This window comes from Xanthomonas hortorum (assembly GCF_040279205.1).
GTDB lineage: Bacteria > Pseudomonadota > Gammaproteobacteria > Xanthomonadales > Xanthomonadaceae > Xanthomonas > Xanthomonas hortorum_F.
The window spans coordinates 1-105,928 of the sequence record NZ_JBEOLS010000011.1 but is presented as its reverse complement, the minus strand read 5'-3'; the positions used below and the strand labels follow the sequence as shown (position 1 = coordinate 105,928).

General features: G+C 65.2%; 94 protein-coding genes, 1 tRNA gene, 1 other RNA gene and 1 pseudogene. 62 read left to right on the top strand and 35 right to left on the bottom strand.

What is annotated here, in order from left to right; translation table 11 throughout:
- From ABS769_RS07220 to ABS769_RS07210, 3 genes are all read right to left on the bottom strand, one after another.
- Positions 1-157 (bottom strand): transposase (locus ABS769_RS07220; protein ID WP_233368074.1); only part of this gene is annotated, 157 nt, incomplete at its 3' end.
- A 141-nt stretch (positions 158-298) separates the two neighbouring features.
- Positions 299-1,306, bottom strand: a complete 1,008-nt coding sequence (locus ABS769_RS07215; protein ID WP_023905423.1) for a pteridine-dependent deoxygenase like protein — start codon at positions 1,304-1,306, stop codon at positions 299-301.
- Entirely contained in the window at positions 1,303-2,649 is a 1,347-nt protein-coding gene (locus ABS769_RS07210) for an NAD(P)/FAD-dependent oxidoreductase (RefSeq protein WP_317061158.1), read from the bottom strand. Before ABS769_RS07210 ends, ABS769_RS07215 begins: the two co-directional genes overlap by 4 nt.
- Before the next feature lie 340 nt (positions 2,650-2,989).
- Here ABS769_RS07210 and xanC point away from each other — a divergent pair, with 340 nt between their 5' ends.
- The 10 genes from xanC to fabG all read left to right on the top strand — a co-directional run bounded on the left by xanC (position 2,990) and on the right by fabG (position 10,570).
- Positions 2,990-3,259 (top strand): xanthomonadin biosynthesis acyl carrier protein XanC, encoded by a 270-nt coding sequence (gene xanC, locus ABS769_RS07205; protein WP_006451937.1) that lies wholly within the window; start codon positions 2,990-2,992, stop codon positions 3,257-3,259.
- 37 nt (positions 3,260-3,296) lie between these two features.
- Positions 3,297-3,980, top strand: coding sequence for a ketosynthase (locus ABS769_RS07200; protein WP_176341550.1), 684 nt, complete (start codon positions 3,297-3,299; stop codon positions 3,978-3,980).
- Positions 3,981-4,033: 53 nt separating this feature from the next.
- Positions 4,034-4,783 carry a lysophospholipid acyltransferase family protein gene (locus ABS769_RS07195; protein WP_317061106.1) on the top strand — a complete coding sequence of 250 codons (750 nt, stop codon included), beginning with the start codon at positions 4,034-4,036 and terminating at the stop codon, positions 4,781-4,783.
- A gap of 71 nt (positions 4,784-4,854) precedes the next feature.
- Positions 4,855-5,082 (top strand): hypothetical protein, encoded by a 228-nt coding sequence (locus ABS769_RS07190; RefSeq protein WP_225306916.1) that lies wholly within the window; start codon positions 4,855-4,857, stop codon positions 5,080-5,082.
- Entirely contained in the window at positions 5,079-6,053 is a 975-nt protein-coding gene (locus ABS769_RS07185; RefSeq protein WP_317061107.1) for an acyltransferase, read from the top strand. Before ABS769_RS07190 ends, ABS769_RS07185 begins: the two co-directional genes overlap by 4 nt.
- Positions 5,977-6,624 (top strand): LolA-related protein, encoded by a 648-nt coding sequence (locus ABS769_RS07180; RefSeq protein WP_317061108.1) that lies wholly within the window; start codon positions 5,977-5,979, stop codon positions 6,622-6,624. Before ABS769_RS07185 ends, ABS769_RS07180 begins: the two co-directional genes overlap by 77 nt.
- The gene (locus ABS769_RS07175) at positions 6,621-6,881 is read left to right on the top strand and encodes a hypothetical protein (RefSeq protein WP_317061109.1); all 261 of its coding nucleotides are present in this window, start codon (positions 6,621-6,623) and stop codon (positions 6,879-6,881) included. The genes ABS769_RS07180 and ABS769_RS07175 overlap by 4 nt, the downstream gene beginning before the upstream one ends.
- Positions 6,871-9,237: an MMPL family transporter gene (locus ABS769_RS07170; RefSeq protein ID WP_317061110.1), complete on the top strand. Its 2,367-nt coding sequence runs from the start codon at positions 6,871-6,873 to the stop codon at positions 9,235-9,237. Before ABS769_RS07175 ends, ABS769_RS07170 begins: the two co-directional genes overlap by 11 nt.
- The gene (locus ABS769_RS07165; RefSeq protein ID WP_317061111.1) at positions 9,224-9,664 is read left to right on the top strand and encodes a phosphotransferase; all 441 of its coding nucleotides are present in this window, start codon (positions 9,224-9,226) and stop codon (positions 9,662-9,664) included. Before ABS769_RS07170 ends, ABS769_RS07165 begins: the two co-directional genes overlap by 14 nt.
- A gap of 168 nt (positions 9,665-9,832) precedes the next feature.
- Positions 9,833-10,570, top strand: coding sequence for a 3-oxoacyl-ACP reductase FabG (gene fabG / locus ABS769_RS07160; protein WP_317061112.1), 738 nt, complete (start codon positions 9,833-9,835; stop codon positions 10,568-10,570).
- A gap of 600 nt (positions 10,571-11,170) precedes the next feature.
- Here fabG and ABS769_RS07155 read toward each other — a convergent pair.
- The 5 genes from ABS769_RS07155 to ABS769_RS07135 all read right to left on the bottom strand — a co-directional run bounded on the left by ABS769_RS07155 (position 11,171) and on the right by ABS769_RS07135 (position 16,011).
- The gene (locus ABS769_RS07155) at positions 11,171-11,401 is read right to left on the bottom strand and encodes a hypothetical protein (RefSeq protein WP_317061113.1); all 231 of its coding nucleotides are present in this window, start codon (positions 11,399-11,401) and stop codon (positions 11,171-11,173) included.
- Between the two features lie 197 nt (positions 11,402-11,598).
- Positions 11,599-13,221, bottom strand: a complete 1,623-nt coding sequence (locus tag ABS769_RS07150; protein ID WP_317061114.1) for an NAD(P)/FAD-dependent oxidoreductase — start codon at positions 13,219-13,221, stop codon at positions 11,599-11,601.
- The gene (locus ABS769_RS07145; RefSeq protein WP_317061115.1) at positions 13,218-14,039 is read right to left on the bottom strand and encodes a glycosyltransferase family 2 protein; all 822 of its coding nucleotides are present in this window, start codon (positions 14,037-14,039) and stop codon (positions 13,218-13,220) included. Before ABS769_RS07145 ends, ABS769_RS07150 begins: the two co-directional genes overlap by 4 nt.
- Complete coding sequence (locus tag ABS769_RS07140; protein WP_317061116.1) at positions 14,036-14,815, bottom strand: beta-ketoacyl synthase chain length factor; 780 nt, start codon at positions 14,813-14,815, stop codon at positions 14,036-14,038. Before ABS769_RS07140 ends, ABS769_RS07145 begins: the two co-directional genes overlap by 4 nt.
- Positions 14,815-16,011, bottom strand: a complete 1,197-nt coding sequence (locus ABS769_RS07135) for a beta-ketoacyl-[acyl-carrier-protein] synthase family protein (RefSeq protein WP_317061117.1) — start codon at positions 16,009-16,011, stop codon at positions 14,815-14,817. Before ABS769_RS07135 ends, ABS769_RS07140 begins: the two co-directional genes overlap by 1 nt.
- A 218-nt stretch (positions 16,012-16,229) precedes the next feature.
- Between ABS769_RS07135 and ABS769_RS07130 the strand changes: the two genes are divergently transcribed.
- The 5 genes from ABS769_RS07130 (at position 16,230) to zwf (ending at position 23,845) form a co-directional block, all read left to right on the top strand.
- The gene (locus ABS769_RS07130; RefSeq protein WP_317061159.1) at positions 16,230-16,490 is read left to right on the top strand and encodes a YcgL domain-containing protein; all 261 of its coding nucleotides are present in this window, start codon (positions 16,230-16,232) and stop codon (positions 16,488-16,490) included.
- The gene (locus ABS769_RS07125) at positions 16,483-19,803 is read left to right on the top strand and encodes an ankyrin repeat domain-containing protein (RefSeq protein ID WP_317061118.1); all 3,321 of its coding nucleotides are present in this window, start codon (positions 16,483-16,485) and stop codon (positions 19,801-19,803) included. Before ABS769_RS07130 ends, ABS769_RS07125 begins: the two co-directional genes overlap by 8 nt.
- Positions 19,804-19,829: 26 nt before the next feature.
- Positions 19,830-20,159: a low molecular weight protein tyrosine phosphatase family protein gene (locus ABS769_RS07120; RefSeq protein WP_205394971.1), complete on the top strand. Its 330-nt coding sequence runs from the start codon at positions 19,830-19,832 to the stop codon at positions 20,157-20,159.
- A 63-nt stretch (positions 20,160-20,222) separates the two neighbouring features.
- The gene (locus ABS769_RS07115) at positions 20,223-22,022 is read left to right on the top strand and encodes a glycoside hydrolase family 15 protein (RefSeq protein ID WP_317061119.1); all 1,800 of its coding nucleotides are present in this window, start codon (positions 20,223-20,225) and stop codon (positions 22,020-22,022) included.
- On the top strand, positions 22,019-23,845 hold the full coding sequence (gene zwf, locus ABS769_RS07110; RefSeq protein WP_317061120.1) for a glucose-6-phosphate dehydrogenase: 1,827 nt from the start codon (positions 22,019-22,021) through the stop codon (positions 23,843-23,845). Before ABS769_RS07115 ends, zwf begins: the two co-directional genes overlap by 4 nt.
- A gap of 136 nt (positions 23,846-23,981) precedes the next feature.
- Here zwf and ABS769_RS07105 read toward each other — a convergent pair whose 3' ends face one another.
- Positions 23,982-25,793, bottom strand: coding sequence for a monovalent cation:proton antiporter-2 (CPA2) family protein (locus ABS769_RS07105; RefSeq protein WP_317061121.1), 1,812 nt, complete (start codon positions 25,791-25,793; stop codon positions 23,982-23,984).
- A gap of 548 nt (positions 25,794-26,341) precedes the next feature.
- Between ABS769_RS07105 and mgtE the strand changes: the two genes are divergently transcribed.
- A complete protein-coding gene (gene mgtE / locus ABS769_RS07100; protein ID WP_317061122.1) occupies positions 26,342-27,709 on the top strand; it encodes a magnesium transporter in 1,368 nt (455 codons plus the stop codon).
- Positions 27,710-27,800: 91 nt separating this feature from the next.
- On the opposite strand, the gene ABS769_RS07095 is transcribed toward mgtE, so the two are convergent.
- From ABS769_RS07095 to ABS769_RS07085, 3 genes are all read right to left on the bottom strand, one after another.
- Complete coding sequence (locus tag ABS769_RS07095; protein ID WP_317061123.1) at positions 27,801-30,140, bottom strand: TonB-dependent hemoglobin/transferrin/lactoferrin family receptor; 2,340 nt, start codon at positions 30,138-30,140, stop codon at positions 27,801-27,803.
- 143 nt (positions 30,141-30,283) lie between these two features.
- Positions 30,284-31,201, bottom strand: a complete 918-nt coding sequence (locus ABS769_RS07090) for an EF-hand domain-containing protein (RefSeq protein WP_317061124.1) — start codon at positions 31,199-31,201, stop codon at positions 30,284-30,286.
- A 141-nt stretch (positions 31,202-31,342) separates the two neighbouring features.
- Entirely contained in the window at positions 31,343-32,128 is a 786-nt protein-coding gene (locus tag ABS769_RS07085; RefSeq protein WP_317061125.1) for a DUF4198 domain-containing protein, read from the bottom strand.
- Between the two features lie 201 nt (positions 32,129-32,329).
- Between ABS769_RS07085 and ABS769_RS07080 the strand changes: the two genes are divergently transcribed.
- The 8 genes from ABS769_RS07080 to ABS769_RS07045 all read left to right on the top strand — a co-directional run bounded on the left by ABS769_RS07080 (position 32,330) and on the right by ABS769_RS07045 (position 43,593).
- Positions 32,330-35,038: a bifunctional acetate--CoA ligase family protein/GNAT family N-acetyltransferase gene (locus ABS769_RS07080; protein ID WP_317061160.1), complete on the top strand. Its 2,709-nt coding sequence runs from the start codon at positions 32,330-32,332 to the stop codon at positions 35,036-35,038.
- Between the two features lie 106 nt (positions 35,039-35,144).
- Positions 35,145-36,185, top strand: coding sequence for a DUF475 domain-containing protein (locus tag ABS769_RS07075; protein ID WP_205392878.1), 1,041 nt, complete (start codon positions 35,145-35,147; stop codon positions 36,183-36,185).
- Positions 36,186-37,314: 1,129 nt separating this feature from the next.
- Positions 37,315-39,813 (top strand): ribonucleoside-diphosphate reductase subunit alpha, encoded by a 2,499-nt coding sequence (locus tag ABS769_RS07070; RefSeq protein ID WP_317061126.1) that lies wholly within the window; start codon positions 37,315-37,317, stop codon positions 39,811-39,813.
- A gap of 176 nt (positions 39,814-39,989) precedes the next feature.
- The gene (locus ABS769_RS07065; protein WP_210762450.1) at positions 39,990-41,033 is read left to right on the top strand and encodes a ribonucleotide-diphosphate reductase subunit beta; all 1,044 of its coding nucleotides are present in this window, start codon (positions 39,990-39,992) and stop codon (positions 41,031-41,033) included.
- 213 nt (positions 41,034-41,246) lie between these two features.
- Positions 41,247-41,732 (top strand): flavodoxin, encoded by a 486-nt coding sequence (locus tag ABS769_RS07060; RefSeq protein WP_104552092.1) that lies wholly within the window; start codon positions 41,247-41,249, stop codon positions 41,730-41,732.
- Positions 41,704-42,030 carry a thioredoxin family protein gene (locus ABS769_RS07055; protein WP_317061161.1) on the top strand — a complete coding sequence of 109 codons (327 nt, stop codon included), beginning with the start codon at positions 41,704-41,706 and terminating at the stop codon, positions 42,028-42,030. The genes ABS769_RS07060 and ABS769_RS07055 overlap by 29 nt, the downstream gene beginning before the upstream one ends.
- A 385-nt stretch (positions 42,031-42,415) precedes the next feature.
- Positions 42,416-42,823 (top strand): acyl-CoA thioesterase, encoded by a 408-nt coding sequence (locus ABS769_RS07050; RefSeq protein WP_317061127.1) that lies wholly within the window; start codon positions 42,416-42,418, stop codon positions 42,821-42,823.
- A 68-nt stretch (positions 42,824-42,891) separates the two neighbouring features.
- A complete protein-coding gene (locus ABS769_RS07045; protein WP_317061128.1) occupies positions 42,892-43,593 on the top strand; it encodes a hypothetical protein in 702 nt (233 codons plus the stop codon).
- A gap of 64 nt (positions 43,594-43,657) precedes the next feature.
- On the opposite strand, the gene ABS769_RS07040 is transcribed toward ABS769_RS07045, so the two are convergent.
- The 5 genes from ABS769_RS07040 to ABS769_RS07020 all read right to left on the bottom strand — a co-directional run bounded on the left by ABS769_RS07040 (position 43,658) and on the right by ABS769_RS07020 (position 47,869).
- On the bottom strand, positions 43,658-44,173 hold the full coding sequence (locus ABS769_RS07040; protein ID WP_043889539.1) for a hypothetical protein: 516 nt from the start codon (positions 44,171-44,173) through the stop codon (positions 43,658-43,660).
- 240 nt (positions 44,174-44,413) lie between these two features.
- Positions 44,414-45,352 carry a 2-dehydropantoate 2-reductase gene (gene panE / locus ABS769_RS07035; RefSeq protein WP_317061129.1) on the bottom strand — a complete coding sequence of 313 codons (939 nt, stop codon included), beginning with the start codon at positions 45,350-45,352 and terminating at the stop codon, positions 44,414-44,416.
- A 116-nt stretch (positions 45,353-45,468) separates the two neighbouring features.
- Positions 45,469-46,047 carry a hypothetical protein gene (locus ABS769_RS07030; RefSeq protein WP_317061130.1) on the bottom strand — a complete coding sequence of 193 codons (579 nt, stop codon included), beginning with the start codon at positions 46,045-46,047 and terminating at the stop codon, positions 45,469-45,471.
- A gap of 2 nt (positions 46,048-46,049) precedes the next feature.
- Positions 46,050-46,853 carry an ABC transporter permease gene (locus ABS769_RS07025; RefSeq protein WP_168959992.1) on the bottom strand — a complete coding sequence of 268 codons (804 nt, stop codon included), beginning with the start codon at positions 46,851-46,853 and terminating at the stop codon, positions 46,050-46,052.
- Positions 46,850-47,869, bottom strand: a complete 1,020-nt coding sequence (locus ABS769_RS07020; RefSeq protein ID WP_316697792.1) for an ABC transporter ATP-binding protein — start codon at positions 47,867-47,869, stop codon at positions 46,850-46,852. Before ABS769_RS07020 ends, ABS769_RS07025 begins: the two co-directional genes overlap by 4 nt.
- 35 nt (positions 47,870-47,904) lie before the next feature.
- Between ABS769_RS07020 and ABS769_RS07015 the strand changes: the two genes are divergently transcribed.
- Entirely contained in the window at positions 47,905-48,732 is an 828-nt protein-coding gene (locus ABS769_RS07015; RefSeq protein WP_317061131.1) for a ferredoxin--NADP reductase, read from the top strand.
- A gap of 89 nt (positions 48,733-48,821) precedes the next feature.
- Here the strand turns inward: ABS769_RS07015 and dmeF are convergent, their stop codons facing one another.
- Positions 48,822-49,805: a CDF family Co(II)/Ni(II) efflux transporter DmeF gene (dmeF, locus tag ABS769_RS07010; RefSeq protein ID WP_317061132.1), complete on the bottom strand. Its 984-nt coding sequence runs from the start codon at positions 49,803-49,805 to the stop codon at positions 48,822-48,824.
- A 65-nt stretch (positions 49,806-49,870) separates the two neighbouring features.
- Here dmeF and ABS769_RS07005 point away from each other — a divergent pair, with 65 nt between their 5' ends.
- Positions 49,871-50,143, top strand: a complete 273-nt coding sequence (locus tag ABS769_RS07005; protein WP_039514053.1) for a metal/formaldehyde-sensitive transcriptional repressor — start codon at positions 49,871-49,873, stop codon at positions 50,141-50,143.
- A gap of 62 nt (positions 50,144-50,205) precedes the next feature.
- Positions 50,206-50,280: non-coding RNA, sX9 sRNA (locus ABS769_RS07000), on the top strand.
- 282 nt (positions 50,281-50,562) lie between these two features.
- Here ABS769_RS07000 and ABS769_RS06995 read toward each other — a convergent pair.
- A pseudogene (locus tag ABS769_RS06995) lies at positions 50,563-52,133 on the bottom strand (GH39 family glycosyl hydrolase).
- Between the two features lie 330 nt (positions 52,134-52,463).
- Here ABS769_RS06995 and ABS769_RS06990 point away from each other — a divergent pair.
- The 5 genes from ABS769_RS06990 to ABS769_RS06970 are packed head-to-tail and all read left to right on the top strand — an operon-like array spanning position 52,464 to position 56,869.
- On the top strand, positions 52,464-53,051 hold the full coding sequence (locus tag ABS769_RS06990) for a hypothetical protein (RefSeq protein WP_317061133.1): 588 nt from the start codon (positions 52,464-52,466) through the stop codon (positions 53,049-53,051).
- The gene (locus ABS769_RS06985; protein WP_006449488.1) at positions 53,048-53,248 is read left to right on the top strand and encodes a helix-turn-helix transcriptional regulator; all 201 of its coding nucleotides are present in this window, start codon (positions 53,048-53,050) and stop codon (positions 53,246-53,248) included. The genes ABS769_RS06990 and ABS769_RS06985 overlap by 4 nt, the downstream gene beginning before the upstream one ends.
- Positions 53,249-53,308: 60 nt before the next feature.
- Positions 53,309-54,901, top strand: a complete 1,593-nt coding sequence (locus tag ABS769_RS06980) for an alpha/beta hydrolase (RefSeq protein WP_317061134.1) — start codon at positions 53,309-53,311, stop codon at positions 54,899-54,901.
- Between the two features lie 31 nt (positions 54,902-54,932).
- Positions 54,933-55,679: an ABC transporter ATP-binding protein gene (locus tag ABS769_RS06975; protein ID WP_168959986.1), complete on the top strand. Its 747-nt coding sequence runs from the start codon at positions 54,933-54,935 to the stop codon at positions 55,677-55,679.
- The gene (locus ABS769_RS06970) at positions 55,676-56,869 is read left to right on the top strand and encodes an ABC transporter permease (protein WP_317061135.1); all 1,194 of its coding nucleotides are present in this window, start codon (positions 55,676-55,678) and stop codon (positions 56,867-56,869) included. The genes ABS769_RS06975 and ABS769_RS06970 overlap by 4 nt, the downstream gene beginning before the upstream one ends.
- Positions 56,870-57,274: 405 nt before the next feature.
- Here ABS769_RS06970 and ABS769_RS06965 read toward each other — a convergent pair whose 3' ends face one another.
- The 5 genes from ABS769_RS06965 to ABS769_RS06945 all read right to left on the bottom strand — a co-directional run bounded on the left by ABS769_RS06965 (position 57,275) and on the right by ABS769_RS06945 (position 64,913).
- Positions 57,275-58,297, bottom strand: coding sequence for an energy transducer TonB (locus tag ABS769_RS06965; RefSeq protein WP_317061136.1), 1,023 nt, complete (start codon positions 58,295-58,297; stop codon positions 57,275-57,277).
- A 140-nt stretch (positions 58,298-58,437) separates the two neighbouring features.
- A complete protein-coding gene (locus ABS769_RS06960) occupies positions 58,438-60,003 on the bottom strand; it encodes a tryptophan halogenase family protein (RefSeq protein WP_317061137.1) in 1,566 nt (521 codons plus the stop codon).
- A gap of 12 nt (positions 60,004-60,015) precedes the next feature.
- Positions 60,016-61,029 (bottom strand): cupin-like domain-containing protein, encoded by a 1,014-nt coding sequence (locus ABS769_RS06955; RefSeq protein ID WP_317061138.1) that lies wholly within the window; start codon positions 61,027-61,029, stop codon positions 60,016-60,018.
- Positions 61,019-61,720, bottom strand: coding sequence for a SapC family protein (locus ABS769_RS06950; RefSeq protein ID WP_317061162.1), 702 nt, complete (start codon positions 61,718-61,720; stop codon positions 61,019-61,021). Before ABS769_RS06950 ends, ABS769_RS06955 begins: the two co-directional genes overlap by 11 nt.
- 178 nt (positions 61,721-61,898) lie before the next feature.
- Positions 61,899-64,913, bottom strand: a complete 3,015-nt coding sequence (locus ABS769_RS06945; protein ID WP_317061139.1) for a TonB-dependent receptor — start codon at positions 64,911-64,913, stop codon at positions 61,899-61,901.
- Positions 64,914-65,167: 254 nt separating this feature from the next.
- Here ABS769_RS06945 and ABS769_RS06940 point away from each other — a divergent pair, with 254 nt between their 5' ends.
- The 4 genes from ABS769_RS06940 (at position 65,168) to ABS769_RS06925 (ending at position 71,078) form a co-directional block, all read left to right on the top strand.
- Complete coding sequence (locus ABS769_RS06940; RefSeq protein WP_023905577.1) at positions 65,168-65,857, top strand: glutathione binding-like protein; 690 nt, start codon at positions 65,168-65,170, stop codon at positions 65,855-65,857.
- Positions 65,858-66,269: 412 nt separating this feature from the next.
- Positions 66,270-68,498 (top strand): S9 family peptidase, encoded by a 2,229-nt coding sequence (locus ABS769_RS06935; protein ID WP_317061140.1) that lies wholly within the window; start codon positions 66,270-66,272, stop codon positions 68,496-68,498.
- Between the two features lie 242 nt (positions 68,499-68,740).
- Positions 68,741-69,208 (top strand): cytochrome c oxidase assembly factor Coa1 family protein, encoded by a 468-nt coding sequence (locus ABS769_RS06930; RefSeq protein ID WP_317061141.1) that lies wholly within the window; start codon positions 68,741-68,743, stop codon positions 69,206-69,208.
- Positions 69,209-69,278: 70 nt separating this feature from the next.
- Positions 69,279-71,078 (top strand): DUF885 domain-containing protein, encoded by a 1,800-nt coding sequence (locus ABS769_RS06925; RefSeq protein WP_317061142.1) that lies wholly within the window; start codon positions 69,279-69,281, stop codon positions 71,076-71,078.
- A 226-nt stretch (positions 71,079-71,304) separates the two neighbouring features.
- Here ABS769_RS06925 and ABS769_RS06920 read toward each other — a convergent pair whose 3' ends face one another.
- Together ABS769_RS06920 and ABS769_RS06915 are read right to left on the bottom strand one after the other, a co-directional pair.
- On the bottom strand, positions 71,305-71,658 hold the full coding sequence (locus tag ABS769_RS06920) for a hypothetical protein (protein ID WP_317061143.1): 354 nt from the start codon (positions 71,656-71,658) through the stop codon (positions 71,305-71,307).
- Positions 71,659-71,909: 251 nt separating this feature from the next.
- The gene (locus ABS769_RS06915) at positions 71,910-72,362 is read right to left on the bottom strand and encodes a hypothetical protein (protein ID WP_317061144.1); all 453 of its coding nucleotides are present in this window, start codon (positions 72,360-72,362) and stop codon (positions 71,910-71,912) included.
- A 202-nt stretch (positions 72,363-72,564) separates the two neighbouring features.
- Between ABS769_RS06915 and ABS769_RS06910 the strand changes: the two genes are divergently transcribed.
- The 3 genes from ABS769_RS06910 (at position 72,565) to ABS769_RS06900 (ending at position 76,564) form a co-directional block, all read left to right on the top strand.
- A complete protein-coding gene (locus ABS769_RS06910) occupies positions 72,565-72,807 on the top strand; it encodes a hypothetical protein (protein WP_176339772.1) in 243 nt (80 codons plus the stop codon).
- An 87-nt stretch (positions 72,808-72,894) separates the two neighbouring features.
- Positions 72,895-73,884: a porphobilinogen synthase gene (gene hemB, locus ABS769_RS06905; RefSeq protein ID WP_317061145.1), complete on the top strand. Its 990-nt coding sequence runs from the start codon at positions 72,895-72,897 to the stop codon at positions 73,882-73,884.
- Between the two features lie 160 nt (positions 73,885-74,044).
- The gene (locus ABS769_RS06900) at positions 74,045-76,564 is read left to right on the top strand and encodes a sulfite reductase flavoprotein subunit alpha (RefSeq protein ID WP_350498127.1); all 2,520 of its coding nucleotides are present in this window, start codon (positions 74,045-74,047) and stop codon (positions 76,562-76,564) included.
- 660 nt (positions 76,565-77,224) lie between these two features.
- Here ABS769_RS06900 and ABS769_RS06895 read toward each other — a convergent pair.
- Positions 77,225-78,106 (bottom strand): TolB-like protein, encoded by an 882-nt coding sequence (locus tag ABS769_RS06895; protein WP_317061147.1) that lies wholly within the window; start codon positions 78,104-78,106, stop codon positions 77,225-77,227.
- A 52-nt stretch (positions 78,107-78,158) separates the two neighbouring features.
- Between ABS769_RS06895 and aroE the strand changes: the two genes are divergently transcribed.
- The 13 genes from aroE to ABS769_RS06830 all read left to right on the top strand — a co-directional run bounded on the left by aroE (position 78,159) and on the right by ABS769_RS06830 (position 92,303).
- Positions 78,159-79,010 carry a shikimate dehydrogenase gene (gene aroE / locus ABS769_RS06890; protein WP_317061148.1) on the top strand — a complete coding sequence of 284 codons (852 nt, stop codon included), beginning with the start codon at positions 78,159-78,161 and terminating at the stop codon, positions 79,008-79,010.
- A gap of 1 nt (position 79,011) precedes the next feature.
- On the top strand, positions 79,012-79,374 hold the full coding sequence (locus ABS769_RS06885; RefSeq protein ID WP_006452105.1) for a hypothetical protein: 363 nt from the start codon (positions 79,012-79,014) through the stop codon (positions 79,372-79,374).
- A complete protein-coding gene (locus tag ABS769_RS06880; RefSeq protein ID WP_317061149.1) occupies positions 79,371-79,598 on the top strand; it encodes a hypothetical protein in 228 nt (75 codons plus the stop codon). Before ABS769_RS06885 ends, ABS769_RS06880 begins: the two co-directional genes overlap by 4 nt.
- A gap of 117 nt (positions 79,599-79,715) precedes the next feature.
- On the top strand, positions 79,716-81,848 hold the full coding sequence (gene dinG / locus ABS769_RS06875) for an ATP-dependent DNA helicase DinG (RefSeq protein ID WP_317061150.1): 2,133 nt from the start codon (positions 79,716-79,718) through the stop codon (positions 81,846-81,848).
- A 270-nt stretch (positions 81,849-82,118) separates the two neighbouring features.
- Positions 82,119-83,624 carry a catalase KatB gene (gene katB, locus ABS769_RS06870; RefSeq protein ID WP_350498126.1) on the top strand — a complete coding sequence of 502 codons (1,506 nt, stop codon included), beginning with the start codon at positions 82,119-82,121 and terminating at the stop codon, positions 83,622-83,624.
- 59 nt (positions 83,625-83,683) lie between these two features.
- Entirely contained in the window at positions 83,684-84,259 is a 576-nt protein-coding gene (locus ABS769_RS06865; RefSeq protein WP_317061151.1) for an ankyrin repeat domain-containing protein, read from the top strand.
- Positions 84,260-84,715: 456 nt separating this feature from the next.
- Complete coding sequence (locus ABS769_RS06860) at positions 84,716-84,940, top strand: hypothetical protein (RefSeq protein WP_006452100.1); 225 nt, start codon at positions 84,716-84,718, stop codon at positions 84,938-84,940.
- 547 nt (positions 84,941-85,487) lie between these two features.
- Positions 85,488-86,492, top strand: coding sequence for a tRNA dihydrouridine(20/20a) synthase DusA (gene dusA, locus ABS769_RS06855; protein WP_317061152.1), 1,005 nt, complete (start codon positions 85,488-85,490; stop codon positions 86,490-86,492).
- 338 nt (positions 86,493-86,830) lie between these two features.
- Complete coding sequence (locus ABS769_RS06850; protein WP_317061163.1) at positions 86,831-87,130, top strand: hypothetical protein; 300 nt, start codon at positions 86,831-86,833, stop codon at positions 87,128-87,130.
- 70 nt (positions 87,131-87,200) lie between these two features.
- Positions 87,201-87,884, top strand: a complete 684-nt coding sequence (locus ABS769_RS06845; RefSeq protein WP_002808458.1) for a response regulator transcription factor — start codon at positions 87,201-87,203, stop codon at positions 87,882-87,884.
- Positions 87,885-87,958: 74 nt separating this feature from the next.
- Positions 87,959-89,329: an ATP-binding protein gene (locus tag ABS769_RS06840; protein WP_172839287.1), complete on the top strand. Its 1,371-nt coding sequence runs from the start codon at positions 87,959-87,961 to the stop codon at positions 89,327-89,329.
- A 123-nt stretch (positions 89,330-89,452) separates the two neighbouring features.
- The gene (locus tag ABS769_RS06835) at positions 89,453-91,045 is read left to right on the top strand and encodes a DUF1800 domain-containing protein (RefSeq protein WP_317061153.1); all 1,593 of its coding nucleotides are present in this window, start codon (positions 89,453-89,455) and stop codon (positions 91,043-91,045) included.
- Positions 91,046-91,115: 70 nt separating this feature from the next.
- Entirely contained in the window at positions 91,116-92,303 is a 1,188-nt protein-coding gene (locus ABS769_RS06830) for a DUF1501 domain-containing protein (RefSeq protein ID WP_317061154.1), read from the top strand.
- A gap of 157 nt (positions 92,304-92,460) precedes the next feature.
- Here ABS769_RS06830 and ABS769_RS06825 read toward each other — a convergent pair whose 3' ends face one another.
- On the bottom strand, positions 92,461-93,216 hold the full coding sequence (locus ABS769_RS06825) for a zinc-dependent peptidase (RefSeq protein ID WP_317061155.1): 756 nt from the start codon (positions 93,214-93,216) through the stop codon (positions 92,461-92,463).
- 8 nt (positions 93,217-93,224) lie between these two features.
- The gene (locus ABS769_RS06820) at positions 93,225-93,539 is read right to left on the bottom strand and encodes a hypothetical protein (protein WP_317061156.1); all 315 of its coding nucleotides are present in this window, start codon (positions 93,537-93,539) and stop codon (positions 93,225-93,227) included.
- Between the two features lie 44 nt (positions 93,540-93,583).
- Between ABS769_RS06820 and birA the strand changes: the two genes are divergently transcribed.
- Together birA and ABS769_RS06810 are read left to right on the top strand one after the other, a co-directional pair.
- Positions 93,584-94,594 carry a bifunctional biotin--[acetyl-CoA-carboxylase] ligase/biotin operon repressor BirA gene (gene birA, locus ABS769_RS06815; RefSeq protein ID WP_317061164.1) on the top strand — a complete coding sequence of 337 codons (1,011 nt, stop codon included), beginning with the start codon at positions 93,584-93,586 and terminating at the stop codon, positions 94,592-94,594.
- Positions 94,591-95,319 (top strand): type III pantothenate kinase, encoded by a 729-nt coding sequence (locus ABS769_RS06810; protein ID WP_317061157.1) that lies wholly within the window; start codon positions 94,591-94,593, stop codon positions 95,317-95,319. The genes birA and ABS769_RS06810 overlap by 4 nt, the downstream gene beginning before the upstream one ends.
- Positions 95,320-95,399: 80 nt before the next feature.
- Here ABS769_RS06810 and ABS769_RS06805 read toward each other — a convergent pair whose 3' ends face one another.
- Positions 95,400-95,618: a hypothetical protein gene (locus ABS769_RS06805; RefSeq protein WP_317061166.1), complete on the bottom strand. Its 219-nt coding sequence runs from the start codon at positions 95,616-95,618 to the stop codon at positions 95,400-95,402.
- Between ABS769_RS06805 and ABS769_RS06800 the strand changes: the two genes are divergently transcribed.
- Entirely contained in the window at positions 95,524-96,384 is an 861-nt protein-coding gene (locus ABS769_RS06800) for an SPOR domain-containing protein (protein ID WP_317061165.1), read from the top strand. The two genes, ABS769_RS06805 and ABS769_RS06800, sit on opposite strands and share 95 nt — an antisense overlap.
- A 33-nt stretch (positions 96,385-96,417) precedes the next feature.
- A tRNA-Thr gene (locus tag ABS769_RS06795) sits at positions 96,418-96,493 on the top strand.
- Between the two features lie 353 nt (positions 96,494-96,846).
- Here ABS769_RS06795 and tmk read toward each other — a convergent pair.
- The 5 genes from tmk to ABS769_RS06770 form a co-directional block, all read right to left on the bottom strand.
- Positions 96,847-97,530, bottom strand: a complete 684-nt coding sequence (gene tmk / locus ABS769_RS06790; protein ID WP_317062260.1) for a dTMP kinase — start codon at positions 97,528-97,530, stop codon at positions 96,847-96,849.
- Positions 97,531-98,048: 518 nt separating this feature from the next.
- A complete protein-coding gene (locus tag ABS769_RS06785; protein ID WP_317062261.1) occupies positions 98,049-98,591 on the bottom strand; it encodes a GTP-binding protein in 543 nt (180 codons plus the stop codon).
- A complete protein-coding gene (locus tag ABS769_RS06780; protein ID WP_317062262.1) occupies positions 98,588-99,505 on the bottom strand; it encodes a hypothetical protein in 918 nt (305 codons plus the stop codon). The genes ABS769_RS06785 and ABS769_RS06780 overlap by 4 nt, the downstream gene beginning before the upstream one ends.
- Positions 99,506-99,598: 93 nt before the next feature.
- Positions 99,599-99,958, bottom strand: coding sequence for a hypothetical protein (locus ABS769_RS06775; RefSeq protein WP_006452081.1), 360 nt, complete (start codon positions 99,956-99,958; stop codon positions 99,599-99,601).
- A 63-nt stretch (positions 99,959-100,021) separates the two neighbouring features.
- Complete coding sequence (locus ABS769_RS06770) at positions 100,022-100,474, bottom strand: roadblock/LC7 domain-containing protein (RefSeq protein ID WP_006452080.1); 453 nt, start codon at positions 100,472-100,474, stop codon at positions 100,022-100,024.
- A gap of 462 nt (positions 100,475-100,936) precedes the next feature.
- On the opposite strand from ABS769_RS06770, the gene rocF reads away from it, so the two are divergent.
- The 6 genes from rocF (at position 100,937) to ABS769_RS06740 (ending at position 105,385) form a co-directional block, all read left to right on the top strand.
- Entirely contained in the window at positions 100,937-101,860 is a 924-nt protein-coding gene (gene rocF / locus ABS769_RS06765) for an arginase (protein ID WP_046931980.1), read from the top strand.
- Between the two features lie 109 nt (positions 101,861-101,969).
- A complete protein-coding gene (locus ABS769_RS06760) occupies positions 101,970-102,122 on the top strand; it encodes an entericidin A/B family lipoprotein (protein ID WP_006451340.1) in 153 nt (50 codons plus the stop codon).
- Between the two features lie 78 nt (positions 102,123-102,200).
- Entirely contained in the window at positions 102,201-102,335 is a 135-nt protein-coding gene (locus ABS769_RS06755) for an entericidin A/B family lipoprotein (RefSeq protein ID WP_006451341.1), read from the top strand.
- Between the two features lie 241 nt (positions 102,336-102,576).
- On the top strand, positions 102,577-102,786 hold the full coding sequence (locus tag ABS769_RS06750) for a CsbD family protein (protein WP_006451342.1): 210 nt from the start codon (positions 102,577-102,579) through the stop codon (positions 102,784-102,786).
- Positions 102,787-102,959: 173 nt separating this feature from the next.
- Positions 102,960-104,249 (top strand): tryptophan--tRNA ligase, encoded by a 1,290-nt coding sequence (locus tag ABS769_RS06745; RefSeq protein WP_317062264.1) that lies wholly within the window; start codon positions 102,960-102,962, stop codon positions 104,247-104,249.
- Positions 104,250-104,440: 191 nt separating this feature from the next.
- Positions 104,441-105,385 (top strand): MBL fold metallo-hydrolase, encoded by a 945-nt coding sequence (locus ABS769_RS06740; RefSeq protein WP_430544172.1) that lies wholly within the window; start codon positions 104,441-104,443, stop codon positions 105,383-105,385.
- Positions 105,386-105,928: the final 543 nt, after the last annotated feature.

The window sequence follows — 105,928 nt, the reverse complement described above, 5'->3', positions numbered from 1 at the left end:
AGTTGCCAAAGCGCTTGGGTAGGCCGCGCCATTTGCAGCCATGCTCGGCAACGTAAAGGATGGCGTTGACCACTTGCAGGTTGGTCATGCTGACATTGCCGCGCTGCGCCGGCAGGCAGTGTTCGATCAGAGAAAATTGTGCTGGCGTGATCTCCATGCACGATAGTTTAATCGCTCGGGCCATTAGTGTTAACAGGCCCTAATTCAGAGTTCCCAACAGTTGCGCTCGCTACCTGACGCCGAGCTTGGATCCCACCAAGCCGTTGGGGGCAGAAAGAATCTATGGATATCGCATGTTTCACCCATGCACCCCATCGATCTCCACCGCCAGCTCGTCGCGGCAGATCACCGCGTGCAGCAGCAGGCGCGGCACGGCGTCGCCGAAGCGGGCGTCGAGCGCCTGCGCGACCTTGGGCAGGTCGTCGTGCTCGCGCACGTAGACCTTCAAACGCGTGCCGGCGCCGAATTGCGCGGGCAGGGCGGGGGCGTGCTGGCGTGCGGCGCCGAGCAGGGCGTCGAAGTTGGCGAAGGTTTCTTCCAGCTGCGCAAGCAACTGGCCGGTGTGCATCGAGGCATGCCCGACCACCGCGGCGGTGCCTGACAGCAGCAGCGGCATGTCGCTGCCGGCCGGCGGCAGCATGGCGCGGGCAAAACTCGGTGGCTGCGGGCCGTACTGGCGCGGGTAGTTGTAGGCGCTGACCTGGCGTGGATTTTCCAGCGGTGTGCCGGCATCGGCGGCGGCCAGCCAGTAGATCTGGATGATGCGCTCGGCATCGCAACGGCCCACCGCAGTAGCGGCAGGCAGCTGTGCGGTATCGAAGGCGCCCAGGCCGCGTGCACGGCCGATGCAGAACTGCCGATAGCGTTCGCGGTCGCCGCTGCCCAGGGTGATCGCATCCAGGTAATTCCAGATGCGCAGCAGGCGTGGAGTCTGGCTGCCGGTGACGAAGGCGGTGATTTCCGCATACGCCTTGGCGGCGGCTTCTTCGATGTCCACATCCTGCTCGTCGATCTCGATCACGCCGAACTGCAGGCGCCCGTCGCTGGACCAGGCGATGTTGCCGTCGCGCCCACTGCGCACCGGCGAGTCGCTGCGCCACACTTCCAGCACGCTGGCCTGATACGGCTGCAGCGGCACGCGCAGGTAACGCGGGTCGTCCAGATGCGCCGCCGCAGTGCCAAAGCCGAACACGGCCAACACCTGCGGATCGGTGAGCAGGGCAGACGGGTCGGTCTGGTCGACATAGTCGACCTGCAGGCGGGGATGGCGCACGGCATGCGTGGTCTGGGCCTGGAAAGCGGTCATTGCGTATCTCGTTGTTGCGTATCGCGTTGCAAGGTGTCGCCGTCGAAGCCGAGCGTGGCCTGACGCCGGCGTTGCCGCCAGGAGTGCCAGGCGCGCGGCATCATCGACAAGGTGGTGATGGCGTAGATGGCGCGGAACGCACGCAGACGCAGGCGGACCTTGGGGCTCTCGAACACGTCGCCGGCCAGCATCGCCACCACGGCTTCTTCGATCTGCCAGGTGTTCTGCGGTTGCGCGAACAGGGTGCGCATGGTCGGCGAGGTGAAGCGGTAGATGAACCACTTGAACTCATCCACGCCGCGCTTGAGCTCGCGCTGCAAGGCACGCTGCAGTTTCGCCTCGTGCTGCGGCGTGCGCAGGGCCTGGTCCACCATCGCCGCGCCGCGCTCGGCGCTGTGCATGGCCAGAAACACGCCCGAGGAAAACATCGGGTCGACGAAGGTGTAGGCATCGCCGAGCATCAGCCAGCGCGGGCCGGCCATGCGCGTGCATTCGTAGGCGTAGTTGCCGGTGGCGTGCACCGGTGCCACGCGCTCGGCGCCGTGCATGCGTGCGGTGACTTCGGCATTGAGCGCCAGCGTACGCATCAGAAACCCTTCGCTGTCGCCCTTGCGGGTCTTCATGTATTCCGGGTAGCAGACCGCGCCCACGCTCATGATGTCGTCCGGCAGCGGGATCAGCCACATCCAGCCATGCGCATGCCGGTAGATGCTGATGTTGCCGGCATCCTCGCCCGGCCGGCGCGCCACGCCGCGGAAATGGCTGAACAACGCGGCCGATTGATGCTTGGCATTGGCGCGTTTGAGCTTGAAGCGGTTGCCCAGGAAGGTGTCGCGGCCGCTGGCGTCGAGCAGATAGCGCGGGCGGAACTGCTGCTCGCCGTCCACGCCGCGTGCCTGCAATACCGGCTGTTCGCCATCGAAGCTGACCTGTTCGACCTTGACCTGCTCGCGCGCATCCACGCCAACCGCACGCGCGCGCTCGAACAACACCTGGTCGAACTGCGCACGCGGCACCTGGAAGGCGAAATCGGCCTTGGCATCGAGCGCACGCGAAAAACGAAACGTGTTGTAACCGCCGGCATCGTTGGGAAAGTCCACGCCGCGCTTGAGCACGCCGATATCGCGGACTTGTTCGAGTACGCCCAGGCGTTCGAGGATCGGCATGTTCATCGGCAGCAGCGATTCGCCGATATGGAAGCGCGGGTGCTGCTCCTTCTCCAGCAGGGTGACCTGCCAGCCCTGCTGCGCGAGCACGATGGCGGCGGCGCAGCCCGCTGGCCCGCCGCCGATGATCAACACATCCGGACACTCGGGTCCGGGGGCCGGCCCGGCTGCCGGCATGGCGGTCGGGGTGGGGCGAACAGCGGTGGAAGTCATCCTGGAACGAACCTGCAGCGGGCGAGCGTCATGCAGTCATGATAGCCTGACCGGCAGCCCGGACAGGTGCACCCCGATTGCCTCACCGCTTTCACCGGATCACCAGCAGACCGACTGCGCGGCCGCTCAACGGACGTGGCCGGTAGCCGGAAGTGGCAGCGGCGACAACGTACACTGCGGTTCCAAAGCATCGCCCCGCCTCGACCCGAGGGTTGTTTGCGACGCGTTGCTGGTTGTTCGAATTGATTGCCTTGATTGATTTTTCCGAATTTGTTGCCCGACCCTCACCTGTGGAAGCTTCTGGATGTCCCTGCAAACCGCTGCCGAACGTGAACTGGCCGAACTCCTGGTCGAAAGCCTGAACCTGGAAGACGTCCAACCCGCCGACATCGATCCGGAGGCGCCGTTGTTCAATACCGGCCTGGGACTGGATTCGATCGACGCGCTGGAACTGGCGCTGGCGATCAGCAAGCGCTATGGCTTCCAGCTGCGCTCTGACAACGACGAGAACCGTCGCATCTTTGCGTCGCTGCGCGCATTGTCGGCGCATGTCGAAACCAACAAGACCGTCTGATCCGTCCACTGTAGCGCCTGCCGATGCACCCCCGTGGGTGCTGGGGCTGGGCGTGCTGCTGGCGGTGGCGTACTCGCCGTTGGCGCACTGGGCCAACGCCAGTCATCGCCCGGACCTGGCGGTCATCGCCGGGGCCTTGCTGGTGCTGATGGTGTTGATCGAACCGATGGTCGCGCGCCGGGCCTGGGCCTGGGCGCTGGCGTTGCTGACGTTGGCCGGCCTGAGCGCGTTGTGGCACTCGCCGTACGCGATGCTGCTGCTGGCCGCGCCGCCGGTGGTGTTCACCGGCTGGATCGCCTGGTTCTTCGGCCGCAGCCTGCGCCGCGGGCGCACGCCGTTGATCAGCCGCATTGTCGAAGGGCTGTATCGCCAGGCCGGCATGCCGATCACGCCCGAGCAGTACCGCTATACGCGTCGGCTCACGCTTGCCTGGGCGCTGCTGCTGTGCGCGCTGACGCTGGTGAATCTGGTATTGGGCCTGTGCGCCGAACCCAGTGGCGTGCTGGCGCAACTGGGCTACGCCTCGCCGCTGCCGATCAGCGACGCGCGCGCCTCGTTGTTCGCCAATCTGCTGGCGTACGGGGTGGTTGGCGGGTTCTTTGTGGGCGAATATCTATTGCGCGGCCGCTGGTTTCCACAGCGTCCCTATCGTAATCTGCCAGACTTCTTGCGCCAGATGGCGCGGCTCGGGCCGGAGTTCTGGCGCGATCTGCTGCGCTGAGTGCGTGGCCAGGGGCAGCGACGTACGTGCACATTTTCAGGGACAAGACAAAAATGCCGTTGGCAAGGATGCCGTCGCGCCTGGCGTGGGCCGTGTTCAACCTGTTGCAGCTGGCCTTTACGCTGATCTTCACCGCTGGCGGGATCGTGTATTGCCTGGTGTTGCTGGCGATCACCCGCGACCCCGATCGGTTGCTGCGCATGGGCGGCTGGATGTGGTCGCCGGTGCTGTTTCGCGGCGCCGGTGCCCAGGTGATCGTGGAAGGCCGCGAACGCGTGGACTGGTCCAAGAATTACCTGTTCGTCAGCAACCACCAGTCGGTCATCGACATCTGCGCGCTGTTCTACGCCTTGCCGGTGCCGCTGCGCTTCCTGCTCAAGGACGAAATGCTCAAGGTGCCGTTCGTGAACTGGTTCGCGCGTGGTACCGGCATGCTGTTCCTGGACCGCGACAGCCGGCGTGCCGGGGCGATGGTGCGGCGTCAGGCGGCCGCGCTGCTGCGCGAGGGCAAACAGTTGTGTCTGTTTCCCGAAGGTACGCGCAGCCGTAGCGGCGCACTGCTGCCATTCAAGGCTGGGCTACTGCAGGCCGCTATCGATGCAGGTGTGCAGGTGGTGCCGGTGGCGCTGGATGGCTGCGGCAAGGTGCTGCCGGTGGAGGGTATGTTCAGGGTGCGCCCCGGCATCATTCGTGTGCGCATCGGCGCCCCGATCCCGGTAACCGGGCCGGATCCGCCGGACCGCCAACAATTGACCGAGCAGGCACACGCCGCCGTGGCGGCCATGCTTCAACCCAGGATCTGAGTTACCCGCTTATGGATTTCGTCGTGCCACATGATCATCCCTGCCTGCCTGGGCACTTCCCGGGTCGCCCCGTGGTGCCCGGCGTGGTCGTTCTCGATCACGTGCTGCAGGCGGTGGAAGCCGCGCATGGCCCACGCGCCGCAATGCGCTTGCCGCAGGTGAAGTTCGTGCAGCCGTTGCTGCCCGGCCAGACCGCGTCGGTGACACTGGACGGCGCTGGCCCGCGTTGGCGCTTTCGCGTGCAGCGCGCCGACGACCTGCTGGTCAGCGGCGAGCTGGTCGCGGAGGCGGCGCCATGAACAGCCAGTGGAAACAACGCCCGGAAGGCGGCGGACGTTTCGCGTTGTGGTTGATCCGCGGCATTGCCCGGCACGCCGGGCGCTCGGTGGGGCGCGCGCTGCTGTACCCGATCACGCTGTACTTCCTGCTGGTGCGTGCGCCCGAGCGCGCCGCTTCGCGTGCCTACCTGGCACGTGTGCTGGGGCGTCCGGCCAAGCTGCGCGATGTGGCGCGGCATATCCATACGTTTGCGTCGACGATCCTGGACCGCGTGTACATGCTGTGCGGGCAGATGCAGCGCTTCCAGGTCGACATCACCGGGCTGGATCAGCTGCACACGCAGATGGATCGCGGCCGCGGCGTGCTGATCTTCGGCTCGCATCTGGGCAGCTTCGATGCGCTGCGCGTGCTGGCCACCGAACGCCCCGACGTGCAGGTCAAGGTGGTGCTGGACAAGGCGCATAACCGCGCCATGACCGACCTGCTGGGCGCGCTGAACCCGCAACTGGCCGCCAACATCATCGACGCCGGCATGGACGCGACCTCGATCGTCATGGCGATCAAGGACGCCACCGATGCCGGCGCGCTGGTCGCGTTGCTGATCGATCGCCCGCGCGAGGGCGACCCGGCATTGCCGGCGATGTTCCTCGGCCGCAACGCGATGTTCCCGACCTCGCCGTGGCTGATCGCCGCGGCGCTCAAGGTGCCGGTGGTGCTGGCGTTCGGCCTGTATCGCGGCGGCAATCATTACGAGCTGGCGTTCGAGACCTTCAGCGAAGGCCTGGACGTGCCGCGTCGCCAGCGTGCGCCGGTGCTGGCCGTACTCATGCGCGATTACGCGGCCAGGCTGGAACATTACACCCGCTACGCGCCGTACAACTGGTTCAACTTCTACGATTTCTGGAACACCCACCATGCCGATGTGCCGCACCCTGCCGTGGATGCTGATACTGCTGTTCAGCGCCGCACCGCTATGCGCCGCACCGCCTGAGACGCTGGACGTCGGCCAGGTGTTGCAGCGCATGGCACGCCCCGCACCGGTCAGTACCGAGTTCGTCGAATTGCGTGGCTCGGCCCTGCTGAAGACACCGTTGCGCGTGCAGGGCCATTACCGCCGCCCGGATGCGCAGACCTTGGTGCGCGAGGTCAGCGCGCCGTATCGCGAAACCACCACTTTGAAAGGCGACGAAGGCGTACTGGAACGCGAAGGCAAAGCGCCGCGGCGCTTTTCGCTGAACCGTGTGCCCGAACTGGCGGGTTTGAAATCCGGCTTCGGCGCGTTGCTGGCCGGCGACCGCGCGCTGCTGGAGCAACAGTACCGCGTCAGTGGGCAAGGCCAGCCGCAGGCCTGGCAACTGACGCTGCAGCCCAAGGACGCCGCCGTGGCAAAGCAGGTGCGCGAGTTGCGTCTGTACGGGCGCAACGATGAGCTGCGCTGCATCGAAAGCCTGCCGGCTAAGGGCGATGTGCAGCGCACGCTGCTGGCCGGTGCGGCGCGCGAGGCTGCAAGCGTGACCGATGCGGCGGCGCTGACCACGCTGTGCCATGGGTCGGGCGCGTGATCCATCGCGTGTGGGTGTTGCGTGCGCAGTCGGGACACGCGCTTAGCAAGGAAAAAGCGACCGCCTTCGGCAAATTAGAGGCGCCGGTGCTGCACGCCTTCAACAGAAAGAACGCGTCACTGCAGCCCGCCCTCAGAAAAAACAAAGCGCCGTTGCAGCCCGCCCTCAGCGGAAAGAAAGCGTCACTGAAGCTGGATGCCGCGCGCGCGGCCGGTGGACATTCGGCTGGCACAGCGAGGCTTGCGCATGACGTTTAAGTTGAGCGCAAACCGCCGCATCGGCCTGGCGCTGCTGTGGCTGGCGTTGCTGGCAGTGGCCGGATTCTGGTTGAGCGAGACGCTCAAGGTCACCGGCGATCTGCGCAAATTCATGCCCGCCCCGCGCACGCCGGCGCAGAAACTACTGATCGAAGAACTCGGCGAGGGTCCCGGCTCGCGCCTGTTGTTGATGTCGCTCTCCAACAGCGACACAGCCACGCTGGCCGCGCAGTCGCAGGCACTGCAGCAGGCCCTGGCCGCACAACCGCAGCTGTTCGAGCTGGTCGGCAACGGCGGCACTGCGGGACTGGATGCGATCCCCGAGGCCTTGTTGCCGTATCGCTATCTGCTCAGCGACAGCTTCGACACCACGCCGCTGGATGCGCACACCCTGCAAGCGGCATTGCAATCGCGCGTGCAGGATCTGGGCTCGCCTGCGGCCGCGATGGTGGAGCCGTTGCTGCCGCGCGACCCCACGCTGGAAATCCTGCATCTAGCCGAAACCCTGCAGCCGGCCGCGGCGCCGCAGACGCGCGATGAAGTATGGTTCGACCGCGCCGGCACCTCGGCACTCTTGATCGTGCAGACGCGCGCGGCCGGTTTCGACCCCACCGGTCAGCAGCTGGCTTACGACGCGGTGCAGGCGGCCTTCGCCAAGGTCAGCAAGGGCACCGCAACAAAACTCATCCTGACCGGCCCCGGTGCATTTGCCGTGGAAATCACCGCGCGCACGCAGGGCGAGGCGCAGTGGATCGGGACGCTGGATACGGTGGGACTGGTGTTGTTGCTGCTGGTCGCGTACCGCAGCTGGAAGATTCCGGTGCTCGGCGTGCTGCCATTGGCCAGCGCCGGCCTGGCCGGTCTGGCTGCGGTGGCGCTGCTGTTCGATGGCGTGCATGGCATCACCGTGGCCTTCGGCTTCACCCTGATCGGCGTGGTGCAGGATTACCCGATCCACCTGTTCAGTCATCAGCGCCCGGGTCTGGATCCACGCGACAACGCGCGTCATCTATGGCCGACGCTGGCCACCGGCGTGGTGTCCACCTGCATTGCCTATGTGACCTTCCTGTTTTCCGGGGTGGACGGCTTACGGCAGCTGGCGGTGTTCACCATCGCCGGGCTGGCCACCGCCGCGATCACCACACGTTGGCTGCTGCCGTCGTTGATCGACCCGGCGCCGCGCGACTATGCCGATTCGCGCATGCTCGCCGCGCTCTGGCGTGGCATCGCGCGCTTGCCGCGGCCGCGCATCAGTCTTGCGGTGATTGCCGTGATCGGCATCGCGGTGATCGCCTTTGCGCCAGGGCAGTTCTGGCAGAACGATCTGTCGAAATTGACCCCGGTGCCGCCCAAGGCGCTGGCGCAGGACACGCAGTTGCGACAGGAACTGGGTGCCCCCGATGTGCGTTACGTGCTCGCGTTGCCGGCAGCCGACGATGAGGCCGCGCTGCAGGCTAGCGAGCAGTTGCGCCCGCGCCTGGACGCCCTGGTGCGCGCCGGTGCGTTGACCGGCTACGACATGGCCGCGCGCTATCTGCCCAGCGCCAAGACCCAGCGCGCCCGTCAGGCCGCGCTGCCGGATGCCGCGCAAGCCCGCGCATTGACCAATAGTGCGGTGGCCGCCACGCCGTTCCGCAGCGATGCGTTTGCGCCGTTCCTGCAGGATCTGGACGCCGCCAAGCAGGCCGCCCCGCTGTTGCCGAAGGACCTGGCCGGTTCGCCGCTGGCAACCTCGGTCGGGGGGCTGCTGCTGGGGCGTGGCGATCGCAGCACCGCCCTGGTGTCGTTGACCGGCCTGCGCGATCCGGCGGTGTTGGCCGCAGCCGTACAAGGCAGTGGCGCGCAGTTGCTGGATCTGAAAGATGCTTCCGAGTCTTTGGTCGCCGCGTATCGCGGTCGTGTGCTCGGTGCATTGGTGCTGGCTGCAGTGTTGTTGGCAGTGACCGTGGCCATCGCGCTGCGCAGCCCGCGCCGCATCGTGCGGGTGTTGTTGCCGATGGCGCTGACCACGGTACTGATCCTGGCGATCCTGCGCGGGATGGGGGTGGAACTCAATCTGTTCCATCTGATTGCGCTGATCCTGGCGGCCGGTTTGGGCCTGGATTACGCGCTGTTCTTCGACCACGCCGGCGACGATCACGCCGACCAGCTGCGCACGTTGCATGCGCTGATCGTGTGCAGCCTGATGACCTTGCTGGTATTCGCGCTCTTGGCCGCGTCCAGCATTCCGGTATTGCGTGCGATCGGCAGCACGGTGGCACTGGGCGTGTTGTTCAATTTCATCCTGGCCTTGCTGGTGTCGCGCGAGCCGGCGCTGGAACGCACAAAGAACGGAGAACCGCATGCAGGGACGTGAGGCGATTGCCGCGCTGATTCCGCATCAGGGCAGCATGTGCCTGTGGGAAGAAGTGGTGGAGTGGGACGCGCAGCGCATCGTGTTGTGCAGCCTTGCCCATCGTCGTGACACGCATCCGCTGCGTTCTAACGGCCGCCTACGCGCGCTGCATCTCTGCGAATACGGCGCGCAAGCCATGGCCGTGCACGGCGGCTTGCTCGGTCGCGCATCGGGCAAGCCGGTGCGCCGGGGTATGTTGGTAGCGCTGCGCGCAGTGGAATTGCATGTGGTCTATCTGGACGCGCTGCCGGATTCGATCGTTTGCGAGGCACAGGTGCTGATGCAGGGAGAGGACAGCCAGCAATACAGCTTCCGCTTGATGCATCAGGACCAGTTGCTCGCCGAAGGGCGTGCCACGGTGATGCTGGGTGCGGCGCAGGCCGCGTAGGAGCGCGCTTGCGCGCGATGAAGCGTTACCGCTGACGCCGCATCGCGCGTAAGCGTGCTCCTACAGAAGGTGGGCGGTCAACGCTGGCGATCTATTCCTGCGCTTGCTGCGAGTCGTTAGGATGATGCTCTTTCCGCCGTCGTTTCTGCGGCTTCCATTGAGGCTTCCATGAGCACATCCGTTCCTCAGCGCCGCGCGCTCGTCACCGGCGGCAGCGGCGATCTTGGCGGTGCGATCTGCCGTCAGTTGGCGGCGCAGGGTCGCCATGTGATCGTGCATGCCAACCGCAATATCGCCCGCGCCGATGAAGTGGTTGCAGCGATCGTGGCCGAGGGCGGCAGTGCCGAGGCGGTGGCGTTCGATGTGGCCGATGCGCAGGCCAGTGCTGCGGCGCTGGCAAGCCTGCTGGAGGTCTCACCGATCCAGATCGTGGTCAATAACGCCGGCATCCATGACGATGCACCGATGGCCGGCATGAGCGCCGAGCAGTGGCATCGGGTCATCGACGTGTCGTTGCACGGGTTCTTCAACGTCACCCAGCCCTTGCTGCTGCCGATGGCGCGCACGCGCTGGGGCCGTATCGTCAGTGTGTCGTCGGTGGCGGCGGTGCTGGGTAATCGCGGGCAGACCAACTACGCCGCTGCCAAGGCCGCGCTGCACGGCGCCAGCAAATCGCTGTCGCGCGAGATGGCCAGCCGCGGCATTGCAGTCAACGTGGTGGCGCCGGGCGTGATCGAAAGCGAGATGGTCGGCGAGAGTTTCGCGCCGGAGGTGATCAAGCAGCTGGTGCCGGCAGGGCGCGTCGGCAAGCCCGACGAAGTCGCAGCATTGGTCGCATTCCTGTGTTCGGAAGCGGCCGGTTACATCAACGGCCAGGTCATCGGCATCAATGGCGGGATGGGTTGAGAGCGGCTGATCTGCAGCTTGGCTGCAAGGCCCTTGCCCGCCCACCATCGCGGGACACGCTGCAAGTACGTCCTTGTAAGCTCTTACGCGGCATCCATGCCGCGTAAGGTCCCGCGACGGTGGGCGGACAAGGACCAGTCGAGTTGATCGGTGTGCGGAGTTTTCAACAAGCATCCAGCAAACTGGCTGGCCCCGTGTCCTGCGCTCAATAAAGCAATCAGCAAACTGTCTGGTGCGGTGTCCTCGCCGATTGCGGGACCGTGTGGCGGCATGGATGCCGCCACCGAGCCCCCAGGGACGGGTTTACGGCGTGTCCCGCGAGCGGTGAGGGCATCGCGCCCTCGACTTCTTCGAGTTTGCTGCAAGGCCCTTGCCCGCCCACCATCGCGGGACACGCCGCAAGTACGTCCATGTAGGCTCTTACGCGGCATCCATGCCGCGTAAGGTCCCGCGACGGTGGGCGGGCAAGAACCAGTCGAGATGGTCGGTGTGCATGGTGCAAGCAATGCACGCTGCGCGGCCGTTCGATGAGGTGCGGTCTGAGATCAGCTCAGTTTCATCCGAACACTGCGCTGCACATCGACAGCAGTGCATATCGGCTTAGCCGCCGGTCTCGTCGATCTTCATGACCAGATCGCGCTCGCGTGCACCACGTGCGGCGCTGCAATGCACCGACACAGTGTTGCCATTGGCACGCAGGCGGCCGTCGACATACAGGCCATCGCCGCGATCGTGATACGACGCCGTCCAGTTGTAGATACTTGCGCCTTGTGCGAGGTAATGGGTTTCAGCGGCACGCCGACACACCGGAACCAGGTCGCTTCCGTTCATGAGCAGCGGTTCGGGTGTGTACTGCACGATGTTTTGTGCCAGAGCCTGCGTACTGAAGGCGCCAACGATTGCCATGACGAGCGAATGAAGCAGTCTTCGATACACGGGTCACTTCCTGTGGGTGAGGATGCCTGAAGTATAGGTGCTGCGCCTAACTACAGAAACGAACGCGCCGTTGTCGGCGCGTTCGAGCAAGCTCACGCCGCGTCGGCGTACCAGGCGGCGGTGAGGATCGGCTCGCCGATGGCGTTGGCGGTCAAGGCGTCCAGCCCGTGATCCGGCAGTGCGGGATGGCGTTGACGCGCCTGCAGCAGAATCTCGCGCGCCAGTACTGCCATGCGCGCGATGTTGCTGTGGATGCGTGCGGCGAAGGCTTCGTCGTCCAGGGTGTCGTGCAAGGCGCCATTGAGTTCGTTGAACCAACCGATCAGATACTGATCCAGTAGGCGTCCATCGCCGGTGGCCACACCTTGTTCGCTGTTGTGCTGGCCCCAGTCGTGCAGCACGCGTTGCATCGCCAGATTGATGTCGCGCGCGTACAGGAAGTCGGTCTTCATGCGTGCGAGCAAGCTCAGATGCGCGATGCGTCCGCTGCAGAACAACGGCGCCAGCAGCGACCAGTAATAGGTGTAATCCCAGATCACCTTGACCGGCATCACCTGCGCGTCGCCGAACAGCGCGTACTGATCCTGGTACAGGGTCAGGGTGTTTTCGTAGAACGAAAAATACAGCTGCTGATACAGCTCCACATACGGGCTGAGCGATCTGCCGGCGCGGTCGCGGCCGATCAATTCGCAGATATAGGTATTGGAAATCGCAATGAAGTCGCTGCCGGGCGAATAGAACGGGTCCAGGAACAATCCCGCTTCGCCGGTTAGCGCCCAGCGCTGCGGCGAGAACACCTGCTTGCAGCCATAGGAGAAGTTGCGCAGGAACAGGAAGTCCTGCAGCCGGTAGTCGGCCTTGTCCAGCGTGGCGGCGACCTGCGGCTGATGCGTGCGCAGCCAGGTCATCGCCTTCTCGTGGGTGTTCATGGTCTCCAGCGGGTGCATGGCCGCATCGCAGACGATGCCCAGCGAATGCGCACCGGAGGAGAGCGGAATCAGCCAGAACCAGTAGCCCGGCCCGCACATGTGGTTGGTCGAGCGCCAGCGGTCCGGCGGCGTGCAGCGTTGCAGCCAACTGCTGTCCTGCGACCAGCCATTGGGGTCGATCAGGCCTTCCACGCGCCACCACACCGCATTGGCGTCGTGCGCGTTGTCCTGCGCCAGGCCGAGCTTGCGCTTGAGCAGGCCGGCGCGGCCGCTGGCATCCACTACCCAGCGTGCGCTCAGTGTGCCAGCCTCGCCGGCGCGCTCGTAGCGAACGGCGTGGTCGCTGTCGTCATCGGCCAGATCCACGCCTTTGACGCTGCAACTGTCGACAAAGGTGATGCCCTGCGCGCGTGCGCGCTCGCCGAGGAAATTTTCGAAGCGGCCGCGATCAATCTGCCACGACGGCGTCGGCAGGATCTGGCTGACGCCCAGCTCGGTGCAACGGTCGATGTCTTCGCGCTTGTCGGAAAAGAAGAAGCGGAAACCGAACTTGCGGATCTGCTCGCTCTCCAGATGCTCGCGCAGGCCCAAGACCTCGGCGAAGTAATGCGCGCCGATCTCCACCGTGGACTCGCCCACCTTGAACGCGGCTTCGCGCACGGGGTGGGCGCGCCGTTCCAGTACGGTGATCGCCAGCGCGGGATCGCGTTGGCGCAGCTGCAGCGCCAGACTCAGGCCGGCCAGGCCACCACCGGTGATAACGACATCTGCGCGTTGTGCATTCATGGGGAGTGCTTGCTCTTGGTGACCGATGGAACAGTAGCAAACTCACCGTCAGCGTCGTCGATCAGCACCGGGTTGGCGCGCACGCGGCGGTATTCGCGCCAGATATGCCCGTAGTTCCAGGCTTGGGCGACTACATGCGAGGTGATTTCCCACAGATCGCGCACCAGGCGGAAGTGGCTCTTGCGAAACGTGCCTGGCGAGGTGCCGGCGTAACGGGTTTCGATCGGCACCGCGACCACGCGCGCGCCGGCCTGGCGTGCAGCGGAAATCAGCAGTTGCGCTTCGAATACGAAGCCTTCGCCGGGCACGTCGGGCAGGGTAAACACCGATGCCGGATACAGGCGTTGGCCGCTCTGGCTGTCCACCAGCTGGAAGCCGCAGGCCCAGGCGATGCCCCAGTCGCCGAAGTCGTTGCCGATGCGGCGGATGGTGGGCTGGGTGGCGCGTTTGCGCATGCGTGCGCCGACGATCACGCAGCCGGGATGGCGGTTGGCCGCGGCCAACAGGCGCGGGAAATCGGCGGCCTTGTGCTGGCCGTCGCCGTCCATGGTCATCACGGCGCGCATGCCCAGGCGCTGGGCCTCGGCGAACCCGCTGCGCAATGCGGCGCCTTTGCCCATGCGCTGCGGATGACGGATCAAGGTGATCGGCAGATCGGCGATGCAATCGGCGGTGCCATCGTCGGAGCCGTCATCAATCACGATCACGTTTGAGCAATAGGTGAGCGCATCGTTGACCACTTCGCGGATGCGCAGTGATTCGTTCAAGGCCGGCACCAGGATCGCGGTGTCTTCGCGGCTCAATGGCTGCCGGCTCATCGCTGGATCTCCACGCGCAACACCCGGCCCGGGCCTGCGTACAGCGCCACGCTGTCGCCGTCGCCGTCGGCGGCGATCAGGTCGAACAGCGGCAGCATCGGCGCCATCGCGTTGTTGGCGACGTGCCGCGACAGCGGGCCCTCGCCCGGGGAAGGCGTGCCGTCGTCCAGCCGCGCCCGCAGCTGCAGCTTGCCGGCCTGGCCGGGCGCGCCCAGTACCAATGCACCGCCGAGCAACCCCTGGCTAGGTGCGACCCGGCCCAGCGGCCCGACCGAGCGGGCGTCGTAGCCGGCCAGCAGCACCGCGTCCATGCCGGCGGCGCGCTGTACCAGCGCTTCCAGCAGGCCCTGCGCGAAGCTGGCCCGGCTGGCGCTGATCGCCGTGGTCGGGGTCATCGCCCCGGCGCCGATAGTCCAGTAGCCGGCCGCGGCGTTGTGCACCGAGTTGTGGAACTTGGTCGGCGAGATCGCCGATGGGTCGCTGGCCAGCGTGGTGCACATGTAATCGGAGATCGCCAGATCGCCGTAGGTGGAGGTGAAGATCGACGGCAGGCTGGCTGGATCGCGGCCAGCGGCGGTGCAGGCGGCCAGTGCGGCTTCCAGCGAGACCGCCACCGTGTCCGGTGCGCGGCGGCGCTCGTTGGCGGCCAGCAACTGCGGCGCCGGGCGTGCCGTGGTCTCCTGCAGCGCGCCGCCGTGCACGAGGGCAACGGCGGCCTCCCAGGTGGGCAGCCCCTGGGTCCAGAAGCCGATGCCTTCGATGGTGGCAGCCAGCATCAGCGGGCCCGCCCGAACAGCAGCGAGCAGTTGTTGCCGCCAAAACCGAAGGAGTTGTTCATGGCGTAATCGATCTTGGAATGGGCGTTGTCGAAACGGATCTGCGGGCCGCAGGCGGGGTCGGGCACTTCGCTGTTGAGCGTGCCCGGCAGCACGCCATCGCGCAGTGCCAGCAACGCGATCACCGATTCCACGATGCCGGCCGCGCCCAGGGTGTGGCCGGTCCAGGCCTTGGTCGAACTGGCATGCAACGTGTCGGGAAAGATCGCCGCTACGGCGGCCGCTTCCACGCTGTCGTTGGCCGGCGTGGCGGTGCCGTGCAGATTCAGATAGCCCACCGCTGCCGGTTCCAGGCCGGCGCGTTCGAGTGCGCCGCGCATCGCCAGCTGCGCGCCCAGGCCCTGCGGATGCGGGGCGGACATATGGTGCGCATCGCTGGATTCGCCATAGCCGTACAGCCACAACGTCGCGTCCGGTGCGGCGGCGGGGCGTTCGAGCATGGCAAAGCCGCCGGCCTCGCCCAGGCTCAGGCCGACCCGGCGCGCATCGAACGGCTGGCACAGCTCCGGCGCCACCACCTGCAGAGAGTTGAAGCCGAACAGCACGCTGCCGCACAAGGTATCCACACCGCCGACCAAGGCTGCGTCGACCACTCCGGCGTCGATCAGGCGCGCGGCCTGGGCGAACACCTTGGCGCTGGACGAGCACGCCGTGGCCACGGTCATGCAGGGGCCGCGCAGGCCGGTGGCGTGTTGCACGAAATCGCCCAGCGAATGCGGGGTGTGCACGATCGGGCGATTCAAGTCATCCGGAAAACGCGCGCCCTCGGCATCTTCGACCAGACGCGTATACGCCTCTTCGCTGGCACCGATGCTGGAGGTGGAGGTGCCGATGATCACCGCCACGCGCTCGGCGCCGTAGCGCTGCGCGGCCGCCTGCACGGCAGCGGCCATGCCGTCCTGCTGCAGGGCCAACCAGGCCAGGCGGTTGTTGCGGCAGTCCCAGCCTTGCAGGGATTCGGGCAACACGACGTCTTCCACGCCGTCGACGCGGCCGATCCAGCACGGCAGTGGTTGTGGGCCGAAATCGTTGCGGCGCATACCGCTGCGGCGGGCTGTCAGGGCAGCGGCCTGGGCGTGGAGCCCGGCGCCGAGCGCGGTGGTGGAGGTGAAAGCGGTGACGGCGACCGGGGCCATCTGGGACGAATGCTGCGCGTGGCTCACGGTGGTCTGGCTGGCAAAAAGTGTGCTCAGTATATCGATGGTGTGTCCGCGGCCCGTCGATGGCGCAACTGAACGTCCCGGTCATGTCGCTGACGCTGCTGGGATTTTTCGCAACGGCCGCGCTTTCGCCATGGGCGCAATTGGGACACAATCCTGCGACACACTTCTCAAACGAGCGCGACCACGCGCGCATGCACGCCTACGTCTATAAAAGCCAACGCAAGCAGGACACCTTTGTCTATCTCGCCATGCGTGACGACTTCTCCGGTCTTCCCGCCGCCGTGCACGCGCAACTGGCGCCGTTCGCGTTTGTGCTGGAGGTGGCGTTGACGCCGCAGCGCCGTCTGGCGCAAGCCGACGTGACCACGGTGCGCGAAGCGCTCGCCAGGCACGGCTTCTACCTGCAACTGCCCAAGACGGTGGTGCTGGCGGGCGAGTGCGACTATGACTGAGGCCACGCGTGCCGCGCGGTGGCGCGCCGCAGCGCTGGCCGGCGCGGCCGGGGTGGTGTTGTCGTTGCTGGGCGGCGTTGGCGGCAGCGTTGCGGCGGTGACGCTGTGGCTGGCGCAGCCGGCGTTCGCGCTGGCGGTGTCGTGGGCACGTGGCACGCGTGCATTGCCGAGCCAGCCGCGTGCGGTCGCGCAGGCGCTGCCGCCGTTGCTGGCGATCTGGGGCGTCGGTCTGTTGGCTCTGGCGGCCTTGATCACCTGGCCGCTGACTGCCTTGCGTGACAGCGGCAGCCTGGCCGCTGCCTTGGCGCTGAGCGTTGCGGTCAGCGCCGCGCTGCTCGGGCTGTGGCGGACCTGGCCGCTGTGGGGCGAGGTCGAGCGCGATGGCGGCGCGCTGGCGCCGCGGTGGCACGCGCTGGCTACGCAGGAATTGCATGCCTGGCGCGGTCTGCTGGCCGCCGCATTGGTGCTGGCGATGTGCACGCTGGCCGTGGCGCTGGCCTGGCCGGGCTGGTTGTCGAGCAGCCTGCGCTGGAGTCTGGCGATCGCCGCCAGCGTGCTGTTGCCGGCGGCCCATCTGCTGTTGCAACGCACCGCCGCACCGGCACGCAGCGACACCCCGGTGGCCCGGCAGGCCGCCGATTTCTTCTCCGAAGCCGCGGCCGAACCGCGCCCGTTGGAGCCGGTGGCCCAGCACCAGCTGGTGCCCGAATTGTTCGAAGCCGCGCGCAGTGGACGCGTGGACCGCGCGCTGCAGCTCCTGGAGGCCGGCGCCGACCCGCAGGCGATGCCGCTGCCGGAATGGCGCGATCAACGCAGCCTGCCCGCGCTGGCTGCGGTATTGCCGGATCTGCGCCTGCTGCGCGAGCTGATCGTGCGCCGCGTCGATGTCAACCAGCCGCATCGCGGCATGACGCCGCTGCTGGCCGCCACGCGCGACAGCTGGCATGGCCGCCCCGACGCGGTGATGACGTTGCTGGCCAACGGCGCCGACCCGCGCGCCACCGACAACGACGGCAATACGCCGCTGCATCACGCCGTGCGCAGTTCCGACCCGGGCGTGGCCGCGCTGCTGCGCGATGCCGCCGCCGAGCTCGACGCGCTCAACAACGAAGGCCATTCGCCGCTGGCGATGGCCTGCCAGGTCGGCAACTGGCGGCTGGCCAAGTTTCTGCTGGAACGCGGCGCGCATTCCGAACCGGAAGGTGGCGCGCCGGTGCTGCTGGCCGCGGCCGGCACCGAGGAAGACGACCCGGCCGGCGTGCAGCTGCTGCTCAAGCACAAGGCGCGCGTGGATGCGCGCGACCGCCAGCGCCGCAGCGCCTTGCACGAGGCCGCGTTGGCCGGGCATGGCGATATCGTCGAAGCGTTATTGTCGGCCGGTGCCAATCTGGAAGCGCGCGATCTGCTCGGCCGCACGCCATGGCTGGACGCGGCGCGGCAGGCACGCAGCGGCGTGCTGGAACGGCTGGTCGCACGCAAGGCCGATGTGCTGGCCATCGATGGTGACGGCCGCAATGCGGTGATGCTGGCCTGCGCCGCCGACCGCGTGTCGCCGGCCTTGATCCGGCGCCTGCTCGATCTGCAGGTGCCGGCCGACAGCGCCGATGCGCACGGCCGTCGCGCAGTGGATGTCGCCGCCGAAGCCGGGCGCTGGGCGATCGTGCAATTGCTCGATCCTGCGTATCCGCTGCCGGCTGCCGTCAGCGATGGACACGGCGATACCCCCGGCGTTGCGGTGCTGCCCGATCGCCCGCCCTTGGTGCTGTTGCGCGAAGGCCTGCAGTTCGGTCAACGCGACGGCCTGGACGCATTGGCCAGGCTGTGCGGCCCGGAAGAACTCGGCGGCTTACTGCACGACGCGCATCTGGCCTTGAACGCCGAGGCCGTGGACTGGCTGCTGCGCCACGGCGCCGATGCCGATGTGCGCGATGCCTGCGGCGATGTGCCGATGTTTGCGCTGCTCTCGCGTGGTGTGGAGGCGGTGCCGGCACTGCAGGCGCTGCTGCGCCATGGCGTCTCGCCGGCCGGCGCCGGCGGCCTGACCCGCTTGCTCAGCGCCTGCGTGCAGCACGATGCGGCATCGCGCGGGCTGGAGCAGTTCGCGCTGGAATTGCTCGAACGCGGCGCCGACCCGTTCGCCGCGTCGGCGGCCGGCGATCCGCCGTTGTCGCTTGCGGTGCGGCTGGGCTGGCTGCGCCTGCAGCAGTGGTTGCTGGAACACGGCGTGGACCGCGAGGCACGCGACAGCCACGGCATGACTGCGCTGCATCTGGCCACCGCGCTGGGCCGCGAAGCCTCGCTGAAATTGCTGGTCAAACAAGGCGCCTCGCCGGAAGCGCGCGCCGCCGACGGGCAGACCCCGCTGGGCGTGGCGCTGTCGATCGGCCGCCGCGATCTGGCCGATTGGCTGGACTGGCGCATCTGGTCGCTGCCGCACCGCACGCTGCGCGAAGCCGACGTGCCGGCTGCGGCCATGACCGGCGACACCGATGCGGTGCGGCGGCTGATCGATCTCGGCCTGCCGGTCGATGCGATCGACGCGCAAGGCTGCACTGCGCTGCTGCGCGCCGCCGGTGGTGGCCATCTCGGCGTGGTGGCGCATCTGCTCGGGCGCGGCGCCGATCCGCAACGCGCGGCCAATAGCGGCGCCACGCCGTTGTCGGCGGCCGTGAGCATGCGTCAGACCGAGATCGTGGCCGCCCTGCTGCAAGCCGGCGCGCAGATCGAGCACCGCCTGCCCGGCGGCGTCACCGTGCTGATGCTGGCCTGCGCGCTGGGCCTGCCGGATATCGTGGCGCGCCTGCTCACTGCGGTGGCCGATGTGCACGCCAACGACGACCAAGGCCTGGCGCCGCTGCATTGCGCCGCGCTGTACGGGTTCACCGCGCGCGACAAGAGCCGCCTGCTGGCCTTGCTGGACACCTTGCTGCTGGCCGGCGCGGACCCCGAGTATCTGGCCGGTGGTCGGGTCAGCCCGTTGCTGCTGTTGCTGGGCGCGCGCGCCGAACCGGGCACCGCCTGCGACGAACAAGTGGTGCTGGCCGGCGTCGACCGCCTGCTCGACGAAGAGGTCTCGCTGGATGTGGCCGATCAACGCGGCTTCGGTCCGTTGCATCTGGCCGCACTGCACGGCTTGCCATTGCTGGTGCAGCGCCTGTTGCGTGCCGGCGCCGATGGCGACCGCCGCGACGCGCTCAACCGCACCCCGCGCGAGATCGCGATCATGCGCGGCTTCATCGATGTGGCCGGCCAGTTCGAGCCCGCCTTGCCGGGTGTGTCCTCGATGGCGCGCTTCCTGCGCGAAGGCCGCTGAGCCAGCGCGGCGGCGCACCGTTGCAGGTGCTGTTCGTGTGCAGCCGCAACCGCCTGCGCAGCCCCACCGCCGAACGCGTGTTCGCCGACTGGCCGGGTGTGCAAACGCAATCGGCCGGGCTGGCCGCAGATGCGGACGTGCAGGTCACACCGGAGCTGTTGCATGAAGCGCAGCTGGTGCTGGTGATGGAGCGCCGGCACCTGCAGCTGTTGCGCAAACGTTTCGCCGCGCAGTTGCGCCATTGCCGGGTGATCTGCCTGCACATTCCCGACGATTACGCGTATATGGACCCTGCACTGATCCGCCGGCTGGAACACACGGTGCCACCGTTGCTGCGTCTGCCGGCGCAGTCGTAACCCGATCCCGACACTGCGCGTGCAAGACTGCGTGTTCCCTCGCACGAAGGAAGCGCCTCTACGATGAGCGTGCGTATCGAAGACCACGCCATGCTGGGCAATTGCCACAGCGCGGCCCTGGTCGACCACTGCGGCACCATCGACTGGCTGTGTCTGCCACGTTTCGATTCCGATGCGTTTTTTGCATCCCTGCTGGGCGATGAGCAACACGGGCAATGGGCGTTGTCGCCGGTCGCCGCATTCCGCAGCGAACGCGCTTACGAAGACGACAGCCTGGTGTTGTGCACGCGCATGCGTACCGACACCGGCACGGTGGAACTGGTCGATTTCATGGTCGCCAGCGATGAGAGCGACAGTCACCAGCATCTGGTGCGGATCGTGCGTTGCGTGCAGGGCGAAGTGCCGATGCACATGCGGCTGACGTTTCGCTTCAACTATGGCCGTACGGTGCCGTGGGTTACCGGCATCGAGGGTGGCATTCGCGCCATCGCCGGTCCCGACCAACTCGCGTTGCGCTCGCCGCAGCAGCTGCACGGCGAAGACCTGGGCACCGAGGCAGACTTCACGCTGCGCGAGGGCGAGAGCACCTGGTTTCTGCTCAGTCATGGGTTATCGCATCAGCCCACGCCGGCGGCGATCGATCCGGAACAGGCGCTGCAACGGACCACCGCGTTCTGGCATGGCTGGGCACGTCGCTGTACCGATGTCGGTCCGTGGACCGAGCAGGTGCGGCGTTCGCTGGTGGTGTTGAAGGGGCTGAGTTACCTGCCCACCGGTGGCATCGTCGCCGCGCCCACGGCCTCGCTGCCCGAGCATCTGGGCGGCACCCGTAACTGGGATTATCGCTACTGCTGGCTGCGCGATTCGGTGTTCACGCTGATTGCGTTGCTGCAGGCCGGGTATCGCGATGAAGCCGCGGCGTTTCGCGATTGGGTGCAACGCACCATCGCCGGTTCGCCGGACCAACTGCAGGCGCTGTACGGCATCGCCGGCGAGCGCCGGCTGCAGGAATGGGAAGCGGATTGGTTGCCCGGCTACGAAAACTCCGGCCCGGTACGCATCGGCAATGGCGCGGTGGATCAGTTCCAGCTCGACGTCTACGGCGAGTTGATCGGCGCGTTCCATTACGCGCGCGAGAAGGGCGTGGCGCCGCCGTCCGATGACGATGGCTCGTCGGCATCGCTGTTGGAAAAGATCCTGGATACGCTCGAAGACCTGTGGCGCCTGCCCGATGAAGGCATCTGGGAAATCCGCGACGAGCGCCGTCATTTCGTGCATTCCAAAGTGATGGCCTGGCTGGCGTTCGATTGCGGCGCGCGCGATGGCATCACCAATGCCGATGCAGAAAAACGCGCACATTGGGGCCGGCTTGCCGAGGAAATTCGCGCCGAAGTGCTGGAAAACGGCGTGCATCCGGATGGCCACTTCGTGCAGAGCTATGGCTCCGACCGCCTGGACGCCTCGCTGCTGCTGATTCCGATCGTGGGATTCTTGCCGCCGGAGGATCCGCGCATCGCCGCCACCGCCGATGCGATCGCACGCGATCTGACCATCGATGGATTGGTCGAGCGCTATCGCGCCGACGACAGCGCCGATGGCCTGCCGGCCGGCGAGGGCACCTTTCTTGCCTGCAGCTTCTGGCTGGTGGAAAACTATGCATTGCTCGGGCGCACCGAGCAGGCGCGCGTCTTGCTCGAGCGCCTGCTCGGATTGTGCAACGACGTGGGCCTGCTCGCCGAAGAGTACGACCCGCGCAGCAAACGCATGCTTGGCAACTTCCCGCAAGGGTATTCCCACGTGGCCCTGGTCAATGCGGCATTGCGCCTGCACGGACGCATGGGCGAAAAGGAAACACGTCCATGAATGAGCAAGAGACCACCCCGCCGTGCATCATCGTGGTGCTGGGCGCACGCGGCGATCTGACCAAGCGCCTGGTGATGCCGGCGCTGTACAACCTGCGCCGGGCCGGTGCGTTGGGCGAGCAGTTCGCCATCGTCGGCATGGACCACGGCGATATCAGCGAGCGTTCGTGGCGCACGATGATGGGTCAGTCGATGACCGAGCTGCTCAGTAGCCGCGATGCCGAATTCCAGACCGATGAATTCGACACCGACACCTGGGAGTGGCTGCGCGAGCGCATGCACTATCTGCGCGGCGATTTTACCGATTTAGGTGCCTATCAAGCGCTGGATGGCGTGCTGGAGAAACTGCACAAGCGCTACGGCACCCAGGGCAATGTGCTGTTCTATCTGGCCACCGCCGCACGTTTCTTCGAGCCGGTGCTGCTCAACCTGGGCGAAGCCGGGCTGGTCAAACAGCGCGAGGGCCAGGGCTGGCGGCGGGTGATCGTGGAAAAACCGTTCGGCCACGATCTGCCCAGCGCCGTCGCGCTCAACGCCACCGTCGCCCGCGTGCTGCATGAGGATCAGGTGTTCCGCATCGACCATTTCCTCGGCAAGGAAACCGTGCAGAACATTCTGGCGTTCCGATTTGCCAATGGCTTGTTCGAGCCGGTGTGGAATCGCGACCGCATCGATCATGTGCAGATCACCGCCGCCGAAACCATCGGTGTGGAAGGCCGTGGACGTTTCTACGATCCCACCGGCTGTTTGCGCGACATGGTGCCGAATCACCTGTTCCAGTTGCTGGCGATGATTGCGATGGAACCGCCGGCCGCCTTCACCACCGAAGCCATGCACCGCCGCCGCGCCGAAGTGATCGAAGCGGTGCGCCCGATCAAGCCCGAAGACGTGGTACGCGGCCAATATGCCTCCGGCGCGGTGAGCCGCAGCGCGGTGCCGGGGTATCGCGAAGAAGACACCGTGCCGGAGGATTCGGAAACCGAAACCTATGTGGCGATGAAACTGCAGGTCGACACCTGGCGCTGGGCCGGCGTGCCGTTCTACCTGCGCACCGGCAAGCGGCTGCGCGAGCGCACCACCGAGATCGCAATCCGCTTCAAGCCTGCGCCACTGGCACCGTTCCGCAGTACCGAAGTGGGCGGTTATGGACCCGACTGGCTGGTGCTGCACATCCAGCCCGACGAGGGCATCTCGCTGCAATTCGACGTCAAGCGTCCGGGCGCGCAGGTCGCGCTGGCACCGGTGCGCATGGACTTCCGCTACCGCGACTGGTTTCCCAAGGAATACACGGTGGGCTACGAGCGCCTGCTGCAGGACTGCATGAAGGGCGAGGCCGGCCTGTTCCAGGATGCAGCCATGGTGGAAGCCGCCTGGCGCATCGTGCAGCCGATCCTAGATGCCTGGAAACAACCGCCAAGCGATTTCCCCAATTACGCAGCAGGCAGTGCCGGCCCGTCGGCCGCCGATGCCTTGCTGGCGATGAATGGCGGGCACGCCTGGCGCGCGCTCACCCCGGGCCGCAAGCCACCGCCGCGCCGCGCACCGGAAGCACGCAGCAGCGCTGCAACGCCGGTCAAGAAAGCCACCAAGAAGACCGCGAAGAAAGCGAGCAAGGCGACACCCAAACGTGCCGCCGCACCTGCTGCAAAATCCGCTCAAGGCGCAGCCGGTTCGCCCGGCAAGGTGGCAAAGACATCCGTCACCAAGCGCGCGACAAAGAAGGTCGCAAAAGCCGCAGCGAAGACCGTGGGCAAAGCTGCGGCTGGCAAGAGCGCAGCGAAGAAGTCGGCCAGCAAGACCGCAGTGCGCACATCGCGCAGCTGAGTGATGCGATCAACACACAGCCGCTGCGATCGTGCGGCGGCTGTGTGTGCAGAAAATCCCTGTAGGAGCGCGCTCGCGCGCGACGAGGCGTTACCGATAACGCCTCGTCGCGCGCAAGCGCGCTCCTACGCAAAGCTCAGCGATCGGGCGTTACAGGCGCGGGTTCGGCATCCACATCCGCCTTGACGTCGGCTTCGAACAGATTCATCAGATCCGCGCGTGCATCGCGCGAGGTCTGGATCACCTTGGCTTCGTCGTCATAGACCAGGTGCTGGCGATGCAGCAACTCTTCGTCGTGCTGGCGGAACCGTTTGACGTGATCCTTAGCAACCGCTTCGCCCAGGCCGAGCGAGGTGAGCACGCGTTCGCTCAGTTCCAGGCTGGAGGCGAATACTTCGCGGAACGGCTCTGCGCCGAGATCCATCAGTTTCCAGGCGTGCTGGCGATTGCGTGCACGCGCCAGCACCGTGGCCTGCGGGTACAGGCGGCGGATCAGCCGCACCGCCTTGATGTTGGTCTCCGGATCGTCCACCGCGATCACGAACACCTTGATGCGGTCGGCGCCGGCGGCGCGCAGCAGTTCCGGGCGGGTGGGGTCGCCGTAGTACAACTGGCTGCCGAAGCGGCGCAAATCCTCCACGGTGTCCGGATTGTGTTCCAGCGCCACGAACGGCACATGCCGTGCGGTGAGCAGGCGCGCAACGACCTGACCGAAGCGGCCCATGCCGGCGACCAGCACCTTGGGCGTTTGCGCATCGATGGTGTCGAACGGGCGGTCGGACTTGGGCGCATGCAGCCGCAGCGGCCCGTTGAGGATGCGCTGCATGCCGAGCAGCAACAGCGGTGTCAGCGCCATCGACACGCCGACAATGGCCACCAGGCGGTCGTGGTTGGCGCGCTCCAGCAAGCCGACGCGATCGGCCTCGTTGAACACCACAAAGGCGAATTCGCCGCCCAGCCACAACACGCTGCCCAGCATCAGGCTGCTGCGCAGCGGCAGCTTGGCCACCGTGCCGATACCGACCAGTAGCGAGAACTTCACCACCAGCAGGATCGCCACGCCGCTGGCGATCAGCCATGGCTCGGCGACCACCCGGTTCAGATCGATGCCCATGCCCACCGAGATGAAGAACAGCCCCAGCAGCAGGCCTTCGAATGGCTCGATCTGCGATTCGAGCTCGTGGCGGAATTCCGAATCGGCCAGCAGCACGCCGGCCAGAAACGCGCCCAGGCTGGCGCTCAATCCGGCTTCCTGCATGATCCAGGCGGTGCCCAGCACCACCAGCAAGGCGCTGGCAGTGAACACTTCCGGCATGCGGGTACGCGCCACCATGTTGAACAGATAGCGCAGCACGAAGCGCCCGCACAGGATCACCAGCGCCAATGCCGCGACCGCCTTGGCCACGTCCGGCCATGCCAGCGTGGCGTTTTTGCTGCCACCGAGCAGCGGAATCGCCGCCAGCAATGGAATGGCGATCAGATCCTGAAACAGCAAAATGGCGAACGCCAGGCGCCCGTAGTCGCTGCCCAGCGCCTTGCGTTCGGCCAGCAGCTGCAGACCCACTGCAGTGGACGACAACGCCAACGCCACGCCGACGATCAACGCGCTCTTCCAGCCCAGGTTGCCGAGCATCAGCAAGCCGCCCAGGATCAGCGTGGTCACCACCACCTGGGTGGCGCCGGCGCCGAACACCGAATGGCGCATCACCTTCAAACGCGACGGCGACAGTTCCAGGCCGATCACGAACAGCAGCATCACCACACCGATTTCGGCTGCGCCGCTGATGCGTTCGGCATCCTGCACCACGCCCACGCCGTCGGGCCCGAGCACCACACCGGCGACCAGATAGGCCAACACCGCACCCAGCCCGAAGCGCTTGAACACCGGCACCGCCACGATGGCGGCCAGCATCAGCACCAGAGCCAGTTCCAGACCGCCGCTATGCATGCGCACTCTCCGTTGAGGTGCGCATTATGCCGCGCGCTGCCGCTGACCAGCTGGCACCGACGTGCCGGAGTCGCCGGCAATGCGCAGCGGCCACGGGTTTGCGACAGCCGGTTTGCTGCTTCCGATCAGCGCGTCGGTGGCAGCGTGTCTGGAGCCAAGCGTGGCCCTCGGCAGCGCTGTCCGGCAAGCGTGTTCAAGGCCGCGGCCAGCGCACCGTTGTCGCAACCACCGCACGCATCTGCACCGTCGGCCCACGCTCGCTGCCATCTCGATGAGACGCACCCTCCTGCGCATGCTGCGCATCGGCAAGATCGGCGGACTGCACGCTCGCTTAAACGTGCCTCGTGCGAGCCATTGACCAAGCCGACTCAGGCGCGCAGACTGCGCCCCGCCGCCGCCCGGATCACCGGTCGGTACGCACTTCTCGGAGCCTTTCTCATGTCCAGCGACAGTCACCCTAGACCCGGGTCGATGACCCAGCTGGCGCGTGCCTGAGGCTTTGGGTTCGCCGGCTGTCATCGACGACGGTCGTCACCAGGCGAACCACCATGTACAACGAAACCCTGCGCCTTGCCCCAGGCGTCGATGCCTTGATCGCACCCCTGGCCGAGCGCAACACGGCCGATGCGGTGGAATATCTCAACACCCTTGACCGCGACGATGCGGCCCAGGTGCTGGCCGCGCTGCCGCAACCGCGTGCGGTGAAACTGCTCGAACAACCCGAGCTGCACGATGCCAGCGCATTGGTGGCGCAACTGCCGGCCGAGCAGGCCGCCTCCTTGCTCGGGCAGATGGCCGATGACCGCGCCACCGACATCTTCCACGGCCTGGACGCCGACCAGCGCGCGCCGCTGCTGTGGCTGCTCAGTGCCGAGGCGCGACTGTCGATCCAGGCCTTGATGCGCTACCCGCCCAATACCGCCGGCGCGCTGATGACCACCGAGTTCGTGGCGGTGCCGGCCGACTGGACGGTGGGCCGCACCCTGCAGCACATCCGCGAGGTGGAGCGCAGCCGCGAGACGGTGTATGCGATCTATCTGCTGGACCCGCACAGCCGCGTGCTGACCCAGGTGGTCACCATGCGCCGGCTGATCACCGGCGCAGACGACGCACCGATCCTGGAGGTGGCGCAGGTCAATCCGCCGGTCACGGTGGACCCGGCGCTGGACCAGGAAGAAGTCGCACGGCTGATCCGTCGCCACGACCTGCTCGCCATCCCGGTGGTGGATGCGCACGGCCACATGCTCGGCATCGTCACCGTGGACGATGTGCTGGATGCATTGATCGCCGAATCCACCGAAGACGTGCACAAGTTCGGCGGCATGGAAGCGCTCGACAAGCCGTACATGCAGATCGGGTTTGGCCAGATGATCAAGAAGCGCGCCGGTTGGCTGAGCGTGCTGTTCCTGGGCGAAATGCTCACCGCCAGCGCGATGCAGCACTTCGAGGACGAGTTGTCCAAGGCGGTGGTGCTGACCTTGTTCATTCCGCTGATCATGAGCTCGGGCGGCAACTCCGGTTCGCAGGCCACCTCGCTGCTGATCCGCTCGCTGGCGTTGCGCGAAATCCGCCTGGGCGACTGGTGGAAAGTGGCGCTGCGCGAGCTGCCCACCGGCCTCACCCTGGGCACGATCCTGGGCCTGCTGGCGATCGTGCGCATCACCATCTGGCAGACCGCCGGCCTGTACGACTACGGCCCGCACTGGCAGATGGTGGCGCTGACCATCGGTGCGGCCTTGATCGGCATCGTCACCTTCGGTTCGCTGTCCGGCTCGATGCTGCCATTCGTGCTGCAACGGCTGGGCTTCGACCCGGCAAGTGCCTCGGCACCGTTCGTGGCCACCTTGGTGGATGTCACCGGTTTGGTGATCTATTTCAGCATCGCTGCCGCGATTCTCAGCGGCACGTTGTTGTAGCGCGGAGAGGTGATGGCCAGGTCGTATTGCCTGGTCCATTCCGCATCGCTGCACGGCAGGCCGTGCAGCGATGCGGGGCGGCGAGCGCCGGTCAGAAGTTCACGTACAACGTGGCACGCACATTGCGGCCGGGTTCGCTGTAGCGGCCGATGCCGTCGTCGGTGGCATAGCCGTACAGATAGAAATCGCCACGGGTGACGTTGCGGATGCGCGCCCATTGCGAATAGCGCTCGTCGAACAGGTTGTACACGCCCAGATTGACGCGCACATGCGCGTTGAAGCGATAGCTGCCGAATAGATCGACCACGCTGTAGGCGTCGCTGAGGAACGGCTCGGCCGGGACACCGAAGATGTCGTTCTCCACGTTGACGTCCTTGGCCTTCTTGGCCAGCGCATGGGTGATGTTGGCAGTGATGCGCAGGCGCTCGTCCAACCCCTGCCAGCTCAGGCCGAGCACGCCGCGATCCGGATTGATGCTGTCCAGCGGGCGGCCATCTTCCAGCTCGCCCTGGTTGTGGGTCCATGCCGCGCGCAGCAGCCAAGCGTCGCCGAGCTTGAATTGCGCATCCAGTTCCACGCCCTTGACCTCGACCTGGCCGACATTGAGCAGCGTGGTGTAGGCGTAGCCGTTGCGCGTGGTGCACACGCCGCGGGTACAGGTCTGGTAGAGCGTGCCGGCGTTGGCGGTGACGGTCTCGCTCTGGATGAAATCGTCGTAGCGGTCGCGGAACACCGACAGGCCCACGCGCGCCCACTCGCTCTCCCAGCGCCAGCCCAGTTCCAGATTGAGGCTGCGTTCGGCTTCTAGGTTCGGATTGGCGGCCACGGTCGGCACGTTGACGGTGTTGCCGGTGGCGACCTCAGTCAGTGCGGTGATGCTGGTGGGGGCGTACATCTCGGCGGTGGTCGGGGCCCGGAAGCCGCGCCCGGCCTGTAACCACAGCGTCTGCTGCGGGGTGACGGCGTAGCTGATGCCCGCCTGCCAGGTCGGCGCGGCGAAGGTCACCGCGCGCACCGTGCCGGTGGTATCGGTGAAAGTGGGCGACAGCGTCGGCGCGTAGCGGTAGTGGTCGTAGCGCGCACCCAGGGTGAGCTGCAGGCGGTCGTCGAGCAGGCCGATGCGGTCGCGCAGGTACACGCTCCAGGTATCGGCATCGGTCTTGGGCACCTGCGCCGGGTCGACGGTGGCGGTGTCCAGCGTGCCGGCGTTGTTCCAGCGGTAGTCGATCGCGCTGAAATCGATGCTGCGGCGTTGCCAGGCGGCACCATACAGCAGTGATTGCGACCAGCCGTTGCCATGCACCAGCTTGTCGAAGTCGAGCGCGATGCGGTCCAGGGTCTGCTCTGTGTCGCGGTCTTCGGCACGCCGGCATGGCAGCACCACCGTGCAGCGCGTGGTGGCGGCCGTGGCCGGGGTGCTCGAGCTGCCGCTCTGGGTGAGGATGCGGGTGGTGCCGCGGCTCTCGGTCTGCTGGCGGTCGAGCTGCGCTTCGAGGGTGTCGAACAGCGTGTTGTTCGCATTCCAGATGTAGCGCAGGCCGTAGCGATCGCGGTCGTTGCTGTCGTCGCCGATGCGTTCGGCGTAGCTGGGCGCGCTGACGCGGCTCAGGTTGTCGACCCGGTTCTGCGAGCGGTTGCGTTCGTAGACCACGCCGAAGCGGTGCTGCGCGTTGGGCACCACGTCGAGCTTGGCCAGCACGTTGTCGCTTTCGCTGTCGATCGGATCGGGTGTGCGCCGCGCGCTGCCGGTGTCGATCTCGGTGCTGGAATACCAGCCCTCCGATTCATGGCCCTCGCGGCGGGTATAGGTCAGCATCGATTCGACGATGCCGGTGCGGTTGGCCACGGTGATATTGCCGAGCAGTTGGTCGTTGTGGCCGGTGTAGCCGGTCTTCAGGCCGACATAGCTGTCGTTGCCCTGCGCCTTGAGGTAGTCGTACGGATCCTTGGTGGTGAACACCACCGCGCCGCCGAGCGCGCCGCTGCCGGCACTGATGGAATCGGCGCCCTTGACGATGTCCACGCTCTTGAGCGAATCCACGTCCACGCCGCCGCGCCCGGCGCGGAAGAACTCGTAGTCGCGCGCGGTCTCCACGCCTTCGGCCATCGACAGGCCATCGATGGTCATCGCCACGCGGTCGCCTTCCAGGCCACGGATGTTGAAGCCGTTTTCGCCGAAGCGGCCCATGTCGGCGATGCTCACGCCGGGGATGTAGCGCACCAGGTCTTCCATGCTTTCCGCTTGTTCCTGCTGCAGTTGCGTGGTGTCGAGGGTGGTGACGTTCTGGTTGGTGGAGGCGCGCTTGTCGCGTGCGGCCTTCACTTCCACCGGGTCGAAGGTGGTGGCGTCGGCGGGTGCCTGTTCGGCATGCAGCGGGAAGGCCAGGCCGGCGGCGATCGCCAGGGCCAGCAGGGTCGGTGTCGAGGTCATCGTGGGATCCACAGTCAGGAAAGAGGAATGGGCGCCGGAGGGCGCGGACCTGGCTGTGGGCGGCAGGGGATAGCCGCGTGGCTGGGTGGGGCCCGCCAGTGGCGGGCCGGGCGCTGCGGGCAGCGAGGCCCGCGGCGGGAAAGTCAGTCTGCGCGAGCCGGTGTGGCGGCCGGCGCTGGCGCAATTGCAGTTGCAGTTGCAGTTGCAGGAGCAGGCAACGCGGCGTCGCTGGCATCGACCACGCCGTCGTGATTGCGGTCGACGCGGGCGAAGGTGCGCAGGCCCGAGGCCTGGTATTCGGCGAAGCTCATGCGCTGGTCCTTGTCGGTGTCGAGCACCTTGAAGCGCACATGCACTTGGCGGTCGTCAGCCAGTTCGAGCGCGGTGAGGCGGCGGTTGAGACGGTCCTCGAATTCGACTCTGTACTCGTCCAGCGACAGCACGCCGTTGCGGTCGCTATCGGCACCAGCAAACTGCGCATTGCGCAGGTCTGCGTATTCCGCCTCGCCCACCTTGCGATCGCCGTTCTCGTCGTACAGCGCGAGAAAGCCCTCGGCCGAGCCGCTGTCGGGCATGCCGGGGCGGCCGCCATCGCGGTCGAAGGCGGCCGTTGTGTCGCCGGACGCAGCCTTGGCAGCGGCCAACACGGCTGCCTGTCCGCGCGCCCAGTCCTGCGCACCGGCCGCGTCGAATTCGGCACGGGAGACTTGCCCGTTGCCATCGGCATCCAGTGCCGCAAAGCGGGTCTTGCCCTGTGCGGCCTGTGCGCTGCGTTCCTGCTCCAGCGCACGCTGGCGGCGCTCGCGAAACTCACTCACGTATTCGTCCTCGTCGACCGTGCCGTCGTGGTTGCGGTCGGTGGCATCGAAGCGGTTGCGGCGGAAGCTCGCAAAATCGGCGGCGGTGATGCGGCCGTCGCGAGCGTCGTCATGCTGGGTGATGAAGGCCTGCACGTTGTTGCCGTGGCCGCCGAGCAGCGGGCGCGGCGCGGACTGGGCGAGTGCGGTAGCAGGAAGCAGCAGCGCGCACAGGCACGCGCCGGCCAGGGAGCCAGTGTTCATGGATTGCCTCTTGATGGGGAAAACGGTGCCGGGCCGTAGCGTTGGCGGGGCCTGCAGGTGGATCGCGATGCCGGGCGGAGGGACCGCGCCGGTGGAGTCATGCCGCTAGGGCGAGGCAACCGCCGCAGCGGTTGCGCGGCGCTATTGTTCGAGCACCTGAAACGTCAGCGTGGTGCTGTTGCTGTACTCGCGCACCGGGGCGTCGGCCGGAGCCGGGGTGCGGTGGCGGCTCAGCGCCAGCCAGGTGCCGGCGCGGTCCAGCTTCAAGGTTGCGCGGCCGGCCGCATCGGTGGTCACGCTGATCAACGTCGGCTTGCGATCGGAGGTCCACACCGCCTCGCTGATGTCCACGGTCTGCTTGGCCAGCGGCACGCCGTCGTACTGCACCGTGAAGACGAAGCTCTCGCCGACATACAGGTCGTTGGGATGCGTCACCGGCACCAGTTCCAGACCCTGGTTGCGTGGCGCCAGCGCGCTGCGATCGGGTTTGCCGACGCTCAGATAGGTTTCCGCCAGGGTGCGCGACTGGAAGCTGGCGATCAGCGTGGCGCCCTTGGGCATGGGCACTTTCGGGTCGCGCACGGTCTCGCGCTTGCCGTTCAGTTCCCAGGTGCGGAACTGCGCGCCCACGCGCAGGCCGGTGCTGACCCGGTAGGTGCCGGGCTGCTTGCCCAGGGTGTGTTCGACGACGGTGCGGGTGTCGAGCGCCTGCACGCGGAGCGGTGCGACATCGCGGCCATCGGGCCCGGTGATGCTGAAGTGGCTCTGGTCGAAGGCCGCTTCCGGGACGAAGAAGGTCTCGGCAAAGGCCGCGTCCAGGGTCACCGTCTGACCGGGCTGGGGGGCGAAGGTGTTGGGTGCCAGATAAGGCGTGTGCGCAGAGGCAGAGGCGGCAAGCAGCAGCGCCGACAAGGTCAGCAGTTTCATGGGGGGCCCTGTTCCGAATGAGTCGCTGGCGGCATGGGCGCGAGGCGGCGCTGAAAGCTGGCTGACCACGCAATATTAACGAAAATGCGAATCGTTCACAACAAGTGTGTGGACGCCGTCGCTATCCTGCAGCCCTCGGGTCGATGACGTCGGCTTGGGCCGACGTGTACCGTGTCCGCTTCCCCCGTCGTCGTCGTTGCCATGAGCACCTATCACCTGCAGCAGGTCTTTCGTCCCACCACCGTGGCGGTGGTGGGCGGCAGTCCGCGCGATCGCTCGGCCGGGCGCGCGGTGGTGCGCAACCTGCGTGCGGCCGGGTTTCCGGGGCAGATCGGTTGGGTGAGCCCGCGTTACAGCGAGATCGACGGCGTGCGCACGGTGGCACGCCTGACCGATCTGGCCTGGGTGCCGGACCTGGTGGTGATCACCGCGCCGGCGCGCATCGTGCCGCGCATCGTCTCGATTGCCGCACGGCGCGGTGTGGCCGCGGCGATCATCCTGACTGCAGGTCTCGGCAGCGGCCCCGGCTCGCCGGCCGCGCGCATGGAAGCCTCTGCGCGGGCCAAGGGCATGCGCATTCTCGGCCCGCACTGCCTGGGTGTGATCGCTCCGCATGCGCGGCTCAATGCCAGCATCGCCGCGCATTGCCCGCAGGCCGGCGACCTGGCGCTGATCTCCGAATCTAGCGCGATTGCCGCCGCGCTGGTGGAATGGGGCGTGGCGCGCTCGGTGGGGTTCTCGGCGGTGGTGTCGCTGGGCGATACGCTGGATGTGGATTTCGGCGATCTGCTCGACTACTTCGCCACCGACTACCGTACCCGCGCGATCCTGCTGTATGTCGAACGCATCGGCGATGCGCGCAAGTTCATGTCGGCCGCACGCGCCGCCGCGCGCGCCAAGCCGGTGGTGGTGGTCAAGTCCGGGCGCCAGTTCCGCATCAATCCCAATGCCGACACCCACGCGCAGGCGCTGGCCGGCTCGGATGCGGTGTATGGCGCCGCATTCGCGCGTGCCGGCCTGCTGCGGGTGGGCGCGCTGGACGAGTTGTTCGCTGCCGCCGAAACGCTGGGCCGGCTCGGCAGTTTTCCCGGCCGGCGCCTGGCCATTCTCAGCAATGGCGGCGGGGTGGGGCAGCTGGCGGTGGACCAGCTGGTGCTGCGCGGCGGCACCTTGGCCGAGTTGTCGGCCAAGACGCTGGAGCGGCTGGATCAATCGCTGCCCGAAGGCTGGTCGCGCAGCAATCCGGTGGACATCATCGTCGACGCCGATGGGCCGCGCTATGCCGCCGCGATCGAAGCGCTGCTGGACGACCCCGAGAACGACGCACTGCTGGTGGTCAATGTGCCGACCGCGTTCACCTCCTCGGCCGACGCGGCCAAGGCGCTGACCCGCGCGCTGGACCAGCGCGACCGCTATCAGCGCGAAAAGCCGGTATTCGCGGTATGGCTGGGCCAGGACGATGCGGCGATCGCCGCGCTCAATGCCGCGCGCGTGCCCACCTACGCCACCGAATCGGATGCGGTGCGCGGCTTCACCCACCTGGTGCGCTACCGCGAGGCGCAGGCGGCGCTGATGGAAACCCCACCCAGCCTGCCGGAAGACTTCGTGGTGGATGCCGGCATCGCCCGCGCGGTGGTCGATGAGGCCTTGGCCGCCGGCCGCCGTTGGCTGGATCCGGTCGCCACCAACCGGCTGCTGGCCGCCTACGGCATCCCGATCGTGCCGCTGCAGGTGGCCGCCACCGCCAACGAAGCTGCATTGCTGGCCGACCCGCTGCTGGCTGTCGGCCGCACGGTGACCTTGAAGGTGCTGTCCAACGACATCGCGCACAAGTCCGATGTCGACGGCGTGCGCCTGAATCTCTCCAGCGTGGCGGCGGTGCGCGAAGCGGCAGCCGGCATCCTGGCACGCGCGCGCGCCGCGCTGCCGAACGCGGTCATTGAAGGGGTGATCGTGCAGCCCACCGTGCTGCGGCCCAAGGCGCGCGAACTGATCGCCGGCATCGCCGACGACCCGGTGTTCGGCCCGGCGATCGTGTTCGGCCGCGGCGGCACCGCGGTGGAAGTGATCAACGACCGCGAGCTGGCGCTGCCGCCGCTGGATCTGCGCCTCGCCCATGAATTGATCGGCCGCACCCGCGTCTCGCGCATCCTCAAGGCCTACCGCGATGTGCCGGCCGCCGACGAGCGCGCGGTGGCGCTGGTGTTGGTCAAGCTGGCGCAGCTGGCGGCCGACATCCCCGAAATCACCGAGCTGGATATCAATCCGCTGCTGGCCGACCGCGATGGCGTGATCGCGCTGGACGCGCGCGTGGCGGTGGCGCCGGCGCGCAAGCTGCACAAGGGCCGCGGCCATCCGCGCTTTGCGATTTTTCCGTATCCGAAGGAATGGGAGCGCCAGATCGCACTCGGCGATGGCACGCATGCGCTGGTGCGCCCGGTGCGCCCGGAAGACGACGCGCTGTTCCGCGCCTTCTTCGCGCGTGTCACCGACGAGGACCTGCGGCTGCGGTTCTTCCAGTCGGTCAAGCATTTCAGCCACGAATTCATCGCGCGGCTGACCCAGCTCGACTACGCGCGTTCGATCGCACTGGTGGCCATCGACCCCAAGAGCGGCGACATGCTCGGCGCGGTGCGCCTGCATGCCGACGCCGATTACGAGGGCGGCGAGTACGGCATCCTGATCCGCTCCGACCTCAAGGGCCATGGCATCGGCTGGCAGCTGATGCGCATCATGATCGAGTACGCGCGCTGGCTGGGCCTCAAACAGATCGAAGGCCAGGTGCTGCGCGAGAACCGCACCATGCTGGCGATGTGTCAGAGCCTGGGCTTCGGCGTACGCCCGGATCCGGACGATGCGACCCTGATGGCGGTGACACTCCCTATAATGGGCGAGCCGCGCCCGGCCTGACGTTGCGTCACGCCGCGTTCCCCCATCCTCCACCGCACGCCGGATCTGCCGGGCCTTGCCCTGGCCCGTTGCTCCGGCTGTCGTCTCGGCCCGCCTGGGAGTGTCAATGTTTCGCGATTTCAGAATGTCGTTCTTGGTTACAGCCGTCTGCCTGGGCGTTGCAGCCTGGTGGGGCCACACCACCTCGATGGGCCTGTGGCAGGCGCTGTGGCTATGTCTGGTGCTGAGTGTGCTGGAAGTGTCGTTGTCGTTCGACAACGCGGTGGTCAACGCCGGTGTGCTCAAGCACATGAACGCGTTCTGGCAGAAGCTGTTCCTGACCGTGGGCATCCTGATCGCGGTGTTCGGCATGCGCCTGGTGTTCCCGATCGTGATCGTGTCGGTTGCCACCGGCATGGGCCTGGTGCCGGTGATGCAGATGGCGCTGAAAGAGCCGGACCGCTACAGCCAGGTGCTGACCGACAACTACCCGTCCATCGCCGCCTTCGGTGGCATGTTCCTGTTGCTGGTGTTCCTCAACTTCCTGTTCGACCAGGAGCGCAAGCTGCACTGGCTCGGGCCGGTGGAGCGGTTGGTCGGCAAGCTGGGCAAGGCCGATGCGATGTCGGTGATCGTGGCGGTGACGGTCCTGCTGTGCACCAAGCTGTTCCTGCCCGAGGCGATCTTCCAGAGCGTGCTGTTCGCCGGCCTGGGCGGCATCCTGCTTTACTTGCTGGTGGGCAGCGTGGATGCCTTGTTCGAGTCCGAAGAGAGCGAAGATGGCATGGGCCCGGCCAAGCGCTCGGGCATTGCCGCCTTCCTTTACCTGGAAGTGCTGGACGCCTCGTTCTCGTTCGATGGGGTGATCGGCGCGTTCGCGATCACCCGCGATGTGGTCATCATCATGCTGGGCCTGGCGATCGGCGCGATGTTCGTGCGCTCGATGACGGTCTACCTGGTGCACAAGGGCACGCTGGACGAGTTCGTGTTCCTGGAGCACGGCGCCCATTACGCCATCGGCGTGCTGGCGATCATCATGCTGGTCGGTACCGTGTACCACGTGCCGGAAGTGCTGACCGGCCTGATCGGGGTGGCCTTCATCGCCGCCTCGGTGTGGTCGTCGATCCGCTACCGCAAGCGCCACCACATCGGCCCGACCGAGATCTGATCTCGCTCAGGGCCGCGCTCAGGGCGTAATGCAGTTCACTTGGTAGCGGCTGACAGCGTCTTCATGGCCATCGGGCGGGCGTCGCTAGTTCTGTGGCTTGGCTGCAGGGCCCTTGCCCGCCCACCATCGCAGGACACGCCGCAAGTACGTCCATGTAGGCTCTTACGCGGCATCCATGCCGCGTAAGGTCCCGCGACGGTGAGCGGGCAAGGGCCAGTCGGGATGATCGGTGTGCACGGTAGGAGCCGTGCTTGAGGCGCGTTGTTCGATCATGACGCGCCGGCTCAGCGTCCGATGCGCAATGGGCTACAGCAGCTTTCACGTGACCGCTGACCAACTTTCTGGTGCGGTGTCCTCACCGCTTGCGGGACCGTGTGGCGGCATGGATGCCGCCACCGAGTCCCCAGGGGCGGGTTCACGGCGTGTCCCGCAAGCGGTGAGGGCGCCGCGCCCTCGACCCGACGTCGGCAGCGGCGAGTTCCTCCCAGTGCCGGTGTCCGGGCAGGCGCCCCAGGTGTGCGGTGCCGCCTGAGGCAGGGATCGCACAACTGTGACCAGCTTCAGTCTCGATGGGTGTCGCAGCCAACCTAACCGGACCCAACTGATCGACAGAATTGCCGGTTTGGGCCTTGACTGCGCAGTCCAATTGGACGGGTTCGCAGCCTTGCGCCGACCGTTCGTCAGACAGTGCTTTGTGCTGTAAGGGTTTTCGCGATTTTCCTACATTTGGTGTTGACCCCTCCGGGGGACCCCACTATCTTGGGGGAGTCGGTGGTTGGTCGCCCCAAGGCGTCCGGACCAGTGAGAGCATGATTTGCAGCAGGTTGCCAATCAAACGCCTCTCCGCGGCGGCAGCAACGAACGATCACAGCCATCCGGGCGTCGCCTGGAGTAGGCGGCGTGGTCTCGTTGCGCCGCGGTTGTTTCGCCACCGACCACTGCGCGACAGCACACCGCGCGGTGGCGGCCGTGGAATCTCCGGTTAAGGAGATGGCTGGTGAAGGCGATGCCGCCGCAGACCGTGGGTCTTGCGTGCTGGTCGTCGCGCACCGCCATCGCTGTCCAGGGAATCCGGATCCGGCCGCAACCCGTCCCCAGCCGGGTTCGTGTGCCTACGCATGGAGGACGCATGACCACCAACGACACCCTTGCCGCGATCGCCGCCGGTACCGCAACACCCACCAGCGTTCCCGCCAGTGTCAGCGCGCCCGGTTGCGGCGCGCCGGAATTGACCGACCCGTCGGACATCGTGCCGCCCCCCCGCCAAGCCATTGCAATGCACGCACAGACCATCGAAGAACAAACCGTCTCCACCTGGATCACCAAGGAGGCCGGCAACCGCAAGATTCCGTTCGAGCCGGAGCGCCTGGAGCGCGCCATCGACCAGATCCATGCCGAATTCCCGCAGCTGGACGTGGCCGACTACAAGCGTTCGGTGTTCGGCTTCGTCGACCGCAAGGACAGCGTCAACGCCGACGACCTGGTCGACCACCTGATCCGCGAGGCCGAGGCCCGCGTCGATCTGACCACCCCGGAGTGGGAGCATTTCGCTGCGCGTCTGTACCTGCGCCGCTTGTACAAGCGCGCCAGCCGCAACCGTTTCTACGACGCCAGCCAGAAGTACGGCTCGTTCGTCGGCCTGCAGGAGAGCCTGGCCGACCGCAATGTCTATTCCAACGACATCCTGCGCCGCTACTCCAAGGACGAGCTGATCGAAGCCGGCAAGATGATCGAGCCCGAGCGCGACAAGCTGTTCGCTTACAACGGCCTGTACCTGCTGGCTACCCGTTACCTGGCCACCGACAACTCGCGCGGCGTGTTCGAGCTGCCGCAGGAGCGTTGGCTGACGATTGCGCTGTACCTGATGCAGGACGAGATCGGCAACGGCAAGGGCAGCCGCGAGCGCCGCATGCAGCTGGTGGGCGAGGCCTACTGGGCGCTGTCCAACCTGTACATGACCGTGGCCACCCCGACGCTGGCCAATGCCGGCAAGGTCGGCGGCCAGCTATCGAGCTGCTTCATCGACACCGTCGACGACAGCCTGCAGGGCATCTACGACTCCAATACTGACGTGGCGCGCGTGTCCAAGCACGGCGGCGGCGTCGGCGCTTACCTGGGCTATGTGCGTTCGTCCGGTTCGGCGATCCGTGGCGTGTCCAATTCCTCCGGCGGCGTGGTGCCGTGGATCAAGCAGCTCAACAACACCGCGGTGTCGGTGGATCAGCTGGGCCAGCGCAAGGGTGCCATCGCGGTCTATCTGGATATCTTCCACCGCGACATCGAGTCGTTCCTGGATCTGCGCCTGAACAACGGCGACCAGCGTCTGCGCGCGCACGACGTGTTCACCTCGGTGTGCATCCCCGACCTGTTCATGGAAGCGGTCGAGCGTCGCGGCGACTGGTACCTGTTCGATCCGCACGAAGTGAAGCGCATCAAGGGCTGGTACCTGCAGGACTTCTACGACGAGAAGAAGGGCGATGCCAACAGCAGCTTCCGTCGCAAGTACGAGGAAGTCGTCGCCGACGAGCGCATCACGCGCAAGACCGTCAAGGCGATCGAGATCTTCAAGCGCATCATGGTCAGCCAGCTGGAAACCGGCAACCCGTTCATGTTCTATCGCGATGAAGTCAATCGCAAGAACCCGAACAAGCACGAGGGCATGGTCTATTCGTCCAACCTGTGCACCGAGATCCTGCAGAACATGAGCCCGACGCGGATGATGCAGGAGATCATCAGCGGCAATCAGATCGTCACCACCAAGAAGGCGGGCGACTTCGTCGTTTGCAACCTGTCCTCGATCAACCTGGGCCGCGCGATCATCGCGCAGGACGACCAGGCCGATCTGCTGGGCGCCGACGTGCTGGAGCGCTTGATCCCGATCCAGGTGCGCATGCTCGACAACGTGATCGATCTGAATCAGCTGCCGGTGCCGCAGGCCACCATCACCAACCAGAAGTACCGCGCCATCGGTCTGGGCACCTTCGGCTGGCACCATCTGCTGGCGCAGAAGTCCATCCATTGGAACGCCAAGGAAGCCGAGGACTACAGCGACGAGCTGTACGAGCGCATCAACTATCTGACCGTCCAGGCGAGCATGGAGCTGGCCAAGGAAAAGGGCACCTACAGCGTGTTCCGCGGCAGCGACTGGCACACCGGCGAGTACTTCCGTGCGCGCGACTACAACAGCCCGCAGTGGCTGGAGCTGTCCGCACAGGTGGCCGTCAATGGCGTGCGCAATGCCTGGATGCTGGCGGTTGCGCCGAACATGAGCACCGCGCAGATCGCCGGTTCCACTGCCTCGATCGACCCGATCTACAGCGCGTTCTACTACGAAGAGAAGAAGGACTTCCGTCGTCCGGTCGCCGCTCCGGGCCTGTCGCTGGAAACCTGGCCGTACTACGAAAAGGGCGCCTACAAGGTCGACCAGTTCGCCAGCGTGCGCCAGAACGCGCGTCGCCAGCGGCACGTCGACCAGTCGATCAGCTTCAACTTCTACGTGCCCAGCACCATCCGTGCGAGCACCTTGCTGGACCTGCACATGACCGCCTGGCGCGAAGGCCTGAAGACTACGTACTACGTGCGCTCCAACGATATCGATATCAGCGAATGCGAGTGGTGCAGTAGCTAAGCGCATTCGCGCTTCGCTTCCACGGTTCGCGTTGCGAACCGTGGACCCTGCTTCATCAGCTTCCACACCCCGCGCCTTTGGCGCGCCCCCTCACTCAGGGGGCTTTCCTCCAGAACGATTGCTGCCGCTGCCCCCGCTGCACACGCGGGCGACGCCTGAAACACGAGTAGAGACCCATGTCCGCAACACCGCTTGAGCGCATCAAGATCCTGGAGCCGCGTCACCCCAACCGCTCCACCGCCATCATCAATGGCGAAACCTCCGGCATCCTCAACTGGAACGATATTCCTTACCCGTCCTTCTATCGGGCCTACAAGGAACTGTCGACCAACTTCTGGATCCCCGACGAGGTGGACATGAAGGGCGACGCGCGCCAGTACAACGAGCTGTCGGCGCGCGAAAAGAACGCCTACGATTCGATCATCGGCTTGCTGGCCACGCTGGATTCGCCGCAGACGCGCTTCATCTACAACGTCGCCGAATACATCACCGACCCGGCCGCGCATGCCAATGCCGCGATCATCGGCCAGCAGGAAGTGATCCATAACGAGAGCTACAGCTACGTGCTGGCCTCGATCACCGGCCTGGCCGACCAGAACCGCGTGTTCGAGCTTGCCCGCACGCATCCGACCATCATCAAGCGCAACGCGCCGATCATGGGTGCCTACGACGACTTCCTGCGCGACAAGACCGCCGAAACGCTGATCCGCGCGCTGATCCAGTCCTCGATCCTGGAAGGCATCAACTTCTATTCCGGCTTTGCGTATTTCTACAATCTGGTCCGCCAGAACCGCATGACCGGCACCGGCAAGATCATCAGCTTCATCAACCGCGATGAGCTGGCGCATTCCAAGTTCATCAGCGAGCTGATTCGCGCCATCATTGGCGAGAACCAGGCGCTGCAGGGCGACCAGCTCACCGATTACGTGCACAAGGCGTTCGAGCACGCGATCGACCTGGAAACGGTGTGGACGGCCGAAGTGCTGGACGGCATCGACGGCATCGACGTGGACGAGATGATCCGCTACGTGAAGTACCGCGCCAACAAGATGGCCGGCATGCTCGGCATTGAGAAGCTGTACGAAGGCGCCAACGACAACGTGATGCCGTGGATCAAGGCCTACGCCGACAACTTCACCGAGACCAAGACCGACTTCTTCGAAATGCGGAATGCCTCGTACAAGAAGACCAATTCGGATAACGGCTTCGACGATCTGTGAGGAGCCGGGATTCGGGATTTGAGATTTGTTGAAAAAGCAAGGATTCGAGATTTGGGATTTGTCACGGCAGCATCGAAGCGCCGATACGGATCCTGGATTGAAGACTGGGACTTAGACGTCTGCAACAAGCACTTGATGCGCTCTTGCGAATCCCCAATCCCGACTCTCAGCGCTTCAACGAATCCCTAATCCCGACTCCCCAATCCCCGCCCCATGAACATCCTGCTTGCACTCGCATCGCTCAGCGGCAACACGCGTGATGTTGCACGCAGTGTGGCCTTGCGCTGCGAAGCCGCTGGTCATGCGGTGACCTGGGTGGAAACCGATGTGCAGACGCTGGCGCAAGTGCCGCACGCGCCGGGACAGTACGAACTGGTTCTGCTCGGTAGCTGGACCGACAACGGTGGTCGTACACCGGCAGAGATGAAACGCTTCATCGTCGAGCTGGTCGAAACGCTGGGCAAGCCACCGCAGGTGGCGGTGTTCGGCACCGGCGAAACGCAGTGGGGCGAGGACTATTTCTGCGGCGCGGTGCACCGCATGGCACAGTTCTTTGCCAGCCCGTTTCCACGTTTGACCATCGAACAGATGCCCCACGGCGTGCGCGATGCGCAGGCCATCGCTACCTGGACCGATGCGGTCCTGGCCCAATGCAAGAATCAATTCCATGATGCAGACCATTACCGTCACCTCGCCTGAGCACTACACCGCCGCCTTGGCTGCGCATCCACGCGCGCTGGTGGATTTCTACAAGGACAATTGCCCCGGCTGTCGCATGCTCGACATGTCGCTGGACAAGTTTGCCGCCAGCGACGCCGCCGACGGTGTGGCTTTGTTGAAGGTAAAGCTGGAAGTGGTGGGCGAAGAATTCTTCCGTGATCTCGGCCTGCGCCAGACCCCGACCCTGGCGCTGTACCGCGATGGCAGCGAAGTGGCGCGCCTGCCGGGCTTCCAGTCGCCGGCGCAGGTGGAAACGGCGGTCAAGGGCAGCCTCTGAGTCGTCGATGTAAACCATCTTCGATGTGCGTCATCGAAGATCTCGGTACACGCCGCCGTATCGACAAGCGAACAATGACGTGAACTCAGCGCTCTCGTAGGAGCGGCCCCGGCCGCGACCGCCTTCCCGATAAAAACATATCGCGCGCAAGGCAGTTCGCGGGCATGAGCCACGCAGACTGCCAGCCATCGACCGATGCAGTTGAGCCAGCAGCATTTCCTCCAACGCGTGTCTGCGCCGGCGTCGGCACAACGGACAGCGATACAGCAGCGGCGCTGCGTTCCGGCGGACGCCGCTGCGGCTTGAAGGCATCTCCGGCGCGCGCCCGGCTGCTGCAATCGCTTTGGCACGCAGTGGCCGCACATCCCCCTCTTTGGAAACCCGCATGTCAGACAGCCCGCAGACGCCTCCCCCGATCGAAGTCCGCATGGCCGAGATCGTGTTCCCCAACCACACCAACCATATGGGCACGCTGTTCGGCGGCCAGGCACTGGCGTGGATGGACAAGGCCGCGTTTCTGGCGGCCTCGCGCTATGCGCGGCGTTCGGTAGTCACTGCGCGCTCGGATCAGGTGGATTTCAAACTGCCGATCCGCCAGGGCCAGATGGTGGAAACCATCGCGCGCGTGGTGTCGGTGGGGCGCAGCTCGATCAAGGTGGAAGTGGAGCTGATCGCCGAGGATCTGCTCAGCGGCGCGCGCGAGCTGTGCACGCGCGGCCACTTCGTGATGATCGCGCTCGGCGACGATGGCAAGCCGACCACGGTGACGCCGTTGCCTGCACCGCAGGACTGAACCGCTTGCGGTAGGCGGCAGTGGTGCGCGCGGTAGACTCGGTCTCTTTACTCACAGGAAGTCATGCGATGCGAAGGATCCGCGCACCGCGCTGGATGGCGGCGCTGATGATGACCGCGCTGCTCGGCGCGTGCCGCGCGCCGCTGCCGGCCGAGAGTGATCAGGCCGTCAAGTCGATGGATCCGGATCGCGTGCTGATCGGTCGCATCCAGGGCAGCGCTGACATCAGTCCGCTGCTTGGGAAAAAAGTGGCCATCGAAGGCATCGTGACCCGCAGCCTGGCGGGCGATAGCGACGAGATGGGCCAGGAGCTTGCCGAAACCCTGGGCGATGGCAATCGCGGCAAGGTGGTGGGCTGGTTTGTGCAGGACGAGGGCGATGGCGTGGATGCGACCTCCGATGCCGTGTTCGTGCTCGATCAGGGCTATGACACCGGAATCGGTGTACCCGGTGAGAGCGAGTACACGCTGCGCATGGGCACGCGGGTGCGCACTGGCGACCGGATCAAGGTGCGTGGTGTGGTCGCCGAGGTCGCGCAGGACATCGCGGCCGACCAGCCACGCAGCAGCGGGCATCAGGTCGGTCGCGGCGACCCGGCGGGCAGCATCACCACGATCAAGGCCGGATGGATCACCCTGCTGTCGCGCCGTGAGCGCCGGCCTGCGATCGCGTTGGTCGATACGGATCCGGAGCGCGGCGCTGAAGAATCCGCCGAGGCGATGCGCCTCAGTGCTACGGGATCAGCAGCTCCTGCCAGTGCACGACCCTGAGCAAAAATAATGACGGCTCAGTCGACCGCTATAGCGCAACGCCATGCGGCCGCGCGCGAATTGTTTACTCCTCGACCTCGCGGTCTTCGCGCTTGGTTTCTTCCATCGCTTCGGGCTCCAGCTCTTCTGCGCTGCGGTTGAGTTTGACGAATACGCCCCAGGCGATCAGCAGCAGCGCCGCGCACAGGCCCACCGCTGCGGCGTACGGCAGCTTGGCCGGGTCGTCGTGCATCAACTCGAAGATCGACACCAGCGTTTCGATCGCCAGTGCAATCACGATCACCACGAAAAAGCGCGACAGATAGCGCCGCACCCGCGTGGGCCCGCTGACTTTGACATCGCGCAGGATTTCTTCTTCGAAGATGGTCTGGCCCAGTTCCAGTGTCACCAGCGCCACGGTGAGCAGGCCGATCGCCTCCAGCACCACGTTGAAGCGGTCGCGCACCACCATGTCGCCGCCGGGGGTAAACCCGTGCCACAACTCCAGCCCGGCCATCGCCACCAGACCCGCCGCGCACAGCACGAAAAACGCCAGGATCACGAAGTGACCGGCACGGAACAGGTGGCTGAGCAGTTTCATCGGAGGCGACACAGGCGAGGGGACGCAGAGCATCGTGTGCAACGCGTCGTTGCAGCGCGAAGGCGGTGGCAATGCCGATTTCTATCGCGCGCGGCGCGTGGCATCGCATGACATGCAGCGATGCGCAGTGCCACCTCGACATATCGACATCAACCCTTCCCCCACCGGGGGAAGGTGCCCGCAGGGCGGATGGGGGTACGGTTCACACGTACACCTACCGCCCCCGCACATCCAATCGCCTCAGCTATACCGCAACACCTGATACGCCTGCAGATGCACATTCGCCGCCATCAGCAGCGGCGCATTGCGCCCGGTCTCGCGCACCCGCTTCAACATGTCGCCGACGATCTGCGCCGCTTCCACCTCCTGGCCGGCTTCCAGATCGCGCAGCATCGAGGCCTTCAGCGGCGAATCCACCTGCAACAAGGTCTGCAGCGCCTTGGCGCGCGAGACTTCCGGAATCGGCTGCCCGGCCGCATCGGCGGCCCACAGGCATTCGTTGTACAAGCCGTTGATCAACGCGCGGCCATCGTCGGTGGCCACGATCGCACCGACCGGCGCACGCATCAGGCAGGTGGCCGCCGCCAGCGCGGTGAGGAAGCTGTACTTGATCCACTGCTCCTGCGCGATCTGCTCGCTGGCCACATGGGTGATGCCTGCCTGCGCGCAGGCCGCAGCAAACGCCTGCACCCGCGCTGAGCTGGCACTGCCACTGCGCTCACCAAAGGTCATCGCCGCCGGCTTGCCCAGGTGCAGGATCTCGCCATGCTCGCCCTTGGTGGCGCTGATGAAACACAGCCCGCCCAACACCCGCGCTGCACCGAAGCGCTCGTCCAGCGCTGCGTAGTGCCGCAGACCGTTGAGGATCGGCAGCACCGTGGTGTGCTCGCCGACGGCCGGCGCAATCGCCTCGATCGCGCTGTCAAGGTCGTAGGCCTTGCAACTGAGGATCACCAGATCGAATGGCCGCTGCGCCACCAGCGCCGGCAGGTCCTGCGCGGTGACATGCGCCACCGGCAGATCGGCATCGCCCAGCGGGCTGCGGATGCGCAGGCCATCGGCCTGCAGCTGCGCCGCCCGCGCATCGCGCACCAGGAAGGTGACATCGACCCCGGCCTGCGCCAGACGTCCGCCGAAATAACCGCCGGTGCCGCCGGCGCCCAGGATCAAAATACGCATGAAAAATTCCTTTCAACTTAATTCGAACGCGCAGGCGTCAGCTATTATTTCAGCCGGATCGGGGATTCTCGGTCGGCATCAGGCTCTGGCGGAATCGCCGGAGCCTTTTTGTTTGGTCAGTAGATCTGACTACCTCTACCAACAATATGTATTGGGAAGTCAGTGCCTAGCTTTTTCAAGCTGGCCTTATTCATTTGATTAATAACTTCTCCCATGTTTCCCACGAACCGGCTGGCTTCTTGCGGCCTTGCTTGCCTAGCCCACGGCGGATCGGTGCTAGGAGTACGTGGACTCGCCCCCTTCCATGTAGCTTTCTCATCTTCGCGCGAGTAAGGCTTTGCATGAGCAACCTTGTTGCGGAAGCGGAATGCTTCATCTACCCACTCGTGCGGGATGGCCTGCATTAACATATCAAGCGCATCAACTAAGGCTAGAAATTTCTGATCTGGCGCGGTCCGCTCAAAATCCTCGATATCCACAAGCTGCGGAATCATTCGACGTTCGTGTAGCGCATGACCGAGCTGGTTGAAGTAGGCCTCCAAAGCAAAGCAGCACATCATCATGGCGCCCAGCGCGAACTGGTTAGGTTGTTCCTCTGCGGCATCTCCGCTTCTTTCAAGGAAATTACGCGCTGCGTTCGCGAGAAGCGCGTGCGAATAACCTTCCACGCTTTGCGTCACATGCTTTCTATCCATCATCAGCTCCGCAAGCCCACACCACGGCGCAGCAACCACAGCGCCAGTGCGCTGAGGACCGCGACAAAGCCCAGCATCAGCGCGTAGGCGACCCAGATCGGCACGTCGGAGCTGCCGAGCAGGCCGTAGCGGAACGCGTTGACCATGTAGAAGATCGGGTTGGCGTGGGTGGCCGCTTCGGCCCACGGCGGCAGCAGCTTCACCGAGTAGAACACGCCGCCCAGATAGGTCAGCGGGGTCAGGATGAAGGTCGGCACGATCGCCACGTCGTCGAACTTCTTGGCGTACACCGCGTTGACGAAGCCGGCCAGCGAAAAGATGATCGCGCCCAGCACCACCGTGCTCAGCGTCACCAGCGGATGCGGGATGCGTACGGGAGTGAAGAACATCGCGATGATCAGCACCAGCGCGCCGACCATGACCCCGCGCAGCACCGCGCCGGAGACGTAGCCCCACAGGATCACCCAGTTGGGCATCGGGCTGACCAGCAGCTCTTCCACATGGCGGCCGAACTTGGCGCCGAAGAAGCTCGATGAGATGTTGCCGTAGCTGTTCTGGATCACGCTCATCATCACCAGGCCCGGCACGATGAACTGCATGTACGTATAGCCGCCCATGTCGCCCACGCGCGAGCCGATCAGCCCGCCGAAGATCAAGAAGTACAGCGTCATGGTGATGGCCGGCGGTACCAGGGTCTGGCCCCAGATACGCAGGATGCGCTGCACTTCGCGGCGCACGATGGTGCCCAGCGCAATCCAGTTGCGGCGTGCGTTGGTGGGTTCGGTCACGGTGCGGATCTCGTTCATGGCTGGCCTCCGCTGCGCGGCTGCGTTGGCGGTGTGCCGTTGGGAATGGGCGTCGCGGGTGCGGCGGCGTCTGGCGCCGGCGCATCACCGGTCAAGCGCACGAACAGCTCTTCCAGCCGATTGCTCTTGGTGCGCATCGAGCGCACCCGGATGCCGGCGCTGCCGAGCGTGGCGAACACGCGGTTGAGGTCCATCGCGCGCGGCATGTCCAGGTCCAGCGTGTGGCCATCGATGGCGGTGAGCGTGGTGCCTTCGATCACCGGCAGTTCGGCCGGCAGGTCGCCGTCGATATCAAACAGGAAGCCTTCCACGTCAAGCTTGGCCAGCAGTTCGCGCATCGGCCCCTGGGTGACGATCTGGCCGTGGTTGATGATGGCCAGGTTGCGGCACAGGTGCTCGGCTTCTTCCAGGTAATGCGTGGTCAGGATGATGGTGGTGCCGGCGGCGTTGATCTCCTTGAGCACGCGCCACATGTCGCGGCGGATCTCGATGTCCACGCCGGCGGTGGGCTCGTCCAGGATCAGCAGCCGCGGCTGGGTCATCATGGCGCGAGCGATCATCAGCCGGCGCTTCATGCCGCCGGACAGCGTGCGGCTCATCACCTGGGCCTTTTCCCACAGGTGCGAGCGGCGCAGCTCGGCTTCGGCCAGGCGCTCGGCCTCGGCGCGCGGCATGCCGTAGAAACCGGCGTAGTTGACCAGGATGTCGAAGGGTTTTTCGAACAGGTTGAAGTTGACCTCCTGCGGGACCAGTCCGATCAGGCGCATCGCATCGCTGCGTTGGCCGACCAGGTCGGTGCCGAACACTTCCACCTGGCCGGCGGACAGGTTCACCAGTGAGCTGATGATGCCGATCAGGGTGGATTTGCCGGCGCCATTGGGGCCGAGCAGGGCGAAGAAATCGCCTGGCGCCACGTCCAGCGAGACGCCCTTGAGCGCCTGGGTGCCGTTGTCGTAGGTCTTGCGCAGATCGCACACACGCAGCGCGGGTGCGGTGATCGGAGATGGGGAATTCAAGATGTTCCTTCGCGTCAGCGTGACGGCGCAGCGAGTTGCAGGTCGTTATTATAGAAGGCCGCGGGGGCAAGCCCCGATCACAGACTGTCCCAAATACGTTCGTGCCCGTTCAATTCCCCCTCAAGCTTGTCGACCGGCGCATGATTGCGCCCACCGTGGCCCACTGCCAGTTCCTGCGTGACGACGGGCAGCCGCTGGATTTCCAGCCCGGGCAGTTCATCCAGATCCATTTCGATGCCGCCGACGGCACGCCGACCAAGCGCAGCTATTCGCTGGCGACCATCCATGACCATGCGTTCGGACCGGGCGAGGCGGTGGACATCGCGGTGAGCTTCGTGCCCGGCGGCTCGGCCACTGCGCTGTTCGAAGGCCTGCAGATCGGCGACCAGTTGCAGGCCAGCGGGCCGTACGGCCGTTTCTGCCTGCCGCCGGGCGACCACAACCGGCGCTATGTGCTGATCGCCACCGGTACCGGCGTGACCCCGTACCGCTCGATGCTGCCGTTGCTGGCCGAGGCGATCGCCACCCGCGGCGTGCAGGTGCTGCTGCTGCAGGGCGCGCGCACGCCGGCCGAGCTGCTGTACGGCGACGACTTCCGTGCGTTTGCCGATGCGCACCCGCAGTTCCGCTACGTGCCGTGCTTCTCGCGCGAGCTGCCCGAGCAGCCGCATGCCGATGTGCGGCATGGCTACGTGCAGCAGCAGCTGGCGGAGTTCGCGCCCAGTGCCGAAGGCGATATTGCCTACCTGTGCGGCAATCCGGACATGGTGGACAGCTGCATCGAAGCCTTGAAGGCAGCCGGCCTGCCGAACGCGCAGATCCGTCGCGAAAAATACGTCAGCCCGGCGCCTTCGAAGACCTGAGCAACCAGTTCCGCAGCGCAGCGATAGCGCCGGCAGCTGCATGCACGCTGTGCAGCATGCAACGTGCATGCGGTTGCGCATAGGCGGTGCTACGCCCGCGCTGCGTGCAGTGCCGGGCGCTGCAACTCGACGGTGATATGCACCAGTTCTTCGTGAATCTGCAGCGCCTCGCGAACCAGCTTCGCATCGATGTCTGCCGCAGTGACCAGGCTGACCACGCAAGCATAGCGATCGCTGCCGACGCGCCAGACATGCAGGTCGCCGATGTCGATCGCATGCGGCAGCTCGGCGATGACCTGCTTCACTTCTTCCACCACCGGGGCATCCATCTCCGCATCCAGCAGCACGCGGCCGGTACTGCGCAGCAGTCCCCACGCCCACACGGTGACCAGCACCGCGCCGACGATGCCCATGATCGGGTCCAGCCAGGTCACGCCCCAATGCATGCCGGCGACCAGCGCGACAATCGCCAAGACCGAAGTCGCCGCGTCGGCGACCACGTGCAGATACGCCGCTCTCAGATTGAGATCGGCGTGACCGTCGTGGTGACCATGACCGTCATGCGCGTGTTCATGGCCGTGCCCATGGTGATGGCCGTGGCTATGCGCATGGCTATGCGAATCGCGTAACCACCAGGCGCAGATCAGGTTCACCAGCAGGCCGATGACCGCAATGACCGTGGCTTCCTGATACTGGATCGGCTTGGGCGAAAACAACCGCTCCACTGATTGAAATGCCATCAGGCCGGCAACGCCCAACAGCAGAATCGCACTGGTGTAGCCACCCAGCACTTCGACCTTCCAGGTGCCGAAGGTGAAACGCACATCGTTGGCGTTGCGTCGCGCGAAACGGTAGGCGAACAGCGCCAGACCCAGGGCGAGCGCGTGTGAGCTCATATGCCAGCCATCGGCGAGCAGGGCCATGGAGTTGAGGGTCCAGCCGCCGACGATTTCCACCACCATCATGACCACGGTCAGGATGACGGCCTTGCGGGTGCTGTGTTCGGCCAGCGGGTTGGTGCTGGCAAAGGTGTGCGACTGCGCGCAGTGCGGCGCGGCGTGCGTGATCGACATCGGAAGAGGCTCTGGCTACGATACCCCCCTATGGTATCTCAGATACCCCCAGGGGGTATATGGCAATGGCACATCTGAATCAGGACAAATCCAAACTGCTCGCTCGCGTGCGCAGGATCCGTGGACAAGTGGAGGGGCTGGAAAAAGCCCTGGCGCAGGACGTGGACTGCACCGCGTTGCTGACGCAGGTGGCGGCGTTTCGTGGCGCGGCGCAGGGCCTGATGGTCGAGCTGCTCAGCGAGCACTTGAAGCACCATGTCGCGGCACCGGAGGCGCTGGGCGAGCGCGAGCTGGCGGTCGACGACATCACCGCCATTCTCAAGACCTATCTCAAGTAAGAGCGGCCATCAAAACGACTGCGCTCACCGTCAGGTGGGCGCGGCCGGTGCTTGAAATGGTCATGTACCACCCGTGCACTGCGGTTGCTCCGCGATGTTTGCACCCGCTGGTCACTGCGCGCTACGTTTTGTTTGCCGCTTCAAGTCCTGCACATCGGGTCGATGCGATCACGCCGATTCGCTTTTCACCTTGTGCGCTGCGCGGACTGAGTGACGGTCCAGCGCGCTGGACCTCGATGATGTCGTGCCTGCAATGTCCTGCGGCGATGCGCGTGACATGCGGCAACGCACGCATGACGAACCCGACGTCGCGAACGATGCACGGTCGGGACGTCGCGCCGAACTGCGCGCATCGCTGCGCGCACGGAATCCACACCCAACGCCTCGCCTGATTGCAGGCGCAATGGCGTGCCGGGCGCTCAGCGCGCCGACGGCTCCAGCGTCATCAGCACCACATCGTTGCTGCGCATCGGCACGCGGATCTCCACCACGCCATCGGTGCCGACGCGCACGCGCCGGTCCTGCTCGGGCGTGTCGCGCGTGGCCTGCTGCAACTGCGCCAGCTGCCGCGGCGCCAGATCCTTGGGCATGCCCATGTCGATGTACAGCGATAGCGGATCGTTGCGTCGGTAGCCGGTCTTGCGCACCTGCAGCCGGTAGTTGCCGGCCGGCACGTGCGCCAAGCGGAATACCAGCGCTGCGCTGTCGGTGCTCGGCACCTGTTTGGTATAGAACGGGGTATTGCTCACCGCCTGCACCGGCTGCTGCCAATCCCAGGCCAATGCGGCGATGCGCTGGCCATCCACCGCCGCAAATGCGTGCGCATCGCGCAGCGGAATATCGCGGCCCTTGAGCGCGTTCAAGTATTGGAGGCAAACCACGCCGGCTTACGGATGCCCTCGCGATTCATCAGCCCGAAGCCGCCGTGGAAGGGCGTGGGCGGCGGGCCGGGTTCTTCGAACAGATCGGTGTAGGTCCAGTAACTCATGCCCTGCACCAGGCCTTGCACCTGCTTGAGCTTGGTCAGGATGTAAGGCGCGTTGATGTAGCTGTCGTGGACGAAGTCGCGCGGCGTGTAGCTGCTGCTCCACTCGGTGAAGTACAGCGGCAGATCCGGAAACGGCGAGGCCTGGATCTGCGCGCGCACCCTTCGCACATCGCCAACGATGGCATCCGGCGATGCAGACAGCTTGGTGTCCTGCTTGCCGTCTTCATCGAGAAATCCGCCGTCCACGCCGTAGGTATGCGTGCTGACGAAATCGATCGGCAGTTTGTTCTTGGCAACGAAGGCCAGCAGTTCCGGCACCCAGTCCGCCCCCGCAGTGGAGGGGCCGCCCACGCGCAGTTGCGGGTCGATCGCCTTGATCGTGCGTGCGGTGTTCGCATACAGGTCGAAGTAGGCCTGCTGGTCGGCATTTTCCCAGAAGTCCTTGAGGTTGGGTTCGTTCCACACCTCGAAGTACCACTGCCGCACCTCGTCGGCACCGTAACGCGCACGGATGTGGCGCACGTACGCATCGATCAGCTGCGTCCACTTGCCCGGATCCGGATGCGAGGTGTTGCCCTTCCAGTAGAAGAGCGTCTGCTCGGAGGTTTTCATCGCGCTCGGGGTAAAGCCCAATTCCACGAACGGACGAATGCGCTTGGCCAGCAGCGCGTCGTAAAGCTGATCCAGCTTGGTCCAGTCGTAGACGAGTTTTCCGTCGACGTCTTTCACCGTGCCGAGCACGTCATGGAAGACGTCGTGGAAGCGGATGTAGCGAAAGCCCAACTCCTGCACGGCAGGAACCAGGTGTGTCTGGGTATCGCTGCGGATCAAGGTGCCGGGAAAATCCGAGCCGATCGACAGAGCGTAGAAAGGGTCGACCGGTCCGCTGGCGGCAGCCACATCCACCTGGATCGTGCGCGGCGCAGGTGCGATCTCTTGCGCCACTGCCGAGGTCGCCATGCAGCCACTCAATGCGATTGCCAACAAGATCTTCCGACGCATCATCGCTCCGACCAGTATTCGATCAGGGAGCGTAACCCAGCTCCGGTGCAGCGCTGCAGACGGGATGTGGATGCATCTCCTCTCGCCGTCGTTGAATCGGCAAACACGGCAGCCCTCGCGTCGCCGGACGTGTAAAGGGTGCTTGACAGCTAGCCACGTCAAGCGCATCGTGCCTGTCAAGTTGACTTGACAGGTGAAAGGGATGCATCAGCAGCATCAGCAATCGGATTGCGCACCGGCGTGGCCGGCGCAGCGGGGGATGCGTGGCAGTGCCGAGATGGGAAACGTTAGCCTGCCATTGAGCGCAACAGCGCAGAAGAGGCGCCGTTCATGACCCACTACAACCGCAACGCGCTGGTCGCGTTCTGTGTGGGCGTGGGTTTGTTCGCCGTGGGTGCACTTGGTCAATGGCAGCTGCTGCCACTGAGTGCTTACGGTGCCGGGCTGTGTGTGGGTGCGGGCATCTCGTGCCTGCTGCTGGCACTGCTGCTGTGGATGTCGCGCGGCAGCATGGGCGATAGTGCGCGCCCGGCGCTGGCGCGGCGTTATCAGCGCGAATTCGGCGTGCCGATGATGTTGTACGTGGTGGTGATGCTGGTCTGGAAATACCTGCTGGCCCACGTGGACCCGAACTGGGCGCGTGTGCTGATTGCGTTGTTGCCCGCAGTGTTGGTGGCGTTGGTGATCCGCGCGGTGGCGCGCTACGTGCGCGACTCGGACGAGATGCAGCGACGGATCGAACTGGAGTCGATCGCCATTGCCGCCGGCCTGGTCAGCGGCGCGTATATGACCGGTGGGTTTCTGCAGGCCGCCGAGCTGATCGACATCCCCGCAACGGTGGCGATGCTGTGGGTGTTTCCGCTGTTGTGCGGAATTTACGGCATCACCAAAAGCATCAACGCACGTCGCTTTCAATGAACAGCCGCGTACGCGAATTGCGCGAGGCCAGCGGTTGGTCGCAAGGCGAATTGGGAGAGCGGCTGGGCGTGTCGCGGCAGACCATCAATGCGCTGGAGACCGGCAAGTACGATCCCAGTTTGCCGTTGGCGTTTCGCATCGCGCGTTTGTTCGGGGAATCGATCGAGCACGTGTTTCTGTTTGAAGACGGGCAGTAGTCGCAGTGGTCACACCCGACCGGCTGCGGCGTCAGGGAATAGGGGATACCAGGAGAGATGGTGAACATGGTGAAGCAACCCACAGTGGTAGCGGCATTGCTGATTGCGATGCTGGCTGCCGGATGTCAGCGTGCAGACAAACCTGCCGAAAACACACCTTCGCAAGATGCGCCTGCTGCAACCAGGGCTGGCGCAACTGCACCCGGCAGCGCGCAGCCACGTGCAGCAACCACGCAGACCGGCACGGCCACAGCCAATCGCTACGGCGCGCTGCAATTCGTCCCGTGCACGCTGAGTTCCGGCAGCGCGGCAGGCAATATCGAAGCGCAGTGCGCAAGCCTGCGCGTGCCGGAAAACCCGGCCGCACCGACAGGGCGCAGGATCGACCTGAAGATCGCCTGGCTGGAAAGCGATGCCGGCGCAGGCAACAAGCCCGATCCGGTGTTCTTCATCGCCGGTGGGCCGGGGCAATCGGCGACCGAGGCTGCCGCCATCGCAGCGGCTGCGTTACGCGAGGTACGCAAAAACCGCGACATTTTTCTGGTCGATCAACGCGGCACCGGGGGATCTCACCCCCTGCGGTGCGAGACAGCCGATGGCAAGCCGTTGCAGGCCGGCATGGCGTCCAGTCCGGAAGAATTGACGGCCTATGCGCAGCAATGTGCCGAAGGCTTGCAACGCCATACCGACCCGCGTTACTACACCACTGCCGAAGCCATCGGCGATCTGGATGCCGTCAGAGCCGCCCTGGGTGCACCACGCATCGACCTGATCGGTGTGTCTTATGGAACGCGCGTGGCGCAGCACTATGCCAAACGCTATCCCGCACAAACGCGCGCCATCGTGCTCGATGGCGTTGCGCCCAGCGATCTGGTGATCAGCGGTGAGTTCGCACGCACGTTTGAAGACGCTTTGATCCTGCAATCCGAACAATGCCGCGCCATCGCGGCCTGTCGCGCGCGCTTTCCCACCGATGTGCGCACGCAGCTGCGTACCGTCATGGACCGCTTGAAGACCGAATCGCCGGAGGTGGAGTACCGCGATCTGCGCACCAACGCCATCAAGCGCGATCGGGTGACCGCCGACGCGGTGATCGGTCTGGCCTTTACCTTCTCCTACGCACCGCAGAGCGCTGCGCTGCTGCCGCTGGTACTGGACGAAGCAGCTGCCGGTCGCTACGCGCCGTTGATGGCGTTGTCGCACATGGACATGCAGATCAACCAGCCCATGCAATGGTCGGTGGTGTGCGCCGAAGATGCCGACCGCTATCGTCCGGTGCCCGCGCACCAGGCATTGCTGCTGGGCGAGGATGTCCCGCGCAGCGTCTTTGCCGCATGCCCGGTGTGGCCCAGCGGCAAGCGCGCCGCCGATTTCACAGCGCCACTGCGTTCGCAGGTGCCGGCCTTGCTGTTGTCCGGTCAGCTGGATCCGGTCACGCCGCCACGCTATGGCGACACCGTGCTCAAGGGACTGCCCAATGGGCGGCATCTGGTCGCACCCGGACAGGGCCATAGCGTCATGGCACTGGGATGCATCCCCAAGCTGATGGCGCAGTTCGTGGAAACCGCCGATGCCGGTGCGCTGGATGCGCGCTGCGTTGCCGATCTCAACAACGTGCCCGCGTTTACCTCGTTCAACGGATGGGAACCATGAGCCGCACCGACCACGCCACGGAGGCGCTCGCATGATCGTCGTCGACAACCTGCACAAATCGTTCAAGACCAAGACCGGGCTGGTGAAAGCCGTCGATGGAGTCAGTTTCAGCGCCGCCGATGGCCAGATCACCGGCCTGCTCGGGCCCAACGGCGCCGGCAAGACCACCACCTTGCGCATGCTCTATACGCTGATGTCGCCTGACCAGGGCAGCGTGAGCGTGGATGGCGTGGACGCCGCCCGCGATCCGGTCACGGTGCGCCGCGCACTTGGCGTGTTGCCGGATGCGCGTGGTGTGTACAAGCGGCTGACCGCGCGCGAAAACATCGCTTACTTCGGTGAGTTGCACGGCATGTCGCGCACGCTGATTGCCGAGCGCACGCGCCTGCTGTCGGCCGCGTTGGACATGGACGATATTCTCGATCGTCAGACCGAAGGCTTCAGCCAGGGCCAGCGCACCAAGACCGCGATTGCGCGCGCGCTGGTGCACGACCCGCGCAACGTGATTCTCGACGAGCCCACCAACGGCCTGGACGTGATGACCACGCGCGCGATGCGCGGCTTTCTGCAGCAATTGCGTGCAGAGGGGCGCTGCGTGATTTTTTCCAGCCACATCATGCAGGAGGTGGCGGCGCTGTGCGATCGCATCGTCATCGTTGCCAAGGGCACGGTGGTGGCCTGCGGCAGCGCCGACGAACTGCGCGCTGCCACCGGTGAAGACAATCTGGAAGACGCCTTCGTCAAGGCGATCGGCTCGGACGAGGGACTGCACGCATGAGCACCACATCGTTGTTGTCCACCCTGTGGACGGTACTGCGCAAGGAGTTGCGCGATATCGGCCGCGATCGCCGCACGCTGGCATTGGCCTTGCTGCTGTCGCCATTGCTGTACCCGATCCTGATTCTGGGCATGGGTGCACTGAGCGAAAGCCGCGTGCGCACGCAAATCGACAAGCCGCTGGAGATCCCCACGCTCGGTCGCGAGAACGCGCCCAATCTGGTGCGTTTTCTGGCCGCGCAAGGGCTCAACGCGGTCGCCGCGCCGGCCGATCTGACCGCCGCAATCCGCACTCAGGAGGTGGATGTGGCGCTGCGCATCAGTGACAGCTACGCCGAGGATTGGCGTGCCGGCCGCCCGGCCTTGGTGGAGGTCATCAAGGACAGCACGCGGCGCGAGGCCGACGTGCCGAGCATGCGGCTGCAGGCCGCGCTCAGCGCCTATAGCCAGCAGGTCGGTGCATTGCGCCTGCTGGCACGCGGTATCGATGCGCAGGTGGGCAGGCCGCTGGAAATCGCAGCCCAGGACCTGGCCACCGCCGACGCCAAGCGTGGGCAGATGATGGCGATGCTGCTGCCGGTGCTGCTGGTGATCACCTCGTTTCTGGGCGGCGCCTCGCTGATTCTGGATGCCACCGCCGGCGAGCGCGAACGCCAGTCGCTGGAGCCGTTGCTGGCCACGCCGGCGCCACGCAGCGCGATTGTGAGCGGCAAGATCGCCGCCGCCTGCGTGATCGGCATGGTGTCGTTGTTGCTCACGCTGCTGGCGTTCAAGCTGAGTGCGCAGTTGTCCACCTCGAACCTGGGGCGCCAGCTCAATGTCGGTTTTTTGCCGATGTTGCAGATGCTCTTCATCCTGGTGCCAATGCTGTTCGTGGGCACCTCGCTGCTGACCTACCTGGCTGCTGCCGCCAAGAGCATGAAGGAAGCGCAGGCGCACATGACCTGGTTGCTGCTGCTGCCGATGCTGCCGGGCTATGCGTTGATGGCGTATCCGCTGAAGACGCAGTTGTGGCACTTCGCGGTGCCGTTTCTGGCACAGAACCAGATGCTGCTCAAGGTGATACGCCATGAGCAGATCAACGCACAGACCTGGGCGGTGTACCTGTTGGCTGGCTTCGGTGTAGCGGCGGTGTTGTGGTACGCGGCGGTGCGGCGGTATCACCAGGAGCGGCTGGCGATTTCCGGGTGATGTTCCTTCTCCCACCGAGAGAAGGTAGCGCGTAGCGCCGGATGAGGGTACGGATTGTTGATGCGAATGCGCAGCTACGATTGTTGATATTTGTGTGCAATGTGGCTGTTGTCTATCGAGTTCGTGATGTGCACTTCGCCGCCGTACCCTCACCCCAACCCCTCTCCCGAGGGGAGAGGGGCTTTAATCCTTCTCCCCTCGGGAGAAGGTGCCCGCAGGGCGGATGAGGGTACGGATCACCAGCAAACAAAAAGCCCGCATCGCTGCGGGCTTTTTGTTTGGCGCCCGGCATTTGCCGGGAGTGCAGTGCATCAATAACGATCGTCAGTCAACGACCAGCGACCAGCGACTAACAGACGCACTCCGTCAGCCGCCAGCAAACCATGCAAGCATCCAGCCACTCACTCAACCACCCGGATTGAACGACAGCGTGCGCCGCGTCGTCACCGGTGCGGCCACAGGTTCGAAGCGCCAGCGCTTGACCGCGTTGAGGGCTTCGCGGTCGAACACGCGCGGCGGATTGGCGCGCAGCACGCGCGAGGCGGTGATCGAGCCGTCGGTGCCGACCGTGAGTTCCACCAGCACTTCGCCGGAGGTGCCGGCGCGCAGCGCTTCAGGTGGATAGCGCGGTGCCGGCGTGCTGATCGGGCGCAACGACTGCGCGCTTGGAGCGGCGGCAGCGGCGGGCGCAGCAGCCGGTGCCGGGCGCGGGGCGGCCGGGGTCGGTGCCGGGCTCTCGGCCTGGCGGCGTGCGGCGGCCTGGCGCTCGGCTTCGGCGGTCTGCTGACGCGCGGCTTCCTGTTGCGCGGCGATCTGCTGCGCAGCGGCCGCCTCGCGGGTCTGCTGCTCGGCCAGGCGCTTCTGTTCGGCGGCCTGCTTGGCCTTGTCTTCGACCAGCTTCTTGGCTTGCTCGGCATCCTGCTCGGAGCGGTTGGCGGCGGTCTTCATGCCCGCATCCAGGCCGGTCTTCAGGCGCGGCAGTGCCGGTGCCTTGGGGTCGACCTTTTCGATCAGCGCGATCAGGCGCTGCGCTTCGGGGAATTCTTCGCGGCTGATGCCCTGTTCGGCGGCGATCAGCGTGTACGGCATCAGATCGGTCAGCGCGCTGTTGACGGTGGCGTCCTGCGGCTGCTTCTCGCGCAGTGCCAGGTAGTACTCCACCGCGTTGTCGCCGGCCGGGGCGTACATGCGGTTGTCCTGCAGCGCCTTGGTGGCCGATGCGCGCAGCTGGTCGGCGGCCATCGACTGCACCTGCGGCGACACCGCAGTGGCCGGCGTGGGCGCGGCGGCCGGTGCCGCAGGCGTGGCGCCGGTGGCCGGCGCGGTGGTGGCGGCCTTGTCTTCCTGCTTGGAGCAAGCGGCCAGGCCAACCAGCAAAATGACTGGCGCGATCCGGCGTGCCATACGGCCCTGTGTCAGATCCAACATGCGTCCCCCTTACCCCGAGTGCGATAGATAATGTTGCTGCGGCGAGCGCCGGCCACTGTTCCCGCAATGGACGGCAAAGCGGCAATCTAGCATTGCTGGGGCGGTCTAAGCCAAGGGGTGCGCCGAGGTCGGGCGCAATGTCATGCCGCCGGGCTGGCGAGCACCGGAGTGGCAGGCAGCCGCGTAGCCGGCTCGGGCAATGGCGGAGCGGGGCAGTAGCGCCGCAGAAAGTCCGTATGCGCGGGCAGCCGCACCAACGCCGCATCGACCCGCGTGCGGATGTTCTCGAGAAAATGACCGAGTTCGGCATCGCCCATCAGGTCGGCCACGGGATGATATTGCCGGGGCGTGATGCCCTGGCCCAGCATCACCTGCACCCACGAGTTCTCGGCAAACAGTTCGTTGGCCTGATGAAACACCCGCCCGCTCTGGCGGAACAACTCCACCCGATGCCGCAGCGTGTCGGGGATCTCCATCGCCGCGCAATCGCGCCAGAACGGCGTGTCGCGACGGTCGGTGACGTGGTAGTGCAGGATCACGAAATCGCGGATATGGGTGATTTCGGCAGCGGCCTGGCGGTTGTATTCGGCGATGTCGACATTGTTGATGACCTGCGGAAAGGTTTGCATCAAGCGGATGATGCCGCGCTGGATCAGATGGATGTTGGTCGATTCCAACGGCTCCAGAAACCCGCTGGCCAGGCCCAGCGCCACGCAGTTCTTTTCCCACACCCGATGCCGCTGGTTGGGTGTGAAACGCAACGCGCGCGGTTCGGTCAGCGCGCGGCCAGTGAGATTGCGCTGCAAGACCTGCGCGGCGCTGTCCTGGTCCATGTAACGGCTGGAATACACGATGCCGTTGCCCACCCGGTGCTGCAGCGGAATGCGCCACATCCAGCCGGCCAGATCGGCGCGCGAGCGGGTGTAGGGGACCGGTGCACCAACCGATTCGGTCTGCACCGCCAGCGCGCTGTCGGCGAACAACCAGTGCGACCAATCGTCGGCGCCCACGCCCAGCGTCTTGCCGATCAACAGGCCGGCAAAGCCGGTGCAATCCAGAAACAGATCGCCTTCCACCCGCGTGCCGTCTTCCAGCGTCAGCGCAGTGAGATAGCCGCTATGCGCGTCGGTCTCCACGTGACCGATGCGCCCTTCGATGCGTTGCACGCCGAAGCCTTCGCTGAAGCGGCGCAGGAAGCGCGCGTACAGACCGGCATCCAGGTGATAGGCGTAATTCATGCCGCCGTTGGGCAGATGCGCAAAGCGGCCTTCCTGCGCGGCGCGCAGCTCAAGACAGTAGTCGCCGAAGTCGCGCGCCACGCCGCGCTGCCGGCCTTTCAGCCAGAAATGCTGGAAGCCCGCGCTCCAGTGATCGGTGCCGGTATGGCCGAACGAATGGATGTAGTGCCGGTCCACATCGTGCCAATGCTCGAAACCGATGCCGAGCTTGATGGTGGCTTGCGTGACGGCCATGAACGCGGCTTCGTCGATCTCCAGCAGGCGGTGGAAGGTGACCAGGCTGGGGATGGTGGCTTCGCCAACGCCCACCGTGCCGATCTCGTCCGATTCCACCAGGGTGATCTGCAGTTGCCGGCCCAGCACTTTCGACAACGCCGCAGCGGCCATCCAGCCTGCAGTGCCGCCACCGGCGATGACAACGTGGCGCACCGGGCACTGTTGCGGATCGGAAGGCGTGGTGTCGGGCATGGCGAGTGATCCTCAGCGATTCAGGCGTTGCAGCAAGCGTGCGCGCAGGCTGCGGGCACGGGTCTCGTCCATCGGCGCCAGCACGCCGCGCGCCGCCTCCGGTACATGCGCGGCGGTGCGCGCGTTGGCATCGAACACGTAATGCTCGAATACGTCCTGCCAGATCGCGCGTTGCTCGGCTGGCAGGTCGCGGATGGTGAGCAGCGCCAGCATCAGCGCGTTCATCGGCGAATCCATATAGGCCGGGCTCTGCCGCCACCAGAAATTCACCAGCACGTTGAAGGACTCCAGCGCTTCGATGTGATGCCACCACATGCTGGGCATGAACAACGCATCGCCCGGTCCCAACTCGGCCACCAATGCGTGTTCCAGCGCCTGCGCATAGCGTGGAAAACGCTGGAGATCCGGCGCGGCGATATCGACCAGGCTGACCGGCTGCCCGGCCGGGGTGAGATCGAGCGGGCCGATGTAGAGATTGGCCAATTGCGTGGGCGGAAACAGGGTGAAGCGGCGGCGCCCGGCGACCACGCAGGCCAGGTTGTCGGGCAGGTCCTGATGGGCGGCGATGCGGGTGCGGTTGCCGATCCAGATACTGGCCAACGGCTCGGCTTGCGGCAGGGCGATCGGGTTGTGCGCGCGCAGGCCGGGCAGGTAGGTGTCCAGCGTGGTGGAGCCGACATAGATCGCCGGTGGCTGCGCGTTATGCAGATCGCGCAGTAAGGTCTCCAGCACCACGCTCAGCGGCACGCGTTCGGGGCGGAAGTTGAAGCCGCTCATGTCCGCGTTGTAGAAGAAACGCCCACCGATCTCCGGCGGGCCGACCTGCGCCACCACCGCCTCGCCGCGATCGAAACCACGCAGATACGTGGCCGCAGCGTGCGCAGAAGTGGCGCCGGCCTGCGCCAGTGGCCAATCTCGGACCAGCCCGCGCAACACCAACGGCGTGGTGGAGCGCAGCACGGCCGGGTCCAGCTGCTGCGGGTCCAGCCCGTGCCGTTCTTCGATGGCGCGCGGCTCAGCCAGCATGGCGGCGCTGCATGCGGTCGAGCAGATGGCGGAACTGCGCGACCGAGGCCACCGCCATGTACAACGGCTCCAGATCGCCATGCCGGTACAACTCGAGCAAGGCCGCATCGTCGAGCGCGCGCAGGCGTTCTTCGTGCACCGCGTAGAGCCCTGCCAGGCGGCATTCCAGGCCGTTTTCCAGCGTGGCTTCGAACACGAACGGTTCCAGCAGATCGTAGTTGAGCAAGCGTGCGACGAAGGCCTCGCTCGCCGCCAGGCCATCATGCAAGGTGCGCAACACCTGGCTGATGCGGTCGAGAAACTCGCTGGTGCCGCCGTGTTCGCGAAACAGCAGCTCGCCGTCGGTGCGGCTGATGCGCGGGCTGTCCAGATCCACGTGCACCATCGGCCCGTCCGCTTGCTCGCCGATCAGGAATGGTTGGCGCTGAATCGCCAGCGGCACGTACGGCGCATCCCAGCGTGCGCCGTCCAGAAACAGGTTTTCGCCCAGGCGCAGGCCCAGCAACGCCAGCGGCTGAAAACTGCGTTCGCCACTGCGATGGAACACGATCGGGTACTGCGCCTGCAGCTGGCGAAATTCCTGCGGAAACGTCGCAGCCGACATCACCTCATCGCCGAAGGCGGCGCCGTGCGTGGTGATCACGCGCAGATCGCGGTGATCGAGATTGTTCAACAACACGGCATTGGTCATGGGGGAAAGTGACACATCACGCGGGGCGCGTGGCCCATGCTTGGACAGTTGCTTCGGCGTGGCAAGTCCCGGATGCAAAACATCCGGGAAACGCAAAGAGAGCGTCGTGCAAGACGCTCCGGCAGACCCGCTGCCGAGAGCGCTTAAAAGCGCACCACTGCATGACCAAAGCGCGGCCTCACCAGAACTTGTAGCGCACGCCCAACATGTAGCGCGGGCCGGTCTGGGTGGCATAGACGATCTGGTTCGGGTGACGGCCATGCTGGCGCTGCACCTCGTCGGTGAGGTTGATCGCCTCCAGGCTCAACGACAGGTTCTCGGTCCATTGATAACCGACGCTCAGATCCAGCTGACCGTAGGCTTCGGTATAGACCGGGTTGGGCTGGCCGCTGCCGTCGAAACGTGCGGCCAGGAACTCGTCGCGCCAGTTGTAGGCCGCACGTACCTGCCACTTGTCCCGGTCGTAGAAGCCGACCACGTTGGCCGAATCGCTCAGGCCTTCCAGCGCGAACTGCTCGCCGATCACTGCGTTGTTATAGGTCAGCCCGGAGTCGACCATGGTGTAGTTGGCCGACACGCCGAAACCGCTGTCGCCGAACATGTGCTGCAGGTTGAATTCCCAGCCATCCAGCGAGGCCGAGCGCTGGTTGGCCGGCGCGGTGATGGCGAAATTGGCCACTGGGTCGCCGGGCTGCCCGCTGATCACGCCGGTGGCGTTGCCGTTGGCATCGTCGGCTCCGCGCACTACGCCGGGCGCGCCGCCGCGGTTGCGGAAGATGTAGTTGCGGATACAGGTCAGGTCGGCCGAGGCGCAGCCGTTGCCCAGCGCTTCGTTCCAGTACGCACCGCCCACCGGGGTGTTCAATCCCAGCGAGGTGTCGTTGCGCGTGGTCACCCCGATGTAGTTGTCGATGTTCTTGCGGAAGAAGCCCACCGAGGCGTAGCTGGCATCGCTGTAGTACCACTCCAGCGAAAAATCGATGTTGTGCGAGAGCAGCGGCTTCAGGCCGGGGTTGCCCTCCTGGCCGGTGCCGCCTTCCAGGCGCGCGATCTGGTTGAGCGTCTGGCCGCCCTGGATGTCGCCCCAACCGGGCCGGCCGATGGTTTCGCCGTAGCTGCCGCGCAGCACCAGGTCCTCGGTGAGCTTGAAGCTCAGGTCCAGGCTGGGCAGCCAGTATTCGTACTTGCCGCTGCCGCTGGCGAACGCAGAATCAGCCAGGCGGATCGGCAACTCGTTGTTGGCGACCCAGTCGATGCCCACCGCCACCGGCACCAGTGCCTGCGCGTCCACCTTGGTTTCTTCGTAACGCACACCGGCGGCCAGGCTGATCGGCACGCGTAGATCGTCCCAGCTGTTGTTCCACTGCAGGTAGGCGTTCTTGGATTTTTCGGTCACGCGGCGGTCGGTGGTGAACACCGGCGAGATGCGGTACAGCGCTTCATCGCCCGCAGCTTGCGCGGCGGCTTGACGGGCGCGCTCGAAGTCGAACAGGAACAACTGGTTGAACTGCGCCGGATTGCCGCTGCCGTCGATCGCATCGAAATACTGCGCGAACGAACTCGGAATCCACAGATCGTCCGGATAATCGGCCGCGGTGCCGTTGCCGCCCCAGGTATCACGCTGCACGTTGGAAAACGCCGAGCGGTTCTTGACCTCGGTGCTGCCGATACCGAACTTCAACTGCGAATAATTTTCGAAGGTGAAGTCGCCGTTGACCTGGGCCTGGTCGATCTCTGACTTCATGTAGCTATTGCGGAACGCCGAGCCGGTGACCAGCGTGCGCGAGGGGTCCAGCCCGTTCAGGCCAAAGCCCAGCTGCTGCTGCAACACCGGGAAATCCTTGCTGAAATCCACCACCGAGGTGCCGCGGTAAAAGCCCGAGACGCCCAGCGAATTGCTCGAGCCGTACGGGCTGTCCGCACCGGCTTCGGCGGTGGAGCGGTGGATGTCGAAGTTGAGCTTGAACTGGTCGTTCACCGCCCAGTCCACGTTGAAGCCCAGCGACTTGTTCTGGTTGCGCGTGGCCGCATTGGAACCGGCGGTGGCCAGATCGCTGGTGGCCGGATTGACGAATTCCGAGTAGGTGATCGGACCTGCCACCGGACCGTTGGTCCAGGCACTGGCCGAGGGGCCGTAGTTGAACCACACCGACATCTCGTTGCGCTGCTGCTGGATCTTGTTTTCCGAGTACGTGTAATCCAGCGTAGTGGTGATGTTGTCCAGCGGCTTGTACTGCAGCACCAGCTGCCCGTTGGTGCGCTGGCGTTCGACGCCGACCACGCGATAGTTGAGGTTCTGCGGCACCGAGTAGATGTCGTTCGGGCCGGGGCGGTTGACGATGTTCTCCGAGCCCGGCGCACCCGGCTGCGGGATGGTGCCGTAGGCGGTGGAGTCGCCACGGAACGAACGCCAGCCGTTGGGCACGCCGACCTGGCTGTAGCCGAAATCGCGCTCCTGGTAGCTGCCGCTCAGCGACACGCCAAAGCGTCCATCGGCCGAGGTGTTGCTGAAGATGCCGGAGATTTCCGGCGTCAGCGCATCGCCCTGCAGGCGGCCCGGCAGGTTCTCGTTGGACGCATCGTGCACGCCCTTCAGGCCCACATTGGCATGCTTGCCCGGGTTGTCCAGCGGCCGGGCGGTCTTGATGTTGATGGTGGCACCGATGCCGCCGGTGGGCGTGCTGGCGCGGCTGGTCTTGAACACCTCGATGCCGGAGATCGACTCGGACGCCAGGTTGGCGAAGTCGAACGCGCGCGAGTTGGAGGCATTGGACTCTTCGATGCTGGCGCCCGGCATCTGCCGGCCGTTCAACAACACCAGGTTGAAGTCCGGGCCGACGCCGCGCACCGTGACGCGCGAGCCTTCGCCCAGCGAGCGGTCGATCGACACGCCGCTGATGCGCTGCAGCGACTCGGCCAGGTTGGTATCGGGGAACTTGCCGATGTCCTCGGCCACGATGCCATCGACGATGCCTTGCGCATCGCGCTTGACGTTCATCGACGAGGTGAGGCTGCCGCGAATACCGCTGACCTGCACGGTATCGAGCGTGGCGGGGTCGGCCTGGCTGGAACCGGGGACGGTCGAGGCCGACTGCGGTGCCGGCGTGGTTTGCGCAGCCAGCGGCGTCGACAATGCGAACAACAAGGCAGACGTCAAGCGCCGTGTGCGCGGCAGGGTGCGGAGCTCTCTCACGATGATTTCTTCCCCAAGCGAAAAAAAGCCGGCCCCAAGTCAGGACTGGCAAAGGTCGATGAAACAATCACGCATTTGTTAGCGCAGGCTTAACGAAGTCAATTTGCACTGCAGCATCGGTCGCGACCCAATCGCGTCACACATCGTTCCACTCGGCGCCACGGCGAGCGCACGCGCTGGTAGTGGGCTTGGTCGTACCATCGAACGCCACGGCACGCGGCTGCGTGCAAACCCCTTGCGAACTGGAGCACCCGATGATCGACCTGTACTACTGGCCCACCCCCAACGGCCACAAGGTCACCTTGTTCCTGGAAGAAGCCGGGTTGGACTACACGCTCAAGCCGGTCAACATCGGCAAGGGCGAACAGTTCGAGCCGGCCTTCCTGCAGATCTCGCCCAACAACAAGATGCCGGCGATCGTCGACCACGCACCGGCCGACGGCGGCCCCGCGCAGAGCGTGTTCGAATCCGGCGCGATCCTGTTGTACCTGGCCGAGAAGACCAGCCGCTTCCTGCCACGTGATGCCCGCGGCCGCATCGCCGCACTGGAGTGGCTGTTCTGGCAGATGGGCGGGCTGGGGCCGATGAGCGGCCAGATGGGCCACTTCAACGTCTATGCGCCGGAAAAGATTCCCTACGCGATCGAGCGCTACAACGCCGAAGTGCGCAGATTGCACGGCGTGCTCGACAAGCGCCTGGCCGAGTACGCGTTCCTGGCCGGCCCCGAGTACGGTATCGCCGACATGGCCAGCTACCCCTGGATCGAGGTCTATGGCGACCTCAAGCCGGACTACGCCGCCTTCCCGCATCTCAAGCGCTGGCACGACGCCATCGCCGCGCGCCCCGCCACGCAGCGCGCCTATGCGCTCAAGGACCAGGTCAACCCCAACGCCGGCAAGCCGCTGGGCGAGGAAGAGCGCAAGCACCTGTTCGGCAAGCGCTGAAGCAACGTCGTAGGAGCGGTTGCGCAACAGTACACGCGCATCAACCGCACGCGACACATCAAAGGGGCGTCTCGAGCCCCTCTCCCCCCGGGGCGCCAAGGCACGGCTTGCGCGCCACTGGCGCGCGTGCGTTGGTGCGCCCGCGCCGCAAGCGCGGGCTGGGGCGCGGAGCGGGGGTTGGGGTGAGGGTACGGCGTCGCCGGAGACTGACAGCGAACCCCCAATTGCGCTCCCTCGCCACGCGTAGCGACGCGTTAGTCCCCTTCGCCCCCAGACATCTCGCGATGCATGCACACCCCCGGCACCACCCATCCCCACGCGCACACGCCTGAGCGGCAACGCCAGGATCGCCGCGCTTCTCAAATTCGTAGTACCCCCGCATCCTGTGCGCAGTCTTCAGACAGGATCTTCGATGCGTTCCCTGTTCGCCGCCCTTGCCCTCATGCTCAGCACGATTACCACCGCCCACACCGAAAAACTCACCCTCGACGCCATCACCGGCCCGTTGCCGCTGTCCGGCCCGACGCTGATGAAACCCAAGGTCGCCCCCGATGGTTCGCGCGTGACCTTCCTGCGCGGCAAGGACAATGACCGCAATCAACTGGATCTGTGGGAGTACGACATCGGCAGCGGCCAGACCCGCCTGCTGGTCGATTCCAAGGTCGTGTTGCCCGGCACCGAAGTCTTGAGCGATGTCGAAAAGGCCCGCCGCGAGCGCCAACGCATCGCCGCCTTCGCCGGCATCGTCGATTACCAATGGGCGCCGGATGCGCACGCGCTGCTGTTCCCGCTAGGCGGCGAGTTGTACCTGTACGACCTGCGCAAGACCGGCGCGGCGGCGGTGCGCAAACTCACCCACGGCGAAGGCTTCGCCACCGACGCCAAGCTCTCGCCCAAAGGCGGCTTTGTCAGCTTCGTGCGTGAACGCAATCTGTGGGTGATCGATCTGGCCAGCGGCAAACAGCTGCAGCTCACTCGCGATGGCAGCGAGACCATCGGCAATGGCGTGGCCGAGTTCGTCGCCGACGAAGAAATGGATCGCCACACCGGCTATTGGTGGGCGCCGGACGATTCTGCGATTGCCTTCGCGCGCATCGACGAATCCGGCGTGCCGGTGCAAAAGCGCCCGGAAGTCTATGCCGACCACACCGAGGTGATCGAACAGCGTTATCCGCAAGCAGGGCAGCCGAATGTGGTTGTGCAGCTGGGCGTGATCGCACCGCGTGCCAGTGCGACGCCACGCTGGATCGATCTGGGCAACAACTCCGATATCTATCTCGCCCGCGTGGACTGGCGCGACCCGCAACGGCTGACCTTCCAACGCCAATCGCGCGATCAGAAAACCCTCGAGCTGATCGAAACCACGCTGGCCAGCGGCAAACAACGCGTGCTCATCACCGAGACCTCGCCAACCTGGGTGCCGCTCAACAACGACCTGCGTTTTCTCAAGGACGGCCGCTTTGTCTGGAACTCCGAGCGCAGCGGCTACGAGCATCTGTACGTTGCCTCCGAAGACGGCCGCACGCTGACGCCGCTAACCTCCGGCGCCTGGGTAGTCGATGCACTGCTTGCCGTCGATGAGCAAGCCGGCACGGTGTACTTTTCGGCAAGCAAGGAGTCTCCGACCCAGACCCACATCTACGCCGTGCCGCTGGCCGGCGGTGCGATCGAAAAACGTTCAAAAACCAATGGCACGCACGCAGCCAGCTTTGCCAGCAATGCCAGCGTCTACGTCGATAGTTGGTCCAATACCAGCACGCCGCCGCAGATCGAGCTGTTCCGCGCCGATGGCGAAAAAATCGCCACATTGCTCAAGAACGATCTGGCCGATCCGCAGCACCCTTACGCGAGGTACCGCGACGCGCAGCGCCCGGTGGAGTTCGGCACGCTCACCGCTGCCGATGGCAAGACTCCGCTGCAGTATCGCCTGATCAAGCCGGACAACTTCGACCCGGCCAAGCGCTATCCGGTGATGGTGTACGTGTATGGCGGCCCCGCCGCGCAAACCGTGCTCGATGCCTGGCCGAGCCGTGGCGATGCGCTGTTCGATCAATATCTCGCCCAGCGCGGCTATGTGGTGTTCTCGCTGGATAACCGCGGCACCCCGCGGCGCGGTCGCGACTTCGGCGGTGCGCTATACGGCAAGCAGGGCACTGTCGAAGTGGACGACCAACTGCAGGGTGTGGCCTGGCTCAAGGCGCAGCGCTGGGTCGATCCCACACGCATCGGCGTGCAAGGCTGGTCCAACGGCGGCTACATGACCTTGATGCTGCTCGCCAAACACAGCGATGCGTATGCCTGCGGCGTGGCCGGCGCACCAGTCACCGATTGGGGGCTGTACGACACCCACTACACCGAGCGTTACATGGACCTGCCGGCCGGCAACGTCGACGGCTACCGCGACGCACGCATCGCTACTCATCTGGACGGCCTGCGCGCCAAGCTGCTGCTGATCCACGGCATGGCCGACGACAACGTGTTGTTCACCAATTCCACCGCGCTGATGAGCGACCTGCAGCAGCGCGGAACCGCCTTCGAACTGATGACCTATCCCGGCGCCAAGCACGGCCTGTCAGGCGCTACAGCCTTGCATCGTTACAAGACCGCAGAGGCCTTTATCCAGCGTTGCTTGATGCCGTAATCCAGACATCGGCTGGCTGCGCGGTTGCCGCAGCCAGCTCACTGAGGTCTTGGTGTTCATCGTGATCGATGCGGTGCGCTACACCTGTGGCCATCACACACAAGCGCCACCGCGTCGGCGCAGCGTCTGCCGTTCTTCCGCCAGCGGCGTTGGGTCGGCATTCTTGTGCAACTGACAGGCACGCGTGGTTGCGGCCAGCTGCCCCCCTCAACCGTTGCTCACCGCACTGCAAAGGATCTGCCATGTCACTCCCGCCACCGATTCCGGGGTCACCGCAACGCGGCGTGCGAGCACCCGAGTTCTGGAGCCGCAACTGGAAATGGATCGTGCCCGGCATCGGGCTGGCGCTGTTTGTGGTGTTGGCGCTGGTGGTCGGCGCGCTGGTCTACGTCATCACCGGGGCGGTGAAATCCAGCGATGTGTACTGCGGTGCGCTGCACATCGCGCGCTCCGATATACGGGTGATGCAAGCGCTGGGCACGTCGATCGACGAGGCTTTTCTGCCCGACGGCAGCGTCAGTTACGTCGGTCCACTAGGGGAAGCGCATTTCAGTGTTGGCCTGCACGGGCCGCGCGGGCAGGGCAGTGTGCAAGTGGACGCCACACGCAGGCACGGCCGCTGGACGTACCAGACGTTGACATTCGCCAGCGCACAGGCCGATCCGATCAGTCTGTTGCCCACCGCGCCGCCGCCGCCTTGCCAGCCATGACCTAAGACGCATTGCCGCCACCGCCGCAGATGGGTAGGGTCGCGCTACTTCTCCTTGCAGATGCCTTTCCATGAAACCACTTGTCGTTGCTGTCGCGCTCGTTCTGGGCACCGCGTTGCCGGTGTCCCAAGCCCCGGCCCAGAGCCAGACGACCAAGGCCGCGCCGGCCCAACGCCCGACGCCGGCCTGGGTACAGACCAGCAACGGCTACGCACAGATCCTGCTCACTGCGCAGGCCCCGTTTCAGCCCGAATACGCCAGCTTCTTCGGCGTGCCCGGCTACGACGACCAGGTCATCGACCTGGGCCCAGACAATGCCGCGCGCTATCGCGATGCGATGAGCAAGGCGCGTGCCGCGTTGCAGGCCAAGCTGGCGACCGAGCGCGATGCCAACGTGCGTCAGGATCTGCAGATCATGATCGGCGCGGCCGAACAGAACATCGAAGGCAGCGAGCTCAACGAGCGCTACCTGTTGCCGTGGAACGACGCTCCGCAGCTGGTCTTCAGTGGCCTCAACGGGTTGTTGTCCGACCAGACCGTGCCCGAGCGCCGCGCCAAGGCGCTGGACCGCCTCAAGCGTTACGTCGGCCTGGTGCCGGGCAGCACCCCGACCACCACGCTGGCCCGCCAGCGCTATGAAGAACAACTAGGCAACAAAGCCCTGCTGCAGCCTACCGAACGCGAAGTGGAGCAGGCACTGGCGAACGTGGACACCTACGTCGCGGGCATCGGTGAACTGTTCGCCAAGTACAAGATCGCCGGCGCCGACGAGGCGCTCAAAGCAATGTCCACCCAGTTGAAGGACTACGCCAACTGGACCCGCACCAGCGTGCTGCCCAAGGCACGCAAGGACACCCGCCTGCCCGAGCCGCTGTACGCGTTCCAGCTCAAGCAGGTGGGCATCGATATCGCCCCGCAGCAGTTGATCCAGCGCGCGCAGCTGGAATTCATGGAAACCCGCTCGGTCATGCAACAGCTCGCACCGCTGGTGGCCAAGGCCAAGGGCGTGCAGGGCAGCGACTACGTGCAGGTGATCCGCGCGCTCAAGGGCAACACCATCGCCGATGACCAGCTGGAAACCCACTACCGCGGCGTGATCGACCAGATCGACCCGATCATCCGTCAGCAGCGCATCGTCGATGTGCCCAAGCGCCCCATGCAGATGCGCCTGGGCAGCGCCGCCGAAAGCGCCGCCCAACCGGCACCGCACTTCCTGCCCGCACCGCTGATCGGCAACACAGGTCAGCAGGGCCAGTTCGTGCTGCCACTGGGCAACCCGACCGCCGATGGCGCCAAGAAGGAGCAGTACGACGACTTCAACTTCGGCTCGGCTGCCTGGACGCTCAGCGCACATGAAGGCCGCCCTGGCCACGAACTGCAGTTCACCGCCATGGTCGAACGCGGCGTCTCGCTGGCGCGCAGCATGTTCGCGTTCAACTCGGTCAACGTCGAAGGCTGGGCGCTGTATGCCGAAGCCGAAATGGTCCCGTACGAACCGCTCGACGGCCAGCTGATCGCCATGCAGTTCCGCCTGCTGCGCGCCGCCCGCGCCATGCTCGACCCGATGCTCAACCTCGGCCTGATCGACCGCGAACGCGCCCGCCAGGTACTCGAAGATGACGTCGGCCTCTCGCCCGCCATGACCCGCCAGGAACTGGACCGCTACACCGTCCGCGCCCCCGGCCAGGCCGGCAGCTACTTCTACGGCTACACCCGCATCCTCGAGCTACGCATGCGCACCGAACTAGCTCTAGGCAAGAAGTTCGATCGCCTGGCCTTCAACAATTTCCTGCTCGACCAGGGCCTGCTCCCGCCGGATCAGCTGGCCAAGGCGGTGGAGACGCAGTTTGTTCCTGCGCAGGCCAAGTAGAGGCAGGGCCGCTACAGAATTCAGCAAGCCCTGATCTTCTATTGCTCGATATCCTGGTGCGCTCTTCAAGCTAGCCAGGATATCAACTGCTTCGGTGCCTGAGCACTGCAAACCGACAGCCGTTGAAAGAGATGCGCATGTGCGGATGCCCGTTAGCGCATCTTATTAAGAGGCCGTCCCTGGACTAGCGAGGCAAAGTTTCCGCTCCATTCCGCCTGGGCTGGATTCAATGCTTGAACGGCACCATGTCCGCAGGCTTTTTGCCCTTCCACTCGCCCGTCTTTTTCGCCTTCGGGCAGACATTGACGTACTGGAAATAAGCCGTAAACGCACGTTGTGACCAGCCCTTGCAGTAATTCGTATCCGCAGTTGTCGGAAACGGGCAATAGGGCACAACAGGTTTTATCGTGGCCTGGATGGGATCCAGCGGTGCCCAATGGTGGTCCGGGTCCGCACAGCCGTCTGAGCAGAAAAGGAAAGGATCATTCATGCGGCATACCAACGTGACACCCTTGGTCTGCGCTGCCGCCTGTCCAGCGAAGCATCCCGCCAACATCAACATCCCTATCAAGCTTTTCATGGCTATTCCTTAGGTGATTGAGATCAAGGGTTGCGCTCTGCCAAAAGCGAGTGATGTCTTGCAAGTCGCTAGCAAAACCATCGCCTGGCCGGCTCAACCTGTCCGTCGGCGGAGGATACTGCATCCGGTTTGGGGTTTCACCACGGGCTGGCGCACCGTCTGCGGTCGGCCACATACCGATTAAAAATGACCAGCGTCTAGCTAACTCTGGCCATTTCCTTGATTTAAAAGCACCGCAAGCAGCCAGAGCTTCAGTGCTCGGGCCGCCGCTCCGGTCGCGCCTCATCGCCTGTCCCCGCAGGCACCCAGATCGCCATACCAGCCGCGCGTTTCTGAGTAGTCGGGATCCCGATCCCCAGCCCACCACCGACGCGTCCGCCGTAGCTGCCGCCGCCCACCGACAAGCCGCCGCCGGAGCGTTCGGAACCTACGCCGACGATGACCACGCCGTTGGCGCCGAGCTTGGCGGCTTCGCGCTTCAGGCGCATCACGGCGGCATCGGTCTGGCCCTGGGTGCCGAAACCGGCCGCGCTGGTGGATTCGAGCTGGGCGATCTCCACCGAGCCGACCGGGGCGTTGGAGTACACCTGGACCTGCGCCGGGTCGATCGGTGCACGCGCCTGACCCAGCATGACCTTGGAGCTGCTGGCGCAGCCGGCCAGGAGCATGGCGAGCCCAGCGGCGATGACGACATGCTTGTTCATGGTGAAGTCCCCTGTTGAACGACAGTGACAGCGATGATCCGGCGCCCGGACTGAATCGCGCCGGACTTTGCCGCACCCTAGCCATGCCCATGTGAGGCTGCCGCCAAGCCGCCATTGGTCAGGGGGACCACCTGCCCACTGCGTCTTGGCGGGCGCGGCGCTAAGCTCAGGCCTTCTATGAATGACGAGGTGACACGTGGGATTGATCAGCCTGCTGTGGGGCATTGTGGCGTTGCTGTGGATGGTCCTGGCCTTTATCCCCCTGTTGGGTTGGGGCAACTGGTTCCTGATTCCGTTTGCGGCGGTGGGCGCGCTGATCGCGGCGATCGCGCTGCTGTTTACCTCGGCCGGCAACCGCGGGCGTGCCAAGACCGGCTTGCTGCTCAATGCCGTGGTGATCGTGGTCGGGGTGATCCGCCTGGGCCTGGGCGGCGGGGTGATCTGACCCGTTGCAGCGCTGCGACACAGCGTCGCAGCGCGTCCAGCGACAGATGGCGGGCGTAAACTTGTGGGCTGCTGACAGGAGCCCACGATGGCCCATCCCCACTACCGTCCCCGCCGCATGCGCCATGACGCGTTTTCGCGTCGGTTGATGCGCGAAAACACGCTGACCACCGACGATTTGATCTGGCCGGTGTTCGTGCATGAGTTGCCTGGCCGTGCGCCGATTGCGTCGATGCCGGGCGTGGAACGCCTGTCGCTGGACGACTTGCTGCGCGAGGCGGAAAACGCGCTGGAACTGGGCATCCCGGTGATCGATCTGTTCCCGGTGATCGACCCGGCCGGCAAGAGCCTGGACGCCGCCGAAGCCTGGAACCCAGACGGCCTGGCGCAGCGTGCGGTGCGTGCGCTGAAAGCGCGTTTCCCCGAGCTGGGCATCATGACCGACGTGGCGCTGGACCCGTACACCACGCACGGCCAGGACGGCATCATCGATGCAAAGGGCTATGTGCTCAACGAGATCACCGTCGAGGCGCTGGTCAGGCAATCGCTGTCGCATGCAGAAGCGGGCGTGGACATCATTTCGCCCTCGGACATGATGGACGGGCGCATCGGTGCGATCCGCCGCGCGCTGGATGCCGACGACCATCTCAACGTGCGCATCATGGCGTATTCGGCCAAGTACGCCTCGGCGTTCTACGGCCCGTTCCGCGATGCGGTGGGCAGCGCCGGCAATCTGGGCAAGGCCGACAAGACCACCTATCAGATGGACCCTGCCAACAGCGACGAGGCCATGCGCGAGATCGCGTTGGATCTGGAAGAAGGCGCGGACATGGTGATGGTCAAGCCGGGAATGCCGTACCTGGATGTGGTGCGGCGGGTCAAAGAAGAGTTCCGTGTGCCGACCTTCGCTTATCAGGTCAGCGGCGAGTACGCGATGCTCAAGGCGGCGGCGGCCAACGGCTGGCTGGACGAGCGCCGCTGCGTGCTGGAAGCGTTGATGGCGTTCAAGCGCGCTGGTGCCGATGGCGTGCTGACGTATTTCGCCCCGCAAGTGGCGCGTTGGTTGCGCGAGGGCTGATTCCCGTGCAGCCAGTACGCACGCGGATGACGGTGGTGATCGAGCTGTAATCAAGCGTGGCGTGCCGGCATTCGAATGCCGCGGCACCGCCAGCCGTGCGCCAACTGCGATAACGATTCTCATCTACAATGGCGAGCCTACTGCTCCAGGCTGCTCGCGCGTGCTCAAGACCGTTCTGTTCCAACTGCACTGGCTGCTCGGCATCACCGCCGGGCTGGTGCTGTCGGTGATGGGGCTGACCGGCGCGTTGATGTCGTTCGAAAACGAGATCGTGCGGCTGGCCAATCCGGCCATCGCGCAATTGTCACAGCGGCATGCGGCGGGCGAGCGGCCGATGCCGATCGACGCGTTGCTGCGCAAGCTCGATCTGGATCAGCAGCAGGCGGTCACGCGCATGCTGATCGACCCCACCGGCGCGCGTCCGTCCACCGCACGCCTGGCAGGCAAAGGTGGCGGGCGGGTGTATTTCGATCCTTATACTGGCGAAAAGGTCGCCGCTCCGCGGTTGAGCGGTGCGTTTGCATTTATCGAAGATCTGCATCGCCACCTGACTGCCGGCAAGCGCGGTCAGGCAGTGACCGGTGCAAGCACCTTGATACTGCTGTTCTTCTGCGCATCGGGCCTGTATCTGCGTTGGCCGCGACGTTGGTGGAGTCTGCGCACCTGGTGGGCGGTGGAATGGCGTCGGCAGGGGCGCAGTTTTCTGTGGAGCCTGCACGCGGTATTCGGCACCTGGTGTCTGCTGGTGTATCTGCTGGTTGCGTTGACCGGGCTGACCTGGTCCTACACCTGGTATCGCGATGGCATGGTGGCCTTGCTCGGCACCGAGCCGGCGATGCGCGGCGACGGGCGCGATCATCGGCCGGCGACGGTGGATTTCGCAGCCGTGCAGCGCACTCTGGATTCCGTTCCGGCCACGCGCACGTCTGCGCTGGATCTGCGTATTCCCCCCCGCGCCGGGCAACCGCTGAGCGCGCGATTCCTGCCCGACAATCCCGACCACGATCGTGCTTACGACAATCTGGAAATCGATCCGGCCAGCGGCACGCTGCTCAAACGCCAGGACTACGCATTGCTGCCGTACGGGCAGCAGTTGCTGGTCAGCATGTTCCCGCTGCATTCGGGGAGTTTCTTCGGTCTGCCGGGTCGCATTGTGGTGATGCTGGCCAGTGTCGGCATGTCGGTGTTCTTCGTCACCGGCTGGATGCTGTACCTGGATCGCCGCCGCAAGAAGCGCGAACTGCGCGCCGCGCGCGTTGTATTGCACAGCGCACCGGCGGCCTCGCAGGCCGAGCCGTGGTTGATCGGATTCGCCAGTCAGAGCGGATTCGCCGAGCGTCTTGCCTGGCAGGCGGCCGGGCATTTGCAGGCCGCCGGTCTGCCGGTGCAGGTGCGCTCGCTGGCGCAGCTGGACGCGCAGCACCTGCAAGGCACCCGACATGCGCTATTTGTGGTCAGCACCTTCGGCGATGGCGAGCCGCCGGACGCGGCGCGCAGTTTCGAGCGTGAGTTGCTGCGTCAGCGGCTGGCGTTGCCGCAGCTGGCGTATGCGGTGCTTGCGCTGGGCGACCGGCAATACGCGCAATTTTGCGGGTTTTCGCGGCGCATCGAGCAATGGTTGAACAGCCAAGGCGCGCAGCCGTTGTTCCCCGCGGTGGAAATGGACAACGCCGATCCGCAGGCCCTGGCGCAGTGGCATGCGCAATTGGGGCAGATCGCCGGCGCACCGGTTGCCGCCGCCCCATTGACGCGGCCGACGCTGATGCACTGGACACTGTCATCGCGCACCCACCTCAACCCGGGCAGCGAAGGCGCGCCGATCTGGCGCATCGATCTGCATCCGCCGGCCGATGCGCACTGGCAGGCCGGCGACATCCTCGAAGTGCAGCCGGCGCATGCCGACGTGCAGGTAGGTACCTGTCTAGCTGCGTGGGGGCTGCAGCCAGATGCGCTGGTGCATGTGCACGCGCAGCTGCTGCCGCTGCAGCAAGCCGCTGCCGAGCGTGTGTTGCCGGAAGCGCCAGCAATGCCGCCGGCCTCCACGCCCGATCCACAAACGTGGCTGGATGCCTGCGCCTGGCTCCCCACCCGCAATTACTCGCTGGCCAGCGTGCCGGCCGATGGCACCGCGACTGCCGTCGTGCGCCTGACCACCTGCGCCGATGGCAGCCCCGGTCTGGGCTCGGGTTGGCTGATCTGCCATGCGCCTGTGGGCGCGCCCGTGCATGCGCGTCTGCGCACCAATCCCGGTTTCCATCGTGTCGAACACGCGCCGATGGTGTTGATCGGTAACGGCACCGGCATCGCCGGCCTGCGCGGCTTGTTGCGCGAGGCTGAACTCGCAGGCGTGCACGGGCATTGGTTGCTGTTCGGTGAACGTCATGCCGCGCACGACCGGCTATTTGCCGACGAACTGCAGGCCTGGCAGCGCAGTGGTCATCTGCAGCAACTGGATTGGGTGTTCTCGCGCGACCAGGCGCACAAGCGCTACGTGCAGCATCAACTGCGCGAAGCCGGCGATGCGCTACGCCACTGGATCGATCGCGGCGCAGTGATCTACGTCTGCGGCAGCCTGGACAGCATGGCGCGCGAAGTCGATGCCGTGCTGCGCGAGATTTTAGGCGAGAAGCGACTGGAATCGTTGACCGCAGCGGGTCGTTATCGGCGCGATGTGTATTGAGCGTGGTCATGACTATTGCATCGAAGCCTTGGAGGAGCCGACAACACGTCAAAAGCCTGGATGGTTGAGAGCGCGGTGCCCTCACCGCTCGCGGGACACGCCGTAAACCCATCCCTGGGGGCTCGGTGGCGGCATCCATGCCGCCACACGGTCCCGCAAGCGGTGAGGACACCGCACCAGAAAGTTGGTCGGTAGTTTGATGAAGGCCTACCTGTTGATCGCGTTGCGTTTTGCGTTGCGAAGCTGATCGGCCGCAGCGTTATCCAAACAACACACCATGCCTTGCTTGCAACCATGCGTACCGACCATCTCGACTGGTCCTTGCCCGCCCACCGTCGCGGGACCTTACGCGGCATGGATGCCGCGTAAGAGCTTACAAGGACGTACTTGCAGCGTGTCCCGCGATGGTGGGCGGGCAAGGGCCCTGCAGCCAAGTCGAAGATCATCGGCTCTACAAGTGATCCATCTGCATTGTCTAAACGCTCCTTACTTGCGGTGTGCCCAGCGATGCCAGGTCGGCAAGGACCCTGCCGCAAATCGGTAGCCAAGCCGCAGCTCAGCCACCCTGCAGCGAAGACCAGATCATCCGCCCTGCAACGGACCGGCGTGACGTAAGATTTGTCAGCCGCTCTCAGTCTGATTTCGCGCATCCACTCACCCTCAACGGCAACTGGCATCGCCATCCACCGCCGGCGCCTTCATCCGGTAGATATCCAGCTGCCCCGCACGCGGTGCACGCGCGCTGCCGGTCACCAGCAACTCGCCCGGCTTGGCCGCATCCACCACCGCCCCGAAAGTGCGTTCCTGCGGACCGTTGAACGACAGCGGCAACGCCTGGCCCGCACCGTAATGCCCGTTCTTGCATGTCGCCAGCATTAACTGGCTGGACCCATCTGTCTGCCCGCGCGCCCACACCAGCCCGCGCCCATCGCTGAGCCAGGCTGCATCCAGCTCATCGTCAGCGCTGTTGATGTCGCTCAACGGCACCGGTGCAACGAAGGCCTGCCCGTCCCAACGTGCCACGAACATGTCCATGCCGCCGGCACCGCCGTGCCCATCGCTGGCGAACAGCAATCGCGTGCCGTCCAGCGACAGGGTCGGGGAACGCTCGTTGCCCCGGCTGTTGACCGCCGCGCCCAGCGATTGCACCGCACCGATCCCGCCCTGCGCATCCACCGGCGCGCGATACAGATCCGCGCCACCGGCACCGCCGGGCCGGGTGGAGGCGAACAGCAGCCAGCGGCCATCGGCACTGAACAATGGCGAAGTCTCGTCATGCGTGCTGTTGATCGGCAGCGGCTGCGCGTTCTGCCAACGCCCGCTGCTCAGTTGGGCCTGCCACAGATCCCAGCCGCCGGCACCCCCGGCGCGGTCGCTGGCCCAGACGATGCGCTGGCCGTCCGGGCTCAACGTGGCACGTGCTTCGTTGGCCGGCGTGGAGACCACGCCCATGCCTTCGATGCCGAACTCGGCAAGCCCCGACGCAGCCGGGACGAAGAGTAAACTTGCCGCCAGCGCGAGCAGCGTCCATCGGTATTGCATGCGGTGTTCCTGCCTAAAGTCGCGCACAGTCTAGTCAACCAGAGAACGTTTCATGCCCGTATCCCGTTATGCCGTGTTCGGTCACCCCGTCGCCCATTCGCTGTCGCCGGCCATCCATGCCGACTTCGGGAAGCAGACCGGCATCGCGCTGGACTACACCGCCATCGACGCACCGCCGGAGGAGTTCACCGCCGCGCTGGAGCGCTTCGCCGAGGCAGGCGGCAAGGGCGCCAACGTCACGCTGCCGCTGAAAGAGGCCGCCTGTGCGTTGTCGGCCAGCCTGAGCGACCGCGCGCGCCTGGCTGGCGCGGTCAACACCCTGGTGCGCAACGACGGCCAGTGGCAGGGCGACAACACCGACGGCGCCGGCCTGGTGCGCGATCTCACCGACCGCCACGGGCTGGATCTGCGCGGTCGCCGCGTGCTGCTGCTGGGCGCCGGTGGCGCCGCACGCGGCGTGGCGCCGGCATTGCTGGAAGCGGGCATCACCGAAATGGTGGTGGTCAATCGTTCGCCCGAGCGCGCCGATGCGTTGTGCGATGCGCTGGGCGAACCGGCGCGGGTGATGTCGCGCTATATCGAAGACCTGCGCGATCTGGGCGACTTCGAGCTGATCGTCAATGCCACCGCCGCCGGGCGCGATCGCGACGCTGGTGCGTTCTCGCTGCCGCTGGGGCTGGTCAACAGCCTCACCGCCGCGGTCGATCTCAACTATGGCGAAACCGCCATCGCGTTCCTTGCCTGGGCACGCGCGGCGCAATGCCGCTACGCCATCGACGGCCTGGGCATGCTGGTCGAGCAGGCTGCCGAAAGCTTCACGCTATGGCACGGCGTGCGCCCGGACACAAACCCGGTCTACGCCGCGCTGCGCGCACGCGATGCCGTCCTGATCAGCGCCGACTGAGGTGGGCAGCGTGACCGTCACCGATATCCTGCTGACCCTGGTCACCAGCCTGCTGTCGCGCGTGCCGCTGTTGATCGCCTTGCTGTTGGGGCTGGTGCTGCTGTGGCGTGCCCAGCGCGGGTCGCTGCGGCGCGCCGGGCTGGCCGCGCTGTGGGTGCTGCTGGGCTGTTTGCTGGCTGAAGTCGCCTTTCAGGCCATTCCGATGCTGTTGCTGCAACAAGGCAATGTGCGCCAGATCAGCATGGTGGTCGGTGTCGCACATTTCGTGCTGATGGCCGTGCAGGCCGTGGGCATCGGCGTGCTGGTGTGGACGCTGGCGCTCAGTCTGCAACGCTCACCGCCCGCAGCCAGCGAGCGGCCATGATTCCGATCAAGGCCCTGGGGCTGACCGTGGTCGGCCTGGTCAGCAGTGGCCAAGGCATCTGGACGCTGCTGTATCCGGACAACCTGGCGGCGGCCAACCGGGGCGGCAGCTTGTACGAACGCTTCGGGCCGACCGGTGTGGGCGCCGGCATGCTGGTCATGGGCCTGGCGATGGTGGTGATCGGCGTGGTGTGGGCGCGCTACGCCTGGCCGCGACGTACCTAGAGTGGCGAACAAAACTGCGCAGTAGTTTTGATGGCCGCTCTTAGGTAAAGACAACCGCGTTCAGTTGTTCCGCACGCCGGTCGCAGCCGCTGCGCCGGTCCGTGCGAAAATAGCGCGATGAGTGAAGTCGCCCCACCGGCCGCGCCGTCGGCGCCCGTTCCTCCCCAGCGCAGCCTGACCGATCCGGTCAAGGCCAGCATCCGCGAGGCTTACGCCAAGCTGCAGGCCAACACGCCCGGCTTCGCCACGCGGCGGGCGCAGAGCCAGATGATCGGCCTGGTCTCGCGCGCACTTGCCACCTCCGGCGGCATCGGCATTGCCGAGGCGCCCACCGGCGTCGGCAAGAGTCTTGGCTATCTCACTGCGGGGGTGCCCATCGCCCTGGCCACGAAGAAAAAGCTGGTGATCAGCACCGGCACCGTGGCCTTGCAATCGCAGCTGGTGGAGCGCGATATCCCCGCCTTCCTCAAGGCCACCGGCCTGGAAGCGACCGTGGCACTGGCCAAGGGCCGCACGCGCTATCTGTGCACCCGGAATGCGGCCGAACTCGAGGGCGACACCAGCCAGAACGCCATGTTCGAAGACGAGCAGGCGCTCTACGACCGCCCGCTCAGTCCTGTCGATGCCGACCTGGCCAAACGTCTGGCCAAGGCCTACGCCGCGCGCAGCTGGAACGGCGACCTGGATGACGCGCCCGAGCAGGTCTCGGTACCGCTGCGCATGCGCATCACTACGCCTGCCTCCGGTTGTGCGGGCCGCCGCTGCAGCTACGCCGCGCAGTGCCCGGTGCTCAAGGCGCGCACCGACGTGCGCGAGGCGCAGATCGTGGTCACCAACCATGCCTTGCTGCTGTCTTCGCTGTCGCTGGGCGATGCCGAAAACGGCCAGCCGTTGATCGCCCCGCCCGCCGATATGCTGCTGGTACTCGACGAAGGCCATCACATCGCCGGCGTGGCAATCGACCAGGGTGCGGCCAATCTGCCATTGGACGAAATGGCCAGGCGTACCGGCCGGTTGCAGATTCTCATCGCTGCCGCATACCGCGCGGTGGACAAGGACAAGATCGGCAACCTGCTGCCCAACGAAGCGATCGAGGTCGCCGCGCGCGTTTCCAAATTGCTCAAGGCCTTCCACACCGAAGTCGAACACGTGTGGAAGCCCGAACCCGGCGAGCGCGATCCGTTGTGGCGCGCGGCCAACGGCAAGTTGCCGCCGCAGTGGGGTCCGGCGATCGAAGAACTCGGCGAAGAAACCCGCGCGCTGTTCAACTGGGTGCATGCCGCACACAGTGCGATCGCCAAGGGCAAGCAGGACGATTCGGCGCGCGAACGCCTGCAGCGCAGTCTCGGCATGGCCTTGGAAATGGCCGAGCAGCAACACAATCTCTGGAGCGGTTGGCGACGCGAAGACAAGGAAGGCCAGCCGCCGATGGCGCGTTGGATCACCTTATCGCGCGATGGCGATCTGATCTGCCATTGCTCGCCGGTGTCGGCCGCGCAGGTGTTGCGCACGATGATCTGGAACGATGTGGATTCGGTGGTGATGACTTCGGCCACGCTCACCGGCGGCGGCGATTTTCAATCTTTCGCCATCGACAACGGCTTGCCCGATCACGCCGAAATGGCCTCGCTGGCCTCGCCGTTCGACCTGCCCAATCAGGCCGAATTGATCGTGCCCAATTTCCCGGTCACCCCAGACGATCGCGAAGGCCACCCGAAAGAAGTCGCGCGTTATCTGGTGCGCGAACTCGATTGGAATGCCAAAGGCAGCATCGTGCTGTTCACCTCGCGCTGGAAGATGGAAAAGGTCGCCGACCTGATGCCGCTGGCGCAGCGCAACCGCGTGCTGGTGCAGGGCGAGGGCAACAAGTCGCAACTGATCACCGAACACATGCGCCGCATTGCTGCCGGCGAGGGCTCGGTGCTGTTCGGTTTGAATTCTTTTGGCGAAGGGTTGGATCTACCAGGCGACGCCTGCACCACCGTGGTCATCACCCAGGTGCCGTTCGCGGTGCCGACCGACCCGCAGACCTCCACCCTGAGCGAATGGCTGGAAAGCCGCGGTCACAACGCCTTCAACCTGATCGCCATCCCGCACGCGCTGCGCACACTCACGCAATTCGCCGGCCGCCTGATTCGCAGTTCCAACGACCACGGCCGCGTGATCATCCTCGACTCACGCCTGCTCACGCGTCGCTACGGGAAACGCATTATCGACGCGCTGCCGCCGTTCAAGCGGGTGATCGGTTGATTGGCTGATCGAACCTTGCGACGCAGCATTGCTGGAAGCGTCATGCGCGCTTGCGTGACGCAATACGAAGTTCGTCAGTTCACGCATCAGATTGGCAATGCCGTTATCTGCAACATAGTGCCCGCATATTTGGCGATGCATATCACGCTACACAGTCATCATCATGTTCGCCTATCGCTGCGATCATAACTAACGACTTCTCACACTTCGGCCTGCTGGCCATGATTCAGTTCCTTCAAACGAGCTGACGCCATGCGCCCTGGATCCCTCATGGTGCTAGCCCTGCTAGCCCCGACGCTGATCGCCCCACCGGTCTTCGCCCAATCCGTTCTGACCCGCGACAATGGCGCCAAGGTCGGTGACAACCAGAATTCCCAGACTGCCGGCCCGACCGGCCCGGTCTTGCTGCAGGACGTGCAGCTGATCCAGAAGCTGCAGCGCTTCGATCGCGAGCGCATCCCGGAGCGTGTGGTGCATGCCCGCGGCACCGGCGTCAAAGGCGAGTTCACCGCCACTGCCGATCTGTCCAGCCTGACCAAGGCCAAGGTGTTCAGTGCCGGCGAAAAGACCCCGGTGTTCGTGCGCTTCTCCTCGGTGGTGCATGGCAATCATTCGCCTGAAACGTTGCGCGACCCGCACGGCTTCGCCACCAAGTTCTATACCAGCGAAGGCAACTGGGATCTGGTCGGCAACAACTTCCCCACCTTCTTCATTCGCGATGCGATCAAGTTCCCCGACATGGTCCACGCGTTCAAGCCGGACCCGCGCACCAATCTGGATGACGATTCGCGTCGTTTCGATTTCTTCTCGCACGTGCCCGAAAGCACGCGCACGCTGACGCTGCTGTATTCCAACGAAGGCACGCCCGCCGGCTATCGCTTCATGGACGGCAACGGCGTGCACGCCTACAAGCTGGTCAATGCCCAAGGCGAAGTGCATTACGTCAAGTTCCACTGGAAGACGCTGCAAGGCATCAAGAACCTCGATCCCAAGCAGGTTGCCGCAGTCCAGTCCAAGGACTACAGCCACCTGACCAACGATCTGGTCGGTGCGATCAAGAAGGGCGACTTCCCGAAGTGGGACCTGTACGTGCAGGTGCTCAAGCCGGAAGACCTGGCCAAGTTCGATTTCGATCCGCTGGATGCCACCAAGATCTGGCCGGATGTGCCGGAGCAGAAGGTCGGCCAGATGGTGTTGAACAAGAACGTGGACAACTTCTTCCAGGAAGCCGAGCAGGTGGCGATGGCGCCGGCCAACCTTGTGCCGGGTATCGAGCCGTCTGAAGACCGTCTGCTGCAGGGCCGTATCTTCTCCTACGCCGACACGCAGCTGTATCGCATCGGTACCAACGGCCTGAGCCTGCCGGTCAACCGCCCGCGTGTGGCCGTCAATAACGGCAACCAGGACGGCGAAGCCAATACCGGGCACACCACCAGCGGCGTGAACTATGAGCCGAGCCGCCTTGAACCGCGTCCGCAGGACACCGCTGCGCGTTACAGCGAGTTGCCGCTGTCGGGCACCACCCAGCAGGCCAAGATCACCCGCGAGCAGAACTTCAAGCAGGCTGGCGAGTTGTATCGGTCCTACAGCAAGAAGGATCGTGCCGACCTGGTGCAGAGTTTTGGTGAGTCGCTGGCCACCACCGACACCGAGAGCAAGCATCTGATGCTGTCGTTCCTGTACAAGGCCGACCCCGAGTACGGCACCGGCGTGACCCGCGTTGCCAAGGGTGACCTGGCCCGCGTCAAGCAGTTGGCCTCCAGCCTGCAGGACTGATCCACCCGACGGCATCGCGGCCTGTGCCGCGGTGCCGTCCTCGTTTTCGGGAGAGCCACATGCGCACCCTGCTATTCCTGATGCTCGGCACCTTGTCTGCGGTTGCCAACGCTGCTTCACCCGCGTCTGTCCCTGCCAGTACCACGAATGCGACCACCAACCCTGCGCAGATCAAGCAGCAGTTGCGCGAGTATTTTTTCGATGCGGCACGCGAAGGTCGGCAGGACATGCTCGCCGAGTTCATCCGCTCGCACTACGACCTCAACACTCGCGACGAGAAGGGCTACACCGCCTTGATCCTGGCCGCCTATCACGGCCAGCGCCCGGCGGTGGAGCAGTTGCTCAATGCCGGCGCCGACCCCTGTGCGCAGGACAAACGCGGCAACACTGCGCTGATGGGCGCCATCTTCAAGGGCGAGCTGGGCATCGCCAAACGGTTGATGCAGGCTGATTGCGCCCCGGACCAGCGCAACAATGCCGGCCAGACCGCGGCCATGTACGCGGCGCTGTTTCAACGCACCGATGTCCTCAAGGATCTGGCTGCCAAAGGCGCAGACCTCAGCCTCAAGGACGGGCAGGGCAACGATGTGACCAAGCTGCAACGCGGCGAGTTCGCCACCGCGCCGGCGCGCTGAGCGCGCCTTTCCTGCTTGCCGGTCGGGTCCTACCCCAGTCAGCACCTCGACGTGCCGTGACAAGCGCGGTGAGCGGCAACCTGCTAGCTGGCTCCTCGCGGTCGTCCGACATCTGTCACGTCGGTTGCCTGCACTCGGCCATGGACAGGATGTTCGGCTGAAGAATCCGCACATCAATCGCAGCTGCCGAAGCCGCCCTTTGGCGACACCATCCGCTTCATGTCGCCCCGCCGGTTTTCTGCCGCGCGTGCGTTGGAACTCTGGCGGAGGTGGTGATTTTTCTGCCAGTACGTCAGGAGTTTTCCGACGTTGAAACCTTTGTGCGCCAAGGCTTTGACATAAATCTGAGCGCGCGCTGACTTGCTTGAAATTCATTGGAAAAAAACGCAGAAAACAGTTCAAGAAAGCGCTGGCAACGCCGATGCTGAAGCTATCGCACCTTGGAACCCCCGGACCATGAAGCTCGATCCTTCCATCCCTTTCCTGATGTCCCTGCTCGCCATGGTGCTGTGCACCGCCACCGCCGTCGTGGCGCTGGTGTTTGGCCAGGTGCATGTCCTCGCCACCTCGTGGAGCTTCTACACCGTGCTGGGCACCGCCCTGATCACGCTGGTCGCCTCCTACCACGCACTCGGCAAGCCGCTGACTGCCGAAGAGCGCGTCGGTTTCCGCAACCCGTAAGTGTTGCTCACGTCCAGGCGAAGCGCGCAATCGCGCTGACGCCAGCAGTGGACGCAAGAAATCCCGCTTGTAAGCAATGATGTAGCGCGTTCGCTCGACAGGGGCGGGCGCCGCCAGGGACAGCAGCATCCTGCTCGGCCAACGCTACACCCACGGCCAGACTCTGCCGGCCAAACTGGCCCACGTCACCGTTGAGATGGCACGATGCCGGCAAATAGCGATGCCGCTCGACAGCGCTAGAATTTGGCGAGCTGGAGCAAAAAAACAGCGCTAGCGCGATGTCGTTCTCCGCTCCGACAGCAGATGTGGTCGTGATGCTGGGCGCCAGAGCGCGCATCCAACGCAATCCATAACGCTCACATCATCTCGAATTCTGCCTGTCGATACGCTGTCGATCGCATGACGCTGCGAACAGCTGATCCTCCAGAAGATCTGACAGCCAAGAGCTTCGGCATGGCTCATGCGCTGCGGCAGATTCATCGGTGCCCGTGTAAGCTGTTGATCCTGCTCTGCATTCCGATGGCCGCTCACGGCGGCCAACTTGTCGATGACCGCTTCCGCCGATCGTTACGCCGCCTCCTTGCGTCTGTCCGTCGCCCCGATGATGGATTGGACCGACCGCCATTGCCGGGTCTTCCATCGCCTGCTGGCGCCCTCCGCACGGCTGTATACCGAGATGGTGCACGCCAACGCGGTGATCCATGGAGATCGCACGCGGCTGATCGGCTTCGATCCGGTTGAGCATCCACTTGCGCTGCAACTGGGCGGCAGTGAACCGGCCCTGCTTGCGCAGGCTGCAGCGATCGCGCAGGAGTGGGGCTATGACGAAATCAACCTCAATTGCGGCTGCCCCTCCGATCGCGTGCAGGCCGGGCGTTTTGGCGCCTGCCTGATGCGCGAGCCGGCGCTGGTGGCCGAGTGCGTTGCCGCCATGTGCGCGGCAACGACGCTGCCGGTCACGATCAAGTGCCGCCTGGGCGTGGACGACGATGACGACTATCTGGTGTTCGCCAGTTTTGTCGATCAAGTCGTCGCGGCCGGCGCTGCCATGGTGGTGGTGCATGCGCGCAACGCCTGGCTCAAGGGCTTGTCGCCCAAGGAAAACCGCGAGGTGCCGCCGCTGCGCTACGACTGGGCCTATCGCCTCAAGCAGGAGCGCCCCCAACTGCCGGTGGTTATCAACGGTGGCATCGCTGCGGTGGACACCGCGCTGGAACACCTGCAACACACCGACGGCGTCATGCTCGGTCGCGCGGCCTACCACGACCCTTACGTGCTGCACTGCCTGGACGCGGCGCTGAATCAGCGCCCGGAACAATCGCGCGAGGCATTGCTACGCGCGCTGCAGCCCTATGTAGAGTTCCAATTGGAGCAAGGGCTGGCGCTGAAGCACATCACCCGACATGTCCTGGGACTCTTCCATGGGCAGCCCGGCGGACGCGTATTCCGCCAGGTGCTCAGTGAGGGCGCACACCGCCCTGGCGCCGGGTGGGACCTGGTCGAGCAGGCATTGCAGCGCACCGATACGCACGCCTGGCGCGTTGTCGCCTGAGAGTGGTCCGGCACTTGCATAGCCTGAACCAGCGCTTGAACGGCCGCATTTGTTAGCTCACAGCGCGGCAGCCACAACCGCGAAAGCGAGCGCAGGCAAGGCTTTTGGCCTCAAACAGCGTTCATTTAACTGAACCGCGTTAACACGAAGCTAAAAAGTTCAGATCGGATTCACCCCCCAAAATCAAGAATTTGGGTCTATTCTCGGGCTCGACCACGCTGTGACGCATGGCCGGTTTCACGAATTTTGAATGTTCCTGAACAACCCGCTAGGATTCGTTTGTGACCCAGCCGTTCTGCCGCGCTAGCCATGTTGTCCTGGTTGCCCTTTGGGTCGCCATGGCGGCGCCGTCGGCATGGTGTCAGGGATATCCGATGGGGCATTCGGGCCGTGAGGCGTTACCGCCCTCAGCCCGCGGCAACGGGCGCACGCTGTCGGACACCATTCGGCAGGTGCAGCGGTCCACCGGTGGACAGATCCTCAGCGCCGAACGTGTGCCGTTCGACGGGGGCAATCTCAACCGGGTCAAGTACATGTTGGATGGGCGCGTGCACACCGTGTACGAATCGGAACAGATGCAGCCCCCGCCGCGTCGCCCGGCGCCGCCAGATGCGCCACCACGCGACGATAACCAGTAAACGTAGATAGTTCTGCGTTCAGTCTCATAAATTCCCCGGCACCCGCCGACAACGTAACTAGGGAGAGTGCATGCGTATCCTTTTGGTCGAAGACGAAGCTCCGCTGCGCGAGACACTTGCCGCGCGCCTGAAGCGTGAAGGCTTTGCTGTCGACGCTGCACAAGATGGCGAAGAAGGTCTGTACATGGGCCGCGAAGTGCCGTTCGACGTCGGCATCATCGACCTTGGCCTGCCCAAGATGTCGGGCATGGAGCTGATCAAGGCGCTGCGCGACGAGGGCAAGAAATTCCCGGTACTGATCCTGACCGCGCGTTCGAGCTGGCAGGACAAGGTCGAAGGTCTCAAGCAGGGCGCCGACGATTACCTGGTCAAGCCGTTCCATGTCGAAGAGCTGCTGGCGCGCGTCAATGCATTGCTGCGGCGCGCGGCAGGCTGGAGCAAGCCGACCCTGGAGTGCGGCCCGGTCGCTTTGGATCTGGCAGCGCAGACGGTGAGCGTCAATGGCGCCAATGTCGACCTGACCAGCTACGAGTACAAGGTGCTTGAGTACCTGATGATGCATGCCGGCGAACTGGTCTCCAAGGCCGACCTGACCGAACACATCTATCAGCAGGATTTCGATCGCGATTCGAACGTGCTGGAAGTGTTTATCGGTCGCCTGCGCAAGAAGCTCGATCCCGACGGTGAGCTCAAACCGATCGAGACCGTGCGTGGTCGTGGCTACCGCTTCGCCATCCCGCGTACCGAAGGCTGAGTCCGCGCGTCGGCAAACAGGAAGATAGGGTGTCGGTGCGCTCCAAGTGGTACAAACGCTGGCGGCCGCGCTCCCTGCAGGCCCGCCAGCTGTTGGCTGCCAGCCTCAGTCTGGTGGCCTTCCTGGCCCTGGCAGGCTATGCGCTGGATGTGGCGTTCGCCGACACTGCCGAAAAGAATCTGCGCGAGCGGCTGAAGAACTACGCCTCGGCGTATGCCGCCAATATCGATTTCGTCCGCGATGGCTCGCTGTACATCGGCGGCCAACCGCCTGATCCGCGTTTCGACGTGCCCGGCGGCGGGCTGTATGTCGAAGTCGTGCGCCCGGATGAGAGCTGGACGTCGATGTCGGCCGAGGGCCCCAACATTCCGCACGGGCGCATGCTCGAGCCGCGCCAGGAAGAGTTCATCGGCCCGCTGGAGATGACCCAGATCGACGGCAGTCTGGGCGAGCTATACCGCTATGGCCTAGGCGTGAGCTATGTCGAACGCGAACACGGCGGCGAGATTCCGTACACCATCTACGTGATGGAAGATGCGCGCTCGATGGGCGCGCAATTGCGCGTGTTCCGGGGCGCGGTGTGGTTCTATCTCGGCAGTGCCGGCGTGGTGCTATTGGTGCTGCAGGCCTTCATTCTGCAGTGGAGCCTGCGACCGCTGCGGCGGGTCATCAACGAGCTGACCAAGGTGCAGCGCGGCGAAATCCAGCGCATGAGCGAGCAGCATCCGCGCGAACTGGAGCCGCTGACCGAAAGCATCAACGCTTTTATCGAAAGCGAGCGCGACAACCTGGATCGTCAGCGCAATACGCTTGCCGATCTGGCACACAGCCTCAAGACGCCGATTGCCGTGTTGCGCACCCAACTGGACAGCGGTCAGTCCGAGCGCGATCTGCACGAGGAAATGGACGTGCAGCTGCGGCGCATGAACGACCTGGTGTCTTACCAACTCGCACGTGCGGCTTCCAGCGGGCACAAGCTGTTTGCCGCGCCGTTGCCGATCGAGTCGACCGCCGAAGAAATCGTGCGCGGTCTGGAGAAGGTGTATTCGGTCAAAGGCGTGCTGTGCGAATTCGATATTTCGCCCGAAGCGCGTTTTCATGGTGAGCCGGGCGATCTGCAGGAGCTGCTTGGCAATCTGCTGGAAAACGGCTTCAAGTGGGCGCGCAGCCGCGTGCTGTTGACTGCGCAGCCAGGTCCCACCACCGGGAGCCGCCGCGCCGGATTGATCCTGTCGGTGGAAGACGATGGCCCCGGCATCGCGCCGGAAGATGTGGCCAAGATTCTGCAGCGTGGCGTGCGCGGCGACGAACGCGTGCAGGGTCACGGCATCGGCATGTCGATCGTGCAGGACCTGATCAAGGCCTACCGCGGCGAATTGCAGGTGGTGCGCTCGCAGGAACTGGGCGGCGCCCGCTTCGATGTGACCTTGCCGCCGGGACTGTGACCGGCATGCGTTGCGGGATGAACCCGTGGCCAATGTCGCGCCACGCTCCGACAACCGTTTAACGCCTCACGCGTTGGCTTGACCATACTGGGCCGGTTGCAGGCCGTTGCGATGGAGAGCTGCATGTTCGAGCGCGTTGCACAGGCACGGTGGGTCACTGCACTTTCCGTCCGGACACGTCGACAGCGCAGATGGCGCGTGCCGTTGCTGTTGGCGGGCTGCGTCGTCGTGCTGTCGTGCAGTGCCGCCGAAGCGCCATTGACGCCAGCACAGACACGCTGGTTGCAGCGTGCCACCTACGGCGTGGATGCCGATAGCGCGGCGCAGCTGCAGCGGCTCGGCCCCAAGCGCTACGGCGCACTGCTATTGCAAGCCAGCGACGATGCCGCATTGCCAGCGCCGATCCGTGCACAACTGCAGCAGTTCGATGCGCTGCACACGCCATTGGTGAGCTTGCTGACGCAATACGAGGCCGACAAGATCCGTCTGCAAACGCTGCCCGATGGCGATGAGAAGGCTGCCTTGCGCAAGGCCTGGCAGGCGCGTGGCGGTCAGATGCTGACCCAGGCGCGTCAGGCGCAATTGCTGCGTGCGGTGTATGCGCCGGCGCAGCTGCGCGAGCAGTTGGTGTGGTTCTGGCTCAATCACTTCAGCGTGTACGCCGACAAGGGGCGCGTGAAATGGATGGCGGCCGATTACATGGAAAACGCGATTCGTCCGCACGCCACCGGCAAGTTCGCCGACCTGGTGATGGCGACGCTGGAAAGCCCGGCAATGCTGGAATATCTGGATAACGCCAAGAATGCCAAAGGCAAGGCCAACGAAAATTACGCGCGCGAATTGATGGAGTTGCACACGCTGGGCGTGCATGGCGGCTACAGCCAGCAGGATGTGCAGCAACTGGCGCTGATACTGACCGGCGCCGGTCTGGTGCCGATCAAGGCCGAAGGCGCGCCGCCAGTACCAACCGCTGCAACAACGGGGCAGGCGCAGGTCGTGCGCAAGGGCCTGTTCGAATTCAACCCTGCGCGGCATCAATCCGGCGACAAGACCTTGCTGGGCCAGCGCATCGCCGCTGGCGGTCTGGATGAGATCGAACGTGCAGTGCAGCTGTTGGTACGGCAACCGGCGTGCGCGCAGTTTGTGTCGCAGCGCCTGGCCGAGTATTTCGTCAGCGACAAGCCACCGGCTGCACTGGTCGCGCGCATGGCAAAGACCTTTCAACGCAGCGATGGCGATATCGCCAAGGTGATGCAGGCCATGCTGGACGCGCCGGAATTTGCGCAGGCGCAACCGCGCAAGTTCAAGGATCCGAATCGGTTTGTGGTCTCGGCGATGCGGCTGGCGTACGAAGATCAACCGGTGGTCAACGCCGCGCCGATGGTGAGCTGGGTGCAGCAACTCGGCGAGCCGGTGTTCGGGCGCATCACACCCGATGGGTGGTCGTTGCAATCGCAGGCGTGGACCAGCTCCGGGCAACTGGCGCGACGCTTCGAAGTGGCGCGTTCGCTGGGCGCAGGACCCAAGCAACTGTTTCGCTTCGATGGCGACAACGACACGCCAATTCCTGCGCTGACGCAGATCGATACGCGTCCATCGTATCGCTGGGTTGCACCGTCGCTTTCCAGCGGCACGCGTGAGGCGTTGGGCCAGGCGCGTTCGCCAGCGGAGTGGAACGGGTTTTTGCTGTCATCGCCGGACTTCAACTATCGCTGATCTAGCGGCCGCTGATTCAACGACTGCTGATTCAACAAACGCCGAACGGTTATCGCCGCAGGAGTGCACCATGCAACGACGTCAATTTCTGCTTGCCTCCGCCGCGGCTGCGAGTCTGCCGTGGTCCGGTCGTCTGTTTGCCGCGCCACGCGACAGTGCGCGCATGCTGGTGGTGTTTCTGCGTGGCGGCTACGACAGCAATAATCTGCTGGTACCGCATGCCAGCGATTTTTATTATCAGGCGCGCCCGACTCTGGCGATTGCGCGGCCGGATGCTGCCAATCCAAAGAGCGCCGTTGCGTTGGATGCGCAATGGGGTCTCAACCCGGTGATGCGCGATGCGCTGTTGCCGCTGTGGCAACGCAAGCAGCTGGCCTTCGTGCCATTTGCCGGCACCGACGATCTGTCGCGCAGCCACTTCGAAACCCAGGACGATATCGAATCCGGCCAGGCCGGCAGGCAGCGCCGCGATTATCGGTCCGGTTTCATGGCGCGCTTGTCGGGCGTGCTCAGCGGGGTGCCGGCAATTGCGTTTACCGATTCGTTGCCGCTGACGTTTCAAGGCGGCGGCGATCTGCCCAATGTGTCGTTGCGTGGGATCGGCAAAGGCGGTCTGGATGCGCGGCAGGCGCAGATCCTGTCGCAGATGTACGACGCAACGCCGCTTGCGGCAGCCGCGCGCGAGGGTCTGGCGTTGCGTCAGCAAGTGACCGCGCAGCTGCGCGAAGAGATGGAGCAGGCCGGCCGCGGCGCTGCCAGTGCGCGCACCTTCGCCGACGAAACCCGGCGCATGGCGAGCCTGATGCGCCACCAGTACCGGCTGGGTTTCGTCGATGTCGGCGGCTGGGATACCCATGCCAACCAGGGCAGTGTCGAAGGTGGGTTGGCGAACAATCTGCGCAATCTCGGCGAAGGGCTGGCGGTATACGCCGATGCCTTGGGGCCGGCATGGAAGGACACCGTGGTGGTGGTGCTCTCCGAGTTTGGCCGCACCTTTCGCGAGAACGGCAGTAAGGGTACCGATCACGGGCACGGCACGACGTATTGGGTGCTGGGTGGCGGCGTGCAGGGTGGTCGTATCGCTGGCGAACAGGTCGCGGTCGAACAAACGCAGCTGCTGCAGAATCGCGATTACCCGGTGCTTACCAATTACCGCAGTCTGTTCGGCGGTCTGTTGAGTCGATTGTGGGGGCTGTCGCCAGCGCAGTTGGAGCGGGTGTTTCCCGGTGCCAGGCCGCGCGATCTTGGGCTGGTGTGAGTGCATTGCAGCGTGCTGTTGAAATCAGCAGTGCCGAGCGGGCACTTGGACGACATTGCGCAGCGTTGTTTTCAATTCGGCCAAGCGTGTGCTGACAACGCGCGCGAAGCGGTTGCATGACAACCATCGCAAGCAACGTGTCGATGCCACCACACCCTCAGCGCTGCGCTGAAGAAGCAAACGGCGAAGGCCCGTAAAAACGCGTCAACTGCGCGGCGACATCCGGCATGACGCGCGCGATCACTTGCGGTGCGGAGAAGTGATATTCGCTCACGACCGCGAAGAATTCTTCCGGTGCTTCGGCGGCATACGGATCGATCTCGGTGTCTTCGCCGGCATCGACGCGTTGGCAGAACGCATCGAAGGCCTGCTGAAAATCGCGTGCCCAGGCGCGTTGTGCATCGCGTGGCAGCGGCGGGGTGCCGTCGAGGGCGCCATCGAGTGCATCGAGCTTGTGCGCCATCTCGTGCACGATCACGTTGAAGCCTGCCTGCGGGTCGTCCAGATCGGCCTGCACATCGGCCCAGCTGACGATCAGCGGGCCTTGCTCCCAGGATTCGCCGATCAGGGTGTCGTCCCAGGCATGCATCACCCCTGCCGCATCCACATGCGTGCGCTGCACGCGGAACGCGTCCGGATAGACGATCAGTTGCGACCAGCCGCGCCAGCCCACTGCACCGATTTCCAGCAGCGGCAGGCAGCAGGTGGCCGCCAGCAGCACATGATCGTGCGCATGCAGTTGCAACCCATCGACCGGGGAAATGGTTTTTTGCTGCAGGAACTGCGCGGCCAAGGTGCGCAGACGGTGCTGGCGGGGCGGATCGAGCGCGGCGACCCAGGCGCAGCCGGTGCAGACCGGTAGCCACAACGCATCAGGAATATCGAGGGGCGGCCGGCGCAGCCAGCGCGACAACCACTGGATCAGCGGAACATGCCCGGCAGAAAACTGTGCCAGCGCGGCATCGTGCGCATGCGTGGGAACAGCGCGTCGCCATCGCTACCGCCGCCGCCGGTGGCCGGCGTGGGCTTGTGCGCGGGAGCGCGTGCCGGTGCAGCGGCCTCGCCATTGGGCGTCCTGCCGCGCGCAACCGAATTGGTGCTGACGCAGCTCTCATGGTCGCCATCGACCAGTTGGTCCGATGCCAGCGCGGCAAGCGGAGCCAATAACAGGAGCAGGCAAACCGTGATTCGGCGCATCGTCCACATCCAGGGCAAGCGGCGTGAGTTGGCGATCATAACGCGCTTTTCACTCCCTCACGCAAGCCGTGCTGGGCGCACGGGTGGGCTTGGCGCATACTTTCACGGATCGATTTGGGGACCTTGCCGTGGATGACCGCGCGTTGCTGGCCAAACTTGCGAGCGGCCGGCTATCCGGCGATGCGCTGGCGCGCGATGCCGGGTTGACCCGTGCGGCAGTGTGGAAGCGCATTCAAAATTTGCGCGCAGCCGGGGTCGATATCGAGGGGCGGGCTGGCGACGGCTACCGGCTGGCCGCGCCGCTGGATCTGCTGGAGGCAGCGCGGATTCGTGCGGCCATGTCGAGCGATGCGCTGGCAGGCCTGGCTGCACTCGATATCGCCTGGACGCTGGAATCCACCAACACCAGCTTGCTGGCGCGTGCGGCGCCGGAGCAGGGCGTGGCGGTGCTGCTGGCCGAGCGTCAGACCGGTGGGCGCGGCCGTCGGGGCCGGCAATGGACCTCGCCGCTGGGTGCGCATATCTATCTGTCGGCCTCGCGCCGTTTCAGCGGTGGGCTGGGCCAGCTGGCCGGGCTCAGCCTGGCCGTGGGTGTGGCGGTGGCAGAAGCCTTGCGCGGTTGCGGGTTTGCCGATGTCGGGCTGAAGTGGCCCAACGATCTGCTGGCGCGCGAGCGCAAGCTGGGCGGCCTGTTGATCGAAGGCGGCGGCGAAATGGCCGGCAATGCGCGTGCGGTGATCGGACTGGGCTTGAATGTGCACATGCCGGCTGCGGCGGCCGCTGCGATCGACCAGCCATGGGTGGATCTGGATACGCTGGCCGGCCGTGCGGTCTCGCGCGATACCGTGGTGGCGGCGGTGTTGTCCGGGCTGCTGCCGGCGCTGGATCTGTTCGAGGCGCAGGGGCTGGCTCCGTTCTTGAGTCGCTATGCGGCCTTGGACGTGTTGTGTGGCCGCGCGGTACAGGTCGAAGAGGCTGGCACCCGGCATCACGGCGTTGCGCTTGGCCTGGCTGCCGACGGCGCGTTGCGGGTGCAATTGGGCGAGACGGTGCGCCTGTTCCACTCCGGAGAAGTGAGCGTGAGACCTGCATGAGCGAGTGGTTGTTCGATCTGGGAAATTCGCGGTTCAAGTACGCCCTGCTACAGGGAGATCGCGCCGGCGATGTGCAGGCGTGGCCGCATGGCGCCGAGGCGATGGATGCGGCCGCACTGTCGGCGCTGCCGACCGGGCGCATCGCGCATGTGGCCAGCGTTGCTGCGCCGGCATTGACGCAGCGGATGCTCGCCTGCCTGCACGAGCGCTTCGAACAGGTGCGGATCGTGCGCACCGCGGCCGAATGCGCCGGCATCCGCATTGCATATGCGGACCCGAGCCGCTTCGGCGTGGATCGCTTTCTGGCGCTGCTCGGCGCGCGTGGCGAGGCACCTGTGCTGGTGGCCGGCGTGGGCACTGCGCTGACCATCGATCTGCTTGGGGCCGATGGGCAGCATCATGGCGGGCGCATCGCCGCCTCGCCGACCACCATGCGCGAAGCGCTGCATGCCCGCGCGGTGCAATTGCCGGCCAGCGGCGGCAATTATGTGGAGCTGGCCAACGACACCGACGATGCGCTGGCGTCCGGTTGCGATGGTGCGGCGGTGGCGCTGATCGAGCGCAGCCTGCAGCACGCGCAACGCAGTTTGGGCATATCGGTGCGCTTGCTGGTGCACGGCGGCGGCGCGCCACCGTTGCTGCCGTTGTTGCCCGATGCCACGTTCCGTGCTGCGCTGGTGCTGGATGGGCTGGCGATTTGGGCGAGGTCTGCGCCTACGCCTTGAGGTCGGTGATCGAAACGACGCGCAGCCGCCAGGTGGGCGGCCGGTGCTCGGCATCGGGATGTCGCGCTCGTACACTGGGGTCACTGGCTGCCTGCCGCTCGCGCCGAGCCGTCGAGCTCTCGCCAGCGGTTATCGGCCACTCTTAGAATCCACTGCATGTATGTACGCGCGCTCATCGTTGTCTTGATCGTCCTCAATGCCGGCGTGGCGTTGTGGTGGGCCATGCAGCCGGCACCGGCCGCGTTGGCCGCTCCGGCGCAGCCGGCAGGTGTGGCACGGTTGGAGGTGTTGCCGAACATCGCAACAGGCGCGGTGGCTGCGATCTCGAGAGAGGCAGCAACAGCAGCTGCAGACGCTGTGCCGGCAGCAACATCGGTTGCACCGGCACCGGCACCGGCAGCAGTACCAGCTCAGACATCACCAGCTCAGACATCAACGGAACAAGCGGCGGCGGCCGCTTCGACAGCTGCGGCTACCACCGCAGTGGCCGAAACATCGCCAGTACCGTACGAGATTCCGGCCACAAGCAAGGTCGCTCCGAAACCGGCCGAGGTTGCTGTGGCGGCTGCACCAAAGACATCGCCAACGGTGCCGACTCCCGTACCCGTTCCAGAGCGCTGCGCCAGCCTGGGCCCCTATCCGGCACGCGCCGACGCCGATGCCGCGCTGGCACGCATTCGTGGTCAGGCCACGCGCAGCAGCGTGCGCGAAGACAAGGACGCCGGGGTCAGTACGTTCCGGGTGATGCTGCCCAGCGTGGGCGATCGTGCCGCGGCGCAGGCGTTGGTCAAGCGCATCGCTGCGGCTGGCATCGGCGACTATTACGTGATTGCGCAAGGCGAGGACAACTCCGTCGCGCTGGGCCAGTACCAGAGCCGCGAGCGCGCCGAGCGGCGTCAGGCGAGCCTGGTGAGTGCGGGATTTCCCGCGCAGCTGATGCCCAGCGGCACCGGGCAATCGCGCTGGTGGTGGATCGATGTGCGTAGTGCCTCGGCACCCACTGCGTTGCAGGGCGCCGCGGGTGCAACGCGTCAACGATCGCTAGATTGCGCCGCGCTGCGCTAGAATGCGCACCGGCGCGCAATGCGCTTGGCCTTTGCCGGCATAGCTCAGTTGGTAGAGCAACCGCCTTGTAAGCGGTAGGTCCCCAGTTCGAATCCGGGTGCCGGCACCATCTTTGATCCACAAGTTTGTGCGCACACCTGTTCTGGCCGTGCCGTCGTTTGGGTGCGTTTTCTGCGCCTGCAATTTCCACCGCAGCCGATTGCCACGCACGGTGGTTGTGCGTGGCCAACTCGACATCCTCTATCGGAACATTAATTCCTTTATGAGGCGAAGCGCTTTGTGAAGGAGCGGTTTCGTCGGGAATTGTGGCTGGCCGTACCCTCACCCCAAACCCCTCTCCCGCAGGGAGAGGGGCTTTGAATCAGCTTGCGCTGGTGGTGTACGGGTAGGTTGCTTGTAGCTTGTAACTTCTAAATTGGGTCGCGCAGTGTTGTGATCGCGCGCGTAAGGGCGCGCAGCAGATCAGGCCGGGCGACCGGCCGATAGCAGTCCCAGGACGGCCCTTTCTGCGTCGGTGTGCGCAGCGTCGCCGCTCAGCCGTTCGGCCAGTGCGGCAACGACGATAGCGTGGGCTTGACGTAGCACGCTGTCTGCATCGGCGCTGGCGTCCACCACGTGTTTGCCCGGCAATTGCAGGGCATTGAAGATGGCGCGGCAGCGTTCCAGGTTGTCCTGGGTTTCGAAGTGGTTGGGGGCGTCGCCGCGGGCGCGGATGCGCGCCAGGCCGGTGGGTGGTGGCAGGTCGAGCAGCAGCAGTACGTCCGGGCGCGGTGCGAAGGCGTTGCGTTCCAGCAGATCATCCAGTGGCAGGCCGGCGGCGCCCTGGTAGGCGACCATCGACGGAAAGTAGCGGTCCAGGATCACGATCTCGCCGCGCGCCAATGCGGGTGCGATGAGGGTGTCCACATGCTCATGGCGGTCGCGGATCAGCAGCTCGGCTTCTTCGTCCGCGCTCAGGCGGCCGGTGGCGGCGGACTGGCGCAACTGGGTGCCCCAGGGGCCGTTGGTCGGCTCCTTGCTCAGTACGACGCGGGCGCCGGCCGCTTCCAGGGTGGTGGCCAGGCTGCGGGCGAGGGTGGTCTTGCCGGCGCCGTCGATGCCTTCGATCGCGATCAACAAGCCGCCGGGCTTCAGTTCGATTGTCATCGCGCTACTTTATCCGATCGTGGTGCTGGATCAGCACTTGGCATTGGCGTGGAAGCCGCCCTGCAGCTGCCGATCCCGGCGCATCGGGTATTCGCTGCGCGTCACCGATGGCGACATTGCCGCAGCGTATCGAGGCGTGCGCGCGACGGCTTGACGACCGGTCTGTCCAACGCATTGCCATGCGCGCACAACAACCGCATACGAGCGCCGGTTGCAGGCGCGACTGGCTGCTCGCTGACGGCGCTATCGCTGATGCCGTATGACCGGTATGTCCTGCGCGATGTCGGGAACGTCCCGATGTCCTGGCTTTTGATCGCGCGCCATACTGAACAAGTCAGGCAAAGCGCTCGAATGTATGACGTTCGCGTCGCGTGTCTGGCATCAAGGAAGATGGACGCGTCGCCGCCACCCTAGAGGCGGCATCCCCCGCGTGACGCCCTTTCAGGCACCGTCGTGACCGGATTCCTTGTTTTGTCTTGCGTGTCGATCAAGCAGGTACGCGCGCCACGCGCTGCCGATCAGCTGTGAGCCGAGGTGTAGCGATAGGACAGCAGCGATTTCACCAGGAAGGTGATCTGGGTCGCCGAGCGCGCATCCACGCGCATGACCGGGATGCGAAAGCCTTCGGCAACCAATGCATCGCGGAACGGCGGCAGCAGAAAATCCTGCATTTCGTCGGTCATGGTGATGCCCACCGCCATACTTGCCTCAGGTGCGATCTGCGAAAATTCACGCAGCAACGCCAGCGTGGCCTCGAGCATCTGCGGATCGCGCGCGTTGGTCAGCACGATCACACCCAGTGCGCCGTCGCAGACCAATGGCCACATGAAATCCAGGTATTTCTGGCCTGGCACGCCGTACACGTGCAGCAACTCGCCGTCTTCCAGCTCGATCGAGCTGTAGTCCAGCGCGACCGTGGTGTAGGTCTTGTCGCCGTAGGCATCCTGGCTGAGCGGCATCTCGGTGCTGACCGGTTCCACGTCGGAAATGGCGCGCACTGCCGTGGTCTTGCCGGCGCCCATGCCGCCAACGAACACCAGCTTGTTGGCCGGAAGACTCATGACTGCGCCTGAAAGAGAGAGAGGCCAAACCGACGTGCGACCCAGGAGAAGAACCGGGAGTTGCTGCTGTCCGGACGAGTCTGCGTTGCAGGCACGGCAATCTCCGCAGTCTGGGCAAGGCCGCTGGCAAGTGCCGCGGCGAACAGGCATTCCACCGTTTGCAGCGGCAGCTTGCAAGCGTTGGCCAGCGCCTGCGCGCGCCACGGACGCGCGTGCAGGTGGGCGATGGCGAGCAACTGTGCCGGCGAGCTGGTTTCGGCGCTCAGCTCCGGCCACTGGCGCAGCTGTAGCGCATGGCTGGGTTCCACCGCCGGCAGCGCGGGGCGCTGGTGCTCGGGCAGGGCGAAATACAGCGCTTCGAATGAGATGCGTTGCGTCAGTGCGGCATCGGTTGTGTTTGGTGCGACCTGCCAACCGGGGCGATCCAGTGCGGCGACCAGTTCGGACAACGGCAGGCCGGGCGCAAGTTGCACGCAGGCATTGGCCGGATCTACACGGACGTGCAGCTGCGCGTGGCGCAACACCACTGCAGCGTTACCGACTTCACCGCGGCAATGGCGGATCAGCAGCGCCGGTTCGGCGATCTGCACGTTATGCGGCGAGGACAGCAGCAGACGCAGGTGTTCGTTGAGTTCGCGCACGGTGGCGCCGTGCTTGATCCATGCGCCACCGACCGGTGTCCGCGACACCACCAGCACCCGCATCGGCTGGCCTTGCAGCGCCTGCCATGCGGCCAGGCCGTCGGCGCTTTCCAGACCCAGTACCACCACGTCGGCCGCGTGTTGCGGCCATTGCCCCAATTGCACGTCGACGCGCTCGGCCAGCAGCAGCGAGCACGCCAGTTTCAGGCGCGTGGTGTGCAGCAGGTCCAGGCCGGCCGTGGCGACCCGCAGGGCGTGAATGGGTATGGTCATGACATGGCGCCGCATCGGCGCGTTGGAGTGCGACGCCTGCCGGTGCAGACCGGCAGGCCGGGCAGGCGACGCGCGTACGCCGCCAGGTTGGCATCAACCGAAGTCGAGGGTCTTTTCGAACGCCTTGAGCTCGTGACGGGCCATCGCCAGATTGGCCTTGGCGCGGTCCAGCACGACGTACAAGAACAGCGTGCCGTTGCTCTCCAGCGGACGCAGCAGGTGGTACTGGCGGGCCAGGGTGATCAGGATGTCTTCGATGGTGTCGTTCAGACCGAGCTGCTCGGCGATGCGACGCTTGGCACGCACCACTTCGGTATTGCCGGCGGCGGCCAGTTCCAGATTGAGATCGGTGCCGCCGGTCATGCCCAGTGCCATGCCGCTGTCGCTATCGACCAGCGCGGCGCCGACGAAACCGGCGATTGAATGCAGGTGTTCCAGATTGAGTTGTGCCACGGGACGTCCTTACAAGCGGTGAGTAATGGGTGCACGAAAGGCAAGCACGAACAATGCCAAGCCTCAGGTCGCTGGTTGCGCCATGGCCTTGGCCAGACGGCCGGCGCAATCGCGCGCGTTGAACAACAGTGCGGCGGCATTGAGCTGCGGGCCGCCAATTGCGGTGAGCGTCAGCGGTTTGTCGGCGCGAATGCGGATCAGCACCAGCTGGCCGCCACGGGTGCTGACGGTGGCGTAATCGGCCTCGCTCAGACTGGATTCGCGCGCCAGGGTCTCGCCCAGGGTCAGAAACGAATTGGCCATCGCCGCCAGACGGCGACCGTCCACATCCAGACTGGATTGCTCGGTAATGGCGCGCCCGTCGGCGGTGGACAGCATCAACAAACGGATGCCCGGCTCACGCTCGATGGTCTGCGCGAACTCGCGACCGATGCGCTGCAGATCGTACTGATGCGACGCCCGCGCGACCTCGCCCACGGCAGCCTTGACGACCTGGTTGACGGCGTTGTGCGGCATGAACTTCTCCCCCTGTACAAAACGCGCTGCGCGATGAAAAAACCTGTCGGTGGCACTGAGGACCCGCGCTGGCGGGCAGACAGTGACATCCGCATCTCCAGCCATGGTCTAACTGTGCGGGCAGGCAGGCGCATTCCGCAAAGCACAGATGCGCCAGAAACTGCCCAACCACGTCACGTGAAGCAGCGATCAACCTCTCGACGCAGCTGAAAAGCGAACGCGGCTGGTGGTCGGTAATGCTCCGGCCGAGATGGATCACGCTGACACCGCAGCCTTTGCGCATGCCATCCGCACCCGTCCGACGCTTGCCCGCTACGGGGTATCGGCCGCTGTTCGGATTGCTGCAGTGGCAGATGCGATTACGTGATTGGTGACGCAGGCCGGGCGCCGTGCTGCGCTGCCGCGCGTCAGTGCGCGGGCCGGCGACTAGACTTCAGCGCTTTATCGATGCTGGAGCAATGCATGGCGACGCAGTACCTGCCGGTTTCCCTGATTGGCGTTCCCACCGATATCGGTGCCGGCCACCGCGGCGCGCGGATGGGGCCGGAGGCGCTGCGCATCGCCGGCTTGCAGGAGGCCTTGATCGGCCGCGGAGTGGAGGTGCGCGACCTGGGCAATCTGGATGGCCCGCGCAATCCCTGGCTGGCCCCGCAGGCCGGCTACCGGCATCTGGACGAAGTGGTGGCCTGGAACCAGGCGCTGATGGACGCCAGCTACGCTGAACTATGCGCCGGGCGCATGCCGATCATGCTCGGCGGCGACCACTGCCTGGGCATCGGTTCGATCACGGCGGTGGCCAAGTACTGCCGCGAACAGGGGCGCCCGCTACGGGTGCTGTGGCTGGATGCGCATTCGGACTTCAATACCAGCGAGGTGACGCCATCGGGCAACGTGCACGGCATGCCGGTGGCCTGCCTGTGCGGGCTGGGCCCGCAGGCGTTGACCCATCTGGGCGGCAGCGCGCCGGCGCTGCTGCCCGAGCAGGTGCGGCAGATCGGCATCCGCTCGGTGGACCCGGAGGAGAAACGCCTGATCAAGCAGCACCGCATCGATGTCTACGACATGCGCTACATCGACGAGGCCGGCATGAAGCGCACCATGGAGACCGCCTTGCAGGGCATGAGCGCGGACACCCATCTGCACGTGAGCTTCGATGTGGACTTCCTCGACCCCAGCATCGCGCCGGGCGTGGGCACCACCGTGCCCGGTGGTCCCAACTACCGCGAGGCGCAGCTGGTGATGGAGATGATTGCCGACACCGGGCGTATGGGGTCGCTGGACATCGTCGAACTCAATCCGGTGCTGGACAACCGCAACGCGACCGCCGAGCTGGCGGTGGATCTGGTGGAGAGCCTGTTCGGCAAGTCCACGCTGATGCGAGATTGATCGATTGCTGAACGCGGCACGCCACGTTCACATCAAATCCACGGCCACGCAGTCAGATTTGGCGCCAAGCGCGGTGCGTTGGCACCGAATGCAGAACTGAGGAAGACCGATGAAGCGACTGCTGACACTGATGGTGCTAGGCCTGTTTTCGGCTGGCGTGATGACTGGCTGCAACACCATGGCCGGCGCCGGCAAGGACATGCAGGGCGCAGGTGAGAAGGTCGAAAAGAAGGCCGATAATTGCAGCGACGGTAAGTGCTGATTCCAGGTTTTGTTTGATCTTGTTGTTCGAATTGATTGATCTGCGGCACGTCGCCGTTTACCCACGAAGGAGTTTGTTATGAAGCGTGCAATTATGCTGCTGGTGCTGTCGGTGTTTTCGGTCGGTATGCTTGCGGGTTGCAACACCGTCGCAGGTGCCGGCAAGGACGTGCAGGGCGCTGGCGAGAAGGTGGAAGACGCTGCGCGCAAGTGATCTAGCGCTGCATGCTTAAAAAAACGGGCCGCAAGGCCCGTTTTTTTTCGCCTATGTTTGCGGGATTGCTGCGTTCGACGCGCCAGTTTTGCGTGTATCGACATGCGCCGCGTGCACCGCACGCGTAAGCGACCATTCAGTGCGGTGAGTCCGGGTTTGACAGCTATTGATCTGCAGCGAACGCGTCCATCGGCAACCTGATGCCACGGTCAATCGCGGCCGCATCAAGCGGAGTCAACGCATGAACACTGACATCATTTCCGGCAAGTGGACCCAGCTCAAAGGCAAGGCGCAGGCCAAGTGGGGCGACCTGACCGACGACGATTTCAAGATCGCCGAAGGCAACGCCGAGTATCTGCAGGGCAAGCTTCAGGAGCGCTACGGTTGGGATCGCGATCGCGCCCAGACTGAAGTGCGCGCCTTCGAAAAGTCGCTGCGCGACGACACCTGAGCCATCCGCAAGGTCGCTCACGCGATGAAGTGAGCGACACCTGCACACGACGGGCCGCCTGATGCGGCCCGTTTTGCGTCTGCGGTCAGGAATAACGCATGCAAAACCGGCGCGTCCATGCCCGGCGCACGGAACCGCTAAACTTGTGCGCTGACTTCCTGGCCTTCATGCAGATGACCACTCGCGTTCTTACCGGCATCACCACCTCCGGCACCCCGCACCTGGGCAATTACGTCGGTGCGATCCGCCCGGCGATCCAGGCCAGCGCCGGCGCCGATGCGGAGAGCTTCTATTTCCTGGCTGACCTGCACAGCTTGATCAAGGCGCAGGACCCGGCGCGTACGCAGCGCTCCACACTGGAAATCGCTGCCAGCTGGCTGGCCTGCGGGCTGGACCCGGAAACGGTGTGGTTCTATCGCCAGTCCGATGTGCCGGAGACCACCGAGCTGCTATGGCTGCTCACCTGCGTAGCCGGCAAGGGCATCCTCAACCGCGCGCATGCCTACAAGGCGGCGGTGGACAAGAACCGCGCCGAGGGCGAGGACGAGGACGCGGGCGTGAGCGCCGGCTTGTTCATGTACCCGGTGCTGATGGCGGCGGACATCCTGATCTTCAACGCGCACAAGGTGCCGGTGGGGCGCGACCAGATCCAGCATATCGAGATGGCGCGCGATTTCGCCCAGCGCTTCAACCATGTGTATGGCCGCGACTTCTTCACCTTGCCCGAGGCGGTGATCGACGAGCAGGTGTCCACGTTGCCAGGCCTGGACGGCCGCAAGATGAGCAAGAGCTACGGCAATACGATTCCGCTGTTCGCCCCGCGCGAGGAACTGCGCAAGCTGGTGTTCTCCATCCTCACCGATTCGCGCGCGCCCGGCGAAGCCAAGGACACGCAGGGTTCGGCGTTGTTCCAGCTGTATCAGGCCTTCGCCACGCCGCAGGAAACGGCTGCATTTGCCCAGGCCTTTGCCGATGGCATCGGCTGGGGCGATGCCAAGCAACAGCTGTTCGAGCGGATCGACCAGGAAATTACGCCGCTGCGCACGCGCTATGAGGCGCTGATGGCCGAGCCGGCGAAGATCGAGGCGATTCTGCGCGCCGGTGGCGCACGTCTGCGCACGCGCTACGCCACGCCGTTTCTGGCCGAGCTGCGCGCTGCAGTGGGTCTGCGCGATCTCTCCAGCCAGGCCGCGACGACGTCCGTGGACGCAGATGAAAAAGTCGCCCCGCCGGTGTTCAAGCAATATCGCGAGAGCGACGGGCAGTTCTACTTCAAGTTGAACGATGGCGCCGGTGCGTTGCTGCTGCAGAGCGATGGCTTCGCCTCACCGCGCGATGCGGGTCAGTTGATTGCACGCTTGAAACAGGCCGAGCAGGCCAGCGATCTGCAATTGCCGGGCGTGCATGTGCAGGTGGATGCGGAGGTGATCCTTGCGGCGATGCGTGTGTTGCGGGAGGGGTAATCGGCGCAGCAATGCATCGCGGCTGACGGTACGAGGTGATCGCCTGGCCGCGCGATGTCGAATTCCGATAAGCGCAGCCTGACGGCAGCGCTGTCCAGGCGACTGATGCATCGCTGCCTGGAACTGCGAACACAGCCAGCGCAAAGCCCTTGCGCCTACACTGCGGTTTCCTGGGCAAGCATGGTGTGGGAATGACAGCGATAGCCGATTCCAGCATCCAGACCATCGATACCGGCTTTGGCGGTGTGCAGTTCGATGCGGCGTACCTGATCGTCGAGGCGCAACGTGGCGCCTTTGTCGATTGCGGCACTTCGCTGTCGGTGCCGCACATGCTGGCTGCGTTGCACTCCGCCGGGCTGACGCCTGCGCAGGTGGAGTGGTTGATCCTGACCCATGTGCATCTGGATCACGCTGGCGGCGCGGGTGCCTTGCTGCAGCACCTGCCCAATGCGCGCGTGCTGGTGCATCCGCGCGGCGCGCCGCACATGATTGATCCCACCCGGCTGATTGCCGGTGCCACCGCCGTGTATGGCGAGGCGGAAATGGCGCGCAGTTATGGCGCCATCGTGCCGGTGCCCGCCGAGCGGGTGGTGGAAGCAGCCGATGGGCAGACCGTGATGCTGGGCGAGCGCGCGCTGCGCACGATCGAGACGCCCGGGCACGCGCGGCATCATCTGTGCGTGTGGGATGCACGCAGCCGCAGTTGGTTCACTGGCGACACCTTCGGCTTGTCGTATCGCCAGCTCGATAGCGCACAAGGCGCTTTCATCCTGCCGACCTCTTCGCCGGTGCAGTTTGAGCCGGAAGCGATGCTGCAGTCGATCGCGCGGCTGATGGAGACGACGCCGGCCGCGATGTATCTGACCCATTACGGGCGTGTCACATCGCCGGGGCCGTTGGCGCAGGCGTTGATCGAGCAGATCCATGCGATGACGGCCATTGCGCTGAGCTGCGCACAGCGTGCGGACCGCCATCGCTGCATGGTGGCGGCGTTGAGTGAGCTGTATCTGGAGCGCGCCCGCTTGCACGGTTGCCGCCTGGACGATGCGAGCGTGGCGCAGCTGCTGGCCACCGATATCGAACTCAACGCGCAGGGCCTGGCGTGCTGGCTGGATCGCGCAACGCGGACGAGTTAGCGCGCTTGGAGCGGCTGACAAAATCTCTTGAACGCTGTATCGCTGGCTGCAACGTGTTGGCCGCACTCGCCTTGGCTGACAAGTGGAGTGATGTCGGGAATGGCAGTGACGTTGCTCGCATCGAAAAGAGCCGATCAGACCGCAGCGCAACGCGCACTGCTCGCAACCATGCACCAAAACTTGGTTGGTCGAGGGCGCGGTGCCCTCACTGCTCGCGTGACACGCCGCAAGTACGTCCATGTAGGCTCGGTGGCGGCATCCATGCCGCCACACGGTCCCGCAAGCGGTGAGGACACCGCACCTTAAAGTTGGTCGGTGATTGGGTGAAAGCCTGCCTGTGATCGCGTTGCGTATTGCGTTGCGAAGCTGATCGCCGCGGCGTTATCCGACAACACACGTCATGCGTTGCTTGCAACCATGCGCACCGACCATCTCGACTGGCCCTTGCCCGCCCACCGTCGCGGGACCTTACGCGGCATGGATGCCGCGTAAGAGCTTACAAGGACGTACTTGCAGCGTGTCCCGCGATGGTGGGCGGGCAAG

Bases quoted from the DNA above. Each gene is read 5' to 3' on its own strand.
- ABS769_RS07215 (WP_023905423.1), bottom strand. From the start codon at position 1,306: ATGACCGCTTTCCAGGCCCAGACCACGCATGCCGTGCGCCATCCCCGC.
- ABS769_RS07210 (WP_317061158.1), bottom strand. From the start codon at position 2,649: ATGCCGGCAGCCGGGCCGGCCCCCGGACCCGAGTGTCCGGATGTGTTG.
- xanC (WP_006451937.1), top strand. From the start codon at position 2,990: ATGTCCCTGCAAACCGCTGCCGAACGTGAACTGGCCGAACTCCTGGTC.
- ABS769_RS07195 (WP_317061106.1), top strand. From the start codon at position 4,034: ATGCCGTTGGCAAGGATGCCGTCGCGCCTGGCGTGGGCCGTGTTCAAC.
- ABS769_RS07185 (WP_317061107.1), top strand. From the start codon at position 5,079: ATGAACAGCCAGTGGAAACAACGCCCGGAAGGCGGCGGACGTTTCGCG.
- ABS769_RS07180 (WP_317061108.1), top strand. From the start codon at position 5,977: ATGCCGATGTGCCGCACCCTGCCGTGGATGCTGATACTGCTGTTCAGC.
- ABS769_RS07170 (WP_317061110.1), top strand. From the start codon at position 6,871: ATGACGTTTAAGTTGAGCGCAAACCGCCGCATCGGCCTGGCGCTGCTG.
- ABS769_RS07165 (WP_317061111.1), top strand. From the start codon at position 9,224: ATGCAGGGACGTGAGGCGATTGCCGCGCTGATTCCGCATCAGGGCAGC.
- fabG (WP_317061112.1), top strand. From the start codon at position 9,833: ATGAGCACATCCGTTCCTCAGCGCCGCGCGCTCGTCACCGGCGGCAGC.
- ABS769_RS07155 (WP_317061113.1), bottom strand. From the start codon at position 11,401: ATGAACGGAAGCGACCTGGTTCCGGTGTGTCGGCGTGCCGCTGAAACC.
- ABS769_RS07150 (WP_317061114.1), bottom strand. From the start codon at position 13,221: ATGAATGCACAACGCGCAGATGTCGTTATCACCGGTGGTGGCCTGGCC.
- ABS769_RS07145 (WP_317061115.1), bottom strand. From the start codon at position 14,039: ATGAGCCGGCAGCCATTGAGCCGCGAAGACACCGCGATCCTGGTGCCG.
- ABS769_RS07140 (WP_317061116.1), bottom strand. From the start codon at position 14,815: ATGCTGGCTGCCACCATCGAAGGCATCGGCTTCTGGACCCAGGGGCTG.
- ABS769_RS07135 (WP_317061117.1), bottom strand. From the start codon at position 16,011: ATGGCCCCGGTCGCCGTCACCGCTTTCACCTCCACCACCGCGCTCGGC.
- ABS769_RS07130 (WP_317061159.1), top strand. From the start codon at position 16,230: ATGCACGCCTACGTCTATAAAAGCCAACGCAAGCAGGACACCTTTGTC.
- ABS769_RS07125 (WP_317061118.1), top strand. From the start codon at position 16,483: ATGACTGAGGCCACGCGTGCCGCGCGGTGGCGCGCCGCAGCGCTGGCC.
- ABS769_RS07115 (WP_317061119.1), top strand. From the start codon at position 20,223: ATGAGCGTGCGTATCGAAGACCACGCCATGCTGGGCAATTGCCACAGC.
- zwf (WP_317061120.1), top strand. From the start codon at position 22,019: ATGAATGAGCAAGAGACCACCCCGCCGTGCATCATCGTGGTGCTGGGC.
- ABS769_RS07105 (WP_317061121.1), bottom strand. From the start codon at position 25,793: ATGCATAGCGGCGGTCTGGAACTGGCTCTGGTGCTGATGCTGGCCGCC.
- mgtE (WP_317061122.1), top strand. From the start codon at position 26,342: ATGTACAACGAAACCCTGCGCCTTGCCCCAGGCGTCGATGCCTTGATC.
- ABS769_RS07095 (WP_317061123.1), bottom strand. From the start codon at position 30,140: ATGACCTCGACACCGACCCTGCTGGCCCTGGCGATCGCCGCCGGCCTG.
- ABS769_RS07090 (WP_317061124.1), bottom strand. From the start codon at position 31,201: ATGAACACTGGCTCCCTGGCCGGCGCGTGCCTGTGCGCGCTGCTGCTT.
- ABS769_RS07085 (WP_317061125.1), bottom strand. From the start codon at position 32,128: ATGAAACTGCTGACCTTGTCGGCGCTGCTGCTTGCCGCCTCTGCCTCT.
- ABS769_RS07080 (WP_317061160.1), top strand. From the start codon at position 32,330: ATGAGCACCTATCACCTGCAGCAGGTCTTTCGTCCCACCACCGTGGCG.
- ABS769_RS07075 (WP_205392878.1), top strand. From the start codon at position 35,145: ATGTTTCGCGATTTCAGAATGTCGTTCTTGGTTACAGCCGTCTGCCTG.
- ABS769_RS07070 (WP_317061126.1), top strand. From the start codon at position 37,315: ATGACCACCAACGACACCCTTGCCGCGATCGCCGCCGGTACCGCAACA.
- ABS769_RS07065 (WP_210762450.1), top strand. From the start codon at position 39,990: ATGTCCGCAACACCGCTTGAGCGCATCAAGATCCTGGAGCCGCGTCAC.
- ABS769_RS07060 (WP_104552092.1), top strand. From the start codon at position 41,247: ATGAACATCCTGCTTGCACTCGCATCGCTCAGCGGCAACACGCGTGAT.
- ABS769_RS07055 (WP_317061161.1), top strand. From the start codon at position 41,704: ATGCAGACCATTACCGTCACCTCGCCTGAGCACTACACCGCCGCCTTG.
- ABS769_RS07050 (WP_317061127.1), top strand. From the start codon at position 42,416: ATGTCAGACAGCCCGCAGACGCCTCCCCCGATCGAAGTCCGCATGGCC.
- ABS769_RS07045 (WP_317061128.1), top strand. From the start codon at position 42,892: ATGCGAAGGATCCGCGCACCGCGCTGGATGGCGGCGCTGATGATGACC.
- ABS769_RS07040 (WP_043889539.1), bottom strand. From the start codon at position 44,173: ATGAAACTGCTCAGCCACCTGTTCCGTGCCGGTCACTTCGTGATCCTG.
- panE (WP_317061129.1), bottom strand. From the start codon at position 45,352: ATGCGTATTTTGATCCTGGGCGCCGGCGGCACCGGCGGTTATTTCGGC.
- ABS769_RS07030 (WP_317061130.1), bottom strand. From the start codon at position 46,047: ATGGATAGAAAGCATGTGACGCAAAGCGTGGAAGGTTATTCGCACGCG.
- ABS769_RS07025 (WP_168959992.1), bottom strand. From the start codon at position 46,853: ATGAACGAGATCCGCACCGTGACCGAACCCACCAACGCACGCCGCAAC.
- dmeF (WP_317061132.1), bottom strand. From the start codon at position 49,805: ATGTCGATCACGCACGCCGCGCCGCACTGCGCGCAGTCGCACACCTTT.
- ABS769_RS07005 (WP_039514053.1), top strand. From the start codon at position 49,871: ATGGCACATCTGAATCAGGACAAATCCAAACTGCTCGCTCGCGTGCGC.
- ABS769_RS06990 (WP_317061133.1), top strand. From the start codon at position 52,464: ATGACCCACTACAACCGCAACGCGCTGGTCGCGTTCTGTGTGGGCGTG.
- ABS769_RS06985 (WP_006449488.1), top strand. From the start codon at position 53,048: ATGAACAGCCGCGTACGCGAATTGCGCGAGGCCAGCGGTTGGTCGCAA.
- ABS769_RS06975 (WP_168959986.1), top strand. From the start codon at position 54,933: ATGATCGTCGTCGACAACCTGCACAAATCGTTCAAGACCAAGACCGGG.
- ABS769_RS06970 (WP_317061135.1), top strand. From the start codon at position 55,676: ATGAGCACCACATCGTTGTTGTCCACCCTGTGGACGGTACTGCGCAAG.
- ABS769_RS06965 (WP_317061136.1), bottom strand. From the start codon at position 58,297: ATGTTGGATCTGACACAGGGCCGTATGGCACGCCGGATCGCGCCAGTC.
- ABS769_RS06960 (WP_317061137.1), bottom strand. From the start codon at position 60,003: ATGCCCGACACCACGCCTTCCGATCCGCAACAGTGCCCGGTGCGCCAC.
- ABS769_RS06955 (WP_317061138.1), bottom strand. From the start codon at position 61,029: ATGCTGGCTGAGCCGCGCGCCATCGAAGAACGGCACGGGCTGGACCCG.
- ABS769_RS06950 (WP_317061162.1), bottom strand. From the start codon at position 61,720: ATGACCAATGCCGTGTTGTTGAACAATCTCGATCACCGCGATCTGCGC.
- ABS769_RS06940 (WP_023905577.1), top strand. From the start codon at position 65,168: ATGATCGACCTGTACTACTGGCCCACCCCCAACGGCCACAAGGTCACC.
- ABS769_RS06935 (WP_317061140.1), top strand. From the start codon at position 66,270: ATGCGTTCCCTGTTCGCCGCCCTTGCCCTCATGCTCAGCACGATTACC.
- ABS769_RS06930 (WP_317061141.1), top strand. From the start codon at position 68,741: ATGTCACTCCCGCCACCGATTCCGGGGTCACCGCAACGCGGCGTGCGA.
- ABS769_RS06925 (WP_317061142.1), top strand. From the start codon at position 69,279: ATGAAACCACTTGTCGTTGCTGTCGCGCTCGTTCTGGGCACCGCGTTG.
- ABS769_RS06920 (WP_317061143.1), bottom strand. From the start codon at position 71,658: ATGAAAAGCTTGATAGGGATGTTGATGTTGGCGGGATGCTTCGCTGGA.
- ABS769_RS06915 (WP_317061144.1), bottom strand. From the start codon at position 72,362: ATGAACAAGCATGTCGTCATCGCCGCTGGGCTCGCCATGCTCCTGGCC.
- hemB (WP_317061145.1), top strand. From the start codon at position 72,895: ATGGCCCATCCCCACTACCGTCCCCGCCGCATGCGCCATGACGCGTTT.
- ABS769_RS06895 (WP_317061147.1), bottom strand. From the start codon at position 78,106: ATGCAATACCGATGGACGCTGCTCGCGCTGGCGGCAAGTTTACTCTTC.
- aroE (WP_317061148.1), top strand. From the start codon at position 78,159: ATGCCCGTATCCCGTTATGCCGTGTTCGGTCACCCCGTCGCCCATTCG.
- ABS769_RS06880 (WP_317061149.1), top strand. From the start codon at position 79,371: ATGATTCCGATCAAGGCCCTGGGGCTGACCGTGGTCGGCCTGGTCAGC.
- dinG (WP_317061150.1), top strand. From the start codon at position 79,716: ATGAGTGAAGTCGCCCCACCGGCCGCGCCGTCGGCGCCCGTTCCTCCC.
- katB (WP_350498126.1), top strand. From the start codon at position 82,119: ATGGTGCTAGCCCTGCTAGCCCCGACGCTGATCGCCCCACCGGTCTTC.
- ABS769_RS06865 (WP_317061151.1), top strand. From the start codon at position 83,684: ATGCGCACCCTGCTATTCCTGATGCTCGGCACCTTGTCTGCGGTTGCC.
- ABS769_RS06860 (WP_006452100.1), top strand. From the start codon at position 84,716: ATGAAGCTCGATCCTTCCATCCCTTTCCTGATGTCCCTGCTCGCCATG.
- dusA (WP_317061152.1), top strand. From the start codon at position 85,488: ATGACCGCTTCCGCCGATCGTTACGCCGCCTCCTTGCGTCTGTCCGTC.
- ABS769_RS06850 (WP_317061163.1), top strand. From the start codon at position 86,831: ATGGCGGCGCCGTCGGCATGGTGTCAGGGATATCCGATGGGGCATTCG.
- ABS769_RS06845 (WP_002808458.1), top strand. From the start codon at position 87,201: ATGCGTATCCTTTTGGTCGAAGACGAAGCTCCGCTGCGCGAGACACTT.
- ABS769_RS06835 (WP_317061153.1), top strand. From the start codon at position 89,453: ATGTTCGAGCGCGTTGCACAGGCACGGTGGGTCACTGCACTTTCCGTC.
- ABS769_RS06830 (WP_317061154.1), top strand. From the start codon at position 91,116: ATGCAACGACGTCAATTTCTGCTTGCCTCCGCCGCGGCTGCGAGTCTG.
- ABS769_RS06820 (WP_317061156.1), bottom strand. From the start codon at position 93,539: ATGATCGCCAACTCACGCCGCTTGCCCTGGATGTGGACGATGCGCCGA.
- ABS769_RS06810 (WP_317061157.1), top strand. From the start codon at position 94,591: ATGAGCGAGTGGTTGTTCGATCTGGGAAATTCGCGGTTCAAGTACGCC.
- ABS769_RS06805 (WP_317061166.1), bottom strand. From the start codon at position 95,618: ATGTTCGGCAACACCTCCAACCGTGCCACACCTGCCGGCTGCGCCGGA.
- tmk (WP_317062260.1), bottom strand. From the start codon at position 97,530: ATGACAATCGAACTGAAGCCCGGCGGCTTGTTGATCGCGATCGAAGGC.
- ABS769_RS06785 (WP_317062261.1), bottom strand. From the start codon at position 98,591: ATGAGTCTTCCGGCCAACAAGCTGGTGTTCGTTGGCGGCATGGGCGCC.
- ABS769_RS06780 (WP_317062262.1), bottom strand. From the start codon at position 99,505: ATGACCATACCCATTCACGCCCTGCGGGTCGCCACGGCCGGCCTGGAC.
- ABS769_RS06770 (WP_006452080.1), bottom strand. From the start codon at position 100,474: ATGCCGCACAACGCCGTCAACCAGGTCGTCAAGGCTGCCGTGGGCGAG.
- rocF (WP_046931980.1), top strand. From the start codon at position 100,937: ATGGCGACGCAGTACCTGCCGGTTTCCCTGATTGGCGTTCCCACCGAT.
- ABS769_RS06760 (WP_006451340.1), top strand. From the start codon at position 101,970: ATGAAGCGACTGCTGACACTGATGGTGCTAGGCCTGTTTTCGGCTGGC.
- ABS769_RS06755 (WP_006451341.1), top strand. From the start codon at position 102,201: ATGAAGCGTGCAATTATGCTGCTGGTGCTGTCGGTGTTTTCGGTCGGT.
- ABS769_RS06750 (WP_006451342.1), top strand. From the start codon at position 102,577: ATGAACACTGACATCATTTCCGGCAAGTGGACCCAGCTCAAAGGCAAG.
- ABS769_RS06745 (WP_317062264.1), top strand. From the start codon at position 102,960: ATGACCACTCGCGTTCTTACCGGCATCACCACCTCCGGCACCCCGCAC.
- ABS769_RS06740 (WP_430544172.1), top strand. From the start codon at position 104,441: ATGACAGCGATAGCCGATTCCAGCATCCAGACCATCGATACCGGCTTT.